The organism is Streptomyces polyasparticus, from assembly GCF_014493765.1.
In the GTDB taxonomy this organism is placed as follows: domain Bacteria; phylum Actinomycetota; class Actinomycetes; order Streptomycetales; family Streptomycetaceae; genus Streptomyces; species Streptomyces polyasparticus.
The window spans coordinates 110747-223336 of the sequence record NZ_JACTVJ010000004.1; the positions used below are offsets into that span (position 1 = coordinate 110747).

A 112590-nucleotide genomic window follows, 5' to 3' on the forward strand; every position below is an offset into this window, starting at 1 on the left:
CGTACGCGACCGCGCCGCCGACACCGCGGCCCTCGACGTGCTGCACGCCCTGTACCCCCTGGTCGCGGCCGCCGGCGCCCTGGTCATCGCCTTCCGGACGTTCCCCCGGCTGCCGGTCGCGGTGCCGCTGGCCGTCGCCTGGGTCGGCTCGGGTGCGACCGGCTGCTGGGGCGCCTGGCTCGCGGTCGCCTCGCTCACCGCGACGGAGATCGCGGAGCGGCCGACCGGCCTGGTGCTGCTGACCTACGCTGGGCAGATGATCGCCGGACTCCTTGTCCTGACCCTCACGGTGCGGTTCTTCCGCGCGCGCTCGGCCGCGACCGGCTCCACCTCCGTCCTCGTATGACGGTACGAGCCCTCACCGGGGCGCTGCTCGGCCGGACGGCCCGCCTGCGCTGGGTCCATCTGGTCCTGGGCGGCGCCCTGTTGATGCCGTTCTGGCTGGTGGCCGCTCTGGTGGCGCTGCCGCTCATGGGCGGGGGCCCCACTTTGTCCAGCAGTTCGGTGGCCGTCCAGTTCGGGGCGTACGCCCTCGCGCTGCCCCTGGCCGCCGTCGCGGGTCTGTTCCCGCTCATGCGGCCACTGTCCGTGGCGATGGCGCGGTCGCTGTGCGGGGTCGAGGGGGCTCAGTTCGCCGAAGGACCGGCCCGTGGCCCGGCGGCGCGGCGGCGGTCCGCGGCCTGGTTCACGCTGCATGTCGGGGTGGGCGGGATCCTGAGCGGGGCGATGCTGGCGCTGCCGCCGTTCGCGGTGGCCGTGATGCTGCTGCCGGTCGAGGGCGTACGGGAGTGGCTGCGGCTGCCCGCCTCGCTCCAGCGGACCTGGGTGTACGCGCTCGGCCCGCTCGCCGGCCTCGCGATGCTGCTCGCCCTCGCGGCCTGCGCCACGGCAGCGGGCGCGCTGCTCGCCCGCTGTGCGCCCGTACTGCTCGGGCCCACGCCCGCCGACCGCCTGGCCGCCGTCGAGGCGCGCGCCGCCGAACTCGCCGTACGCAACCGGCTCGCACGCGAGCTGCACGACTCGGTCGGCCATGCGCTGAGCGCCGTGACGCTGCAGGCGAGCGCCGCGCGCCGGCTGCTCGACCGCGACCCGGACTTCGTACGGGAAGCCCTGACCGCCATCGAGGACACCACGCGGCGCACGGTCGGTGAACTCGACGCCGTGCTCGGCCTGTTGCGCGAGGGCGACGAGTCCGCGAAGGCGCCGGCGCCCACGCTCGCCGACGACCTTCCCGGGCTCCTGGACCGCACCCGGGCCACGGGCACCCCCGTCACCGTGACGCTCGGCATCGAGGCGGCGGCGCTGCCCGGCCTGGTGTCGCGCGAGGCGTACCGGATCGTTCAGGAAGGCCTGGGCAACGCACTGCGGCACGCACCCGGAACACCGGTCGACCTGCGGATCACCCCGTACGGCGATGAGTTGGAGATCGTGATGGAGAATCCCCTGCCTTCGGACACCGGCTCCGGCCGCACCCGCCCCGGCGGCGGCCACGGTCTGCGGGGCATCGCGGACCGGGCCCGGCTGCTCGGCGGCAACGCGAGCGCCGGGCCCCGCAACGGCCCCGACGGCGACCGCTGGCGGCTCGCGGTCCGGCTGCCGCTCATGACGGACGGCGCCCGGTGAACGACTCCCCGCTGCGCGTCGTCATCGCCGACGACGAGCGCATGGTGCGCACCGCCCTGCGTGTGATCCTCGACGCCGAACCGGACATGACGGTGGTGGGCGAGGCGGCGACCGGAGCCGAGGCCGTGTCCGTCGCGCGCTCCCTGGCTCCCGATGTCGTGCTCATGGACGTACGGATGCCCGAGATCGACGGCATCCGCGCCACCGAGCAGATCCTCGGTTCGCTGCCGCGGCCGCCGCGGATCGTCGTCGTCACCACCTTCGAGAACGACTCGTACGTGTACGACGCCCTGCGCGCCGGAGCCTCGGGGTTCCTGCTCAAGCGCCTGGACGCCGACCAGCTGGTGCAGGCGGTGCGCACGGTGGCGGGCGGCGACTCGCTCCTGTTCCCCGCGGCCGTACGCACCCTCGCGGCCGCGCACGGCGACCGGGACCGGCCGCGGCCGGCGTGGGTGGCGCGGCTCACGGACCGCGAGGCCGAGGTGCTGCGCCGGATGGCGACCGGTCTGACGAACGCGGAGATCGCCGGGCAGCTGGGCGTCGGGCCCGCCACGGTCAAGAGCCACGTCGCGGCGGTCCTGGCGAAGACGGGCGCACGCGACCGGACACAGGCGGTGATCGCGGCGTACGAGGCGGGATTCGTCGGGAGCTAGGCCGCCGTCTCCCGGACACGCCCTCTCCCGCACATGAACACTTCGTGAGAAAGGCAACTACCAGGAACGATTCGCCCGCCCCCGCTCGTCTGTCCGGGTGCGATGAACAAGACGATCAGGCGTATCTCGGTCTTCACTCTGCTCCTCGTGCTCTCCCTGCTGGTCAGAGCCACGTGGGTGCAGTTCTACGACGGCCGTGCTCTCGCGGACAACAAGCACAACCGGCGCGGTGTCATCGACCAGTACGCGTATCCGCTCGGCGGCATCATCGTGGGCGGCGAGGACATCACCGGATCGACGCGGACGAAGGGCAGCGACCTCGCGTACAAGCGCACGTACAAGGACGGCCCGCTGTACGCGGCCGTGACCGGCTTCAGCTCGCAGGTGTACGGGGCGACCCAGCTCGAGGGCATCTACCAGGACATCCTCGACGGCACCGACACCCGTCTGAAGAACCCGCTCGACACCGTCACCAACAAGCGGGCCGACCCGGGCGACGTGGTCACCACGATCGACCCCGCGGTGCAGAAGGCCGCGTACGAGGCGCTCGGCGACAACAAGGGCGCCGCGGTCGCGATCGACCCGAAGACCGGCAAGATCCTCGGGATGGTCTCGACGCCTTCGTACGACCCGTCGAAGATCGCCGGGTCCACGGACGGCGACGCCTGGAAGAAGCTGACCGAGGACGAGGACAAGCCGCTGGTGAACCGGGCGATCCGGCAGCCGCTGCCGCCCGGCTCCACGTTCAAGCTGGTGGTCGCGGCGGCGGCCCTGGAGGACGGGCTCTACTCGTCGGTGGACGCGAAGACCGACAGCCCCAATCCGTACCGGCTGCCGGGCTCGACCAAGGACCTCGTCAACGAGAACGCGTCGGCGCCCTGCGAGAACGCGAGCATCCGCACCGCGCTGCAGTACTCGTGCAACAACGTCTTCGGCAAGCTGGCCGTGGACCTCGGCCAGGACAAGGTCAAGGCGATGGCCGAGAAGTTCGGGTTCAACGACGAGAAGCAGGACATGCCGGTCCGCGCGTCGGAGAGCCTGTACCCGTCCGACATGGACAAGGCGCAGACGGCCCTGTCCGGGATCGGGCAGTTCGACGTGACGGCCACCCCGCTGCAGATGGCGATGGTCTCGGCCGCGATCGCCAACGGCGGCAAGCTGGTGGATCCGCACATGGTGTCCCAGGTGACGGACTCGGACGGCTCGGTCCTGCAGAGCTTCGACGACGCGGGCAGCAAGCAGATCGTCAGCGCGTCGGTGGCCGAGCAGCTGCAGTCGGCGATGCAGACGGTCGTCGACGAGGGCACCGGCACCAACGCGCAGATCTCCGGCGCCACCGTGGGCGGCAAGACGGGTACGGCCCAGCACGGCGAGAACAACAAGAGCACGCCGTATGCCTGGTTCACCTCGTACGCCAAGGGCAGCGACGGCAAGGAGGTCGCGGTGGCGGTGCTCATCGAGGACTCCGGGGCCGCGCGCTCCGAGGTCGGCGGCAACAAGCTGGCGGCGCCGGTCGCGAAGGCGATGATGCAGGCGGCGCTCAAGGGGTGAACGCGGGCGGGGTGCAGGGAGCCTGCACCCCGCCACGGCCTACTTCGCGTCGAGCAGCTGCTCGATCGGATCGATGCCGAAGTAGATCAGGAACAGCGCGGCCGCTCCCCACAGCAGCCAGTGCACCTCGCGTGCCTTGCCGAGGACTGTCTTGATCACCACGTACGCGATGAAGCCGGCGCCGATGCCGTTGGTGATCGAGTAGGTGAACGGCATCACGACGATCGTCAGGAAGGCCGGTATCGCCAGGTCCCAGCGCTCCCAGTCGATGTGCCGCACCTGCGACATCAGCAGGAAGCCGACCGCGACCAGAGCGGGCGCCGCGGCCTGCGCGGGCACGATCAGGGCCAGCGGCGCGAAGAAGAGCGCGAGCGCGAACAGTCCGCCGGTGACGAGGTTCGCGAAACCGGTGCGCGCCCCTTCGCCGACACCGGCCGCCGATTCGATGTACGAGGTGTTGGAGGAGGCCGAGGCCGCACCGCCGGCCACCGCCGCAGCGCCGTCGATGAGCAGCACACGGCCGAGGTTGGGGACCTTGCCCTCCTCGTCGAGGAGTCCGGCCTCGCTGGAGATGCCGACGACCGTGCCCATGGTGTCGAAGAAGTCGCTCAGGATGAGCGTGAAGACCAGCAGGACCAGGGTGACCGCGCCGACCTCGGAGAAGGCACCGAACGGGCTGAACGCTCCGATCAGCCCGAAGTCCGGGGTGGCCACGAGCTCGTCCGGGACGCTCGGAGCGGTCAGACCCCAGGCGGTGGGCTCGAGATCGGCGATCTCGTTCACGACGACGGCGATCACCGTGGTCGCCACGATGCTGATCAGGATCGCTCCGCGCACCTTGCGCGCGAGCAGCGCCACGGTGAGCAGCACCCCGATGCAGAAGACGAGGATCGGCCAGCCCGCGAGCCGTCCGGCGGCGCCCAGCTGTACGGGCACGGAGCCGGTGTCGCCGGGGATACGGGTGGCGAAGCCGGCGTCGATGAAGCCGATGAACGCGATGAACAGGCCGATGCCCACGCTGATCGCGTACTTGAGCGCGGGCGGGATGGCGTGCATGACGGCCTCGCGCAGCCCGGTCACGACGAGGACGCAGATCAGGATGCCTTCGACGAACACCAGGCCCATGGCGTCCGGCCAGCTCATCTGGGGCGCGAGCTGGAAGGCGACGACGGCGTTGAGGCCGAGTCCGGCGGCGAGGGCGAGCGGCAGATTGCCGCCGACGCCCATGATGACCGTCATCACCGCGGCCACGAGGGCGGTGGCGGTGACGAGTTCGGGGCCGTCGAGGGTGTTGCCGTACTTGTCCTCGGTGGTGCCGAGGATGATCGGGTTGAGCACGAGGATGTAGGCCATCGTGAAGAACGTGGCGAAGCCGCCGCGTATCTCACGGCCGAAGCTCGAACCGCGGGCGGTGATACGGAAGAAGCGGTCGACCGGGTTGGCGGGCGGCGGTGGTGGTGCGCCGTCGGTCTTGTCGGCTGGTTCGGCTGGGTCGGCTGTCTGAACCACGGGGGTACTCCTGAGGGGTCCGGCTGCGGGTGTTGGCTGGATTGTTCCCCTGTGGCGGCCGGTTCAGGTTTTCACCGTGTTACGGATTGCTGATCAACTCGCGCCGTGCGCCCCGTTCTTGGTGATCTCGTACGTGACGCCCTCGCGGGCGCGGAGGGTGCGTCCGCCGAAGGCCGCGTGCGCCCGTGCGGTGGCCGCGTCGGGGGTGAGGGTGGGGCCGACATGGGTGACGAGCAGGGTGTGCGCCCCGGCTTCGCGCGCCAGGGCGGCCGCGTCCTCCGGGGTAAGGTGCACGGGCGGGCCCTCGTGCCGGTCGACGTACGCCTCGGCCAGCAGCACATCGGCGCCCCGGGCCAGCCGGCTCAGTTCCGCGCAGGGCCCGCTGTCTCCCGTATACGCGAGGACCGCGCCGTCGTATGCGATCCGCGCACCGTAGGCCTCGATGCCGCCGTGCTCGACGGCATACGAGGTGAACTCGGGCCCGCCGTGCTCGACGGCGCCCGAGGTGGGCGCGGGCCCGCCGAGGTCCACCGGACGCCCGTCCTCGATCGGGCGGAAGGCGAAGACCTCGGCGAGCGGGCCGGGATCCGGCCGCCCGTAGAAGCAGGCGAGGCGGCGGGGTGCGTCGGCGGGCGCGTACACGGGGATCGGCCGCTCGATCCCGAGACCGCCGTCCGAGATGCCCGCTTCGGCGGCGATCAGGTCGGTCCAGTGGTCGGAGTGCAGATGGCTGATCCAGATCGCCGTCAACTCACCTGGCCGCACGTGCCGTTGGAGCTCGGCGAACGTGCCGGGCCCGGCGTCCATCCACACCTTCGCGTCCCCGGCCTCGACGAGGTAGCCGGAACAGGGACGGCCGGGCTGCGGATGCGGGGCGGCGGTACCCAGGGGCGTGAGGGTGAACGTCATGCCGGGGAGGCTAGCCGGGCGGTCGGGGCTGCGCGGAGGCCGGCCGGGTTCGGAGCTGCGCGGAGCGCGGGCGCTCAGCGCCCGGGCGCCGCCCACCCCGGGTCGCGGCCGCTCAGGCCGATGACGCGGTCGAGCAGCGGGGCCGTGCCGGGGACGGGCACGGGCGGCCCGAACAGGCTCTCCGCCACCTCCGGTTCCTCCGTGGCGGAAGCGTCCTCGGACGGGGGCGACGGAGTGAGCAGAGCGCGTGACACCTCCAGGGAGGCCTCGTCCGGCGCGTACGCCTGGCCGGTGGCGCGGGCCAGGTCCCAGCCGTGGACGACCAGTTCGTTCATCGCCACCATGCCCGCGACCTCGGCCGGCAGGTCCACGCCGCCGGCCCGCGTGAAGCCCTCCCAGGCGTCCGGAGCCCGCCAGGCCCCCGCGAGACTCTCCAGGTTCTTGCTCAGCTCATCGCGCCAGCCGGGCCCGATGTCCGGCACCGTCGCCTCGGGCGAGGTGTCCGTCGTGGGCCCGAGGTCCTTGCGCGCCGCGTCGCGGAACGCTTCCGTCAGGCCGACGAGATGCCCGAGCAGATTCCGTACGGGAAGTTCCGGACAGGGCGTGGACAGGCCGAGCTGCTCGTCCGTGACCTGCTCGGCGATCCGGGCGACGAGGCGGGTCTGGGCGGTGAAGTCGATGTGCGGCATGAGGGCTCCTCTGTCCTGCCGGGGCGTGTTGTGGCGGTCCCGCTGCAGGGGTGACCGCGCCCGCGCCGGAAACTCATCGCCGACGCGCCTGAGGATCTCCGCAGCCCGCAAATACGGCATGATCCCGATGCCGGCCGGCAAGCCTTAGAGCGAGCCTGACGCGCATGGCATGGACGACTTGGCAGGTGGTGCGCGACCGCAACGCGGGGCTCTATCTGGGCGGCGTGGTGGTCTCCGGTTTCGGCACCTCCGCGATGTGGCTGGTTTCCGGTGTGTGGGTCAAGTCGCTCACCGGATCCAGCAGTCTGGCGGCGCTGGCGACCTTCGCGCTGTGGCTGCCGGTGCTCGCCGGTCCGCTGCTCGGCACCCTCGCCGACCGCACCCGGCGCAGACCGCTGCTGATCTGGACGAACCTGGGTCTCGCGGCCCTGCTGTGCACCCTGCTCGCGGTGGATGCGGCGGACCGGGTCTGGATTCTGTTCGCGGTGCTCTTCGTGTACGGCGCGGCCGGGGTCGTGCACGACGCGGCGGAGGCCGCACTGGTCGCGTCGGCCGTCGACAAGAAGCTGCTCGGGGATTTCAACGGGCTGCGGATGACCGCCAACGAGGGCATGAAGCTGGTCGCCCCGCTCGCGGGCGCCGGCCTGTTCGCCGCATACGGGGGCGCACGGGTCGCCCTCCTGGACGCCCTCACGTTTGTCGCGGCGGCCGGTCTCTACGCGCTGCTCCGCGTGAAGGAAGAGCCCAAGTCCACACGAGCGTCCGGCAGTTGGTGGACGCGGACGGTCGAGGGCGCGCGCTATCTGCGCCACCACCCCACCTTGCGCACGCTCGCCCTGGCCGGTGGCTTCACGATGTTCCTCGCGGGCATCAACGGAGCGCTGATCTTCGCCGTCGTCGACGAGGGCCTCGGCCGCTCCCCCGCCTTCGCCGGCGTGCTCTACGCGGTGCAGGGCGTGGGCTCGGTCGCGATCGGCCTGCTGTCCGGACCGCTCCTTCGGCGCTACGGGGAGCGGGTGTTCGCGGCCGCCGGACTCGGCCTGTTCGCGGGCTCGGTGGCGCTGCGCGCGCTCCCGTACGACGCGGTGGCCCTGGTGTGCAGCGCCGGCATCGGTGTCGGTCTGCCGTGCGTCCTGATCGCGGTGCTCACGGCGGTGCAGCGGGAGACCCCGGACGAGCTCGTCGGCCGGGTCGCGGCGACCGCCAACACCCTGGTGTTCGCCCCGAACGCGGTGGCGCTCGGGGCCGGCGCCGGCCTGGTCGCGCTGGCCGACCACCGCGTGCTGCTCGCGGCCCTGGGAGTGGCGGGCCTTGCGGCCGTACCCCGAGTCCTGTCGAGTACACGGCACCCCCACCGCGCTGGAACCTAGAATTCCCCGTACGGCGGGACGCGGGGCCGGCCGGTCGGGGGTGGGCGTGGAGTTCCAGGTGCTCGGGGATGTCGAGGCGCGGACGGGCGGCGGTGCGGTCGGGCTCGGGACGGCACGGCAGCGCCGGGTGCTCGCCGCGCTGCTCATGGACGTCGGACGGCCGGTGCCGGTCGAGCAGTTGGTGCACCGGGTGTGGGGCGAGAGCCCGCCGAGACGGGCCACGGACACCCTCTACACGTATGTGTCGCGGCTGCGCGGGCTGCTCCCCGGGACGATCGACCGCGGTCCGGGCGGCTATGTGCTCACCGCTGACCCGGCGACGGTGGACGTGCACCGCTTCCGTGAGCTCCTCGTACGGGCCCGGCGCAGCGAGGACGACGCGCGGGCGGTGGAGTTGTTCCGTCAGGCGCTCGGGCTGTGGCGTGGCGAGCCGTTCGCCGGTGCGGACACCCCGTGGTTCCACACGGCCCGCGAACTGCTCGGCAAGGAGCTGTGGGCCGCGCGCCTCGACTGCACCGATCTGCGCCTTCGCCTCGGTGAGCACACCGCGCTGACCGCCGAACTGGCCGACCACAGCACGGAGCATCCGCTCGACGAGCGGCTCGCCGCCCAGTACATGCTCGCCCTGCACCGCTGCGGCCGGCAGGCCGACGCACTCGCCCACTACCGTCGGGTGCGCGGCCTGCTCGCCGACGAGCTCGGCATCGATCCGGGCCCCGAACTCCGGCGGCTGCACCAGTCGCTCCTCAGCGGCGGCACCGAGCCGGGCCCGCCGGCCGCCGCACCCCCGCCGGACGGGGACTCCTGGCGGGTGCAGTGCCAACTCCCCCTGGACATCAAGGGATTCGCGGGCCGGGTGGACATGATCCGGTACCTCGAGAAGGATCTCACGGCACCCGGGGCCGCCCCGGTCGTCGTGTCGGGTTCGCCGGGCATCGGCAAGAGCGCCCTGGCCGCACACATGGGCCACCGACTGCGGGACGCCTTCCCCGACGGCCAGTGGTACGTGCATCTGTCCGGCAACGGCGGCCGGCCCCGGGATCCGGCCGAGGCGCTGACCGGGCTGCTGCTGGCCTCAGGGCAGGAGCCGAGCACCGTTCCCGAGGGGGTGGAGGGCCTCTCTGCGGCTCTCCGCAGCCGTCTCGCCGACCGCAGAGTGCTGCTCGTCCTGGACGACGCGGCGGACGCCGACCAGGTGCGGCCGCTGCTGCCCGGCACGTCCGGCGTCGCGGTGCTCGTCACCAGCCGGTCCGATCTGCGCGGCCTGTCGGTCAGCCATGCCGCCCGCCCCGTGCCGCTCGACGTCCTCACGCCCGGCGAGGCCCGCGATCTGCTCGCCAACTGCCTCGGTCCGCAGCGTGTGTCGGCCGAACCGGCGGCGGCCGGGCGCCTCGCCGAGCTGTGCGCCCATGTGCCGCTCGCCCTGCGGATCGTCGCCGCCAATCTCGCCGCGCGTCCGGGCCGGCCGCTGGCGGCGTACGCGGCGGAGCTGGCCGGCGGGGAGCGGCTCGCCAAGCTGGCCGTCACCGGGGACCGGCAGGCCGCGGTACGCCAGGCCTTCGACCACTCGTACGCGGGCCTGGATCCGGACGCGGCACGGCTGTTCGCCCTGCTCGGACTGCATCCCGGAGCGGACTTCACGACCGAGGCGGCAGCGGCCCTGCTCGGTTCGCCGGTCGCCGCGGCCGACGAGCTCCTCGACCGGCTCACCACGGCGGGCCTGCTCCAGCACACCGCCCTGGACCGGTTCCGCTTCCACGATCTGCTGCGCCTGTACGCGGCCGAGCGCGCGGCGGCCGACCCCGGGTGCGCGCAGGCCTGGCAGCGGCTCGGCGACTGGTATCTCGCCACCACGGACGCGGCCACCGCGTTCGACTACTCGGGCAGCGTCCAACTCCCGCGCCCGCGTGCGGCATCGGACCGATTCGACGACCGGCACCAGGCGCTCGCCTGGCTGGAGGCCGAGCGGAGCAACCTCACCGCCATGGTGCTGCGCGCCGCCGCGTCCGGTCCCCACGAACTCGCCTGGCAGCTCACCGACCAGCTGCGCCTGTACTTCTACGGCAGGCGGCACACGGCCGACTGGGAGGCCACGACGGCGGCGGCTCTGCACGCCGCCGAAGAGGACGGCGAGGTCCTCGCCCAGGCCCTGGTCTGGCACAGCGTCGGGGTGCTGCGCCAGCACACCGGCGACGCCGAGGGTGCCCGTACGGCCTTGGACAGAGCCCAGGAGGGCTACCGCGCCTCCGGGTTCACGCTGGGAGAAGTCTCCCTGCTCACCAGCCTGGCCATCCACCAAGCACTGCGCGGCGACCTGCGCCCGGCTCTGGAGTGCCAGCAGAAGGGGTACGAGCTGCTGCGCGCTCTCGGCCGTCCGGTACTGCTTGCCCGGGCGCTGAACACCATGGGGCTCATCCACGCGTATCTCGGTGAGTTCGAGCAGGCCGAGCGCTGCACGACGGAGGCGGTCGAGCTGCTGCGGGCGGTCAACCGGCCGACCGGCACGATGGGTCCGCTGATCAACCGGGCCGTCGCCCGGCACGGTCTCGGCCGGTACGCGGAGGCGCTGGCCGATGCCGAGGAAGCGCTGCGGCTGCACGCAAGCCACCCGCACGGCAGCAGTGGACCCGCCGCGAACGAGATCGCCGCGCGGATCCATCGCGACTCCGGCCGGCTCGCCGCGGCCCGCGCGAGCGCCGAGCTGTCCCTGAGGATGGCGATCGACCTGGGCGAGCCCTCGGTACAGGCCGACTCCCTGATGACCCTGGGCTCCATCCGTGCGCGGGACGGCGCCCCCGACGTCGGCCTCGCCTGCCTCCAGGAGGCCCTGGAGCTGACCCACCGTAGCGGGCTGCGCCACCAGGAGGCGGAAGCCCATGCCCAACTCGCCGCGGTGCAGCTGGCGTTGGGCGCCGCCTCCGAGGCGCGGCACCACGCCGAGCAGGCCAGGGACCTGGCCCGGGCCCGGGGGCTGCGCCCGGTGGAGCGGCATGCGCGGGGCACGCTCGCCCGGATCGCGGGCGGGGCCGGGTGACGGGAAGCGGGGAACGAGCGGCGGAACTCGTGTCCGGGTGACGGGCCGAGGAGAACGCCCCTCGGGGCCGTCGACAGGCCGAGGCAGACGACCGGCGGGGCCGGGCCTCCGACCAGGCCCGGCCCCGCGGCCCGTCAGCGCAGAGCCGCCCGCACCAGCTCCAGATCGGTGTCGGAGGCCAACCCCGCGTGGTACAGCCGCAGTTCGGTGGCCCCGAGCTCGGCGGCCCGCGCCGCGTCCGCGCGTAGTCGTGCCGGAGCGCCGCCCATGCCGCTCACCACGGTGAAGTTCGCAGCGAGCACCGCGGCCCCCGCACCCTCGGCCGCGAACGGCGCGATGAGGTCCGCACCGCCCGTGCACGGCACGACCACACCGTCCGCCACGCCCAGGATGTGCGCGGGGTCGACGCCCGCGTTGGCGCCGCAGTGATACGCCACGGGGTCGGCGTGCAGCAGCACTTGGAAGCCCGCGGGGGCCGCCGCGCGGACGGCCGCGACCGTCTCCTCCTGGAGCGCGCGGGACACCGATGACCTGAACTCCCGTGTCGCGGCGAGCAGTTCGGCGTCCAGGAGCTTGTCCAGGGGGACGTCGGGCGCCGTCTCGCCGCGCCATACGGGTTCGAGCGCCGCCCGGACCGAGGCCGCGAGAGCGTCGGGGCCGAGCCCCGCCCCCGTATAGCCCTCGCGGCAGGAGCCGCAGAAGCAGAGCGACATCAGGTACTGGGCGGCGTCGCCGAGCCCGACCCCGCCGGTCTTGTCGTGCGCGTGCAGATGCGCGAGGCCGTACCAGCCGCAGGATTCCAGCTCGGTGCCGCGCGCACCCGGCCGCACCGCCGCCTCGGCGGCCAGGTCGACGAGGTACGCGCGCGTGGCGGGCTGCGCGATGCACGGCGCCCAGGGGTAGCGGTCTCCGTAGGCGTTGACCACCGAAGTGTCCGGATGCTCCGCGCCCATACGGGAGTTGTGCGCGAGCACCACCCAGGTGTGCACCTCCAGACCGGCCTCCCCGAGCGCCGAGGCCGCGGCACCGAAGGCGTCCCCGGGCGCCCAGTCCCCGGCCTCGTACGGCCGCAGGGTCCGCCCCTGCCAGCGCTCCCCCGGCGGGTAGAGCACGGAGGCGTGCTCGGCCGTGACGATGCGGTGGGACGGGTGGCGCGGGGTGAGCGCGCGGGTGGAGTGGTACGCGGAGGCCAAGGTGACCTGCTGGACCCCGAGTTCGGCGATACGGCGGGCCGCTTCCGGGTCGCCGTTGACATCCCAGGGGTAGACGAAGGCGGAGGTCTTCACGCGCCGGCTCCTTCGGCTTCGGCGAGCAGCGCGCGGCCGCGCTCGATCAGGCCGGCCAGCTCCTTGACCTGTTCCTCGGTGGGTTCGTGCAGCGGGGTGCGCACCTCGCCGACCTCGATGCCGCCGAGGCGTACGCCCGCCTTCACCAGGGCGACCGCGAACCCGCGGCCCTGGTTGCGGAGTTCGACGAAGGGCCGGTAGAAGCCGTCGACGAGGCGGTTCGCGGTCGCGTCGTCACCGGAGTTGAGGGCGCGGTGGAAGGCCTGGGCGATGTCGGGCGCGAAGCAGAACACCGCGGAGGAGTACAGCGAGACGCCGATCCCGCGGTACGCGAGGCCGGTGAGCTCGGCGGTCGGCAGGCCGTTGAAGTAGAGGAAGTCCTCGGCGTCGGGGGTGCCCGAGGTGCGGACCGTGCTGACGATCCGCTGCATCAGATCCATGTCGCCGAGACCGTCCTTGAACCCGATGATCTTCGGGTGCGCGGCGAGCTCGACCACGGCCTCGGGCGTGAAGACCGCGTTGTCCCGCTGGTAGACGATCACGTCGAGCGAGGTGGCGTCCGCGAGCGCGCGATAGTGCGCGAGGAGCCCCTGCTGCTCGGCCTTGACGAGATACGGCGGCAGCGCGAGCAGCCCGTCCGCGCCGGCCTCCTCGGCGAGCTTCGCGTACGTGACCGCCAGCGCCGTGCCGTATCCCGCGCCCGCGATCACGGGCACGCGGCCCTCGGCCGCCTCGACCGCCGCGGCCACACACGCCTGGAACTCCTCGGGCGTCACCGCGTGGAACTCACCCGTGCCGCAGACGGCGAACACCGCCGCACCACCCGCCTCGACGCCCGCGCGCACATGCGCGCGGAAGGCATCGAGGTCGAGACCGCCGCCGGGACCGAACGCGGTCACGGGAAAGAACAACGGTCCACTGGGGATGCCGAGTCGAGCGGCGAGCGGGGCTGACGTCACGGGCTCTCTCCCTGGGCACGGCGGACTCCGGTGCACCGATACCGCTTCCCGTGCACGTTTCTGATCCGCGTCTACATTTCTGAACAGGCCCACGCTAAGGCGCCCCAATGGCGCGGGTCAAGCGCCCAGCTCAGCCTCATCATCTGCGAATTCGCCACCCACGGCAGCGCCTTGGCGCCCCTCGCACCCTCTTGACGCAGAGGCCGAGTGATCCTTAGCGTGTCCATGGATGTGAATGGCGTACAGGCATACGTCCATCGGGTACGTGCCGGTGCCTCCACGCCCCCCGCGCGTATACGTTCGTGTCCGACGCCGGCCCAGGCACCGGACCCGACCCAGGCACCCGAGGAGACCACCCATGCCCGCTCCCCGCACCGTTCTGCTCACCGGCGCCGCCGGCGGTCTCGGCACCCTGATGCGCGGACTGCTGCCCGCGTACGGCTATGAGCTCCGGCTGCTCGACATGGTCGCGATCGAGACCGCCGAGGGCGAGCCCGCCGCGATCAAGGCGGACCTCGGTGACAAGGAGGCGCTGCGCGAGGCGGTGCGCGGGGTGGACGCGATCATCCATCTCGCGGGCATCTCCCTGGAGTCGACCTTCGACAAGATCCTCGCGGCCAACTTCGAGGGCACGTACAACCTGTACGAGGCGGCGCGCGAGGAAGGCGTACGGCGGATCGTGTTCGCCTCCTCGAACCACGCCGTCGGCTTCACGCCCCGGCCGCGCGAGGGCGACCCGCTGATCCCGATCGACACCCCGCGCCGACCGGACACGCTCTACGGTCTGTCGAAGTCGTTCGGCGAGGATCTCGCCCAGTTCTACTGGGACAAGCACGGCATCGAGACCGTGTCCGTCCGGATCGGCTCCTGCTTCATGGAGCCCACGTCGGTGCGCATGCTCTCGGTCTGGATGTCGCCCGGCGACGGCGCGCGCCTCTTCGACGCGGCGCTCACGGCGCCCGAGGTCGGCCACACCGTGGTCTATGGCTCCTCCGCCAACACCCGGCTGTGGTGGGACCTTTCGAGCGCCCGGGCGCTCGGGTACAAGCCGCAGGACGACTCGGAGCAGTACGCCGAGAAGCTCATCGCCGAACAGGGCGAACTCTCCGACGACAACCCGGACCACGCGTACCTGGGCGGCCACTTCTGCACGAACCCGCCCATCTGGCCGTACTGACCCGGGGTACGGCCGCGCCTGCCGCCGGGCGTCGCCGCCCCGCCGAAATCCGGTGTACGCCGCCGTGGTGCGCGCTCTAGTCTCCGGGCATGCCGAAACCCCACGGATTCCGTTACGAGCAGCACGGCGACGCGACCGTCACGATCACCCACCGCGGCCGCGCCGCGGGGACGCTGCGCGGTGCGCGGGCGCAGAAGTTCCTGGCCGAAGTGACCTCGGGCGACGAGCAGTTGGTCATGGCCCGCTGGACGGGCGCGTACAAGTTCGGCAACGAACGCACCGCCCGCAACCACCCCCGCAACCGGGGCTGAGCCGCACGAGGGGACGGCTCAGCCCGGGGCGGGGACGTTGGTCTTGGTGATCTCGCCGACCTTGCAGGAGCCGGCCGACGGCGCCTTCTGGCCGGCACCGACGACATAGGAGCCCCTGGTCTCGCCGGGCCAGGTGGCACCGGGCGCGATCTGGGACTGGATCACCAGGCCCTCCGCGCGGAGGGTGCCGTCCGGGTCCACGGATGCCAGGGTGGCCCGGTAGTCGGCGGCCATGACCGTGTTCCGGTTGGTGACCTCGTACTTGAAGGTGATGGTTCCGCTGGAGGCGGTCGCCTTCTCCACCACGCAGCCGACGATCCTGACCTCGCCCTTGGCGGAGGTCACCTTCCCCTTGGGCTTCTTGGTGCTCGGGGCGTCGGGGGTGGGGGCCGCCGTGGTGACGGATTCGGTGGGCAGCGGCGGGATCGTCGTCTCGACCACGTCGACGCCGCCGGAGCCGCCGCTCGATCCCGAGCTGTCGTGATCGTCATCGCACCCGCCGTCACCACCGCGCCGCGCACCGGTCAACACCACGACGACCAGGGCGCACACGGCCACGGCCCGCACATGCCGCAACTTCACACTTCCCCCAAAGAGACATCCCCGCCCCCTCGGGCGCGTCAGGTGCGCGCCAGGGTAGCGGGTCCCGGCCGGTGCCGAACCGGAGCGCCCGGTGCCGGGCTCAAGTGCCCGATGCCCGGCCGGCCGAGCGAAGGAGCAAGTGATGCCCGCCCGCGTACGAGTTGCCGCGTATGTCACCCGGACCCGACCGGCCGGTCCCGAACTGCTGGTCTTCGACCACCGCGACCACCCCGGGGCCGGTACCCAGATCCCGGCGGGCGGGGTGTCTCCGGACGAACCGCTCACGCAGGCCGCCGGGCATCTTGCGGACGGGCAGGGCGAGTTCATTGCGCTGATGGACGCGGGCGAGCGTCCCGCGGCCGAAAGCGTTGGCCAGGGCGGCGGGACTCGGTCAGACTCGGGGGCATGATCTCCGTTGTGCAGAACGTGGCCATCGACTGTGCCGACGCCTACGCCCTGGCCCGGTTCTGGAGCGAGGTGACCGGGCAGCCGGTGGATGCGGAGGCCGCGCCCGGTGACCACGAGGTGCAGGTGACGCTGCCTCAGGGGCCGGCGCTGTACTTCAACCAGGTGCCGGAGCCGAAGACGGTCAAGAACCGCATCCACCTGTGCCTGCGCCCGAGTTCCTCGCGCGAGCCCGAGATCGACCGGCTTCTGCAGCTCGGCGCCACGTGGGTCGGCGACCACCGCGAGCCCGACGGCTCGGGCTGGGCGGTCCTCGCCGACCCCGAGGGCAACGAATTCTGCGTCCTGCGCAGCGAGTCCGACCGCGCCGCCATGTCCGACTGACCACCCGTACCCGGGAGCCTTGCATGCAGGTAGCCGTAGTCACCTTCGACGGGTTCAACGAGCTCGACAGCTTCATCGCGTCCGCGCTGATCAACCGCTGCCGCAAGGACGGTCTGGAGGCCTTCATCACGACGCCGGCACCGCAGGTGACGTCGATGAACGGGGTCGAGGTGACCGGGCAGCGCCCCCTGGAGTTCATGGCCGAGGCCGATGTCGTCCTGATCGGCAGCGGTATGAAGACCCGCGACGTGATCGCCGACGACCGGCTCGTGTCCCGCCTCGCGCTCGACCCCGGGCGCCAGTTGATCGGCTCCCAGTGCTCCGGCGCCCTGGTGCTCGCGCGCCTCGGACTCCTGGACACGATGCCGGCCTGCGCGGACCGGACCAGCCGCCCCTACGTCGAGTCGTACGGAGTCACCGTCCTGGACGCCCCGTTCCACGCCGAGGGCAACATCGCCACGGCCGGCGGCTGTCTGGCCTCGCAGTACCTCGCCACCTGGGTGATCACGCGCACGCTCGGCGAGGAGGCCGCACGGGCCGTCCTCGATTACGTGGCCCCGGTCGGCGAGAACGAGGAGACGGTCCGCCGCGCGCTGCGCACGGTCCGCACGGACACGGCGGCCCTGCGCTGACCTTCCGCGCGCATGCTCAGTGCCGCGTCACGCAGAACGGATGCCCCGCCGGATCGAGGAACACCCGTGCCCGGTCCTCGTCGTGGGGCTGGTACTCCGCCTTGGCCGCGCCGAGGCCGAGGAGCTGGGTCTCGACCTCGGTGAGGTCGTCCGTCACGTTGAAGCAGATGTGCAACTGCTGCGGCACGTCCGAGCCGGGCCAGGTCGGCCGGCGGTAGTCGTCGACCCGCTGGAATCCGACGAGCAGTCCGTCCTCGCGGTTCAGGCCGGCGAACTCCGCGTTCGACTTCGGATGGGGTTCGAGGCCGGTGACCTGCTCGTAGAACGCCGCCAGGGCCAGCGGGTCCGGGCAGTCGAGTGTGATGGCGCCCAGACGCATCCGCAGGGACATGCCCCTCCTCGTTCCGGTGAGTTGATCTCTCCGCCGCCCACCTTGGAGAGCACTGGCGCTCGCGCAGACACGCACCCCAGTGCCCAACCTACGTCGGCGTCGCCGAGCCGCCGGACCGCATCACGCAGGCGGCGTGGCCTCGCCCTGCCAGAAGCTCCACTGGTAGCCCCAGGGATCGGTGACCGTGAAGGTGCGCGGTCCGTAGGGCTGGTCCTTCACCGGGGTCACCTCGGTGTTGGTGGCCTTGCGGACATGCTCATAACAGGCGTCGACATCCTCGACGTGCACGATCAGGAGGGCGTTCATCCCGTCCTTGCTCGTGCCGCCGCCGCTGACCGAGATCGTCACCGGGCCGGCCTTGATGTCGGCCTCGGTCGTCCGCCCGGATTCGTCCCGCCAGCGGATCGTGCCGGTGAAGCCGAGTACGCGTTCCATCCAGTCGAGCGCCGAGTACGCGTTCCATCCAGTCGAGCGCCGCGTCCGCGTCGTCGTAACGGAGGTAAGGAGAGATGCCTTTGATCGCCATGCGACGGTCCTCCTCTTGAAGCCTCTTCTTGAGGCAGGACCTCAGTCTAGGAAACGACGGACGCCCGCCCGCCGGCTTCGGCAGGACGGGCGTCGCGGTGTCGGATTACAGCGCCTGGGCCGCCGGCTTGACCATCCCGCGTACCGTGCGGGACTTCACGAAGTCGCCCATGCCTGTCATCTCCCACTCGCCGGAGAACTGACGGATCAGCTTCGCCATCATCACGCCCGTCTGCGCCTCCGCGCCGGTCAGGTCGAAGCGGACCAGCTCCTCGTTCGTCGCCGCGTCCACCAGGCGGCAGTAGGCCTTGGCTACCTCCGTGAACTTCTGGCCCGAGAACGAGTTCACCGTGAAGACCAGGCCCGAGACCTCCTGCGGAAGACGGCCGAGGTCGACCACGATGACCTCGTCGTCGCCGCCGCCCTCACCGGTGAGGTTGTCGCCGGAGTGCTTGATCGCGCCATTGAGGATCGCGAGCTTGCCGAAGTAGCAGCTGTCGATGTGATTGCGGTTCGGCCCGTACGCGATGACCGAGGCGTCGAGGTCGATGTCCTTGCCGCGGAACGCGGGCTCCCAGCCGAGGCCCATCTTGACCTGGGACAGGAGCGGACGGCCGCCCTTGACCAGGGACACGGTCTGGTTCTTCTGGAGGCTGACGCGGCCCTTGTCCAGGTTGATCTTCCCGGTGCCCGGAGCCGCCGGAGCCGGAGCGGCCGGCGGCGCGGCGGGGGCCGCGGGCGCGGGCGTCTGGGCCCAGGCGCGCGGGTCCGGCGCCGCGGGGGCGGCGGGCGGTGCGGCCGGGGCGACCGGCGCGGGCGCGGCCGGAGCGGCGGCGGGCGCCGGCTGGTCGTCCACCGAGACACCGAAGTCCGTGGCGATGCCGGCCAGACCGTTCGCATACCCCTGGCCGACCGCGCGGGCCTTCCACGCCCCGTTGCGCAGGTAGATCTCGACGACCACGAGGGCCGTCTCCGAGCCGAGCTGCGGCGGCGTGAACGTGGCGATCACGCTGCCGTCGTCCGCATTGCGGATCGTCGCCGTGGGCTCGATGCCCTGGAAGGTCTGGCCCGCCGCGTCCGGGCTCGCGGTCACCACGATCTTCTCGATGCCCGGCGGGACCGCCGTGGTGTCCACCGTGACCTTGTCGGGCGCCGTGCCGCCGCCCGACTGGTAGGTGACACCGGGGCCCGAGGGCTGGTTGAAGAAGATGAAGTCGTCGTCGGAGCGCACCTTGCCGTCGGCGGTGAGCAGCAGGCCCGATACGTCCAGCCGCACGGGCGCGGCGACGTCCACCGACACGCGGGCGGTGGGCAGCGGGATGTTCGAGCCGGGGGTCATAGCTGTCATGCCTGGGGTAACGAGCGAGATCTCTTTGCCGTTCCCTTACCCGTGACGAGTTTTCCCTGTCTGCCGCCGGTTTCCGCCGTACGGCAGACAGGGAGCCCACCCGTGCCCGGAGGCCGGTCCTTACGCGACCGTCTCCCACGGCCAGACCGCGTCCCGACCCCGCTCCAGGAGGGGCACCATACGGAACGCCGCGTCCGACAGACCTCCGAACGTGTGGCGGTTGCGCGTACCCGACGGACCGTGGCCCGCCCGGTACCCGGCGAGGTTCCAGGTGTAGACCGGCACGTCGGCCGGCACCTGCGCGGTCGGGTCGCCGTGGGCGCTGTAGGTGTACTGCTCGTCGGTGACGATCAGGACCCGGTCGTGCCCGCGGTAGAACCGCCGTACCGCCTCGCTCGTGTTCGTGCCGCCCAGGTTCCCGAAGCGCCCGAGGACCTTGAGCACCGACTCGCCCCGGCGGAACTTCACCGCGGCGCTGGTCGAGCCGAACTCCACCAGATCGGCCTTGGCGACGCGCATCGCGACCGCCGCGCCGAACACGGCGGCGCCGTCGGCCCGGGTGAGCAGGGAACGGTCCGACATCTTGGAGAAGAACATCGAACCGGACCGGTCCACCAGGATCAGCGTGCGGCCGGGCAGCTCCGGCACGTTGGACAGCGAGTGCCCGAGCGCCTGCTCAAGGGGGTACGCCCAGCGCAGCGACGGGGCGTGCTGGTACGCGGCCAGGTACCGGAACGGGAACTGCCGCGAACGGCGCACCTGCTCCGGGTCCGCGATCTTGGCCGCGACCGCCGAGGCGACCTCGTCCGAGACCCCGGCCTCGTCGAAGTTCCGCAGATTCCGTACGAGCGCCATCGCGCCCATCGACGGGATCACGGCCTCCCACGCGGCCCGGTCCATCGGCCCCTGCAGCCAGCCGGCCAGGGCCTCCCAGGTCATGCCCGCCGCGGCGAGCCGCGCGGGACCGTCGGGCGCGGTGACCACGGCGCGCCGCTCGTCGACGGGCAGGCCCATCAGCTCACGGTGCGCGACGAGCACACCGCTGGACGCGGGCGGCTGCGCGGTCTCCGGGTTGTGCCGGCGGTCGAGCGCGTACTGGAAGAGGTCGCCCTGCCACGGCTTGTCCGGGTCCGGCGCGGCGTGCACGAGGTTGAGGATGTCGCCGAAGCGGTAGCCCTTGCCCGCCGTGTCGTACTTCAGGAGCGACTTGGCGCCGTACAGGCGGCGCACCGCGTCCGCGACGCCCCGCTTCACGGGCTTGGGCAGGGCGCGTCCGTACACCGAGGTCCAGTAGCCGAGCAGTTCGCCGGGCTCGTCGGGGCGCTGCAGCACGGAGGCGACGACCGAGCGGTTCGACGGTCCCTGCGTGGCGCCCGCGTCGAGCCGCGCCTTCACGTACTCGGCGGCGCCGACCAGCGAGGCGGTCCGCATGTTGCCCTCGCCGCGCAGCCAGCCGAGCAGGCCCGCGGTCCAGGCCGGGTCCTCGACGGCCAGCTTGCGCACGAGGTGCGCGAAGCGGTCGTCGCGGTCCGCGCCCTTCTCGTAGAAGGTCTGCTGCGAGACGAGATTCGCGACCGCGAGCAGAAAAAGCTCGGAGCGCTCCTCACGCTCGAAACCACGGCCGCCCTCGTACGTACGCAGGGTGCGACCGGTGGACGTGATCCGCGAAGTGCCGCCCGCCCGGGCGGACTTGGTGTTGAAACGCGCCATGAGAATTCCCCCGAATTCATGGATGTACGAAGCCGCGAAAGCTGTACGGAAAGTCCGGAGGCTTTTCGGCAAGGGGGCGCCCGAGGTCGGAAGTCGACGGCGGTGACAAGTCAGATGCTCTAACCGATTGAGCTACACCGGCCCGGAGCCGATGACGGGACTCGAACCCGCAACCCTCTGATCCAGAGAAGTAACCGCTGCCTGCGCACCGGGCACTCCCCTTGCTGAAAGGCCTCCCGAGATCAGGACGGCCGTGCGGCGTGATTTCTGCAGAAGAAGGAGCCGCGGGCCTTCGCACCGGGAGGTGCATCAAGTGAGTCCAGGCTAGGGAGAGAACCCGGCACGGCGCCAAGGGTTTTCACGGCGCCCAAGGTTTTGGCGGTACGCCCCGCGAGGCACCCGCGCCCCCTGGGTACCATCACCCCGAGCCGTACGGGGGAAGGTGGCGGGCAGGTCATGCAGGTGCTCAGGGAGCAGGATCCACGGCAGATCGGTCCTTACCGGCTGCTCGGCCGGCTCGGCAGCGGCGGCATGGGCGAGGTGTTCCTCGCCCGGTCCCCCGGCGGCCGCACCGTCGCGGTCAAGGTGGTGCGCGAGGAGCTCGCCGCCAAGGACTCCTTCCGGCAGCGCTTCCGGCGCGAGGTGGAGGCGGCCCGCAAGGTGGGCGGCGACTGGACGGCCCGTGTGCTCGACGCGGACACCGAGGCCGAATCGCCCTGGATCGCCACGGCGTTCGTGCCGGGGCCCGGTCTCGACGCCATCGTCGAGCAGGAGTACGGTCCGCTGCCCGAGCACACGGTCCTGGTGATGGCGGGGCGGCTCGCCCAGGCGCTCACCGCGATCCATGCGGCGGGGCTCGTGCACCGCGACCTCAAGCCGTCCAACGTCCTGCTCACCCTCGACGGCCCTCTGGTCATCGACTTCGGTATCGCCCGCCATCTCGCGCTCGACAACGAACTCACCCGTACCGGGTACGCGTTGGGCTCCCCCGGCTTCATGTCCCCCGAGCAGGTGCGGGGCGAGCCGGTGGGCGCGAAGAGCGATGTGTTCGGGCTCGGCGCGCTGCTCGCGTACGCGGCCACGGGCCGGCGTCCCTTCGGCAAGTCCGAGATCGGACCGCACGCGCAGATGTTCCGGATCGTGTCCGAGGAGCCGGATCTGGCGGGCGTCGAGGGCGAGTTGCTCGACCTGATCGGCGCGTGCCTGCGCAAGGAGCCGCAGGAGCGGCCCTCGCTGGCGTCGATCGTGCAGCGCACGGCGGCGGCCGCCGGGGCCGGGGGCGAGTGGCTGCCGGCGGAGCTCGTCGGTCATCTGGGGCGTGCGGCGGTACGGCTGCTCGATGCGGATGCGGACGCGCCGCAGGAGCCCGCCCGGGCGTCGGCGTCCGGGACGCGCCACACCCCCGTACGGGATGACTCGGACCTGCCGGGGAACGAGACCCCGGCCGGCCGGGGCGGCGTCGGTCCCCGGTCCGCGGCCGGAAGCCCGGCCGACCACGGCACGGTGGCGCTGCACCACGGGACGGCGACCCCGCGCCCCGAACCGGCCGCCGGCGCACTCGCGCCGGACCCCACGCCGCCCTCCACCGCGATCGCACCGAAACGCCGGCGCCGGCTCGCGCTTCCGCTGGTACTCGCGGGCGTCTTCGTGGCCGCGGGTGCCGGAGCGTACGTCCTGCTGCCGAACCTCCTGGACGGCAAGGGGGGCGAGGAGAGCTTCGACGACGGCCGCAGCAACTCGGCCGGCACCGACCCCGGCGGCCAGGGCGCGCAGGCGAAGGGGGGCGCTCCGTCCGCGTCGTCCTCGCCGTCGGCGAGCCCCTCCGGCAAGAAGACCGAAGAGAAGCCGAGCGACAAGGCCTCCCCCAAGCCCTCCGCCTCCGAAAACCAGGACCCCACCGGCGAACCGGACACGGGCGAGCCGGGCAACGGCTTCCCGGCGAGCTATCCGGGCGACTGGGAGAACCGCGAGGCGGGGAACGTGTGGACGTTCGCCATCCCCGATGACCCGGTCGGCAAACAGGTGACCTGGCGGATGGAGATCGGCGAGGACGGCACCTGGTGCGCCTGGACCGCACCGGTCGAACAGGCCACGCCCTACCGCCTGTTGCTGGGCAAGTCGCAGCTGACCGACAGCGGGATCAGCGAAACCGCCGGGCCGTGCACGGTCGGCGACCGGCCGTACTTCGACGTGGTCGACGTGGATCAGCTGACGTTCTACGGATCGGGCCTCAGGGACGGCATGTACGTCGAGCGGCCGGCCTAGCCCAGTGCCCTGAGGGTTTGCATCCGCGCGAGCATCGCGTCGAAGCAGGGCCGCACCCCGCGCCAGAGCTCGTCGCTCCACGTCTCTTCGGCGTACGTGCTGTTCAGGTACAGCTCCCGCGCGTGGGCCAGCGGGGGCCGCTGCTCGGCCGGAAGGCGTTCGAGTGCCCAGGCCGCCGCCTGGTCCTTCGGCAGGATCTCGCCCGTGGCGACGGTCACCCAGGTGCGTGCCATCGTCAGGAGCACATTGCGTTCGTCGTCGTCGAGGTCGGCCGCCAGCGCCTGGATGCCCGCCACGCTCGCCGCCACCACGTCTTCGTGCGGCACCGGGTCGATCACTGTGGCGAGGGGCGGCCCGATCAACGTGCGGTCCCCTGCGAGCGCCATCGTGAGGAGCAGCGCGAGATCCACCATCGGTGAGGGCTGCGGCATCTCGCCGCTCTCGTACGACCACGGCAGCCACTCCCCGTACAGGAAGTCGCAGACCGGCGGGTACCGCCACGGCCGCACCTCGGATTGGACGACCACGGCCAACTCGATGGGCCGCAACGGCGCGTCCAGGCCTGACAGCACGCGCAGCCCGTCAAGGAGTGCCCGGCGCCGAGCAGGATCCAACGAGCGCCGGGACACCACCAAGATGTCCACGTCACTCGCCGGCCTGAGCCCGCCGAGGACGGCGGAGCCGTGGAGGTAGCCGCCGATGAGCTCGGGTCCAAGGACGTCGGCGACCAGCTCCACGGCCGGTGTGAGGTGGTCCATGCCCCCAGACTACGGGCGCGAGTTGCGCTTCCAGGGACCGGTGATGGCCACGAGGATCCCCGGGTCCTGGATGTTGGCGTACAGCGTCCTGCCGTCGGGCGAGAAGACCACGCCGGCGAACTCGCTGAACTCGGGCTCTTCTTCGGTGCCGACGTTCAGGTCGTTGCGCGCGATCGGGTATGTACGGCCGCTGTCCGTGGCGCCGAACAGGTGCGAGACGCCCTCGCCGTCCTCGGCGAGGATCAGGCCGCCGTACGGGGAGACGGTGATGTTGTCGGGGCCGTCGAAGGCGCCGTCCACGGAGGGGTCGGGGTTGACGCCGAGCAGCACCTTCAGCGTCAGGGTGCGGCGGCGCGGGTGGTAGAACCAGACCTGGCCGTCGTGCGGCTGTCCGGGGCTCTCGGCGCGGGCGTACGAGGAGACGATGTACGCGCCGCCGTCGGCCCACCACATGCCTTCGAGCTTACGGGCGCGGGTGATCTCGCCGTCCTTGAACTGCTTGCGGATCGCGGTCTGCTGCGCGTCGCGCTCGGGCACGTCCACCCAGTCCACGCCGTACACCGTGCCGATCTTCGTGGCCCGCGAGAGGTCGTCGACGAACTTGCCGCCGGAGTCGAAGCACTTGGGCGCCTGCAGCGTGCCCGCGTCGTCGGCGAGCTTCCCGAACCGGCCGCGGCCGTGCTTGAACCCGTGCGGCGGCACCCAGCGGAAGAAGAGCCCGTTGGGCTTGCTGTCGTCCTCGGTGAGATAGGCGTACCCGGTCTTCGGGTCGACGACGACGGCCTCGTGGTCGAAGCGCCCGAAGAACTTCAGCGGCTTGGGGCCGCGGTTGGCCCTGCGGTCGTACGGGTCCACCTCGAAGACATAGCCGTGGTCCTTCGTCATGCCGTTCTCGCCGGCCTTGTCGGAGTTCTCCTCGCAGGTCAGCCAGGTCCCCCAACTGGTGCGTCCGCCGGCGCAGTTGGTGGAGGTGCCGGCGATGCCCACCCATTCGGCGACCTCACCGCCGCGGCGCACCTCGACGACGGTGCAGCCGCCTGCCGCGGCCGGGTCGTAGACGAGTCCTTCGGCGAGCGGCACGGGGTGGTCGTAGTCGGCGCGCGGGCCGTCCATCTCGTGGTTGTTCACGAGCAGCGTGGTGCCGCGCGGGCCCTCGAAGGTGGCGGTGCCGTCGTGGTTCGAGGGCGTGAACTCGCCGCTGTCCAGCTTCGTCTTCCCGCTGTACGTGATGATCTTGTACGTGAATCCGGCGGGCAGCGCGAGTATCCCCTCGGGATCGGGGACGAGCGGGCCGTAGCCGGGGCCGTCCGGGCGGCCGCCGTGACCGGCGCCGGTCACCTCCTGGGAGGCGAGCGCGCCGTCGGTGGTGGCGAGTACCCCTGCGGTACCGGCGAGCGCGACGCCCGCACCGGTGAGGGCGGAGCGGCGGGCGAAGTCTCTGCGCGTGAGCGGCATCGTCTCTCCTGAAGCGACGGTCCAGGGACCTGGATGGTGCGGGCCGGAACGTGAGGGGTGGTCCGGGGCCGAGAGTTCCGCCCGCGTATAAACGGGGGTTGAACACCGTCCGACTTCTGGAGTCCCGCTTCCGTGAATCCCTCCGCGTCTGTGACCCCCTCCGCACCCGCCGGCCGCCGCGTCCTCGTCTCCGGGGCCTCGCGCGGGCTCGGCCGCGCCGTCGCGCGTGCCTTCGCCGCGCAGGGCGACCGCGTGGCGGTGCACTTCCACTCGCGGCGCGAGGAGGCCGAGGAGACCCTCAAGGGCCTCGACGGCACGGGGCATGTCCTCGTCGGCGGCGACGTGTCGGATCCGGCGGGCGCGCAGGAGGTCGCGGAGGCGGCCTTCGCCGGTCTCGGCGGGATCGACGTGCTCGTCAACAATGCCGCCGTCAACCTCCGCCATCCGCTTCCGGAAACGCCGTACGAGGAATGGACCGCGCTGTGGCAGCGGCACCTCGCGGTCAATGTGCTCGCCACGGCGAATCTCAGCCATCTTGCCGCGCGCCGGATAATCGAGCAGGGCGGGGGCGGGCGGATCGTCAACATCGGTTCGCGGGGCGCCTTCCGCGGCGAGCCGGACCATCCCGCGTACGGCGCGACGAAGGCCGCGGTGCACGCGCTCGGGCAGTCCCTTGCCGTGTCGCTGGCCCCGTACGGGATCGGTGTCGCCTCCGTGGCCCCGGGATTCTTCGACACGGAGCGGGTGGCGCACCGGCTCGAAGGAGCGGAGGGCGCGGCGATCCGTGCGCAGAGCCCGTTCGGCCGGGTGGCCTCCGCGGACGAGATCGCCGAGGCCGTACGGTGGCTCGCCTCGCCCGCCGCGGAGTGGGCGTCGGGGACGGTGCTCGACCTCAACGGGGCTTCGCATCTGCGTACTTGAGACGGGAGCAAGGCCGTACAGGGAGGCGGTGCGTCCGTTTTGCGGGTGCGTTTGTGGGGTGCCGCAAGCGCTCCCAATCTTCGTAAACAAGGTCGGCAGGGACCTTTCGGAGCGAGTCCCAAGATTTCACGCGGTGGCCCTTGACCGCCGTATGCGGCGGCAATAGACAGACAGCTACCTGCAGGAGCGCTGTACGCGGAGAGGCGAGCCCGGTGGACGCACACGAGGCACGCAGGCTCCATGAGGGCCGGCTGATGCAGCTGGCCAATGTGACCGGGGTGGGGATCGGGCGGGATGAGCTCTCGGGCGAGGACGTGATCGTCGTCTTCGTGACCAGGGCGGTACCGCGTGAACTGCTCCCGGCCGACGACGTGGTTCCCGACGAGCTCGAAGGCGTGCCGGTACGCGTGCTCGCGATCGGCCCTGTCGACGCCCAGGACCAGGAGTCCTGAGCCGCCGGGAAACCCTTGCGCATCGCTAGGGGAAGTGGGTGGTCAGGCGTGACGAGCCGGCCAGAACTGATGCGAGGACCTACGGGTGGGCAGCTGAGCGACAGCTCCCGCCAGCAGGCGATGAGTGACTTCCTGCGGCGCGAGGCGCCGCTGGCCAATGTGGTCGGGTTCGGCCACGGGGTGAAATGGGCTGACGGTCGGCCCACCGGCGAGCAGGCCGTGCTCGTCTTCGTGACCCAGAAAGTGCCCGAGTCCATGCTGCCCGAGCGGGATGTCGTCCCGCGCCAGATGGACGACGGCACCCCGACCGACGTGATCGCGGTCGGTCATGTGGCGGCGCAGCGCACCACGGGACGTGGGCGGTCCGTACCGTCCGCGCGCGGTGACGAACAGCAGACTCCGGAAGCCGCGGGGCAGCTCGCGCAGCTCTCGCAGCCGCTGCTCGAAGAGCTCGGCGGGCTCGGCGCGTTCGAGCCGCAGCTGCTCAAGCGCCGTATGCGGCCCTGCCCTTCGGGTTTCTCGGTGGGCAACGTACGGGTGACCGCGGGCACGCTCGGCAGTGTGGTCTACGACTTCCTGCCCGGTGCGACGGTGGATCCGCCGGGTGCGGGACTCGGCGTGCCGTCGAAGTTCTACATCCTGTCCAACAACCATGTGCTCGCCGACTCCAACCGGGCGCAGCTGGGCTCCGCGATCCTGCAGCCCGGCACGTTCGACGGCGGGCAGGACCCGCAGGACCGCATAGCGACGCTGGAACGGTTCATCACGATCCAGTTCGCCCCGCAGATCCCGCTGGAGCGGCACAACAACGTCGTGGACGCCGCGCTGGCCGCGGTGGACTTCCAGGACGCCACCCGGGAGACGTACTTCAGCGGTGCGCCGCGCGCCTGGCGGCGCAAGGCCAACGTGGCGGTCGGCGACCTGGTCAAGAAGACCGGCCGGACGACCAACATCTCCTTCGGCCGGATCATCGCGGTCGACGCGACCATCGACGTCAACTACGGCACGGCGGGGACGGCCCGGTTCAAGGACCAGATCCTCACCACGAACATCTCCGCCGGCGGCGACTCGGGTTCGCTGGTCACCTCGCAGGACAACGTGGCGGTCGGGCTCCTCTTCGCCGGATCGTCCGTGGTCACCGTGTGCAACCACATCGAGAACGTCCGCGCGCTGCTGCGCGTCGAGATCGCCGAACAGCTGGCCTGAGGCCGGTCGTTGCCGGAAGGAGGCAGGACGATGACCACGCAGGCACGCAAGCAGAAGGGTTCGGGTTCGCAGCGGGCGGAGCACCGTTTCTTCAACCCGCAGGGCGCCGAGGTCAAGACGCGTGACGAGGCCTTTGCCTCACAGCAGCAGGACGTGGGCGCGGAAGCGGTCTCCACGGACTGCAAGCTCACCCTCCACAACGGGCAGATCACGTTCGCCCTGGAGGTCAAGTACAACCCCAACACGTACCCGCACGTGGTGACGGGCGGCCAGATCAAGTCCGGTATCTGCGGGGCGCCTTGGGACATCACCGGCGGCTTCGTCGGTGAGAATCTGCGCATCGACGCGAAGCGCTCGGGCCAGGGTTCGTGCGCGTCGACGATCACGATCGTCGGCGAGTACCAGAACCCGCCGGCGTTCCGCGGCACGTACGGCTTCGACGGCGCGACATCCTCGTTCAAGCACACGACGCGCTACGAGTGCTGAACCCTGCTCCCCGCGGGGTGGTGGGCGGTCCCGTGCCACGGGGCCGCCCACCGAACTCAGCCCGGACGCACCCGCACCCGGCGCCGAGACCGAAACCGGGCGAACTACACCCGCGACCGCGCCTTGAACGCGGCCTTGCGGGCCTCCTTCGCCACCTTCTTGTCGGGGTGCAGACGCCCCATCGCTTCCAGGACGTCCGCCGTGGCGGGGTGGTCCACCCGCCACGCCGTGTCGAAGAACCCGGCGTGCTGCGAGGCCAACCCCTCGACCAGACCCTGGAGTTCCTCCGAGTTGCCCTCCGCCGCCAGCTGCGCGGCCAGCGTGTCGATGGTCAGCCAGAAGATCATCGCCGGATCGGGCGCCGGCACATCGCCGAAGCCGTGCTCCGTGAGCCAGACCCGCGCGAGACCGCCCAGCTCCGCGTCGTCGAGCACCTCCCGCAGCGCCGGCTCCGCGGACGCCCCCGTCAGCGAGAGCGCCTGCTGGCAGCGCAGCCGCCGCAGCGGACCGTCCTCGTCCGCGCCTCGCGCCGCCGCCAGCAACTCCCGCGCCGCCACGACCGGTTCACGCCCGGCGAGCCACAGCTCCGTCTCGGCCTGGGCCGCGACCTGCGGGAAGTACGCCGTCTCGTCGAGCAGCACGTCCGCACCCTTGTCCGCCAGGTCGCCGACGGCCGGCGCGTCCACGCCCGCCTCCAGCATCCGGGCCCGGATGCCGTACAGACCGAGCGGCGTGAGGCGGACCATCCCGTACCGGCTGATGTCCTCCTCGTCGAGACCCTCGGGGGCGGCCGCGACCTCGTCACCGGCCTCGACCATCAACTCCTCGTCCACCGGCCGGAATTCGACCAGGCCGATGGGCTCCAGGAGCCGGAACTGGTCGTCGAGGCGCATCATCGCGTCCGAGACCTGCTCCAGGATGTCGTCGGTGGGCTCCCCCATGTCGTCCGGCACGATCATGGACGCGGCGAGCGCCGGCAGCGGCACGGGCTCGTCGCCGGGACCGTCCTCGCTGACCGTGAGCAGATACAGGTTGCCGAGCACCCCGTCGAGGAACTCCGCCTCGGCCTCGGGGTCGAAGCCAAGGGCGTCGAGGTCGATCTCGCCGCCCTCGCTGAGCGCGTCCACCAGGTCGTCCAGGTCCGGCACGCTCGCGTCCGCGAGCACTGTGTCCAGGGCGTTCTGCCAGATCCCGAGGATGTCGGCCGGCCCGCCCGAGGTGATCAGGCCGAGGTCCTCGCCGGCCTGCGCCGTGCCGTCGTGCTCCTCGTCGCCGTCCGTCACATCGACCAGACCGGTGTCGACCGCGACGCGCCAGGCCTCGCTGGCGTACGCGGGCCCGTCCTCGTCGTCGGCCGCGTACCCGAGCAGTTCGGCCGCCGCGGGCAGCTGCTCGTCGACCAGTTCGCCGCCCGCGCCGACCCGGGTCTCGGGCCCGGCCCAGCGGGCGAGCCGTACCGCGCGGGCGAGCAGCGGTGCGGCAAGGGCGGCCGCGGCGAGCTCCGCCTCGGGGGCGAGGCGCGCCGGCGGCAGGGAGGTGCGGTCGGGCGTCGGGCTCATGTGCTGGCTCTCCTCGTACGGGTCCCCGTGGGCAACGGCGGGCGGCCCCCAGAGTAGACGGATTTCACCCCAGACCGGCCGGTTCATGTACCCGTCAGAAGCCGTACACCCCTGGAGCCTTGACAACTCCCCTGCCCACCCAAGAGATTGACGCGCGTAGATCTCCGCAAGGCCGTAGACACCCGCAAGGTCTACGCGCATAGCGGATCGCGCACCACCTCCAGTCGTCCTATGCCCTCATCCGGAGTGATCTGATGCCTTCTCGCCCCGCCCGCCCGCACCCGCTGCCCAGAACCGCCACCGTCGTCGCCATCGCCCTGGCCGCCGGCCTGCTCACCACGGGCAGCGCGGAGGCCGCCCCGGTCCGTATCCACGACATCCAGGGCACGACCCGGCTGTCGCCGCTGGTGGGCCAGCAGGTCAGCGAGGTCGAGGGCATCGTCACCGGCGTGCGGACCTACGGCTCGCGCGGCTTCTGGATCCAGGACACCGCCCCGGACACCGACGCCGCGACCAGCGAGGGCATCTTCGTCTTCACCAGCTCGGTCCCCACGGTCCAGGCGGGCGACGCGGTACGGGTGTCCGGCACGGTCACCGAGTACGTCCCGGGCGGACTCAACTCCGGCAACCAGTCGCTCACCCAGATATCCAAGCCGACGATCACCGTGGTCTCCTCGGGCAACGCGCTGCCCGAGGCGCAGGTCATCAACGGCTGGCAGGTCCCGTCCCGCTACACCCCCGAGGGTGACCCGGCGGACGGCAACAGCATCAACAAGCTCCCGCTGCACCCGCGTTCGTACGCACTCGACTACTACGAATCCCTCGAGGGCATGAACGTCGCGATCGGCACTTCCCGTGTCGTCGGCGCCACGGACCCGTACAGCGAGCTGTGGGTCACGGTGAAGCCCTGGGAGAACCCGACGAACCGCGGCGGCGCCCGCTACGGCTCGTACACCTCGCAGAACACCGGCCGGATCCAGATCCAGCAGCTGGCCCCGATCTCGCAGAGCCCGTTCCCGAAGGCCGACGTGGGCGACCGCCTCACGGGCCGCACCGAAGGCCCGCTGGACTTCAACCAGTTCGGCGGCTACACGCTGACCGCCCGCACCCTGGGCACCGTCGAGGACCGGAACCTGGAGCGCGAGCGGACCCGCCGCCAGGACCGCGACGAGCTGGCCGTGGCCACGTACAACGTGGAGAACCTGGACCCGAAGGACCCGCAGGAGAAGTTCGACGCGCTCGCGCAGGCGGTCGTCGAGAACCTCGCGAGCCCCGACATCCTTGCCCTGGAGGAGATCCAGGACGACAACGGCGCGACCAACGACGGCACGGTGGCGGCCGGGCAGACCCTCGCCAAGTTCACCGAGGCGATCAAGGCCGCGGGCGGTCCCGCGTACGAGTGGCGCTCGATCGACCCGGAGAACAACAAGGACGGCGGCGAGCCGGGCGGCAACATCCGCCAGGTCTTCCTGTTCAACCCCGAGCGGGTGAGCTTCACGGACCGCGCGGGCGGCGACGCGACGACGGCCACTTCGGTCGTACGGGACAAGGGTCGCGCCGCCCTCACGCTGTCGCCGGGTCGGATCGACCCGGCGAACGCGGCCTGGGAGAACAGCCGCAAGCCGCTCGCGGGCGAGTTCAGCTTCCGCGGCCGGCCGGTCTTCGTGATCGCCAACCACTTCGGCTCCAAGGGCGGCGACGAGTCCCTGACCTCCCACCACCAGCCGCCGGCGCGCTCCTCCGAGGCCAAGCGCCTGGAGCAGGCGAAGTCGGTGAACGCGTTCGTCAAGGACATCCTCAAGGCCCAGCGCACTGCGGACGTCCTGGTCGTCGGCGACATCAACGACTTCGAGTTCTCGGCGACGACCCAGGCGCTCACGGCCGACGGCGCACTGGAGGCCTCGATCACCTCGCTGCCGCGCGCCGAGCGCTACTCGTACGTCTACCAGGGCAACTCGCAGGTCCTCGACCAGATCCTGACCAGCCCCTCCATCGACGACTACTCCTACGACAGCGTGCACATCAACGCCGAGTTCGCCGACCAGAACAGCGACCACGACCCGCAGGTGCTGCGCTTCGAGCCGTAGGTCCCGGACCGCCCTTGACCTCAACCGTGCTTCAACTTTCAGGATGGTGATCGCCGGAGAAACGGCGCTATCGACGGAGGATCGCCATGACCATGCGTATCGACACTGTTCCCGACCTGGACCGCCCGGGCATCGGGGCCGTGCTCGCCAGCACCTGGAACGTGGGCACACCCGAGCGGCAGGACGCGGCGGTCGAGGCGATCACCAGGACGTGGGAGAGCCGGCCCTGGCCCGTGGACGGGCCGGTCTCCTACAGCGTCCTCAAGGGCACGGACGGTTCGTCGCTGCTGCATCTGTCGCAGTGGCGCGAACTGTCCGACTACGACGCCTTCGTGGCCCGGCACCGCACGGAGCGCAACTCCGAGATCGACGACGCGGTGCCGGGCATCGAGCGGGTACGGCTCGACACGTACGAGCTGTACCAGGGTGCAGCGCGGGACCCCGGCCGGGTGCCGGGGGCGGTCGTCACCGTGGAGGTCGACTTCGACGGGCCCGACCCGGCACGGCAACGGGCCTGGATCGACACGGTCTTCGAAGCACTCGGCTCGGATCCCGCCCCGCACCCGGGCGGGCTCTCCGGCCACTTCCACACCAGCTTCGACGGGACGCGGGTCCTCAACTTCGCCCAGTGGGCGAGCGTTCAGGACCACATCGACGCCCTTGCGGCCCCCGGCGACGGGGTCGGCTCCCCCACGCCGGAGTGGGAGCGGGTGCGGAACTTTCCCGGGGTCGTCGGGGGCGAGGTGCGCCGCTGGCTGCCGGCGGTGAGCCTCAGCGCCGGGTGACCGCAGCGCGTGCATGGGCCTCAGCGCCGGGTGACCGCAGCGCGTGCATGGGCCTCAGTGCCGGCTGCCCCCAGCGCGGCGTGAGTCTCGGCGCAGGCCGAGGCTCACCGGCGGCGGCACGTCACAGAAAGCGCGAACCGGGCACGGGACCGGGCGAATCGACCCGGTCCCGGGTCCCGTTGCGCCAGGCGCCCGCGGTCGCCGCGACGAAGGACGTCAGCGCCTCCTCCGGGTCGGCCGGCGCCTCCCCGTCCCCCTCGTCCTCGTACGGGCCGGCGGCGAGGATCTCGGCCGCGAGCTCGTCCACCGGCCGTTCGTCGGCCGGCACCTGCTCCGTCTCGCCCTCCACCACGCGCAGGGTCCGCGCCCACGGCGCGATGTTGACCTGCGCGAGCAGAGTGCTCACATCGGCCGGTACGACGGGCGGGTCGGTCCAGCTCGTCGCGTGCTCGAACAGGATCTGCCCGGGCGTGCGCTCCCCGAGCGCGGACAGCTGCTCCTGATCGCCGTCGTTCAGGTCGTAGGCGACCACGAGCGTGTCCGTGCGCGCGGGGTCGAACTCGACGACGGGCAGCCCGAAGTGGCGCGCGGCCGCCGTGCCGAGAATCCGTGAGGAGCGGTCGGGCAGCAGCGACACGGAGGCCGGCGCGGCCCCTGCCGTCCCCAGCACCGCACCGAGCCGCCGCAGTCCGTGCAGGATCCGGTCGTACGAGTCCTGGGTGTAGGCCCAGCGGCCGGTCATCCCCGCCTCGTAACCCCACGGCGAGCGCGTCAGGAGATACCCGCCGTGCACGGCGAACTGCCAGCCGCGCAGATCCTTCAGGTCACGCGGCGCCGCGGCCGCGGCCCGCTCGGTCATCCGCCGCAGCCGGCCGAGCGGCCACAGCCAGTGCGGGTCCTGGGGCTCCGGCAGCCGGTCCAGCTGGGCGCGGGCCTGGGCGAGATCCCCGGCGAGCAGGGCGTTGTGGGCGAGGAGATAGCGCTGGGGCCAGGGCAGCAGGGTCGCGTCACGCTCGGCGAGCAGCCGGGCGGCCTCCGCGTGCCGGTACTCGTTCTCCAGCGCGGAGACCAGCACGTTGAGCACGATGGGGGTGTCGGGGTCCAGGCGCAGGGCCTCGCGCAGGGCGGGGACGGCGAGGAAGGAGATGCCTCGCTCGACACATCCGTAGCCGAAATCGAAGAGGGCCTGGGCCTGGCCGGGCCGCTCGGTGAGCTTCGTCGCGGCGGCGGCCAGGTCGTCGAAGCCGACCGCTTCGGACAGCTTCCGTACCACCCCGGCGATCTCTCGCAGCTCGGCCGTGTCCACGGCGGAGCGCAACTGCCGTACGGTTGCGGGGATATCACCTTCGTCCAGCAGCTTGCGTGCTTCGTGCAGTGCATCGGTCATGGGAGCCAGGGTCGCGGGGACCGCACGCGCCTCGCAAACGAATTCGAGCCCCGTGCGAGACTCACGCCATGCTCCTGCGCCCCGCCACCCGTGCCGATCTGCCCGCCGTCCTCGCGCTGCTCGCCGACGAGGACCACGTCGTGGATCCCGCCTCCGTCGCGGTCGGTGCGGCGCACGAGCGGGCGTTCGCGGCGATCGAGGAGGATCCGCGCAACGAGATGCTCGTGCTCGTCGACGACACCGGACTCGTCGTGGGCTGTGCGCAGCTCACGTACATCCCGGGACTCGGTCAGGGCGGCCGCGAGCGTGCGCTGGTCGAGGCGGTACGGGTGCGGGCCGACCGGCGGGGCGGCGGCCTCGGCGCGGTGCTGATGGAGCTCGCGGTCGAACGGGCTCGCGCGCGCGGCTGCGGGCTGATGCAGCTCACCAGCAACAGACGCCGGGGCGCCGCGCACCGCTTCTACGAGCGGCTCGGATTCGCCCGCAGCCACGAGGGCTTCAAGCTCGCCCTGTGACCACGGGCTCCCGTCTCACGCACGGCCTTCCGTCTCACGCACGGCCTCCCGTCGCCCTCAGAGCAGATGTCCTCCGCCGTCCACCAGGACCACCTCGCCCGTGATGTACGAGGCGTCGACGAGATCGGTGATCGTCTCGGCGATGTCCTCGGCGGTGCCGACCCGGCCCAGGGGCAGCCGCCCGGCGACCTGACGCATCGCCTCGTCGATGCCTTCCTGGCCCTCGTACCAGGGCGTGGCGATCATGCCGGGAGCGACCGCGTTGACCCGGATGTCCGGGCCGAGCTGCTTGGCGAGCAGCCGCGTCATGTGGTTGAGGGCCGCCTTGCTCACCGCGTACGGGATGGAGCTGCCGTTGGCGTACATCCCGGCCTGGGAGGAGACGTTGACGACGCTGCCGCGGCCGTGCGCACGCAGATGCGGGACCGCGGCCGTGATGGTGCGCCAGACGCCGATCACGTTGACCTCGTGGATCTCGCGCCACACCTCGGGGCTCGCGGCGGCGAAGTCGGCGTGGTCGATGAAGCGGGTCGTACCGGCGTTGTTGACGAGGATGTCCAGGCGTCCGTACGCCGCGACGGCGGCCTCGACCAGACCCTCGGGGTCCTTCGCCACATCCGCCTGGAGGTAGACCGCGTCCGGCAGTTCGGCCGCGAGCGCCTTGCCCGCGTCGACGGACCTGGCCGAGTTGACCACGACCCGGACACCCGCCGCGGCCAGCCGGCGCGCGGTCGCGGCGCCGATCCCCGATGACGAACCGGTGACGAGGGCCACCCTCTGTTCCTTGCTCATGTGCTGCAGTGCCTTCTCTGTTCGGCTCTGCCGCGCCCCGGCCGATCATGCCATCCGGCGGAACGGCCCCGGGCACCGGAGCCCGAAGGGTGAGACGCCCTGGTGCCAACTCGCCCCACTGTGCGCCACTATGACGAGGACTGTCATACGTGAGGGGGTCCGCCCCCGGTATGACCTCGGTAGGACAAGGACTGTCGTCCCTTCTTGGAGGCCGTCATGCTGCTGGGCAAAGCCATCTCCACCGGGTACGCCGAGGAAAAGCCGCTCGTGAACGCCGCGGCCGGCAGCGAGGAACCGGCCGAGGCCGGGTACCGCGCCGAAGAGGCGGCGGCCGAGGCCGACGCCCCGGTCGAGGTACCCGCCGGATGAGCCGGCGGCTCCCCGAGGAACGCCCGACGGAGCCGCCGACCGGTTACAAGATCGCCCACCCGGTGCTGTCCCAGGACGGCACCCGGGCGGGCTTCATCGGTGTCTCCCTCGGCGCCGCGCTCCCGTACGGCGTGCTCGACGAGGCCGCCTGCGTCTACGGGCGCCGCCATCGCGCACCGCACCGCCGCTGCGACTGCGGCTTCCACTGCGTACACGCACGCCAGGACGCCGAGGCCCTGCTCTGCACGGCGGAACACCGCAGGGCCGCGCTGCTCGAAGTGACGGTCCTGGGGGCGTACATCCGCTTCGAGCGCGGATTCCGCTATGCCAGGCAGCGGGTGCGCACGATGTTCTCGGGTCCGTGCGCGTGCGGCGCCCCGGGTGCGGTCCTCGCGGACGCGGGGTGGGGCAGGCCCGGCTGGTGCGCCCTGGAAAGCGTCTGCGCGCGCTGCGCGGGGGCACGCAGATCGCTCGCCCGGGCCACGTTCGCGCGCCTCGCGGGCGAGGGCCTGACGGTGCGGAGCGTGCCGGTCGCGATGGCGGCGGCGTACGACGTGCCCGAACTGGTCGCGGAGGCCGCGCTGTTGCAGGCACGCCTCGACTGGTTCCAGACGCAGCTGGCGCGAATACAGCGCAGGCCCCGGGGATAGAGCACACGCAAGCGGGTACCCGCCGCAGTCCCGACAGTTTGGGAGGCGGGATACGTGAGCGGGCCAGGCAAAGTGCGGCAGCCGGACACGAAAGCCGATGAGCACCCTTCGGTGGGCGAGCTCGTCAGCCGTGCCTCGGAACAGCTCTCCACCCTCGTACGACAGGAACTTCAGCTGGCCCGGACCGAGTTGGCCGAGAAGGGCAAGCAGGCGGGGCGCGGCGGCGGACTGCTCGGCGCGGCCGGCGCGGTCGCGTATGTCGCCTTCATGGTGCTCGCCGCCGCGGCGGTGGCCGCGCTCGCCCTCGAACTGCCCGTCTGGGCCAGTGCGTTGATCGTGAGCGGTGTGCTGTTCCTGACCGCGGGGGCCCTCGCGGCCGCGGGCCGCAAGCGGCTCGGCCGGGCGGCTCCCCCTGTGCCCGAGCAGGCACTCGACAGCGTCCGGGCCGATGTGGCGGAGATCAAGGAGAGGGCGGCGCGATGAGCGAGGAGACGCCCGCGCGGACGAAGGACAGCTCCGCGGGGGCGACGAGGACCGACGACACACAGGCGAGGACCGACGGCACGCAGACCGCACCCGGCGGCGCGCGGGCGACGACCGCCGGCACCCGGGCCGAGCCCGACGGCGCACCGGCGCAGACACCGGAGCAGCTGCGCGCGCAGATCGAGCAGACCCGCAATGAACTGGGCTCCACCGTCGAGGAGTTGGCCGCCAAGGCCGATGTGAAGGGCCGGGCGCAGGAGCGGCTGACCAGGGTACGGACGCGCGTGAAGGAAAGGACGGCACGGATGAAGGACAAGGCTCACGGACTGCAGGACAAGGCGGCCGGCGCGAAGGACAGCACCCGGACCCAGGCGAAGGGGGCGGCCGCCGGGGCAGCGGGCAAAGCGGCCGAGGCCAGGCAGCATGCCGGTGAGCTGAAGGACCAGGCCATGCACCAGGCGGTGGAGCTGAAGGACCAGGCGAAGGCCAGGGCGGCGCAGGCCGGTGAGCGCCTGAAGGGCGCCACGACGCAGGTCCAGGGCCGCGCTTCGCAGACCGCGCACCGCGTACAGGAGAGCACCCCGCAGCCGGTGCTCGACGTGGCCGCCACGGTGGCCAAGACCGGGCGGCGGCACCCGCGGCCGCTGCTCGCCGTCGGGGCAGGCGCCCTGGTGGCAGCCGGCGTGATGCGCCGGCGGCACAACGGCCGCACGAGGCACGGCCGTTGAGCCGAAGTGAGGGAAGGGGCGCGGCCCACCGCACGGGTCGCGCCCCGCACTTCTTAGCATTCCTACGCTCCACCCTGAAGTAGATTTAAGTGGAGCTTCACCGTGGGTGAGCCGACAATTCAGCCATGACGACCTCTGCGACGCCCGCCCCCTTCGGCCGCGCCCTCTGCGCCATGATCACGCCCTTCGACGCCTCCGGCGCCCTCGACCTCGACGGCGCCCGCAAGCTCGCCGCGCATCTCGTCGCCGAGGGCTGCGAAGGGCTCGTGCTCTCCGGCACGACCGGCGAGTCCCCCACCACGTCCGACGAGGAGAAGTCCGCCCTGATCCGGGCCGTGCGCGAGTCCGTCGGCGACCGCGCCACGATCGTCGCGGGCGTGGGCACCGCCGACACCCGGCACACGGTCCACCTGGCCCGCGAGGCCGAACAGGCCGGCGCGGACGGACTGTTGGTGGTCTCCCCGTACTACAGCCGCCCGCCGCAGGACGCGCTCGAAGCCCACTTCCGCGAGATCGCCGACGCCACGGCGCTGCCCGTGATGCTGTACGACATCCCCGGCCGCACCGGCACCAGAATCGAGCCGGAGACCATGATCCGGCTCGCCGGCCACGAGCGGATCGTCGCGGTCAAGGACTGCGCGTACGACGTGCTCGGCAGCTCGAAGGTGATCGCCGCGACCGGTCTTGCGTACTACGCGGGCTGCGAGGAGTGGATCCTGCCGCTGTACGCGGTGGGCGGCGCCGGATTCGTCTCGACGGTCGCCAACGTCGCGCCGGGTCTCCTGCGTTCGGTCGTCGACGCCTACGACGCGGGCGACACCGCACGCGCCACGGCCGCCCACCAGCGCGCGCTCCCCCTCGTCGAGCGCGTGATGGCGGACGGCCTGCCGGGCACGGTCACCGCGAAGGCCCTGCTCAACGAAGCGGGCCTGCCCGCGGGCCCGGTCCGCCCGCCGCTGCGGCCCGCGGACCGGGAGCGGGTCCGCGGGCTGCTGGCTGCGTATGCGGCGGCGGTCGAAGCACCGGTCGGCGGTTAGCGGGTGGCGAAGACGGGGGTCCAGCGGCCGGGGTCGTCCTCGTCGGGCTCCCGGAAGCCGCTCAGCGGCACGGTCCTGTCGCTGCGGACGTCCACGAGGACCAGCCGATTGCGGAACTCGTTCTTGCCCGAGCACTTCTGCGGAGCGCAACTCCAGGCGATGAGACGCTGGTTGTCGGCCCACGCGAGCAGCTGCTGGCCGGGCACCGTGCCGACTTTGCCGCCGGTGGCGGGATCGACGATCTGCGAGGCGATGCCGCCTCCCTCGCCGTCGAACTCGCCGGCCAGCAGCCTGCCGTCGGGAGACAGTCCGGCCTCGGTCCCGCTCGCGTACTTCTCCTTCGCGGGCGGCTCGGTCCTGTCCCCGCCGAGGGTGAACCAGGTACGGTTCTCCCCCGCACCGCCCATCACGAGGTCCACGTAGAGCAGCGTCCCGTCGTGGTTGAAGCGCAGATCCTCGCGCCGGTTGCCGAAGAGGAAGCCCATCTCGTCGCCGCCGGAAGAGTCCCCCCGGCCCTGCGGCAGTTCCCGCAACGGACCCACCGCACCGGACTGTCCGTCCACGAGGAAGAAGCCGATACGGCTGCCGTACCGCTCGGGGTCCTGCGGCTGGTCATCGCTCCGGTCCGGGTTCTTGCCGTACGCCGTCGCCACCAGCCTGCTGCCGTCCGGTGACCACTCGATCCCCGCGACGGGGTGCGCGACATCGATCCACCGCGTCACCTTGCCCGTGGCCAGGTCGAGCAGGCCGATCCGCCGTGCCGGCAGTTCACCTTCGAGCACGGCGGCCGTGCGCATACCCGGGGCGACGGCCACCCAGGCCCAGGGCGTCTTCTCGTAGCGCCCCGTGGTCGGGTTGTACAGATGCCATGTGCGCTGGTGGAGCACGCCCTTTCCGTCCTTGACGGTCTGCGCGGTGTACCAGGCCGCAACCGCCGTACGCCCGGCCGCGATCAGCTCGCGCGGCGGGGACTGGTCGGGGCGGGCGAGCACGTCCTGGGTACGGGTCACACCGGCCTGGCCCGTCGGTGAGCCGCCGAGCGTCAGAGCCGGCACGGTGATCGCCGCGGTGACCACCACGGTCGAGGCGAACGCCACCGCGCACACGGTCCGCTTCCTGCGCCGGGCCCGGGCCGCGACGACACGGCCCGTCAGATCACCGGACGGCGGACCGCTCTCCTGCGCCATGTCGTGGAGCGTCCGGCGCACCAGTTCGTCCAGCTTCACGGTCCTACCTCCACAGCCCTGGGGTGCACGGATTCCTCCACCGCGGGCCCGAGCGCGGCGAGTTCGGGGGCGAGGGTGCGCAGCCGGGCCAGCGACCGGTGCGTGGTCGAGCGCACCGTGCCGACCGAGCAGCCGAGGAGCGCGGCGACCTCGGCTTCCGGCAGATCCTCGAAGTAGCGCAGGACGAGGACGGTGCGCTGGCGTGTGGTCAGCCGGGCGAGCGCGGCGCGCAGCACCACGCGCAGTTCGGCGACGGCGAGCGAGTCCTCGGCCCGCCCGGCCTCCGGCGGTTCGGAGACGCTCACTTCGCGCCGGGGCCACTTGAGCCGCCAGCGCCCGATCTGCTGCCGGTACAGGACCTGCCGGACGTACGCCTCCGGGTCCTCGATCCGTTGCCACCGCCCGAGCGTCTTGATCAGCGCGTTCTGCAGCAGATCCTCGGCCGCGTGCCGGTCGCCGCCGCAGAGCAGCACAGCGGTGCGCAGCAGAGCGGCGGACCGCGTCTCGACGAACGTACGGAAACCGTCCTCGTATCCCTCGCCGCGACCGCTCATCGTCACCTTTTCTTCTGCCGGGCCCCCGGCCCTGACAGGCCCGCTGTCCTGGATGACGCCTGCGGACGCGGTCCGCTATGCCTGTACGGCGCGGGCTTCTTACGAACCCATGACGTGCGCGCTCCGACCGGCCGCGGCCGGCCGGCGTACCCCTATCGTCGGCGCCATGCGCGTACTCGTCACCGGCGGCGCCGGTTTCATCGGATCGCAGATCGTCTCCGCCGCGGCCCGCGCCGGCCACGAGCCCGTGGTCCTCGACGCCCTGCTCCCGACCGCCCATGCGGAGCCGCCCGCAGGACTCCCCGCTTCCTTCGTACGGGCGGACGTCCGCGATCCCGACGCGCTGGCCCATGCCCTGCGCGGTGTCGACGCGGTCTGCCACCAGGCCGCGATGGTCGGCCTCGGCAAGGACTTCGCCGACACTCCCGCGTATGTGTCCTGCAACGACCTGGGCACCGCCGTCCTGCTCTCCGCGATGGCCGCGGCGGGCGTACGGGATCTGGTGCTCGCGTCGTCGATGGTCGTGTACGGCGAGGGGCGCTACACCTGCCCGCGGCACGGGGCGGTCAGGCCCGGGCCGCGCGCCGTGTCCGATCTGGACGAGGGACGCTTCGAGCCGCTCTGCCCTTCCTGCGGGGCCGAGTTGGCGCCCGGCCTGGTCGGCGAGTACGCCCCGCTCGATCCGCGCAACGTGTACGCGGCGACCAAACTCCAGCAGGAGTTCCTCGCCTCGGCCTGGGCGCGCGCCACGGGCGGGCGGGTGATCGCGCTGCGCTACCACAACGTGTACGGGCCGGGGATGCCGCGCGACACCCCGTATGCCGGTGTCGCCTCGTTCTTCCGCTCGGCGCTCGCGGCGGGCCGCGCTCCTCAGGTCTTCGAGGACGGGCGTCAGCGGCGGGACTTCGTGCACGTACGGGACGTGGCCGGTGCGAACGCGGTGGCGCTCGCGGCCGTACGGGAACGGGGCGAGGGCTCCGTGGACGCGTACAACTGCGGCAGCGGCGAGCCGCACACCATCGGCGAGATGGCGGCGGCGCTGGCCGGTGCGCAGGGCGGACCCGAGCCGGTCGTCACGGGTGAGTACCGGCTCGGGGACGTACGGCATGTCACCGCCGACTCCTCGCGGCTGCGGGCCGAGCTCGGGTGGAAGCCGGAGGTCGGATTCGCCGCGGGAATGCGGGAGTTCGCCCGGGCGGGGCTGCGGGACGGCTGAACTGCCCCTGACCCGCAGGGAGCTTCACGAGGCCTGCGCCACCGGAAGCCGCACCTTGAAGCAGCAGCCGCCCGACACGTTGTGCACCTCGGCGCTGCCCCGGTGGGCCTCCACGATGCCCCGCACGATGGCGAGCCCGAGGCCCGCGCCCGCGGGCGGCGTACGGGCGGCGGTACCGCGCCAGCCGGTGTCGAAGACGCGCGGCAGGTCCTCCTCGGGGATGCCGCCGCAGCCGTCGGTGACCGAGAGCACCACCGCACCGTCCTCGGCGCGCTCGGCGGCGACCGCGACCGTGCCGTCCGCGGGGGTCCTGCGGATGGCGTTGACCAGGAGGTTGGCGAGAACCCGGGTCATCTCCTTGCCGTCCACCTCGACCGGCACCTCGTCGACCCGCTCGCCGACCAGCCGTACCCCGTGCTCGCGGGCCAGTGGGTCGGCTCCGGCCAGGGCGTCGCCCACCAGGTCGTAGACCGACATCCGCGTGACCGTCAGCTGGAGCGCCCCCGCGTGGATACGGGAGAGCTCGAAGAGATCGCCGACCATGCCGTTGAGCCGCTCGACCTCGGTGCGGATCTGCTTGAAGTAGCGCTCGGGCTCGGCGGCCATGCCGTCCTCGAGTGCCTCGGCCATCGCCCGCAGTCCGGCCAGCGGGGTGCGCAGATCGTGAGAGATCCAGGCGACGAGTTCACGGCGTGAGGACTCAAGGGCGCGCTCGCGCTCGCGCGAGGCGGCGAGCTTGGCGCTGGTGGCGGCCAATTCGCGGCTCAGGGCGTCCAGTTCGGCGGTGGCCGACGCGCCCGGCGCCGCGAAGCTGCCGCCCTCGCCGAACGAGCGGGCGGCCTGGGCGAGTTCACGGGAGCGGGCCACCACCCAGCGGCCGAGCAGCAGCGCGGTGGCGAACGAGACCACGGCGGCCATCACGATCACCGTCGTGACCACCGACAGGTCGTGCGGCGACAGGAACATCGCCCAGGCCACCGCCAGGGTCCCGGCCAGCATCGCGGTCACGGCCGTGGCGGCGACCACCGTCAGGGAGACGGCGACGGAGCGGTGCCGCAGAAGCCGCAGCGCCGTCGCGCCGAGCACCCCCGCGGCCGCGGCTCCGCAGGCCGCGTACAGGGCGATGAGCAGTGCCTCATGCATCGGGCACCGCCTTCTCGGGGTCATGCTCCTGACCGCCGGGCTCGGGGCGGCCGGTTCCGGTCTCCTCGCGAGCGGCTGCGGACCCCTCGCGGACCTCTTCGAACCGGTAGCCGACGCCCCAGACCGTCTGGATGAGGCGGGGCCGCGCCGGATCGTCCTCGATCTTGCCGCGCAGCCGGCGCACATGGACCGTCACGGTGGACAGATCGCCGAACTCCCAGCCCCACACCTCGTGCATCAGGCGCTCCCGGCTGCAGGCCTCGCCGGGATGCCGCAGGAGGTAGGCGAGGAGGTCGAACTCGCGCAGGGTGAGGGTGAGTTCGCGGCCGTCCTTCGTGGCGCGGCGGCCCGACGGATCGAGCACGATCCCCGCGTACGAGAGCGAGGCGGACTCACCGCGCCGGGGCAGCCGCGCGCGGCGCAGCACGGAGTCGACGCGCAGGACCAGCTCACGGGGGCTGAAGGGTTTGGTGACATAGTCGTCGGCGCCTATCTCCAGGCCCAGGATGCGGTCGTCCTCGTCGCCGCGCGCGGTGAGCATGACGACCGGCACGGGGGCGCGTTCACGCAGTCTGCGGCAGACCTCGAGGCCGTCCATGCCGGGCAGCATCAGATCGAGGACGACCAGGTCGGGCAGCCGCTCGTCCGCGGCGCGCAGCGCCGAGGGCCCGTCGGCGGCACGGTCGACGAGATAGCCTGCGCGGTCGAGATATCCGGCGACTACCTCGGCCACGGTCGGATCGTCGTCCACGACGAGGACCCGGGCCGGCGGTGCGCTCTCGGGCTGTGCGCCCTCACCTTCGCGTTGCATGCCGCAAGCTTCGCACCGGGGCGCCCGCGGTGCGCGGGCCGGGCGCGGGACGGGCCTCGACGTCCGCGTTTCGTAAGATCCCAGGATCCCATTTGCCCCTTTCCGATTCGTACGGTGAGGGGCGTGACGCAATCGACGACGCAATCCCCCGAGGACGCCGAGGGCCCTGAGGGTGTGGACGGCCCCGGCACCGCAGAGGACGCCGAGGGCCCTGAGAGCGTGCACGGCCCCGGCACCGCGGAGGGCGCCGCCGGTACGGACGACGACGCGGCCGCTCCCGCGCCCCTCGCCCTCCGTGCCGACGTGGTCCTTCCCTGTCTCGACGAGGCCGAGGCGCTGCCCTGGGTGCTCGCGCGGATCCCGGCCGGCTGGCGGGCGATCGTGGTGGACAACGGGTCGACGGACGGTTCGGCGGAGCTGGCCCGCTCGCTGGGCGCCCGCGTCGTGCGGGAGCCGCAGCGCGGTTTCGGCGCGGCCTGTCATACCGGACTGCTCGCGGCCGAGGCGGAGTTCGTCTGCTTCTGCGACTGCGACGCCTCACTGGATCCGGGCCTGCTGGTCTCGTTCGTACGCCAAGTCGCCGACGGATCGGCCGACTTGGTGCTCGGCCGCCGCCGTCCGGTCGCACGGGGCGCCTGGCCGGCCCACGCACGCGCGGGCAACCTCGCGCTCTCCCGGATGCTGCGCCGCCGCACCGGTCTGCGCCTGCACGATCTGGGCCCGCTGCGCGCGGCCCGCCGCGCGGACCTGCTCGCCCTCGGTCTCACGGACCGCCGCAGCGGCTATCCGCTGCAGATGGTGGTCCGCGCCTCGGACGCGGGTCTGCGCGTGACGGAACGCGAGGTCCCGTATCTGCCGCGCTCGGGGAAGTCGAAGGTGACGGGCACATGGCGGGGCACCTTTCAGGCGGTGCGGGACATGCGCCGGGTGCTCGCGGAACCCTCACGGGCCGCAGGCGCCGGGCACCCGGGCGGTGAGGCCCGGGCCTCCGACTTCGGCCTCCCCGCGGTCTCGACAGCGCCGAGCGGCTCCGACTCCGGCCTCCCCGCGGTCTCGACAGCGCCGAGCGGCTCCGACTCCGGCCTCCCCGCGGTCTCGACAGCGTCGAGCGGCTCCGATTCCGGCCTCCCCGCGGCCCCCAGCGCGCCGAGCGGCCCGGCGGCCGCCTCCCCGCGGGCGGGTGAGCGGGCGTGACCACACTGCTCGTGATCGCCAAGTCCCCCATCCCCGGCCGCGTCAAGACCCGCCTCATCCCACCGTGCACACCCACTGAGGCCGCCGCGCTCGCACGGGCGGCGCTCAGGGACACGCTGCACACCGCGCTCGCCACCCCGGCTTCGCGCCGGGTCCTGGTGCTCGACGGGGCGCCAGGTCCCTGGCTGCCTGACGGCTTCGAGGTGGTGCCGCAGTGCGCGGGCGGCCTGGACGAGCGGCTGGCCACGGCGTTCGCCTCCTGCTCGGGCCCCACCCTCCTCATCGGCATGGACACCCCGCAGGTGACGCCCGAACTGCTCGCCTGCGTCCGGGACTTGGGGCCGGACGACGCGGCCTTCGGACCGGCCTCGGACGGCGGTTTCTGGGCCCTCGGCCTCGGCCGCCCGGACGGTGCACTGATCCGCGGCGTCCCGATGTCGACAGCGACCACCGGCTCCGTACAGCTGGAGCGGCTGCACACGGCGGGCCTGCGCGTCCGCCTGCTGCCGACGCTGCGGGACGTGGACACGGCGGCGGACGCGGAGGCGGTGGCCTCGGAGGTTCCGGACAGCCGTTTCGCGGCTCAGTGGCGGGTGGTGCGGGCGACGGCGGCCGCACGGGGCGAGGCGACTCCCGCTGTACGTGGCGTCGCGGCCGATCCCGTACGAGGCGACGTAACTCCCGCCGTACAAGGCGACGCAACTCCCGCCGTGCAGGGCGACGCGGCCCATCCCGCACGGGCCGACGCGAGCCATCCCGCTCATGGCGCGACACCCACGGCGATCCCCCGATGAGCGCTCCCGCACAGGCCCCCGACCTCGGCCGGCCCGATGCCGCCTGGCACGACGGCCCGTACGCCGCCGCCCTGCGCACCGGACACGGCCCGCTCTTCCTGCGGCGGGCGGACGGCTGGCTGCTCCCCCTCGACGTGGAGCGCTGGTGCGCCCGCCCCGACCCGGCCGACCACACGGTCCTCGCCCGCTGCGACCGCGGCCCGGTCCTGGACATCGGCTGCGGCCCCGGCCGCCTGGTCGCCGAACTCGCCGCGCTCGGGCGCCCCGCCCTGGGCATCGACGTCAGCCCGGCCGCCGTCTCCCGTACGGTCCTCTCCGGGGGCAGCGCCCTGTGCCGCTCGGTCTTCGATCCCCTTCCGCGCGAAGGGAGTTGGGGTACCGCCCTGCTCATGGACGGCAACATCGGCATCGGCGGCGACCCGGAGACCCTCCTCGGCCGCACGGCCGCCCTGCTCGCCCCCAACGGCACGGTCATCGCCGAAACGGCGCCGGTGGACATCGACGAACGCGTCCAGGTCCACATGACCGACAGCTCGGCCCACGCGACAGGACCGCTGTTCCCCTGGGCACGGGTGGGCCCCCGGGCACTCCGCGGCTACGCCCGGCGCTGCGGCCTCAGCACGACGGCGACCTGGACCTCCCAGGGCCGTACGTTCACCGAACTCACCCGCGGGCGCTGACCGGCGGAGCCCGCACGGCGCTGACCGGCGGAGGCTGCACGGAGCCGACCAGCAGAGCCCGCACGGCGCGCCACGGCCGCACCTCCACGGCGCACCGCAGCCTGGGCCCGCCGCCGCACACCGCACCCGGCCCTCCGCGGCTCAGCGCCGCCGCCTCCCCCACGCACAATCCGGCTCAGCGCCGCCCCCTCCCCCACGCACAATCCGGCTCAGCGCCGCCCCCTCCCCCACGCACAATCCGGCTCAGCGCCGCCCCCTCCCCCGAGCCCACCCGAGCACCCCCGCCCCCACCGCGACCGCACCCAGTGCCGCCATCGCCCACAGCCAGTTGCGCAGATAATCCAGCGGCAGCACCGAGGAGTTGGCGGGCGCGCCCGGGCGCAGCAGCGGCGGCAGGGCGATCATCGTGAGCGCACCCGCGACGATCAGCACGGCGCGTACCACGCCCCGCGCCCGCAGGCCGCCGACGAAGAGGCCGGCCGCAAGGACGAGGGGAGCGATGAGGCCGTCGTGCAGGACAATGGCGCCGGCCAGCCAGACCGCCACGTCCACGGGATCCCGTACACCGAGCAGCAGCCAGACACCGAGCCCCATGCCCGCGACTCCCAGCGCTCCCAGTACCGTTCGCATCACAGCGCCTCCACCTTCGCGACCCACTTGGTCTGCCATACGCCAGGACGGTTCGGCGCGATGACGCGCGCCGGAAAGCCGTGGTCGGGGGAGAGCGGCTCCCCGTTGAGTTCGAGGGCGAGCAGCGTCAGCGGATCCTCGGTGTAACGACGGCCCATCTCCATCACGCGGTAGGCGCCGCCCTCCTGCAAGGACGTCACCCGCACCCGCGAGGAGGCCGGCGCACCCGCCCGCTCGACGAGGTCGCGGACGCGGACGCCTCGCCATCGCGCCGACTTGCTCCAGCCCTCCACACACGCGATGGGCAGCTCGGCCTCGTACTGCGGCAGGGCGCGCAGCTCGGCGAGCGAGAGCCGGTACGGACGCGGGCCGAGCACCTCCAACCGCCAGTCGTCGACGTCCACTTGAGAGGTGCCCGCCGCGGCCGCCGTCCTGTTGACCGGCAGCCCTTGGGGCCCGTGATCGGGATGGCGCGGCGCGAAGAGGTCGAACTTCCGCAGCGGTGTGAACGACTGCCCCACCGTCGTCAGGGTCACCGCGCCGACCGCCGCCGCGACGGCGAGGACGAACGACCGCCGGTCGGCCGCGTCCCCGGTCTCCAGCGTGGCGGGCGCCCGGCGCCGCCAATGCGCCCTGATCTCGGGAAGTTTGACGGCGAGGTGCACGAGCAGCGCCCCCACGAAGAGCCAGGCCACAGCGAAGTGCACCGGCACGAAGGAGAACGGCCACGGGTACCACTGCACCGTGTTGAGCAGCCCGGTGAACAGCTGGAAGACGCCCGCGGCCACAAGCACCGCCACCGACAGCCGCTCCAGCGCGTGCCGCACGCTCCGCAGCGCCGGCCATACGAAAAGGCGCGGGTACACCGTCCACAACTTGGCGAGCAGCAGCGGAATCGCCGCGATCCCGGCGGCGATGTGCAGCCCCTGCGTGAGCCGGTACCCCCAGGAGGGCCGGCTGGGGAGCACATCGACGAGCCGGCCGCCCGGGGTCTGCACGTAATGGCTGATCACCCCGGTCACGAAGCAGACCAGAACGGCGATCCCCAGCCACCGGCCGATCACGGTCGCCGTGCGCTTGTCGTGCAGCCGGCCGCGGAACACGGGCAGCTTGTCGCCGAGCGCGGGCAGCTTGCCCCTGAGCGCGGCCGCCTTCTCCTTGAGCGTGGCCGCCTTCTCCTTGAGCGCGGTCGCCTTGCCCTTGTCCGCGAGGAACCTGCCCTTGAGCCCGGGCGCCTCGCCCTTGCCCTTGCCTGCTGGCACCTTGCTGTGCGAGTCCATGCCGCCATGACACCGCTGCCCGGCCCCCGATGGGGCGCTCAACACCTTACGGTTCCCGGACGCCTGCCCTGCCGCACTCCCCTTCGGACCCCCGCCCTGCGACGGTCGACACGTGATCACCCGCGCTCTGCTTCCGCACGCCCTGCTCGCCGCTCTCGTCACGGTCCTCGCCGCGACGCTCGGCCAGGACACCTACTTCACCTCCCCGGGCACCCTCTCCCTCTGGTACGCGGCGTGCTGGCTGCTCTTCGCCGCCGCGGTGTGGTCCCTGCGCAGGACGCCGGTACGGCAGGCCGCCGGCCTGGTGCTCGCGGGTTCGATCGCCGTCGCGGCCACGGGACTTGTGGGCCCGCCGCGCACCAGCACCGACTCCTACCGGTACGCCTGGGACGGCCGCGTCCAGTCGGCGGGCCTCTCCCCCTACGACCATCCGCCGGCCGCCCCGGCCCTCGGTGCGCTCCGCGACGACTGGCTGTTCGCGAGCGGCCCCGTCTGCGAGCAGAAGGACCGCTCGCGGATCGACCCGGGCACCTGCACCCGTATCAACAGGCCCTGGGTGCACACCATTTACCCGCCGGTCGGCGAGGCCTATTTCCTCGCGGTCGACACCCTCTCCCCCGCCGGCGCCCGCCACAAGCCGCTCCAGATCGGCGGCGCCGCACTCTCCGTCGGCGTGACCGGCCTGCTCCTGGTGACCCTGCGCCGCCGCCCCTGGCAGGCCGCCCTGTGGGCGTGGTGCCCCGCGGTCCCGATCGAGGCGGTGAACAACGCCCATGCGGACGTCCTCGGCGTCCTGCTCACGGTCGCGGGCCTGACCCTGCTCGCACGCAGCCGCACTTCGGGCAGCCACCCACCCGGTAGCCGCGCCCCGGACAGTCATCCACCCGATAGCCGCGCCCCGGACGGCCACCCGGCCCGCAGCCGGCTCACCGGCAGCGCCCTGCTCGGCGCGGCCACGGCGGCGAAGCTCCTTCCGGCGCTCGCGGTGGCCGGAGCGCTGGGCGGAGTCCGCAGAGCGGGCGACGCGCTACGGCTCATCGCGCCCGCCCTGGCCGTCCTCGCCTTGGCGTACCTCCCGTACATCCTGCTCTCGGACCAGTCGGTCCTGGGCTATCTCGGCGGCTACATGAAGGAGGAGGGCTACGACGACACCTCGGCCACCGACCGGTTCGCGCTCCTGAACCTGATCCTCCCGGAGCCCTGGCTGCTGCCGGCCGCCCTCCTCGGCATGCTCCTCGCCTTCGGATACGTCATCGCCCGGGGCGCACCCGAACGCCCATGGCACGGCGCCCTGTTGCTCACCGGCACGGCCTTCCTGCTCCTGACCCCCGGCTACTCCTGGTACGCGCTCCTCCTGATCGCCCTCGCCGCGTTCGAGGGCCGCTGGGAGTGGCTCCTGGTCGCGGTCGCCGGCGCGGCCGACTACGTGACGGACCGCGCGGTACTCGACCACACCCTGTCCGTGAGCACCCTGGCGTACGGCATCGCGGCAGCGGCCGTGACCGGCATCAGCGCGCACCGGGCGCGGCGGCCTCGAGGGTCCGCAGTCCGAGCCCGGTCGGCAAGACGACGGCCCCGCGACCGTCCGTCGCGACGCCCTCCGGTACGACCGGACCGCGCCGCTGCATCGGCGCCAGACGGTGAGAGAGCCGGCTGCGGGACCAGAGCATCCGGTCGGCGAGCTCACTGATCCGGGGAGTGGCCCTGCCCTTCTCCGACGAGCCGGGTCTCCCGGCCGACGGCGTCCACCTCCACCAGCACACCAAGGACGGGAGCGCGACGGCCTCCGCGGCCGACTGCTTCCACTCCGTCCTGCCGAGGCACTGCCCCCACCCGCGGCACCGAGTTGAGGAGTTGTGCACCGGATACGGGAACGGCCCCCGACCGTGTCACCCGGTCAGAGGCCGTTTCACCACTCCTGTACGTCACACCCCGCCAGCAGTCGATCCCATGGCGCCGACGACCATGAGCAACAGGAACAGGGCGTAGCCGGCGCAGCCGAGAATGCCGGTGACCAGACCGGCGGTGGCGAGCCCGTTGCCGCCTTCGCCGTTGAAGCGCATTTCCTTCTTGGCCTTCGTCGAGAAGATGATCGCGAGCGGACCCGTGACGATCCCGACGAACGGAATGACGAGCGCGACGATCCCGAGGACCATCGAGGTGGTCGCGAAGCTGTTCGTCTTCGGCTTGACCGGCGCGTAATAGTGGGGCGCGTACGCGGGCGCGGACTGCGGGGGCAGGTGAGGGGCCGCCTGCACGGTCTCGTGCGGGGCCGCGTGGGGGGCGGAGTTCTCCATGCTTTCGACTTTACGCATTCCCTACCTGCGGACAGGGCGGGCGAAAGTCCCGAATGAACCTGCCCAAAGTCCCTTCCTCCCCGTAGCGCTACGGGGAGGAAGGCAGGAGAAACGCCGAAGCGCCCTCCCGGACCGGAACCAGGTCCAAAAGGGCGCTCGGCGAATGCGCTGTGATCAGTTGTTGCTGTGCAGCACGTCGTTCAGACCGCCCCAGACCGCGTTGTTCGGGCGGGCCTCGACCGCACCCGTGACCGAGTTGCGGCGGAAGAGGATGTTGGACGCGCCCGACAGCTCGCGGGCCTTGACGATCTGGCCGTCGGGCATCGTCACACGCGTGCCGGCCGTGACGTAGAGGCCGGCCTCGACCACGCACTCGTCGCCGAGCGCGATGCCCACGCCCGCCTCGGCGCCGACCAGCGAGCGCCGGCCGATGGCCACGCGCTGCGTGCCGCCGCCCGACAGCGTGCCCATCGTCGACGCACCGCCGCCGATGTCCGAGCCGTCGCCGACGACGACGCCCTGGGAGATACGGCCCTCGACCATCGACGTGCCGAGCGTGCCGGCGTTGAAGTTGACGAAGCCCTCGTGCATCACGGTGGTGCCCGCGGCGAGGTGCGCACCGAGGCGGACCCGGCCGGCGTCGGCGATACGGACGCCCTTCGGGGCCACGTAATCCGTCATGCGCGGGAACTTGTCGACGCCGTGCACGACGAGGTGCAGGCCCTCGGCGCGCGCGTTGAGTCGGACCGTCTCGAGCGCGTCGACGGGGACCGGGCCGAGCGAGGTCCAGGCCACGTTGGCGAGGAGGCCGAAGAGGCCGTCGAGGTTCTGCTCGTTCGGCTTGACCAGCGTGTGGCTGAGCAGGTGGAGGCGGAGGTACGCGTCGTGGGCGTCGAGCGGCTTGTCGTCCAGGGACGCGATGACCGTACGGACGGCGACGATCTCCACGCCCCGGCGGTCGTCCTTGCGGATGGCCTTGGCGGCACCCTCACCGAGCAGCTCGACGGCACGCTCGGCACTCAGCCGCTCCGTACCGGCGGGGCCGGGGGCGTCGCTGAGCTCGGGGGCGGGGAACCAGGTGTCGAGAACGGTGCCGTCGGCGGCCAGCGTGGCCAGGCCTGCGGCTACGGCACCGGTGGTACGGGGAGCAGTGGTGTCGGTCATGCGCAAAACTTAACGGTCCCGCGCACACGGAAGCGAACCGGTCTCAGGGTGCGGGCCACCGCGCCGCAGCGTGCCGTACGCCCGCGTCCCCCCGGGCGCGGGCGTACGGCACGGGCCGGGCGGCCAGGGGGGTTCGAGGACACCCCCTGGGCCCGGCCCGGCGTGTCAGGGCCGTTCGTTCTTGTCGTCGACGAACGTCCTGACCAGGCTGGCTCCGGTGTTCATCACGTCTCCTGCCTTCCACGTGCCCGGGAAGAAGGCGGTCTCCTCGTTGGTGTCCGTGAAGTCATGCGCCACCACCATCCGGCTCCCCACCACCTGATACGTGTCGGGCTGCAGCAGGATCTCGTACCGGTAGCGGTCCTTCGGCTCCGGCTTCACGGTGATCGCGACGACCTCGCGGCCGGCCGCGTCCGTCACCCGGTGCCCGACGAGCTCGATCCCCTCCAGCGAGGCCAGCGCCCGGTACAGCTTGGCCTGCCCCTTGCCTTCGAGGGAGGTGAGCGGCGTACGCGTCACCGACTGGATCGCGGAGAAGACATGCGTGGGCTTCTTGGAATCGAGCGCGTAGGCGTCCGGCGGCGGATAGGCCTCCTGGATGGCCCTCACGATCCCCTGGGGATCGTCCGGCAGATGCGTGACGAGCCGGTAATAGGTGCGCCAGTCCCCCTCTTCCCCCTTGCGCGGCCCGACCGTGAACCAGTCCTCATCCGTCGTCGGCTTCCCCAGCTCACCCGTGTCGGGCTCGACGGAGGCTCCGATGCTCTTGGTGTAGTACCACTGGTCGTCCTGCGGTTCCGCGCCACGGACCGACTCGGCGGCCCGGGCCGCCGCCTCGAGGAACTCCTGCGCCGTCCCCGGCTTCACCGACTGGCTCGCCGCCGGCTTCGGTGACACATCGGACCCGCCGTGGTCCGCGAGGTTGACGGCCAGCACCGCCGAAGCCGTCACCGCGAGCACCGCGCCGACCGCCGCGAACCGCCAGTCGCGCCCGATCCGTACCGTCCGCCGCAGCGCACGGCCGTTCTCCGCCGCGTCGAGCAGCCGCATCCGTCCCGGCGCGAGCCGCGCCCGGTCCGGTGCGGGCGCTTCGGCCCGCAGTTCACGCACCTTCGTGAGATCGTCCATCACTGCGCCACCTCCGAGGCGTTCACGACGAAAGCCGGATCCGCACCGAGCGCGCTGCGCACCTTGCGCCGCGCCCTGTTGAGCCGCGAGCGCACCGTGCCGAGCGGAATGCCCAGGGCTTCGGCCACCTCCGGATAGCTGAGGTCCGCCCACGCCACGAGCAGCAGTACGTGCCGGTCGCCGGCGGACAGTCCGGCCAGCGCCCCCGCCAGCGGAGCATGGGCGCTCTGCGCGTCGACCCGGCTGTCGGCCCGGTCCACCCAGGACTCGGCCAGCGGATCCGTGCCCGTACGGGCGAGGGCGCGCAACGCCCGTATCTCCGTGCGCCGTTGCTTGCCGATCAGATTCGCCGCGATGCCGTACAGCCAGGGCCGCGCGTTCCCGCGGGACAGGTCGTAGCGGGAGCGGGTGCGGAACGCGGCGAGGAACGTGTCCGCCGTCAGATCGTCCGCCGCACCGTCGCCGAGGCGACGGGCCGCATAGCGATGGATATCGGGCGCGTACCGGTCATAGAGCTGCGCGAACAGCTCCGGCTGCGCCAGCGAGCGGCGGATCACCTCCGCATCGCCCTCGACTGCCGTCGTTCTGTTCACACGACCTCCCCCTGCCGGACCGATCCGGTGTGCTCACCCCCTGTTACCCGTACGGCGGCAAAGGGTTCACGGACACGGCCCGCCCACAGCACAGCGCATCCCGCCCCCGCCGCGAGCACGGCGCACAGCGGCCACAGCAGTCCGGGTGCGGCGCCGAGCACCGCACCGCCGAGGGGCGCGGCAAGGACGGTACCGCTGATGGAGACCCCTGCGTACAGACTCTGGAAGCGTCCCTGCGCGTGCTCGGGCGAGTGGTCGGCCACGCACGCGGTGGCGGTGGTCTTGTAGAGGATCTCGCCCAGGGTGAGCAGGCTCATCATCACGATCGCCGAGGCGAGCACGGTCCCGGGGATCAGCGCCGCGTACCCCGCGCCGACGAGCACCAGACCGCAGCCGACGATCCGCAGCGGCGGACGGGACTTGAGCGCCAGCGCCGCGGGGAGTTCGAGCAGCAGGATCAGCCCGCCGTTGATGGCGATCATCCAGCCGTACACCCGGGCGTCCATGCCGTGCTCGGCGAGGTGGACGGGGAAGGTCGTGTACTGCTGGCGGTAGACGAGGTCGACGACCAGGATCGCGCCGAGCAGCACCAACACCCCGGGCCTGGCGCGCAGTTCGGGCCACAGCTTCCCGCCCGCCGCCGCCTTCTCGGCGCGCTTCGAGGCCGCCACCCGCACACCTGCCGGCACCATCCGCGCGGTCCAGCAGGCGAAGAACAGGGTGCCGACTCCGTCCGCGACGAACAGCCAGTCGTACGAGAGCGAGGTGGCGACCAGCGCGCCGAGCGGCGGCCCGACGGTGAACCCGCCGTTGGACGCGGCCCTGATCACGGCGAACGCCTGGCGCCGGGAGCCCTCGGGGACGAGGACCGCGACCAGCGCGGAGTTGGCGGCACGGACCACGCCCGAGCCGTACTGGGCGAGCGGCAGCGCGAGATACAGCCCGGCGACCGGGAGCAGCGGGAGAGCCGCGAGGACGAGACCGGTGGACACGGCCGCGACAAGCAGGACGCGCCGGTGCCCGAAGTGGTCCCCGTACCAGCCGCCGGTGAAGTTGCCCGCGAGGAGACCGACGCCGCCGAGGCCGCTGATCAGCCCGGCCTCGGCGGCGGAGAGGCCGCGGGGCCCGGTCAGATAGAGGAAGACATAGACGAACGTGAAGCTGACCAGGGCGTTGAAGAACACCCCCGCCGCCAGCAGCCATACGGACCGCGGCACCACCGCGCCGACTTTGCCGATACCCACCGCGTCCACCCCTCGAAGCAGTCAGTTCCTTTTGGGAACTGACTATGGCAGCATACGGAGCGGCAGGTCAACGGGGGCCGATAATGAGCGGCAGGCCTCACTCCGGACAAAAGCCGGGAGGAGCACCGCGAAAGGAAGGCCATGGCACGCAGGACGAGCCTCGGCGATGCCGACTGCGCCATCGCCCAGGCGCTGGACGTGGTCGGCGACTGGTGGACACTCCTGATCGTCCGGGACTCCGCCCGCGGCGCCCACCGTTTCGAGGAGCTCCAGCGCGAGCTCGGCATGTCCCGCAAGGTGCTCGCCGAACGCCTGAAACTCCTGGTCGAGGCGGGCGTCCTGGACAAGGTCCCGTACCAGGACCGGCCGCCGCGCCATGAGTACCGCCTCACGCCCCGCGGCCGCGCCCTGCTGCCGGTACTGATCGCACTCCAGGACTGGGGAGACACCTGGGTGCTCGGAGAAGGGGAACTGATGGCCACGGCCACCGACACATCACGCGAAGCCGCCCGCATCCACGCACTGCGCGGCACCCGCCTGCCGGACGACGTACAACTCGTCGGCGGAGACGGCGAGTTGCACGACCCGGTGTCCGCGCGGACCCCGTTCACGGTCCTGTACTGCTTCCCCGGCGCGTACGCGCGCAGCGAGTCCTATCCGCCGGGCTGGGCGGGCATTCCGGGCGCCCCGGGCTGCACCCTCGAATCGTGCACGTACCGCGACCGGCTCGCCGAATTCGCCGCGGCCGGCGCCTCGGTGCACGGCGTCTCGACCCAACGCCCGGACGAACAGCGCGCGTTCGCCGAGAAGGAGCGACTGCGCTTCCCACTCCTCTCGGACGCCGATCTGACCCTCGCGGCAGCTTTGCGGCTGCCGACGTTCCGCGCGGCAGGGGTGAGCCGCCTCAAGCGGCTGACCCTGGTGGTCGACCAGGAGCGGGTCGTCCGCGAGGTGTTCTACCCGGTCACGGATATCGCGGCGAGCGTGGACGCGGCCCTGGAGGCGGTGCGGGAACGGCAGGCGGGCCAGCTGCCCGTGCGGCTCGACGACTGACGGCCGTTCCGGCTGACGGATGTTGCGACTGGCGGCCGTTCCGACTGACGGCCGTTTCCCTACAGCCAGCCGTTTCCCCACAGCCTGCCGTTTCCCTACAGCCGGCCGCCGCGTACCACCCGGCCGAGCATCTCCCTCGTATACGCCTCGTCGAACTCCGCGCCCGTCAGGAGCACGTGGAGACAGACCCCGTCGAGCAGCGCGACGACCGCACGCGCCGTGACCCGGTCCACCCGCCGCACCAGGATCTCCTCGACCGAGGCACACCACTCGGCGGCCACCGGCCGCAGCGCGGGGCGGCGCAGCGCGGCGAGATAGAGCTCGTACTCGAGCTCGACCCCGGTGCGGTCGCCGCCGAGCCATTCACCCGTCAACTGCGCCAGTTCCGCGGCGAGATCGGCCTCGGGCGCGAGCAGCGACTCCCGCTCGCGCACGGCCTTGCCGAAGCCCTCGTTGGCCTGACGCAAGGCCGCGACCAGCAAATCGTCGAGGGTCTTGAAGTGGTACGTGGTGGAGCCGAGCGGCACATCGGCCTCGGCCGCGACCGAGCGATGGCTGAGCCCCGCGATGCCCTTGTGGCCCACGACGCGGATCGCGGCGTCGATGATCCGCTGCCGCCGCTCCGGGTCGTAGCGGCGCCCCATCAGTGCACCCCACCGAGGTCGCAGCGCCCCATCAGTGCGCCCCGCCGAGATTGAGCAGCACGACTCCGCCGATGACAAGGACGATGCCGGCGAGCTTGGCCAGGCTGGTGGACTCCCCCAGGAAGAGCATGCCGATCACGGCGACCGCCGCGGTGCCCACGCCCGCCCAGATCGCATAGGCCGTACCGACCTGCATCGTCTTCAGCGTCTGCGCGAGCAGCGAGAAGGCGAGCAGATAGCCGGCGACCGTGGCCAGCGAGGGCCACAGCTTGGTGAAGCCCTCGCTGTACTTCATGGCCGTGGTGCCGGCCACCTCCGCCGCGATGGCCGCGGCCAGCAGTCCGTATCCCATGTGTACGAGTGTACGCATCGTTGCGTACGGGTGTACACATCGCGGCGGCCGGGACCTTGGGCGGGCCGTTGGTCCCTGTTCGGGGCAGGGACGCAGCCGCGAGCATGGGCAGGTTGACCTGCCGAGCCCTGGAGAAGAACACGTGCCGCACCCCGGCTGGGCCCCCTTGGCCCCGGACACCCCCGCACCGCCGAAGCCGGGCGTGATCCCTCTGGCGCCCCTGTCGCTCGGCGACTGCTTCGGTGCGCTGGCCGGTCTCGTACGGGGATACTGGCGCCCCTTGCTCGTCCTCGGGGCCACGATCTACGGAATCGCGTACACGCTCACGTACACGGCCTCGACCGCGGCCGTCCTCAGCCTCGGCTCGGACGACCCGTTCATCGACCTCGATCAGGGCCTGAGCGGCGCCCTGATCGTGTCCGTCACCCTCTTGCTGCTCCTCGCCATGGCGCTCCACTTCACCGCCGACGCCATGGCCGGCGCCCTGGCCCCTGCGGTCCTGCGGGAAGCCGTGCTCGGCCGCCCGGCACCCACCGCGGACATACGGCGCCAAGCGGTGCGCCGCACCCCTGCGCTCCTCGGCGCCACCGCGCTGACGACGCTCGCCTGCGCGGCACCCGTCGTGGCCGTCCTCTGGCTGACGCTCATGTCCGGCCCGATGACCCTGCTGCTGCTTCTGCTCGTGCTGCCGTTCCTCGTCTGGTTCTGGACCCGCTGCAGCCTGGCGCCCGCGGTCGTGGTCCTCGAGGGCGCGGGCCCGATGACCGCGCTGCGCCGCAGCTTCCGGCTCGTACGGGGCAGTTGGTGGCGGGTGTTCGGCATCCAGCTCCTGATGGGCGCGATCGGCCTGGCGACCGCGACGGTCCTGGTGATGCCGTTCGAGCTGCTCGGCTCGGCGGCCCCGTCGGCCGCGGGCGACGGAGTCGAGTTCACGCTCGGCCTGCTGCTCCTGCTGCCGACGATCGCGGGGGCCCTGGTGACCACCCTGCTCTCCCGGCTGACCGTCGCCCTGCTCTACACGGACCAGCGCATCCGCCGCGAAGGCCTCGCTCCCGCCCTCGCCGAAGCCGCGTACTCCCCCCGCTGAACCCGGCCCGAGCTGGGCTAACGTATGCCGTCCGCAACGAGGAAACGGAAGGCAGCATGGCGCACCAGGGGTGGGGACCACAGGGGCCGAACGGCCCGCAAGGACCGAACGGGCCCAACGGACCGCAAGGACCGTACGGACCGCAGGACTGGGGCGGCGGCCCGGGCTGGGGCGGCCCACCCGGCTGGGGCGGCTGGCAGCCGCCCCCGCCGAAGCCGGGAGTGATCCCCCTGGCCCCGCTCGGGCTCGGCGACATCTACAACGGTGCGTTCTCGACGATGGGCCGGTACGCGAAGCAGCTGTTCGGCGTGATGGGCGCGGGCCTCGCCCTGCTCCTGGTCACGATCGGCGGCGCGTTCGCGGTGGTCTGGGTCGTCGTCGAGGACAACTGGCAGGCGCTGATGGACGCCGACCGGCCGACCTGGCCCCTGTTCAGCCCCATCGTGACCGCCATCGTCGTGGCGTACGCGGTGGTGATGGTCCTCACCCTGGTGGTGAACTCCTTCGTCACCGCCGTCAGCCCGGTCGTCCTGGAACACGCCGCGCTCGGCCGGCGCACCACCTTCGGCGCCGTCTGGCGTCGCGCCTGGGCCCGCACGCCTTCGGTGCTCGGCGTCAGCCTGCTCACGTATCTGCTGATCGCGATCCCGATCGTGCTGTTCTTCCTGTTCTGGATCAGCATGATGATCGCGATCGTGGCGACCGACAATGTCGGCTTCCTCTCGATCGGCGGGGTCTTCCTGCTCGGCCTGCTGCTCATGCCGCTGGTGACCTGGCTGCTCGTGTCGTTCTCGTTGGCTCCCGCCGCCGCCGTCCTCGAGTCGGCCGGCCCGATCACCGCCCTGAAGCGCTCGTTCCGGCTGGTCCGCGGCGCGTGGTGGCGCACGTTCGGCATCCTGCTGCTCACCTGGATGATGGTGATGTTCGCCGGATGGGTCGTGCAGATCCCGCTGATGTTCGCGGGCCCGCAGCCCTCGTACGACGTCTACGGCACCTACGACCAACCGCCCGGGGACCTCGGCGAGTTCTTCACGAAGGTCTACGGCGACTCGCTGGGCGGCCTGTGGACCTACCTGATCCTCACCTCCGTCGTCAGCGTGGTGATCCAGCTGCTCGCCACGGCCTTCACGCAGCTGGTCGGCAACCTCCTCTACATCGACCAGCGCATCCGCCGCGAGGGCCTCGCGGACAGCCTGGCCCGGGCGGCGGGCCGCTGACCGCAGGCATACGACCGGCGACTGACCGCACGCATACGAAAGGGGGCCCGCACCGAAACGGTGCGGGCCCCCTTCCTCGTACGAAGAGAACTCAGACGTTGAACCCGAGCGCCCGAAGCTGCTCGCGGCCCTCGTCCGTGATCTTGTCCGGACCCCACGGCGGCATCCAGACCCAGTTGATCCGGAGCTCGTTGACGATGCCGTCGGTGGCCGACTTGGCCTGGTCCTCGATGACGTCGGTCAGCGGGCAGGCCGCGGACGTGAGCGTCATGTCGAGGGTCGCGATGTTGGCGTCGTCGATGTGGATGCCGTAGATGAGGCCGAGGTTGACGACGTCGATGCCCAGCTCGGGGTCGACGACGTCGTACAGCGCCTCGCGCACCTCTTCTTCGGAGGCGGGCTTCAGGGTTGCGCCCTCTGCAGATGTCACAGCGTCGCTCATGCGGACTTCCTCTCGGCGGGCTCGGACTCCCCCAGAGCCTGGGCGGTCGCGTCCTTCCACGCCATCCAGCTCAGGAGCGCGCACTTCACGCGCGCCGGGTACTTGGAGACACCGGCGAACGCGACCGCGTCCTCCAGGATCTCCTCCATCGCGTCATCGGGCTCGATCCGGCCCTTGGACTGCATCAGCTCCAGGAAGGTGCCCTGGATCCGCTGCGCCTCGGTGACGTCCTTGCCGACCAGGAGGTCGTTGAGGACGGAGGCGGAGGCCTGGCTGATGGAGCAGCCCTGGCCCTCGTACGAGACGTCCTCGATGCGCGTGCCGTCGTACTTCACACGCAGCGTGATCTCGTCACCGCAGGTCGGGTTGACGTGGTGCACCTCGGCGTCGCCATCCCGGAGACCGCGCCCGTGCGGGTGCTTGTAGTGGTCCAGGATGACTTCCTGGTACATCGAATCCAGCTTCACGTCTCGCAGCTCCTCAGCCGAAGAAGTTCCGTACGTGCTCCAGGCCCTCGACCAAGGCGTCGACCTCGGCCGGCGTGGAGTACAGATAGAACGACGCTCGCGTGGTCGCAGGAATTCCGTACCGCAGGCAGACCGGCCGCGCACAGTGGTGGCCGACCCGGACCGCGATGCCCTGCTCGTCGAGGACCTGGCCCACGTCGTGCGGGTGGATGTCGCCGAGCGTGAAGGAGATCGCGGCGCCGCGGTCCTCCGCCGTGACCGGACCGATGATCTTGAGGTCCGGCACTTCGAGGAGCCGCTTGACCGCGTACTCGGTGATCGCCTGCTCGTGGCGGGCGATGTTCTCCATGCCGATCGAGTTCAGGTAGTCCACGGCCGCGCCGAGGCCGACGGCCTGGGCAATCGGGGGCGTACCGGCCTCGAACTTGTGCGGCGCGGGAGCGTACGTCGAGGAGCTCATGGAGACGGTCTCGATCATCTCGCCGCCACCGAGGAACGGCGGCAGGTCCTCGAGAAGCTCCTGCCGTCCCCACAGCACACCGATGCCCGTCGGACCGCACATCTTGTGGCCGGTGAAGGCCACGAAGTCGGCCTGCAGCGCCTGCACGTCGAGCGGCATGTGCGGAGCGGCCTGCGAGGCGTCGATGAGGACGAGCGCGCCGACCTCCTGGGCGCGGCGCACGATGGCCTCGACCGGGTTGTGCGTGCCCAGGATGTTGGAGACGAGCACGAAGGAGACGATCTTCGTCTTCTCCGTGATGACCTCTTCGATGTTGGACAGGTCGAGACGGCCGTCGTCCGTGAGACCGAACCACTTCAGCTTCGCGCCCGTGCGCTGCGAGAGCAGCTGCCACGGAACGATGTTGGAGTGGTGCTCCATCTCCGTGATGACGATCTCGGTGTGCTCGTCGACCTTGTACGGGTCGTCGGCCCAGCCGAGCATGTTCGCCACGAGGTTGAGGGACTCCGAGGCGTTCTTGGTGAAGATCACCTCGTCGCGGGAGGGCGCGTTGATGAACTCCGCGACCTTGTCCCGCGCACCCTCGTACAGCGCCGTGGCCTCCTCGGCGAGGACGTGCACGCCGCGATGGACATTGGCGTTGTGCCGCTCGTAGTACTCGGTGAGCGCGTCGAGCACCTGGCGCGGCTTCTGCGAGGTCGCCGCGTTGTCCAGGTACACAAGCTTCTTGCCGTCGTGGATCACACGGTCCAGGGCGGGGAAGTCCTTGCGGATCGCCTCGGTGTCGAGGAGGCCCGGCAGCTGTGTCATACGGCGGCGCCGCCCTTCACGTACTTGTCGTAACCCTCGGCCTCGAGCTGGTCGGCGAGCTCGGCGCCACCGGACTCGGCGATCCGGCCGTTCGCGAACACGTGCACGAAGTCGGGCTTGATGTAGCGCAGGATGCGCGTGTAGTGCGTGATCAGGAGGGTGCCGACCTCGCCCGACTCGCGGACGCGGTTGACGCCCTCGGAGACGACGCGCAGGGCGTCGACGTCCAGACCGGAGTCGGTCTCGTCGAGGATCGCGATCTTCGGCTTGAGCAGCTCGAGCTGGAGGATCTCGTGGCGCTTCTTCTCACCGCCGGAGAAGCCCTCGTTGACGTTGCGCTCGGCGAAGGCCGGGTCCATCTGGAGACGCTCCATGGCCTCCTTGACCTCCTTCACCCAGGTGCGCAGCTTGGGGGCCTCGCCGCGGATCGCCGTGGCGGACGTACGAAGGAAGTTGGAGACCGAGACACCCGGGACCTCGACGGGGTACTGCATGGCGAGGAAGACGCCGGCGCGGGCGCGCTCGTCGACCTCCATCTCCAGGACGTCCTCGCCGTCGAGGGTGACGGTGCCGCCGGTGATCGTGTACTTCGGGTGACCCGCGAGGGAGTACGCGAGGGTCGACTTGCCGGAGCCGTTCGGGCCCATGACGGCGTGCGTCTCGCCCTGCTTGATGGTCAGGTCGACGCCCTTGAGGATCTCGCGGGGACCGTTCTCGGCCTCGACGGTGACGTGCAGGTCGTTGATTTCAAGCGTTGCCATGGTGCCTCAGGACTCCTGGGTGACGGAGACGAGCACATCGTCCCCTTCGATCTTTACGGGGTATACGGGGACGGGGCGCGTCGCGGGAAGACCGGACGGCTTGCCGGTCCGCAGGTCGAACGCCGAGCCGTGCAGCCAGCACTCGATCTGGCAGTCCTCCACCTCGCCCTCGGACAGCGAGACGTTCGCGTGCGAGCAGATGTCGTGGATCGCGAACACCTCGCCCTCTGTCTTGACGAGCGAGACCGGCGTGCCGTCGAGTTCCACCCGCTTCGGGGTGTCCTCCTCCAGCTCGCTCAGCGCGCAGGCTTTGACGAAGGCGGACATCAGACGGACGCCTCGAGCTCTTCCTCGATCTTGACGAGGAGGCGCTCCTCGATGTCGGCGACACCGATCTGCTGGACCAGCTCGGCGAAGAAGCCGCGCACGACGAGGCGGCGGGCCTCGATCTGCGGGATGCCGCGGGCCATCAGGTAGAAGAGCTGCTCGTCGTCGAAGCGGCCGGTCGCGCTCGCGTGGCCGGCGCCGACGATCTCGCCGGTCTCGATCTCGAGGTTCGGCACCGAGTCGACGCGGGCGCCGTCGGTCAGAACCAGGTTGCGGTTCATCTCGTACGTCTCCGTGCCCTCGGCCGCGGCCTCGATGAGGACGTCGCCGATCCACACGGCGTGCGCCTGCTCGCCCTGCAGCGCGCCCTTGTAGACGACGTTGGACTTGCAGTTCGGCACATTGTGGTCGACCAGGAGGCGGTGCTCCTGGTGCTGGCCCGCGTCCGTGAAGTACAGACCGAGCAGCTCGGCGTCGCCGCCGGGGCCGGTGTACTCGACACGCGGGTGCAGGCGGACCAGGTCGCCGCCGAAGGTCACGACGACCGACTTGAAGGTGGCGTCGCGGCCGAGCTTCGCGTTGTGCTGCGAGCAGTGCACCGCGGTGTCGTCCCAGTCCTGGACGGACACGAAGGTGACCTTCGCGCCGTCGCCGATCAAGAAGTCCACGTTGGCGGCGCGCACACCGTCACCGGTGTGGTCGACCACGATGACAGCCTCGGCGAAGGCACCGATGTCGAACACCGTGTGCCCGAAGGTGGTGCCGCCCTCGCCGTGCAGGAGGACGCGCACCGGCTCGGTGAGCACGCTCTCCTTGGGCACCGTGATGACGGTGGCCTTCTCGAACGAGGAGTACGCCTGCGCGGCGATCCGGTCGACCGGCGTGCCGGCCTTGCCGACGCGCTCGTCGTCACGGGTCACCGACTCGACGGTGACGCCCTCGGGCGCGTCGACCTGCGCCTTGATGGCGCCGTCGGCCTTGGCGGTGCCGTCGTGCAGACCCTTGAGGCGCTCGAGCGGCGTGAACCGCCACTCCTCCTCACGGCCGTGCGGGACCGGGAAGTCCGCGACGTCGAAGGACGGGGGCGCGCTCATGCGGGTGGCGACGGTGGACTCCGCCGCCACCGCTACAGCGCCGCCGGCGGTGGCACCGGCCGGGATGTTCTGAGCCTCAGCCATGGCTGTTCTCGTGCTCGCTTTCTTAACTAAGTGGCTTGACGGACAGTGCAGTTGGCCTTAGCCGACCGCACCCTCCATCTGCAGCTCGATCAGCCGGTTGAGCTCCAGGGCGTACTCCATCGGGAGCTCCTTGGCGATCGGCTCGACGAAGCCGCGCACGATCATGGCCATGGCCTCGAACTCGGTCATGCCGCGGCTCATCAGGTAGAAGAGCTGGTCATCGGAGACCTTGGAGACGGTCGCCTCGTGCCCCATGGACACGTCGTCCTCACGCACGTCCACGTAGGGGTACGTGTCCGAGCGGGAGATCTGGTCGACGAGCAGCGCGTCGCAGAGCACGTTGGACTTGGAGCCGTGCGCGCCCTCGCCGATCTCGACCAGACCGCGGTACGAGGTGCGGCCGCCGCCACGGGCCACCGACTTCGACACGATGTTGGACGAGGTGTTCGGCGCCATGTGGACCATCTTGGAACCGGCGTCCTGGTGCTGGCCCTCGCCCGCGAAGGCGATGGACAGCGTCTCGCCCTTGGCGTGCTCGCCCATCAGGTAGACGGCCGGGTACTTCATGGTGACCTTGGAACCGATGTTGCCGTCGATCCACTCCATGGTCGCGCCCTCGTACGCCACGGCGCGCTTGGTGACCAGGTTGTAGACGTTGTTCGACCAGTTCTGGATCGTCGTGTAGCGGCAGCGGCCGCCCTTCTTGACGATGATCTCGACGACCGCGGAGTGCAGCGAGTCCGAGGAGTAGATCGGCGCGGTGCAGCCCTCGACGTAGTGGACGTAGGCGTCCTCGTCGACGATGATCAGCGTCCGCTCGAACTGGCCCATGTTCTCCGTGTTGATACGGAAGTAGGCCTGCAGCGGGATCTCGACGTGCACACCCTTCGGCACGTAGATGAACGATCCGCCGGACCACACGGCCGTGTTCAGCGAGGCGAACTTGTTGTCGCCGACCGGGATGACGGTGCCGAAGTACTCCTTGAAGAGCTCTTCGTGCTCCTTCAGCGCGGTGTCGGTGTCGACGAAGATGACGCCCTGCTCCTCCAGGTCCTCACGGATCTGGTGGTAGACGACCTCGGACTCGTACTGGGCCGCGACACCGGCGACGAGGCGCTGCTTCTCCGCCTCCGGGATGCCGAGCTTGTCGTACGTGTTCTTGATGTCCTCGGGCAGCTCTTCCCAGGAAGCGGCCTGCTTCTCGGTGGAGCGCACGAAGTACTTGATGTTGTCGAAGTCGATGCCGGAGAGGTCGGAGCCCCAGGTCGGCATGGGCTTCTTGTCGAACAGGCGAAGACCCTTGAGACGGAGCTTGGTCATCCACTCCGGCTCGTTCTTCTTGGACGAGATGTCGCGGACGACGTCCTCGTTGAGACCGCGCTTGGCAGCCTGGCCGGCCGCGTCGGAGTCGGCCCAGCCGTACTCGTACTTACCCAGACCCTCGAGTTCGGGGTGGGCAGTCTCCTCGATGGGGAGAGTCATGCGGGGTTCCTCCCGGCCGTGCTTGCTGTGGTGGTCTTGTCTTGCGTGGTGTCTTCGGTGTCTTTACGAGGGATGAACGTCGTGCAGACGCCGTCCCCGTGGGCGATCGTGGCCAGTCGCTGCACATGCGTACCGAGCAGGCGGCTGAAGAATTCCGTCTCCGCCTCACATAGCTGTGGGAACTGCTCGGCGACATGAGCGACCGGGCAGTGGTGCTGACACAGCTGCTCGCCGACCGGTGCGCTACGCGCAGTGGCAGCGTACCCGTCCGCGCTCAGGGCCTTGGCCAGGGCCTCTGTCCTGGCTTGCGGCGGTACGTTCTCCAGGGCCTCGCGGTACCCCTCAGCCTGGGCGGCAAGCCTGGCCCGGGCGAAGGCGGCGACGGCCGCCTCCCCGAGCTCCCCGCCGCCGGCGGACTGCGAGATCCAGCGCAGGGCCTCGGCGGCGAGCTTGTCGTAGGACTGGTCGAAGGCGTCCCGGCCGCAGTCCGTCAGGGCGAACACCTTGGCGGGTCTGCCGCGCGTACGAGCGCCGTAGACCCGCTTCTCGCGGGGCTCCACGACATCGTCGGCGACCAGCGCGTCGAGGTGACGGCGGACGGCGGCCTGGGTGAGACCGAGGCGCCCGGCGAGGTCGGCCACGGTGGACGGGCCGTGGTCCAGGATGGAGCGCGCGACGCGGTTGCGCGTGCTGCGCTCACCGGTCCCGAGCTCCTCCTGCGGGGCCCCCGCAGGAGCCTCCGAAGCCTCGCCGACGTTTTTCACAACGCCATTGTTGCGTAATTCCTCTGGCCCCGACAACCGGCCTGGTCGCAGGGCCGGGGTGCGGTGCATCACTTAGGCAGACCTAACCAGATACACAGCGTGACGAGCGCTGAACCGCGAGGTCAACGACCTCGTCGTATCCGCTCAGAGGTCCTCTTCGCGTTCGGGCCTTCCCATGAACCAGTACGAGCCGGCCACGAGAAGTCCGCCGCCCACGATATTGCCGGGGACGGTGAAGACGAGATTGCGCAGGAGGTCACCGAAGCCGGCGCCGCCGTCGAGGATCGACAGGGAGAAGAGCGCCATGTTGGCCACGCAGTGCTCGAAGCCCACGGCGACGAACACCAGGACGGGGATCCAGAGCACGAAGATCTTCGCGCCGTCGCCCTTGGCCCGGTAGAACATCCAGATCGCGAGGCAGACGAGGAAGTTGCAGAGCACGGCCCGCCAGAACAGCTGGCCCCCGTCGAGCGCCTCCTTGCCGTGGATCATCTCGGCGAGCATCGCGCGGGCGGGCGCGGTGGACGTCACGCCCGAGGCGTGCACCATGGCGCCGAAGAGGAAGGCACCGACAAAGTTGCCGAACAGCGACAGGCACCAGCTGCCCACCAGGTCCTTGGCGCCGGTGCGTCCGGTGAGCGCGCCGATCAGCATCACCATGACGTTGGACGTGAACAGCTGGGCGCCGGCGAACATCACGATGGTCAGCGCGATCGGGAAGACCAGGCCCTCGAGCAGCTTCGTCGCCGAGGAACCGGCCGAGACGAAGGGCGAGATGGCGACGAGGAGCAGTACCTCGCCTATGCCGATGTACGCACCGGCGAGCACCGCCGAGACGAAGTAGCGAGGAGGTGTCCGCCGCAGGTCGTGGGCCTTGTGGGCGGCCTGCTCGGACGTCTCTTCCACGTACTTCGCAATGGTGGTCACATATCGACGCTAGATCCGGTACGGGCCCGCTTCGGACAGAAAAGGTCACCAATGAGCGGACCTGCGGACCCGGGGGCCAGGGACCTGCGACCCGTCCCTAGACTCTGTCCTCATGCGAAGCGAGCCCGTCGCCCACCCGTCGCCCGACCACCACCCCTCATCGGGACGCTTCGCGTCACCCCCTTTGATCCAGATCACCGGCCTGGTGAAGCGGTACGGCAGCAAGACCGCCGTGGACGGCCTGGACCTGAAGGCCTCGGCGGGCATCACCGCCGTCCTCGGTCCCAACGGCGCCGGCAAGACCACCACGATCGAGACCTGCGAGGGCTACCGGAAGCCGGACGCCGGCACGGTCCGCGTCCTCGGCCTGGACCCCGTACGGGAAGCGGCCGCCCTGCGGCCCCGTATCGGCGTGATGCTCCAGTCCGGCGGCGTCTATTCCGGCGCCCGCGCCGACGAGATGCTCCGCCACATCGCGAAGCTGCACGCCCACCCGCTCGACGTGGACGCCCTGATCGAGCGTCTGGGCCTGGGCAGTTGCGGCCGTACGACCTATCGCCGGCTCTCCGGCGGCCAGCAGCAGCGCCTCGCGCTCGCGCTCGCCGTGGTGGGCCGCCCCGAACTGGTCTTCCTCGACGAGCCGACCGCGGGCCTCGACCCGCAGGCGCGCCGGGCGACCTGGGATCTCGTACGGGAGCTGCGCGCCGACGGCGTCAGCGTCATCCTGACCACGCACCACATGGACGAGGCCGAGCAGCTCGCGGACGATGTCGCGATCATCGACGCGGGCAAGGTCATCGCCCAGGGCAGCCCGGAGCAGCTCTGCAAGGGCGGCGCCGAGAACACGCTGCGGTTCTCCGGCCGCCCGGGGCTCGACATCGCCTCGCTCCTGAAGGCCCTGCCGATGGACACCCTCGCCGCCGAGCTCACGCCCGGCTCGTACCGCGTGACCGGCACCGTCGACCCGCAGCTGCTCGCGACCGTGACGTCCTGGTGCGCCCAGCACGGGGTGATGCCGGACCGGATCTCGGTCGAGCGGCACACCCTCGAGGACGTCTTCCTGGAGCTGACCGGCAAGGAGCTGCGCGGATGAGCGCCGAGACACCCACCGCCGGCACGTACGCGCCGAAGCCGGGCGCGGCCCCCATGGGCCGGATGATCACGGCGCAGGCGGTCTTCGAGACGAAGATGCTGCTTCGCAACGGCGAGCAGCTGCTCCTGACGGTCGTCATTCCGTCGCTGCTGCTCGTCCTCTTCTCGACGGTCGACATCATCGACACCGGCTCGGGCGACGCGGTCGACTTCCTCGCACCCGGCATCCTCGCCCTGGCCGTGATGTCCACGGCGTTCACCGGGCAGGCCATCTCGACCGGTTTCGAGCGGCGGTACGGAGTCCTCAAGCGGCTCGGCACCTCACCGCTCCCCCGCTGGGCCCTGATGACGGCCAAGACCCTCTCCGTCCTGGCGATCGAGGTCCTGCAGATCGCCCTGCTCACCGCCATCGCCTTCGGCCTCGGCTGGTCCCCGCACGGCAACCCGCTCTCCGTCGTCCTCCTCCTGATCCTCGGCACCGCGGCCTTCTCCGGCCTCGGCCTCCTGATGGCCGGGACGCTGAAGGCCGAGGCGACGCTGGCCGCCGCCAACCTGGTCTTCCTGCTCCTGCTCGTCGGCGGCGGCGTGATCGTCCCCCTGGACAAGTTCCCGGACGCGGCCCAGTCGGTGCTCGGCCTGCTGCCCATCTCGGCACTCTCGGACGGGCTGCGCGATGTGCTGCAGCACGGCGCGGGCATGCCGTGGGGAAACCTCGGCATCCTCACGGTGTGGTCGGTGCTCGGCCTCGGGGTGGCGGCGCGGTTCTTCCGCTGGGAGTGACGCGTCCGCTCTGCACGGCCCATAGCCAGGACCTGCATCACTCCTCTCCGTAGACAAAACGGACTCAACTGACACCAACCGGGCGCCAGATGGTGACCCTCGTGAAAACTTGCACAAGCCACCCCCCTACGATGTCCCCGTGCCAAACGTGACCCGAGCCGATGTCGCTCAAGCCGTGCGCAACCCGCTCGCCTACATCGCCGAGCGCTGGACTCCCTCACAGCGGATCCTCCAGCGCGCGATCCTCGCGTCGCTCGTCATGAACGTCATGATCGTGGTGACCGGCGGCGCCGTCCGTCTGACCGGCTCGGGCCTCGGCTGCCCGACCTGGCCCAAGTGCACGGACGACTCGCTGACCGCGACGAGCGAGATGGGCTTCCACGGCGCCATCGAGTTCGGCAACCGGATGCTCACGTATGTGCTGTGCGCGGCCGTCGGCTGGGCGATCATCGCGGCCCGCTCGACGAAGCCCCACCGCCGGGACCTGACCAAGCTGGGCTGGCTGCAGTTCTGGCTGGTCATGGGCAATGCGGTGCTCGGCGGCATCGTGGTGCTCGTCGGCCTCAACCCGTACACCGTGGCCGCCCACTTCCTGCTCTCCACCACGCTGATCACGGTCGCGACGGTGATGTGGCAGCGCGCCCGCGAGGGCGATGCGGCGCCGCGGCCGCTGGTCGGCAAGGCGATCCAGCAGCTGGTGTGGTTCCTGACGGTCGCGGCCGGACTGCTCATCGCCGTCGGCACGGTGGTCACGGGCGCGGGCCCGCACGCGGGCGACTCCAGCGAGGTACACCGCATCCCGCTGAACTGGGAGGACGTCAGCAAGCTGCACGCGGTCCTGGCCTGGATCGTGGTCTCGCTGACCTTCGCCCTCTGGTTCGTCCTCAAGGCGGTCGACGCCCCGCCCGGCCCGCTGCGCCGCACCCGCGACCTCTTCCTGATCCTCCTGGCCCAGGGCGGCATCGGCTACGTCCAGTACTTCACGGACCTCCCCGAGGTCCTGGTCGGCGCGCACATGCTCGGCTCGTGCCTGGTCTGGATCGCGATCGTCCGCGTGGTGCTCTCGCTGCGCGAGCGCCCCGAACTCGAACTCTCGCTGCCGGCCCAGGGCGAGGCCCACCTCACCACCGCACGCTGAGCCGCCCGTTGTCAGTGCCCCCTCCTAAGGTGAACCCGATCTTTCGGAGCACAGAGAGGGTGGGGGCCGTGGGTGCCAGCGGTTGGGAGTACGTCACTCCGTACGAAGGGTCCGTCGAGGCATCGCTCGCGGCCCTGCACGCCCGGGTCTTCGCCGAGGACTACGGCGCGGACGACACGTACGAGACGCTCGACGACCTGTGGGACGACGAGGAGTTCATGGGCGAGGAGGGGACGCATTCCATCCTCGACATCCAGCGGGTGGTGTACACCAGCGCCCCTCCGGAAAGCAGCAACTTCGTCGACTACGGGACGCTGCGGCCCATCAAACCCGACCGTGTGAGGCATCACTTCGGGACCGAGCGGCCGACTCCCGCCCAGTTCGAGAGCCTGCTCGCCGAGGCCCGAGCCTCATCACGCCAACCCCGCAGCGGGGACAGCCTCCTCGCCGAACCGCACATGCGCTGGACCGGCCTCTACGTGCTCCTGTACGAAGCGGACGGCGCCCCCGAGCCGAGCCACGTAGGCATCTTCGGCTACTCCGGCGACTGACACCGGAGCCCGGTCAGGACGCGGCCAGCCCGTACACGCGCCGCGCGTTCCCCGCCGCGATCATGGCCGCCACGCGGTCCGCGTCCGACCGGGACCACGCGCCCTCCGCGACCCAGCCGCCGAGCACCCGCCCCAGCGCCTCCTGGAACAACCGGGCCGCCACCACGTGCAGTTCGGGCAGGCCCCGGGCTCCGCTGGAGAAGAGCAGCTTGCCGAAGGGGACGAGTTCGAGGATCTCGGCGAGCAGGGCGGTCGCGCGGGCGCCCGTACGGACGAGCGCGGGGCCCACATCCGCATAGACATGCGGGAAGACGCCGGCCAGATGGGCGGCGTGGCGGTGGTACGGATAGCCGTGCATCAGGACCAGGTCCGTGCCGAGCCCGGCCGTGGCCCGCGCGAACCGCGTGAGGTAGTCCTGCGGATTGCTCGCCCCCGAGTGCAGCTGCAGCGGCAGCCCGCTGGCCACCGCGATCCACAGCAGATGCCGCAGGAGTACGGGATCGGTCAGCTCACCGCCCACTTGGCGGGCCGCGAGCCAGCGTCCGGCCGCACCGCGCACCTCCCCCGCGTCCGGGGGTTCCGGCGCGAGCGCCAGCCCGTGCCGCTCGCCCGCGACCGACGTGAACGCCACCGCGGTGGACGCGGCGCCGTGCACCGACTCCGCGAGGTTGCCGAGAAAGGACTCCACCGTCCCCGACGTGTCCGCCACCTGCTCGGCGAGCAGCTCGAGGCGGACGATCTCATGCGCCGACGCCCCGCCCGCGGCGCCCAGTTCGGCCGGTCCGGTCAGATCGTCGGGCAGTCCCGTGTCGACGAGATACGCGGTGATCCCGCTGCCGCGCAGGAGCCGCCGGCCCGCCTCCACCACCCCCAGCTCACGGCGCCGCGCGAGATAGTGCGGCGCCGGACAGTGCGGTTCCAGGTCGAGCAGCGGCGGGCACCAACGGCGCACGGCGAAGCCCGTCTGCGTATCGAAGAAGGTCGTTCCCGGTGCGGGCGGGCCTTCACCGCGCCCGAGATGGGCCTCGAACGTGCCGAGCCCCAGCTCGGTGCGCAGCACGCCGTGGCAGTACTGGTCCACCAGGGACGGGGTGTCGATCATCCGGGGCTCCCTGTGCTGGACCGCTGTTTCCCTACGGTCCTAACGCCCCAGCACGCGCCAGGTGTTGCTCCCGCCGCTTCCGGCAGGTCAGACGCCGGTGTGCCGCCGGGACCGGGTCCCGGCGGCACACCGTGCACGTACTCGCGTATCGCTCAGAGCCGGGGCCCCACCGCGACCTCCTCACGGCGCGGCTCGGGCACCGCCGCCTCGTCGTGGGTCAGGTCCGGCATCCGGTCGAGCCACTTCGGCAGGTACCAGTTGCGCTCGCCGAGCAGGGCCATCGTCGCGGGGAGCAGCACTCCGCGGATGATGGTCGCGTCGATCAGGACCGCGGCCGCGAGGCCCACGCCCATCTGCTTCATCGACTGCATCGACAGCGTTCCGAAGATCGCGAACACGGCGACCATGATGACGGCGGCGCTGGTGACCACACCCGCCGTGGTGACGACGCCGTGCTCGATCGCGTCCTTGGTCGTCCGCCCCTTGAGGCGTGCCTCGCGGATCCGCGAGACCACGAACACGTGGTAGTCCATCGAGAGCCCGAAGAGGATCACGAAGAGGAACAGCGGCAGCCAGGTGATGATCGCGCCGACCCCTTCCGCTCCCACCAGGGACGCGCCCCAGCCGTGCTGGAAGACGGCCACGAGAATCCCGTACGCCGCCGCCACCGAGAGCAGGTTGAGCACGATCGAGGTGATCGCGACCGTCAGCGAACGGAAGGAGAGCAGCATCAGAAGGAAGGCGAAGACCACCACGAAGGCGAACACCGGGGTCACCGCGCCGACCAGCTGGTCGTTGAAGTCCTTCGAGCCCGCGACCTGACCGGTGACCGGGGCTTCGAGGCCCTCGACCTCGCCGAGGGTGGCGGGCCGCACCTCGTCGCGGATGAGCGACAGGCTCTTCTCCGCCGCGTCCTGGTCGGAGCCGCCGACCAGCGGTACGGAGATCAGGGCGATGTTCTGCTGCTCGCGCAGCTTGATCTCCACCGGACCGCGCGAGGCACCCGAGCTCACCGCCTGCTCACGGAAGTCGGCGAGCGCCGCCTTCACCTCGGGCGCGTTGATGTCCCGTGCCTTCACGACCACCTCGGCCGGCTCGGAGCCGCCGGGGAAGGCCTCGTTGAGACGGTTGTACGTGGCCACGATGGGCAGCGAGTCGCCGAACTCCTGGTCCAGGGTGAGGTTCTGGGTCTTCATGCCGAGTGCCGGCGCCGCCACCGCGAGCAGTGCACCCGCCGCGATCACCACGGAGAGGGCGGGCCTGGCGAGCACGGTCCGCAGGACCCGCTTCCAGAACCGGCTCTCGCCGTTCGCCGAACCGTTCGCGGAGCCCCCGTTCGCAGCCGCGGCCTTCTTGGCACCCCGCCGCTTCTCCGGGTGCAGGAACGGGATCCGGCCCTTCTCCACCCGGTGGCCGAGCAGCGAGAGCAGCGCGGGAAGGACCGTCACGGACCCCACCATCGCGACCGCGACCACCATCAGGGACGCAAGGCCCATGGCCTCGAACTCGGCGAGCCCGGTGAACAGCATGCCCGCCATCGCCACGCACACCGTGACACCGGAGACGATGATCGCCCGGCCGCTGGTGGCCGCCGCGATCTCCAGGGCAGTGCGGGCGTCGCGCCCGGCGGCCCGCTCCTCGCGCTCGCGGCGCAGATAGAACAGGCAGTAGTCGACCCCGACGGCCAGACCCACGAGCAGCATCACGGAGTTGGCGGTCTCGCTCATCGGCTGCAGATGGCTGACGATCGCCATCAGCCCCATGGTGGCGACGATCGCCGTCACCGCGAGAGCGACCGGGACCAGGGCCGCGACCACCGCGCCGAACGCCACCAGGAGGATGCCGATCGCGACCGGCACCGCGGAGTACTCGGCCCGCTGGAAGTCGCTGCCGAAGGCGTCGTCGAACTCCTTCTGCATGCTCGCGCCGCCGATCTCCTCGATCCACAGCCCGTCGTGCTTGTCCTGCACCCCGGCCACCGCGTCGAGCACCGGCTCGACCTCGCCCGCCGCGTCCTCGGCCTTGCCGCGCATGTCGAACTGGACCAGGGCGGTGCGCCCGTCCTTCGACACACTGTCGCTCTCGTACGGAGAGGTGATCCGCGTGGCCTTGCCGGTGGACTCGACCGCGGCCATCACCTCGTCCACGACCGCGCGGAACTCGGCGTCCGTCGCCTTGACCCCCCGGTCCTTGGCCTGGATCAGGACGCTTTCGCCGGCCGGTTCCTCCAGGCCCGATTCGTCCATGATCTGGGACGCCCGACGGGTCTCGCCCGGCAGGCTGTCGCTCTGGTCCACGTCCGCGCGGCCGACCGCACCGCCGATCCCCATGGCAAGCACCACGAAGAGCAGCCAGATGCCGACGGCCGCCCATCGGTGCCGTGCACTCCATCCGCCGGCCCTGGCCGCCAACCCGCGTACCGGCCTCGTCCGATTCCCCATGACGGGCTGTCCCCCTCGAAGTCGCTGCGTCCTGCTCGACTTCTCGAAGGTATGGGCCGGATAAACGCCGCACGTCCTGCCGTTTGACGAAGTACCCGCGCCCCGACTCATCCGTCCGGGGCCGCGCGTCTAGGCCTCAGGGAGGATGAACGCCCCTTACACGTAAGAGGCGTTCGTCAGGGGCACGGACCGCCCGCCGTCAGGACGGCGGGCCGCCCGCCTACTTGTTCCGGGGGCCGCCGACCTGCATGCCGGCCATCCGCGTCCACTCGTAGCGGCCGGTCTTCACACGCGCCGCGAACTCGCCGTCGAAGTCCTCGTGCACGGTGACCCCGGACTTGGCCACCGCGGCCACGGCCACGGCGTTGTCGGTCGCGAACAGATCGCCCCAGGCGCCGTCCTGGCCCACGAGCACGATCCGTGTGCCGCGCTCTCCGACGTAGGCGAGCTGCGCCTCGGCGCCGCCGTGCTCCTTGGCGAACGCGCCGATCCGCTTGGCCAGCTTGGCCGCGGTGCGCTCGTCCTTGGTGCCCTTGCCGTCCCGGGCCGCCGTCTCAGTCTCGGTCTCTGCCATGACCAGGATGCTACCGACGAGTAGCGCACCACGCGACGCCTGCCGCAAGTGGCCTGGGCCACTAACCAGCCCCTGCGGCGCTTGAGCAGATCCGAACGAAGTTCGGATGAGGGGGTCCGGGGCGCAGCCCCGGTTTCGGGAAGGGGCGGGGCGGGGAGAAAAGCCCGCCGCAGGCGCCCCGGACATCAGCCCAGCAGCACCCGCGGCCAAAACGCACCTCAGCGCAGGAACGGATCCACCGCGACCGCCACGAACAGCAGCGACACATAGGTGATGGACCAGTGGAACAGGCGCATCTCCTTGAGCTTCGCGCCCGAGACCTCCGCCTTCGCCCGGTTCTGCAGCGCGTGCGCCTCCCACAGCCAGAACCCGCCCGCGAGCAGGGCGACCACGGTGTAGAACCAGCCGGTGTAGCCGAGCGGGGTGAGCAGCAGCGAGGCGCCGACCATCACCCAGCTGTAGAGGACGATCTGCCGGGCGACCACCTTGTTGGAGGCGAGCACCGGGAGCATCGGCACACCCGCGCGGGCGTAGTCGTCCTTGACCTTCATCGACAGCGGCCAGTAGTGCGGCGGCGTCCAGAAGAACATCACGAGGAAGAGGATGACCGGCGCGTACGACAGCGAGTTGGTGACCGAGGACCAACCGATCAGGACCGGCATACAGCCCGCGATACCGCCCCACACGATGTTCTGCGAGGTCCGCCGCTTCAGGATCATCGTGTAGACGATCGAGTAGAAGAGCAGCGCTCCGAGCGCGAGCCAGGCCGACAGCCAGTTGACCGCGAAGCCGAAGAGCAGCGTGGAGCCGATCGCCAGGGCGATGCCGAAGGCGAGGCATTCGTTCGGGCTCACCATGCCGGTGACCAGCGGACGCTGCGACGTGCGCTCCATGAGCGCGTCGATGTCGCGGTCGTACCACATGTTCAGGGCGTTGGCCCCGCCCGCCGACAGATAGCCGCCGAGGCAGGTCACGAGGACCAGCCACAGGTCCGGCACACCCTGTTCGGCGAGGAACATCACCGGCACGGTCGTAATGAGCAGAAGCTCGATGATCCGCGGCTTGGTCAGCGCAATGAACGCCATGACACGGGCCTTGAACGGCCGGCGACTCGTGCTCGTAGTGTCAAGCACTCCCGCAGGACGGGACTCAACGGCCGTCACGCACACCCCTGACAGAGACTCCCAGCGAGCACCACGGAATGTCCGTTTCGATGTGAACACCCGGTAAAGGCTCGCGCGTACCAGGCCACTGTAGAGGTTGGCCATACCTCGCCCGTCGCGGGGGTGGGTCGTGTTGCCGCAGGCAGGCCGCGGCCTGCTTCGGGAGGCGGAACCACCCGTGGCCGGGCAGTCTGGAGGAGGATCCCGGCCACGTGCCGGGGTGCTCAATTGACGGGCGCTCCGCACCCATGTTTCACCGGTTGGATTGGCGGGTTGGGCGCGGAAAACAGCCGGTAGGCTCGACGAACATCCGGTCGGCGCACGCCGCCGGGTTTCGACATGTGGAGCATGTGGAGAGGAGCCCTGACCCAGGGTGAGCACCAAGCCGACCACCACAGACCTCGAGTGGACCGACCTCGACCAGCGCGCCGTAGATACGGGACGCATCCTGGCCGCGGATGCCGTACAGAAGGTCGGCAACGGCCATCCCGGTACGGCCATGAGCCTGTCCCCTGCCGCGTACACCCTCTTCCAGAAGGTGATGCGGCACGACCCGGCCGACCCGGAGTGGGTGGGGCGCGACCGTTTCGTGCTCTCCGCCGGTCACTCGTCCCTGACCCTGTACATCCAGCTCTACCTGGCCGGCTTCGGCCTGGAGCTCGATGACCTGAAGGCCTTCCGCACCTGGGGCTCGAAGACCCCGGGCCACCCGGAGTACGGCCACACCGCCGGCGTCGAGACCACCACGGGCCCGCTCGGCCAGGGTGTGGCCAACGCCGTGGGCATGGCGATGGCCGCCCGCTACGAGCGCGGCCTGTTCGACCCGGAGGCCGCCCCGGGCGAGTCCCCGTTCGACCACTTCGTGTACGCGATCGCCGGTGACGGCTGCCTGCAGGAGGGCATCTCCGCCGAGGCCTCCTCGCTCGCGGGCCACCAGAAGCTCGGCAACCTGGTCCTGCTGTGGGACGACAACCACATCTCGATCGAGGGCGACACGGAGACCGCGATCTCCGAGGACACCCTCAAGCGCTACGAGGCGTACGGCTGGCACGTCCAGCGCGTGGACCCGAAGCCGGACGGCGACCTGGACCCCGAGGCGCTCTACAACGCGATCGAGGCCGCGAAGGCCGTGACGGACAAGCCGTCCTTCATCGCGATGCGCTCGATCATCGCCTGGCCCGCCCCGAACGCGCAGAACACCGAGGCCGCCCACGGCTCGGCGCTCGGCGACGACGAGGTGGCGGCCACCAAGCGCGTGCTCGGCTTCGACCCGGAGCAGAGCTTCGAGGTCGCCGACGAGGTCATCGCCCACACCCGCGGCGCTCTGGCGCGCGGCGCCGAGGCCCGCAGCGAGTGGGAGAAGTCCCTCGCTGCCTGGCGCACCGCCAACCCGGAGCGCGCCGCCGAGTTCGACCGCATCAACGCGGGCGAGCTGCCAGCCGGCTGGGAGGAGAAGCTCCCGGAGTTCGAGACCGGCAAGGGTGTCGCCACCCGTGCCGCCTCCGGCAAGATCCTGCAGTCACTCGGCGCGGTGATCCCGGAGCTGTGGGGCGGTTCGGCCGACCTCGCGGGCTCCAACAACACCACGATCGACAAGACGAGTTCCTTCCTCCCCGAGGGCAACCCGCTGCCGGAGGCCGACCCGTACGGCCGCACGATCCACTTCGGCATCCGCGAGCACGCCATGGCCGCGGCCATGAACGGCATCGCGCTGCACGGCCACACCCGGATCTACGGCGGCACCTTCCTGGTGTTCTCGGACTACATGCGCAACGCCGTGCGCCTGTCGGCCCTCATGCACCTGCCCGTCACGTACGTGTGGACGCATGACTCCATCGGTCTCGGCGAGGACGGCCCGACGCACCAGCCGGTCGAGCACCTGGCCGCGCTGCGCGCGATCCCGGGTCTCAACCTGGTCCGCCCGGCCGACGCCAACGAGACCGCGATCGCCTGGCGCGAGATCCTGCGCCGCGGCAAGAAGGACTACGGCAAGTCCGCGCCGCACGGCCTCGCGCTGACGCGTCAGGGTGTGCCGACGTACGAGCGCAACGAGGATGCCGCCAAGGGTGGCTACGTGCTGTTCGAGGCCTCCAAGGAGACCCCGGACCTGATCCTCATCGCCACCGGTTCCGAGGTGCAGCTCGCCGTCGCCGCGCGCGAGGCGCTCGAGGCCGAGGGTGTCGCCACCCGCGTCGTCTCGATGCCGTGTGTCGAGTGGTTCGAGGCCCAGGACCAGGGGTACCGGGACAGCGTCCTGCCGCCGTCCGTCAAGGCGCGGGTTGCCGTCGAGGCCGGTATCGGTCTGACCTGGCACCGCTTCGTCGGGGACGCCGGACGCATCGTCTCGCTCGAGCACTTCGGTGCCTCGGCCGACGGCAAGGTGCTCTTCCAGGAGTTCGGCCTGACCGCCGACGCGGTGACCGCGGCCGCCAAGGAATCTCTCGCCGCCGTTCAGCGCTGACGCCCATAGACGCTTCATACGACACGTAGGAGATGCAATTTCCATGACAGACGCACTCAAGCGCCTCTCTGAAGAAGGCGTCGCGATCTGGCTGGACGACCTGTCGCGCAAGCGCATCACGTCCGGCAACCTGGCCGAGCTCATCGACCAGAGCCATGTCGTGGGCGTCACGACCAACCCGTCGATCTTCCAGAAGGCGATCTCTTCGGGCGACGGTTACGAGCAGCAGCTCAGCGACCTCGCCGCCCGCAAGGTGACCGTCGAGGAAGCCATCCGCATGATCACCACCGCGGATGTACGGGACGCCGCCGACATCCTGCGCCCGGTCTTCGACGCGACCGAGGGCCAGGACGGCCGGGTGTCCATCGAGGTCGACCCGCGCCTGGCGCACAACACCAAGGCCACGGTCGCCGAGGCCAAGCAGCTGGCATGGCTGGTCGACCGGCCGAACACGCTCATCAAGATCCCGGCCACCAAGGCGGGTCTGCCGGCGATCACCGAGACGATCGGCCGGGGCATCAGCGTCAACGTCACGCTGATCTTCTCGCTCGAGCGCTACCGCGAGGTCATGGACGCCTACCTCGCGGGCCTGGAGCAGGCGAAGGCCAAGGGCCTGGACCTGTCCAAGATCCACTCAGTGGCCTCGTTCTTCGTGTCCCGCGTGGACACCGAGATCGACAAGCGCCTGGACGCGATCGGCACCGACGAGGCCAAGTCCCTCAAGGGCAAGGCCGCGCTCGCCAACGCGCGTCTGGCGTACCAGGCGTACGAAGAGGTCTTCGGCTCCGACCGCTGGGGCGCCCTCGACAAGGCCGGCGCCAACAAGCAGCGTCCGCTGTGGGCCTCGACCGGCGTCAAGGACCCCGCGTACAAGGACACCCTGTACGTGGACGACCTGGTCGCGCCCGGCACGGTGAACACCATGCCGGAGGCCACCCTGGAGGCGACCGCCGACCACGGCGAGATCGTCGGCAACACCATCGCCGGCACCTACGAGCAGGCCCGCGCCGAGCTCGACGCCGTCGAGAAGCTCGGGATCTCGTACGACGACGTCGTACAGCTCCTCGAGGACGAGGGCGTCGAGAAGTTCGAGGCGTCCTGGAACGACCTGCTCAAGTCGACCGAGGCAGAGCTCAAGAAGCTCGCCCCTTCGGAGGGCTGACACCTTGACCGCACTCGGAGCCAATCCGCTCCGTGACGCAGCTGACCGACGGCTCCCGCGTATCGCGGGGCCGTCGGGCCTGGTGATCTTCGGCGTCACGGGCGATTTGTCGCGCAAAAAGCTGATGCCTGCCGTCTACGACCTGGCCAACCGCGGCCTGCTGCCGCCGGGCTTCTCGCTCGTCGGCTTCGCCCGCCGCGAATGGCAGGACGAGGACTTCGCGCAGGAGGTGCACGACGCGGTCAAGGAGCACGCGCGTACGCCCTTCCGCGAGGAGGTCTGGCAGCAGCTGATCCAGGGCATGCGTTTCGTCCAGGGCGACTTCGACGACGACAACGCCTTCGAAACGCTCAAGGCCACCATCGAGGACCTGGACAAGAAGCAGGGCACGGGCGGCAACTTCGCCTTCTACCTGTCCGTACCGCCCAAGTTCTTCCCGAAGGTCGTCCAGCAGCTCAAGAAGCACGGGCTCGCCGACCAGTCGGGCGACTCCTGGCGCCGCGCGGTGATCGAGAAGCCCTTCGGGCACGATCTCGCCTCCGCCAAGGAGCTCAACTCGATCGTGCACGAGGTGTTCGCGCCGGACCAGGTGTTCCGGATCGACCACTACCTCGGCAAGGAGACCGTCCAGAACATCCTGGCGCTCCGCTTCGCCAACACGCTCTTCGAGCCGCTCTGGAACCGGTCGTATGTCGACCATGTCCAGATCACAATGGCCGAGGACATCGGCATCGGCGGCCGCGCCGGCTACTACGACGGCATCGGCGCCGCGCGTGACGTGATCCAGAACCACCTGCTCCAGCTGCTCGCGCTGACCGCGATGGAGGAGCCCGCCTCCTTCGACGCGGATGCGCTCGCGGCCGAGAAGACCAAGGTGCTCGGCGCGGTCAAGCTGCCCGATGACCTGTCCACCGGCACCGTGCGCGGTCAGTACACGGCCGGCTGGCAGGGCGGCGAGAAGGTCATCGGCTATCTCCAGGAGGACGGCATCAACGCGTCCTCGAAGACCGACACCTACGCCGCGGTGAAGCTGCAGATCGACAACCGCCGCTGGGCGGGTGTGCCGTTCTATCTCCGTACGGGCAAGCGCCTCGGCCGCCGCGTCACCGAGATCGCGGTGGTCTTCCAGCGCGCGCCGCACTCCCCCTTCGACCACACCGCGACCGAGGAGCTGGGCCGCAACGCCCTGGTCATCCGGGTCCAGCCGGACGAGGGCGTCACCGTGCGCTTCGGCTCCAAGGTGCCGGGCACGTCGATGGAGGTCCGGGACGTGTCCATGGACTTCGCGTACGGCGAGTCCTTCACCGAGTCGAGCCCCGAGGCGTACGAGCGCCTCATCCTCGATGTCCTGCTCGGCGACTCCAACCTCTTCCCGCGTACGGAGGAGGTCGAGCTGTCCTGGAAGATCCTCGACCCGATCGAGCAGTACTGGGACAGCAACGGCAAGGCCGCCGAGTACCAGGCGGGCACCTGGGGTCCCGCCGAGGCGGACGAAATGCTCGAACGAGACGGACGGAGCTGGCGTCGGCCATGAAGATCGACCTCACGGACACCACCTCCAGCAAGATCAACAAGGCGCTCGTCAAGGGGCGCCGGGCCATCGGCACGCCCGCAGTCGGCATGGTGCTCACCCTCGTCATCGTCACCGACGAGGAGAACGCCTACGACGCGCTCAAGGCCGCCAGCGACGCCTCGCGCGAGCACCCCTCGCGCACGCTCGTGGTCATCAAGCGCGCCTCGCGCTCGCCCCGTGACCGCACCCAGTCCCGGCTCGACGCCGAGGTCAGGGTCGGCGCGGACGCGGGCACGGGCGAGACGGTGGTGCTCCGCCTGCACGGCGAGATCATCAACCACGCCCAGTCCGTGGTCCTTCCGCTGCTGCTTCCCGACGCCCCCGTGGTCGTCTGGTGGCCGGTGAACGCCCCGGTGTCGCCCGCCACCGACCCGCTCGGTGCGCTGGCCCAGCGTCGCGTCACCGACACGTACGCGGCCGAGCAGCCGATCCACGAACTGGCCGCGCGCGCCGATGCGTACACCCCCGGCGACACGGATCTGTCCTGGACCCGCATCACGCCGTGGCGTTCGATGCTGGCCGCGGCGCTCGACCAGGTGACCTGCAAGGTGACCGAAGTCGAGGTGGAGGGCGAGGAGTACAACCCCAGCTGCGAGCTGCTCGCGATGTGGCTGGCCGACCGGCTCGGCGTCACCGTGCGCCGCACCCTGTCGGCCGGGCCCGGTCTCACCGCGGTCCGGATGAGCACCGACTGCGGCCCGATCGTCCTCGACCGCGCCGACGGCTCCCTCGCCACGCTCTCCATGCAGGGACAGCCCGACCGTGCCGTGGCGCTCAAGCGCCGCGAGACGGCCGAGCTGATCGCCGAGGAGCTGCGGCGGCTCGACCCTGACGACACGTATGCGTCCGCGCTGAAGTTCGGCGTGGACCGGCTCGGCGAGCCGGTCTCGATGCAGACGGTGCCGCCCCTGGATGAGCCCGCTGCTGCCGAGGCCGCTCCCGCTGCGGAGAAGCCCGCGAAGAAGGCAGCGAGCGGCAGCGGTCGTACGGCGAAGAAGGCAGCGAGCAAGTGACCGGATCACCTCAGCTGGTCGTCCACCGCGACAAGGAACTGATGGCGCAGGCCGCCGCGGCCCGGTTGCTCACGAAGATCGTGGACGCCCAGGCCGCGCGCGGCTCGGCGTCGGTGGTCCTGACGGGCGGCCGCAACGGCAACGGGCTGCTCGCCGCGCTCGCCGCCTCCCCCGCCCGTGACGCGATCGACTGGTCGCGGCTCGATCTGTGGTGGGGCGATGAAAGGTTCCTGCCGGAGGGCGACCCGGACCGCAATGTCACGCAGGCCCGCGAGGCCCTGCTCGACGCGGTGCCGCTCGACCCGGCGCGGGTGCATGCGATGCCGGCCTCGGACGGGGCGTACGGGAACGACGCGGACGCGGCGGCGGAGGCCTACGCGGCCGAGCTCGCCGCGGCCGCCCGGCCCGAGAACCACGCCCAAGTCCCGTCGTTCGACGTGCTGTTGCTCGGCGTCGGGCCCGACACCCACGTGGCCTCGCTGTTCCCGGAGCACCCGGGCGTCCGCGAGACCGAACGCATGGTCATCGGCGTGCACGGCGCACCCAAGCCCCCGCCCACCCGCATCTCGCTGACGCTCCCCGCGATCCGCGCGGCGCGTGAGGTGTGGCTGCTCGCGGCGGGCGAGGACAAGGCGAAGGCCGCGGCCATCGCGCTGTCCGGCACGGGCGAACTCCAGGCCCCGGCCGCGGGTGCGTACGGCCGCAGCCGCACGCTGTGGCTCCTGGACTCGGCAGCGGCTTCGCAGCTGCCGCGAGCGCTGTACCCGCCGTCGCTCGCGTGATCTCGGTATGAATCCCGATGTCCAGGCCCTGCTCGCCCGCCAGTCCCCCGCAGTAGCGGAAACGGCCTGGCGGGCGGTCGGTCTGATCCTGGACCTCTACCCCGACGCGGTGGTCACCGTGGACGGCGGCGACATCGGATTCGGCTCGTCCACCGGCTACAAGGGCCTGGTCTTCGTCCTCTCCCCGCACACGTCCTGGGTCACCCTGGGCGTGGCCCGCGGCGCGACCCTGCCGGACCCGGAAGGCCTCCTCCAGGGCAAGGGCAAGGTCCACCGCCATGTGAAGCTCCACTCGGCGGCGGACATCGACCGGCCGGCTCTGCGCGCGGTGATGAACGAGGCGGTCGAGCGGCGGCAGTAGGCCCGGCCGAGGGCTACGTCTTGCTCAGGCTGTACAGGTCCCAGCTGTCGGGGTCGCCGATGTACTGATAGAGGGTGGTCCGCTCCTGCGTGCCGCCCACGTTCCAGGGCGACCACTGGCATGCGGGAAGGTCCACGCTGACCTCCTGCAACCAGGCATCATCCCCGGGCTCGTACGTCCAAGTGCCCTCGCCTGTGCACGCTTTCGCCACGGTGTCGAAGTTCTCGTCAAGCTCGTGATCCTTCACACCGGACGCGATGACGCTGCCGTCCGCGGTGAAGGTCAGCGTCGCGCCGTCTCCGTCGGACCAGGTGCCGACCAGTGCCGCCGGGGACATCAGCGGCGGACGGTACGCCTCGATGATGTTCGTCTGGAGGGCCACTGCCCCCAGAACGCCGACGCCGATGACGGCGGTCATCCCCCACCCCACCACCGGGCCGACCAACCTCCGCCGCCGCAACCGGCCGAGCAGGGCCGGAACGCTGAGCCCGACGGTGGCCGCAGACCACAAGCCGACGGCCGCGACCCAGTCCACCGCGCCGGCCCCGGCAGCCGCTGCCGACAGGGTCGCGAGGACAGTCGCCACGACGACCGGCACCCACCACGCCTCGTGCCTGCCGAACTTCCGGGCCAGCACACTGCTCAGCCGGACCACGGGAAGCACGAAGGCCGCCGAGACCGCGACCGCCAGGCAGGCGCCGCCCGCGGCCAGGACCGGCAGAGCCAGCACCCCCAAGGCGTAGTTGCCGCCCGCGTTGGGCGACTCCTGCGTCTGCCCGTACACCACACTCCCCACCAGAGCGAGTGCCGCCTCCAGGCACAGCACCACCGTCGACACCCAGATGATCCGGCCGGAAGCGCGCTCGTCCCCCATGGCAAACCCCCTTGTGACACGCCGCATCGACCGCGGCTCACACATCGGCCGACCGCCGCATCCGCCATACTGCCAGAGGTTTTGAACGCGTTCAAACACGGGTCGCCTCGGGTTCGACGAGGGCCTTGATTGCCGTACGGAGTGCCCTGCGGCGGCCCGGCGGTACGGTGCACGCATGAGCGCACGGGAACGGACGTACCGGTACGTGGGGCCTGCGGACCTGCTCGCTCTCGTGCGCCCCGAGCGCATGGGCGCCGCGATGCGCTCATCGGCCGAACTGACGGCCTGGGTCGAGGACTTGCCGCCCACCGAGCTGACGGAGCCGTTCACCTTCGTCGTCACCACCGACGGGCTGCTCCGCCTGGCCGCACGCCGTAGCGAGCATGTGGTGTGCGCCGGCGGCCAGCTCGTGCTCGCGGCAGGCGAGATGACCTTCGTTGCCGAACCGTCGAGCGGCCGCTGGTCGGTTGTCGAGGTGACCAACCAGTCCACCGGATACTGTCCGGACCCCGCTTCCTGGACCGCCGTGGCCGCCGCCTTGGACCGCGCCGGTATCGAGCACCCTGGCGGCTGGACCCATGAGGTGGCTTTCCGGCGCTGCGAGGCCTGCCAGGAGCGCTCCATCGTGCGCGAGGACGACTACGTCTGCGTGTTCTGCGGCGCGCAGCTCCCGCGGCGGTGGAATGTGGATCCGGACGCCGCGGGTCAACTGCCGTAGGAATTACGGAGGTTCCGGTAGCCGCACGGTCCTCGACCTCTCGACCTCAGGCCGCCTGATAACTCGCGCCGTCCTTCGTGCGGCGCAGCAGACCGCCCTCCACGCAATAGCGGCGCAGCATCGCACTGTCGTCGTGCACCGTCGTGAAGCGCTGGTTCACCTCGGGCTCGGTGTACGGGTGGTTCTCCTCGAAGAGCGTGCGGACGAGGTACGCGAGGAGCTCATGGCGTACGGCGGGACGCATCGGCATCGAACGCAGCCGCCCCTCCGCGAAGAACGGGCGCAACTCCTTGGGGACGCCCTGCTCCTCACCTTGCGTCTCGGCCGCGAGCGCCTCCTGGAAGACGGCCGCGTCCGCCTTGAAGGACCCGTCGGGCAGCGGCTCCACCAGGCCGGCCTTGATGAGGCGCGCCAGATGCTTCTGCCCCGCCTTGCCGGCGGACGCCTCGGCGGCGTCACCGAAGCGGACGATGCTCGCGTACAGCTTCAGGCGTTCGGGATCGGCGAGGGCGGCGAGCAGATGCCGGCTCATGAGGGGACCTTCCTGGGGGCGAGGGACGCCACGGACTGGGCCGCAGCAGTGTCACCCCCAGGACGGTCACCGCGCATCCGATTAACGGGCCGCGCGGTCAGCGCCTCACGGCGTGATCACGGCCACGTACGCGTCCGTGTTGCCGAACTGCGCGGGGCAGTCAAGCGGCGGAGCGGGCTTGCTCAACGGATCGGCCGCGTACGGGTCCTTGCCGAGCCTGGTGGCGATCCGGTCCCGCATGTCACCGCGCACCACACTCGTGCCTTCGACCTCGTGCTGATACGCGTCCACGGCCGGGCAGCCCGCGCCGCGCCGCGCGTCCGTGGTGATGAACCAGGCCTTCTTCGCCGTGGACGCCATGGTGTTGTAGTCGCCCATGAACTGCCGCGCCAGGTTGTTCTGCGCACTGACCGCCGGATCGCTGGACGCGCCGGAGACCTTGACCGGACTGCTCCAGCCGCCGCCGTCCGGCCGGGCCACGTACCAGGCGTCGATGGCCGCGTTGCCGGTCCCGTACGTCGTCGGGTCCTTGGCCTTCTGGGCCTGATAGCCCACGTCCACACGGCCGTTGGGCGCGACGGCGAGCCCTTGGTAGAAGGCATAGCCCTCGGCGCCGCCGGACACCGTCTCGGGGGCGGACCAGGTGGCGCCGCGGTCCGTGGAGCGCACGACCACCACCCGGCCGCCGTCCGGGGTCCTGTTCACCCAGGCCGCCCATACGGAGGTCGACCCGGGACGCGGGTCGGCGGCGATCGAAAGGAAGCTGTTCGTACGGAAGTTGGAGCCCGGGATCGGGTCGTGGATATCGACCACGGAGCCGGCGGAGACCGGTCGGGCCCAGCGCGAGCCGCCGTCCCGCGACACGGACACCAGCTGCTGGGAGCCCTCCTCCCAGCCGACGTACACCGTGCCGTCGGGCCCGACGGTCGGCATGGAGCCCTGACGGCCGTTGCCCGTGCCGTTGTTGCCGGCCGGGGAGAGCTGCTTGGGAAGGGAGTAGCTCCTGCCGCCGTTGCGCGACACGGACACCATGACGGGCTCGGACTGTCCTGCGGCGCGGAACTCGGTCCAGGTCAGATAGACCTGCCCGAAGTACGGGCTCGTAGGCGAGGCGTCGACCGTCACCCATTCCTTGTCGTTGAAGTCGTTCGGATTCTCCTTGACGGTCGCGATGACCGGAGCGCTCCAGGTCAGACCGTTGTCGTCGGAGTAGGCCACGGCGAGCAGCTCGGGCGCCTTGTTCGGCGGATAGGGGCTGCGGCCCGGCTTGTACGAGGCGAGGCTGGAGTAGTACGCGCGGGCGCCCTTGGCGTAGCTGAACGAGCCGTCCGCCTGCGGCTTCGGACCGTACGAGATCACCGGGTCGCCGTCGGAGACGAAGTCCGAGGCCTTCCAGGACGGCTGGTCGTCGAGCAGACCGCGGTTGGTCCAGCTCTTGCCGCCGTCGCTGGAGGTGTAGACACCGGAGGTACCCACTCCGGGGAAGAACGAACAGTCGCTGGGGTCGACGCCGGGTCCGCGGACCGGACCCGGCCCGCAAGCGGGCTGGCGCTGCTCGTCGTTGGCGCCGCTGATCAGGAGCCTGTCGTCGAGCGGATTCACCGCGACGGAGGTCTCGTTCTGCTTGTTGGTGGGGAAGACCGCGGTGGTGTCACTCGCCGGATCCCCCGCCACCTGGGGGCTGTTGGCCTGTACGTCGATGGCGGACGCGGCCGCCGCCGGAGTGGCCAGCGGTATGACCAGGAGCCCTGCGGCCGCGGAAAGCACTAACCGGCTTGCCCATCTTCGTGACATGGCTCTCCTCATGGGATGAGACACCGGCGTGGTGGCCGGTGCCTGTCACGTGGGGGGTGCGGGCCGACGTTAGTGAGGCGAAGGGGGTTCGTCCATAGGGCGTTCGGGCCCCTCAGGGCCGGGCCGTCATGACGCGCCGCAGTCACGCAGCCACGCACGTCAGGGCCGGGCCGTCATGACGCGCCGCAGTCACGCAGCCACGCACGTCAGGGCCGGACAGACGTGCGCGCCCGGTGACCACCGGGCGCGCACACCGAAGGGATCAACGTCCGCGCAGCTCACGGTACTTGGCGACCAGGGCCTTGGACGAGGCGTCGAGGCCGGACACGTCCGCGCCCTCGGTCAGAGCGGGCTCGACCCGCTTGGCGAGCACCTTGCCGAGCTCGACGCCCCACTGGTCGAAGGAGTCGATGTTCCAGATCGCGCCCTGCACGAACACCTTGTGCTCGTAGAGCGCGATCAGCTGGCCGAGCACGGACGGCGTGAGCTCCGACGCGAGGATCGTCGTCGTGGGGTGGTTGCCCTTGAAGGTCTTGTGCGTGACCAGCTCCTCGGGCACACCCTCGCCGCGCACCTCGTCGGGCGTCTTGCCGAAGGCGAGCGCCTGGGTCTGGGCGAAGAAGTTGGCCATCAGGAGGTCGTGCTGGGCGACCAGGCCCGGCAGCAGATCGTCCACCGGCTTGGCGAAGCCGATGAAGTCGGCCGGGATGACCTTCGTACCCTGGTGGATCAGCTGGTAGTACGCATGCTGCCCGTTGGTGCCGGGCGTGCCCCAGACCACCGGTCCCGTCTGCCAGTCGACGGGGTTGCCGTCGCGGTCCACGGACTTGCCGTTGGACTCCATGTCCAGCTGCTGCAGGTACGCGGTGAACTTGGAGAGGTAGTGCGAGTACGGCAGCACGGCGTGCGACTGCGCGTCGAAGAACGCCCCGTACCAGACGCCCAGCAGGCCGAGCAGGAGCGGCGCGTTGGCCTCGGCGGGCGCGGTGCGGAAGTGCTCGTCGACGAGGCGGAAGCCTTCGAGCATCTCGCGGAAGTTGTCCGGGCCGATGGCGATCATCAGCGAGAGGCCGATGGCCGAGTCGTACGAGTAGCGGCCGCCGACCCAGTCCCAGAACTCGAACATGTTGGCCGTGTCGATCCCGAACTCGGAGACCTTCTCGGCGTTCGTCGACAGGGCCACGAAGTGCTTGGCCACGGCTTCCTGGCCGGCCTGCAGTTCGGTGAGCAGCCAGTTGCGCGCCGAGGTGGCGTTGGTGATCGTCTCGATGGTGGTGAAGGTCTTCGAGGCGATGATGAACAGCGTCTCGGCCGGGTCCAAGTCCCGTACGGCCTCGTGCAGATCGGCCCCGTCCACGTTGGACACGAAGCGGACGGTGAGGTCGCGCTGGGTGAAGGAGCGCAGCACCTCGTACGCCATCGCGGGGCCGAGGTCCGAGCCGCCGATGCCGATGTTGACGATGTTCTTGATGGGCTTGCCGGTGTGGCCGGTCCACTCGCCGGAACGGACCTTCTCGGAGAACGCGCTCATCTTGTCGAGCACCGCGTGCACCTCGGGCACGACGTTCTGCCCGTCGACCTCGATCACGGCCTCGCGCGGGGCGCGCAGCGCCGTGTGCAGGACGGCACGGTCCTCGGTCGTGTTGATCTTGTCGCCGCGGAACATGGCGTCGCGCAGCCCGAACACGTCGGTGGCGGCGGCCAGCTCGCGCAGCAGCCCCAGCGTCTCGTCGCTGACGAGGTGCTTGGAGTAGTCCAGGTGCAGATCGCCGACCTGCAGGGTGTAGCCCGTGCCGCGCCCGGGGTCGTTCGCGAAGAGATCGCGCAGATGCGTCTCGCCCAGCTGCTCCCGGTGCTTGGCCAGCGCGGCCCACTCGGGCATCTGGTTCAGCCGCGTACGGTCACTTGCGTTCATCTCGGACTTCCAGCCTTCTTGTCGTCCTGAGCACTCGGCTTGAGTGCTGCGCCCCTGCCCCACCAACCTAATTGATCAGATGTCGCCCCGAGGCCCGTCGACCCGGCGCACCGGCACCAGTACCGCCACCGCCGCGACGAAGACCCCGGCCGCGAGGAGCACCGGAGCGTTGAGCCCCCAGGCCGTGGCCACCGCACCGCCGAGCAGGGCGCCCAGCGGAGCTCCGGCCACCGCGAGGGTGCGGTAGGCGGCACTGATCCTGCCCAGCATCTCTCGCGGGCTGCGCTCCTGCATCAGGGTGCGCTGGCTGACGTTCCACACGATGCTCATCACGCCGAACAGCGCCAGGCTCACCAGCGCCGCCCACAGGGCTTTGACCAGGCCCATCGCGAGCAGACAGAGCAGCTGGACGACCCCGGCGACGAACACGCTCCGTAGCCGCCCGAGCTTTCCCGCGAGCCGCCCCGCCACGAAGCCACCGGCCACGCTGCCCGCCGAGAAGGCGGTCAGCGCCGCGGCATAACCGACGTCGCCCGCGTCCAGCCACCACTTCACGTGCAGGACGAGCGTGGCGATCAGGGCGCCCATGCCGATGTTGCTGAGCGTGGTCGCCCAGCAGAGCGCCCGCAGCGGCCGGTCCCGCCACAGCACCCGCACACCCTCGGCGATGTCCCCGCGCAAGGTCGCGCCCGGCGGCCGGGGCGCCCGCTCGGGAGCCGGTATCCGCAGCGAGGCGATCAGGCAGGCGCCGACGACATAGGTGGCCGCGTCCACCCCGTACGGCAGCGCGATCCCGCCCGCGAGCAGCACCGGGACCAGCGGGGCGGCCACGAAGCCGCCGGCGATCTGCTGTCCGGTCATCAGCCGCGCATTGGCGCTGCCCAGGGCGCTCTCGGGCACGAGGGACGGCAGCAGAGCCGTGGCGGCGTTGTCGAAGAGCGTCTGGAGGGTGGTGAGCAGGAAGGCGAGGGCTATGAGCAGCGCGATCGAGGCATGCCCGAGGGCCACGGCCAGCGCGAAGGCGGCCATGAGGACCCCTCGTACGACATCGACGGCCCACATCGCGCGCCGCTGGTCCACGCGGTCCGCCACGGCGCCGCCGAGCAGGCCGAAGAGCAGCCACGGCAGATAGCCGCACGCGCTCACCAGGGTGATGAGCAGCGGATCGTCGGTGAGCGAGGCGGCGAGCAGCGGCAGCGCGGCCGTGCGCAGCGAGTCGCCGAACTTGGACAGGACCGCGGCCGCCCACAGCCGTCCGAACCCGCCACGCCACGTGGGCACTTGCACGCCCACGGCCTCGACTGCAGTCACAACTCCCCCTCCGGTTCCCGTGATCGAAACCGTAAAGGGTGCCACTGACAATCGGCCGGGCGACGAACACGACAGGGGCCGCCGGAGGCCGCCAAAAGCGTCCGAGAGGTACGAAACAGGTCCGACCGGACACCCCGAATGGGTTCCGATCGGACCTCAAGTACTAAATCTCGCCCCGCAGTTTCGCGAGCGCCTCGGCGAGGATCGCCTCGCCGTCGGCATCGCTGCGCCGCTCACGCACATACGCGAGGTGTGTCTTGTACGGCTCGGTGCGCGGCGGGTCCGGCGGATTGTCCCGGTCCTGACCTGCCGGGAATCCGCAGCGCGGGCAGTCCCAGGTATCGGGGACCTGCGCGTCGCTGGCGAAACTGGGCTTCGTCTCATGCCCGTTGGAGCACCAGAAGGAGATGCGCAGGCGCGGCGCTGACTCGCCTCGCTCGGCCTCGCCCATCGGCCCCGCCCCGACCCGACTTCCACGGATCGCGTTGCCACTTGCCACGGTCGTAACTCCCTGCGTAACGGTGCTGCACAGCGTTGCCCACCGGCGGCTGCGCCGCGGGTGCCCCAGTCTACGTAAGGCCCAACGCGCGTCCAGTGATTGGAGTTACACCCCCACCCCGAGACGTACGCCCCATATTAAGCACAGCGTAAGTGCCCGCGTGGACAGGGGAACGAAGTCCGTTCGCAACAAAGCGGGCAGCAAAACGGGCAGCCGCCCCGAAAACGAGGCGGCTGCCCGGAAAGCACTGGTGCGCTCAAGCGGCACTCGGGCCGCATGCAGGCGCGGGAAGGCTCAGCTGTCCAGCTTCATCAGCAGGCCGAGCACCACAATGCAGGCGAACCACAGCAGACCGACCACGATGGTGATCCGGTCGAGGTTGCGCTCTGCGACGGAGGAGCCGCCGACGGAGGACTGCATACCGCCACCGAACATGTCGGAGAGGCCGCCGCCCTTCCCCTTGTGCATCAGGACAAGGAGCATCAGCAGCAGGCTGAAGACGATCAGGGCGATCGAGAAGCCCATAACCACGGCTGGACCAACTTCCTCGGAATCGGACAACGTGTGCGTCGCAAGATACGCGACGACGGGGGCCGGCCCTCCAAAGAGGGAGCCGACCCCCGTCAGGGTACCGGACCCTACTGGTCGCGGAACCGGACGAACCTCACTGGTCCCGGAATCGAACGATCTTGACGAACTCGTCGGCGTCCAGAGCCGCACCGCCCACCAGGGCGCCGTCCACGTCGGGCTGCGCCATGATCGCGGCGACGTTGCCGGACTTCACGGAGCCGCCGTACTGGATGCGGACCTTGTCGGCCAGCTCCTGCGAGTACAGCTCGGCCAGGCGCCCGCGGATCGCACCGCAGACCTCCTGGGCGTCCTCGGGGGTGGCGACCTCGCCGGTGCCGATGGCCCAGACCGGCTCGTACGCGATGACGATGGACTCGGCCTGCTCGGCCGGGATGTCCTTGAGCGCGCCGTCGACCTGGTTCAGCGTGTACGGGACCTGCTGGCCGGCCTTGCGGATGTCCAGGCCCTCACCGACGCACAGGATCGGCGTGATGCCGTGCTTGTAGGCGGCCTTGACCTTGGCGTTGCAGATCTCGTCGGTCTCGTTGTGGTACTGGCGGCGCTCCGAGTGGCCGATGGCCACGTAGGTGCACTTCAGCTTCGAGAGCATCGGGCCCGAGATCTCACCGGTGTACGCGCCGGAGTCGTGCGCCGAGATGTCCTGGGCGCCGTACTTGATCTTGAGCTTGTCGCCGTCGACCAGCGTCTGCACACCACGGAGGTCCGTGAAGGGCGGCAGGACGGCGACCTCGACGGCCTCGTAGTCCTTGTCGGCCAGCGCGAAGGCGAGCTTCTGGGTGTGGGCGATGGCCTCGAGGTGGTTGAGGTTCATCTTCCAGTTGCCTGCCATCAGGGGCATGCGCGTCATGATCTTCACTTCTCCAGTGCTACGAGGCCGGGGAGGGACTTGCCCTCGAGGTACTCAAGCGAGGCGCCGCCGCCGGTCGAGATGTGACCGACCTTGTCCTCGCTGAAGCCGAGGATGCGGAACGCGGCGGCCGAGTCTCCGCCGCCGACCACGGAGAACGCGGCGGAGTCCACGAGGCCCTTGGCGACGGCACGGGTGCCGTTCGCGAAGTCCTTGTGCTCGAAGACGCCCATCGGGCCGTTCCAGAACACGGTGGCGGCGTCCTGCAGCTTGGCAGCGTACAGTTCCTCGGTCTTCGGGCCGATGTCCAGGCCCTCCTTGTCCGCCGGGATGGCGGTGGCGGCCACGGTGTCGGGGTGCACGTCGACCTGGTTCTTCAGGTCGGGGAAGTCCGCGGAGACCCGTACGTCGACGGGGAGCACGAACTCGACGCCCTTGGCCTCGGCCCGCTTCAGGTACTCCTGGACGGCCGGGATCTGGTCTTCCTGAAGGATCGACTTGCCGACCTCGTTGCCCTGGGCCGCGAGGAAGGTGTACGCCATACCGCCGCCGATGAGGATCCGGTCGGCCTTCTCGATGAGGTTGTCGATGACGGCCAGCTTGTCGGAGACCTTGGCGCCGCCGAGCACCACCACGTAGGGGCGCTTGACGTCGTCGGTGAGCTTCTTGAGTACGCCGACCTCGGTGGCGATCAGGTAGCCGGCGGCGTGCGGAAGGCGGGCCGGCAGGTCGAACACGGAGGCGTGCTTGCGGTGCACGGCGCCGAAGCCGTCGCCGACGTACACGTCCGCGAGGGCCGCGAGCTGGTCCGCGAAGGCGCCGCGCTCGGCGTCGTCCTTGGAGGTCTCACCGGCATTGAAGCGCAGGTTCTCGATGACGGCGACCTGGCCGTCGGCGAGGCCGGCGACGGTCGACGACGCGGACTCGCCGACCGTGTCGGTCGCGAACGCCACGTCGGCGCCGAGGATTTCACCCAGGCGCGCGGCGGCGGGCGCGAGCGAGAAGGCCGGGTCCGGGGCGCCCTTGGGGCGGCCCAGATGCGAGGCGACGACCACGCGGGCACCGGCGCCGGCGAGCGCCTTGACGGTGGGCGCGACGGCACGGATACGGCCGTCGTCGGTGATGGTGGTGCCGTCCAGCGGCACGTTGAGGTCGGCGCGGACGAAGACCCGCTTGCCGGTGACCCCTTCGGCGAGAAGCTCGTCGATCGTCTTCATGACTCAAGGACTCCTAGGAAGAAACAACGAGGAAAAGCTACAAGCGAACGGGGCCCGGACGACGCCTCAACTGCGCGCCGTCCGAGCCCCATTGCTCACATCGAGATGCCTGACCTAAGCGTCAGCTCAGAGCTGGCCGCCGACGAACTCCGTCAGGTCGACGAGGCGGTTGGAGTAGCCCCACTCGTTGTCGTACCAGCCGAGGATCTTCACCGTCTTGCCGTCCTGGACCATGGTCATCTGCGAGTCGAAGGTGCAGGAGGCCGGGTCGCTGACGATGTCCGAGGACACGATCGGGTCCTCGGTGTAGTACAGACGGCCCTTGAGCGGACCGTCCTCGGAGGCCTTCTTGAACGCGGAGTTGACCTCGTCCTTGGTGACCTCGCGCTGCAGCTCGACGACCAGGTCCGTGGCGGAACCGGTCGGGACCGGCACGCGCATGGCGATGCCGTCGAGCTTGCCCTTGAGCTGCGGAAGGACCAGGGCGGTGGCCTTGGCGGCACCCGTCGTGGTCGGGATGATGTTCTCCGCGGCGGCACGGGCGCGGCGCAGGTCCTTGTGCGGGAAGTCGAGGATGCGCTGGTCGTTGGTGTACGCGTGGACCGTCGTCATCAGGCCCTTGACGATGCCGAAGTTCTCGTCGAGAACCTTGGCCATCGGCGCCACACAGTTGGTGGTGCAGGACGCGTTGGAGATGACGTGGTGGTTGGCCGCGTCGTACTGGTCCTGGTTGACGCCCATCACGATGGTGATGTCCTCGTCCGAGGCCGGAGCCGAGATCAGGACCTTCTTGGCGCCGCCGGCGATGTGCTTCTCGGCGTCGGCCTTCTTGGTGAAGATGCCGGTCGACTCGATGACGATGTCGACACCGAGCTCACCCCACGGGATGTCGGCCGGGTTGCGCTCGGACAGCACCTTGATGGTGTGACCGTCGACGGTGATGGTGTCCGCGGTGTGCGACACCTCGCCCTGGAAGCGGCCGAGGATGGTGTCGTACTTGAGCAGGTGTGCAGTGGTGGCGGTGTCACCCAGGTCGTTGACGGCAACGACCTCGATGTCAGCACCCTGGGCCTTCAGAGCCCGGAAGTAGTTGCGGCCGATACGACCAAAGCCATTGATGCCTACGCGGATCGTCACGAACCGATCTCCTCGTTGGTACGCCGGACTGTCCGCCGGCGAGCTGTATGGGATGTCCCCGACCGCCTTCGACCCTACCTCTCCGGAGCCCTTCGGGTGACATCGAGCAGGTCCGTACGAGTACGGACGGCCCGCACCGGTTCGCCGGATACGGGCCATGGGGACCTTGGTCCCGGCTACGGTGCGTAGCCGGGACCAAGGCCCGAAGGCGGGTTTCAACAAACTGTCAACGCCGCAGTGCGGCAAGGGCCTTGCCCAGGAGCTGACTGCGTGTCGCCTGACCTGGGACGTGTTCCAGGCCGAAGCCCATGAGCACGCTGTCACCTGTGGTGACCGCCGCATAGGGCTTGTACAGCTCGCCGGTCCTGGACCAATCGCCGGTGATGTTGGGACTTCCGGCCGGTGCCGCTGACACGGCCCATACACCGAGCGAGGACTCGAAGCCCTCAGTCTCCGTGACGGTGCCGCCGACGGCCACCTGGGCGTTGTCGACGAAGACGCCGCGCAGCCCGAAGGACGGGTCGGTGACGTTGCTGACCGAGACCTCGACCTTCTTGCCCGCGTACGCGCTGAGGTCGAACGCCACCGGCTTCCAGCCGTCCGAGGCGCCGGTGAAGCTGTTCCACGCGCCGCTCGTGCCGCCGGCCGTGCAGGTGGTGCCGCTGCGGGTCAGATAGCGCGCCAGGAACGGGTGCCCGCGCAGGAAGAATCCGGCCCCGCACTCCTCGGGCACGGTCTGCGAGGTGTTCCCGTTCTTGTCGGGCAGCGTGGTCCAGTCGTCGCCGCCCGCGGTACGGGCTTCGAGCAGGGCGTGGTCGTAACCCGGCTCCACGTTCCAGTTCATGACGAGGCGCAGCTCGGGCGCCTGCGCCGCGGTGACCCCGGTCAGATCGATGGTCCGGGTGAGCCGCTGCCAGTCGTTGTCCGCGTGCGTCGAGGAGGCCATGCCGGTTCCCTCGTACGGCGCGTACGGGTTGGCGACTCCGGGATACGCGCCGGCTTGCGCGCTCCGGAACAGCGGGAACCGGTCCGCGGGCAGGGTGTCCGAGGTGACCGTGTACCGGCCCGCGCTGTCGAGCGGGTTGCCCTCGGCTCCCGCGAGCGGGGTGTCGACGCCTTCCAGGGCGCCGGCGCCGTCGAAGGTGGTGACTGCGGGCGTCGAGAGGCGCTCGTACGCCCCGAGGTAGTACTGCCCGAAGTCGTTGGAGTTCGCCCGCCCGATGCGTACGTTCCCGCCCGCGCGTTCACCGGCGACGATCACCTTGCCGCCCTCGTTGAGGTACGCGCGGAGTGCGAGCGTGGTGGGTCCGCCCGGCGCGGGGTCGCCGGTGTAGTGCACGACCGTGCCGAAGTGCGCGAGGACGGCCAGCGGGTGCGGGGCGCCCTGCGTGGCCACGTCCCAGACCACCGCGCTGCGGCCGTTGGCCTTGAGCGCGTCCACGTACTTCTGCGCGTGCTTCTGCGCGGCGCCCTCCTCGGCCACGACGAGGGTGGAGGCACGAGGTCGTTCGGCGACGGTGTACGTGAAGTGCTCGCTGGAAACGCGGTCGCCCCTGGCGGTGCGGCCGGTGTACCAGACCTCGACGGTGTCGCCCGGCCCCGCGTCCTCGATCTCTGCGCGGTACGCGTCGAAGTGGAGGTTGTCGTCCCCGCCGAAGCGCTCGCCGCCGCGCCACGCCTCGAGGTCCTCGTCGTGCGTACGGCCGCCGTTGATGCGGTAGTTGAGCTCCTTGTCGCGCACGGACTTGCGGGCGGTCACGGTGACTTCCTGGTCCGCTCCCCGCGCGTACGAGGTGGTGAACTTGTCGACCGTGAAGTCGGGGGCCTCGATGCCGACCGGCGAGGACGGCTGGTCGGGGTGGATCGCGCTCTCGGCGACGGCGAGCGCGAACGGGATGTTCTTGGCGAACTCGTCCTGGATCAGCTTTTCGTCGTCCGGGAAGGTGAAGACGGACGCGCAGTCCTCGGCGTTCCAGGGGTCGTCCGGGGACAGGTTGGAGATGGTCTGGCAGGTGGACATCTCCGGCGTGAACATTGCGATGCCGTTGACGTTGCCCGCGTGACCGTCGGCCTCGCCGTTGGTGGTGTAGAGCTCGGAGGAGAGCTGCGGGCGGTAGCCGGGCACCGCGGAGTTCTCCGGCGTACCGGCAAGTGCCTTGTAGAGCACGTCGTCCGGGGTCGGCGTGGCGACCTGCCAGCCGACGCCGTACAGGATCAGCTCGGCGGCGGAGTGGTAGTTGATGCCGTACTCGAAGCCGATCCGCTTCTGGAAGCGGTCGAGCGCCACCGTCTCGGGCTCGGAGTTCGGACCGCTGCCCCGGTAGGTCTCGCTGGACAGGTCGGGCGACGAACCCTCGTTGTCGTAGCCCCACTTGTAGGCGAAGTTGCGGTTGAGGTCAACGCCGTCGGCCGCGGTGTGCGTGCCGTCCTTGTCGTTGTCCCGCATGTTCTTGCGCCACTGGCGGTCGCCGTCGGCGGCGTGCGTGTAGTCGTAGCCGTCCGGGTTCGCGGAGAGGACGAACCACAGCTCGGTACTGTCGACGATCTTGGTGATCCTCGGGTCCTTGCCGTAGTTGTCCAGGTAGTGGTGCATCAGGCGGCGGGTCATCTCGGGGGTGATCCACTCGCGCGCGTGCTGGTTGGACAGGTAGAGCGTGGAGGGCTTGGCGCCGTCGCGGTACTTGTCGGCCCCCTTGCTGACCTTGATCGCGAGGATGTCCTGGCCCTTGACGGTCTTTCCGATCGAGACGACCTTCGTCAGGCTGTCGTACGCCTGGCCGGTCTTGACGATCTCCTCCTTGAGCCCACCCGCACCGCCGTACGGACGGAAGACGCCGTCTCCGGCGGCGGCGAGCTTCTTCAGGGCCTGCGCGGAGACCTTGTGCTCCGTCATCTCGATGCCCTGCTCGCGCAGTTGACCGGCCTGCTGGTCGGTCAGATACAACTCGACGCTCGCGGTGCCCTTCTGCGGTGCCTGCTCGGCCAGTTCATGTCCGTCCTGGCCGGCCTGGAGGAGCAACGGCACCTGCTCCTTGGTGACTTCGGCGCGGAACACCTTGACGGCGTCCGCCGCGGCGGGGTCGTCGGTGGCCGGCCCCTTCGCCTGGGCAAGTGGTGCGGCGAGCAATCCGCCCGTCAGGAGTGCGGCAGCGGCGAGCACCGCGCTTGCTCTTCGTCTCATGAGCCCCCCTTGCAGTTGTCCGGCACATTCGTGCACAGACCGCCAGGCTCATGACACACCATGATCATGTCAATATGGCGTCACAAAAGGGGTGCGGGGGCCGAAGCCCTCGCACCCCTGAAGTCCGTGCGGCGTCAGCCCACCATGTTGTCCGCCATCTCCTCGGTCAGGTTGGACTCCGTACCCGGGATGCCCAGGTCCGAGGCCCGCTTGTCCGCCATCGCCAGGAGGCGGCGGATGCGGCCCGCGACCGCGTCCTTGGTCAGCGGCGGGTCGGCGAGCGCGCCCAGCTCCTCGAGCGAGGCCTGCTTGTGCTCCATGCGCAGCCGTCCCGCGGCCGCGAGGTGCTCGGGGACCTCGTCCTGGAGGATCTCCAGGGCCCGCTGCACCCGCGCGCCCGCCGCCACCGCGGCACGGGCCGAGCGGCGCAGGTTGGCGTCGTCGAAGTTGGCCAGGCGGTTGGCCGTGGCGCGGACCTCGCGGCGCATCCGCCGCTCCTCCCACGCGAGCACCGACTCGTGTGCGCCGAGGCGGGTGAGCAGCGCGCCGATCGCGTCGCCGTCACGGACGACGACACGGTCCACGCCGCGCACCTCGCGCGCCTTCGCGGCGATCGACAGCCGGCGGGCGGCGCCCACCAGCGCGAGGGCCGCCTCCGGTCCGGGGCAGGTCACTTCGAGGGAGGAGGAACGGCCCGGCTCGGTGAGCGAGCCGTGGGCAAGGAACGCGCCCCGCCAGGCGGCTTCGGCGTCACAGGTCGCACCGGAGACGACCTGCGGCGGCAGGCCGCGGATCGGCCGGCCGCGGCCATCGACCAGACCGGTCTGGCGCGCCAGCTGGTCGCCGCCGGCGACGACGCGTACGACATAACGCGAACCGCGGCGCAGTCCGCCCGCGGCCATCACCATCAGCTCCGAGCTGTGCCCGAAGATCTCCAGGATGTCCTTCTTGAGCCGGCGCGCGGCCATCGCCGTGTCCAGCTCCGCCTCGATCACAATGCGGCCGCTGACCAGGTGCAGCCCGCCCGCGAACCGAAGAATCGCCGAGACCTCTGCCTTCCTGCAGCAGGTCCGGGTGACGGGAAGCCGGGAAATCTCATCCTTCACCGCTGCCGTCATCGCCATGGGCCGATCCTTCCATGCATCCGAAAAATACGGTCGTACGCGGCGGCCAACAGCACCGGATCGTGCTTGGCGGAGCTGTCGGGCGACGCGACCGGCGCCAGCTCGACCTCGGCCCCGAGACGCTTGGCAGCGTCGGTCAGGGACTCCGGGTCGGGCACGGCGGCCAGATCGGCCAGCACCACGTCCAGGGCGAGTTTAGGGGCGTGTCGGGCCAAAACCTCCAAATGACGCTGCGGTGAGAAGCCATCGGTTTCGCCGGGTTGCGGCGCGAGGTTGAGCGAGAGGACCCTGCGGGCCTTCGTCTCGACGAGTGCGTCGAGCAGTTCCGGCACCAGAAGATGCGGGATCACCGAGGAGAACCAGGAGCCCGGACCGAGCACCACCCAGTCCGCGTCGAGCACCGCGGCCACGGCTTCGGGCACGGCCGGCGGGTCGTGCGGGACCAGGTGCACGGACTGCACCTCACCCGGCGTGAGCGCCACGGTCGCCTGGCCGCGGACGAGGTCCACATCGGCGGGGCGCTCGGGGTCGTGCCCCTTGACGAGGGCCTGCAGCTCCAGCGGTACGGCGGACATCGGCAGCACCCGGCCGTGCGCGCCGAGCAGCTTGCCGACCAGGTCGAGGGCCTTGACGTGGTCGCCGAGCTGTTCCCACAGGGCGACGATCAGAAGATTGCCCACGGCGTGGTCGTGCAGCTCGCCCTGCGACTCGAAGCGGTGCTGGATGACCCGGGACCAGGTCTGGCCCCAGTCGTCGTCCCCGCACAGCGCCGCGAGGGCCTTGCGCAGATCGCCGGGCGGCAGCACACCGAGCTCGTCGCGGAGCCGGCCGCTGGAGCCGCCGTCGTCGGCGACGGTGACCACGGCGGTGAGGTCACCGGTGATCCGGCGCAGGGCGGCGAGCGAGGCGGACAGGCCCATGCCGCCGCCGAGCGCGACGACCTTGGGCTGTGTGCCCCGCTTGCGGCCCAGGCGGTTCAGACGCCCCAGCCGGGGAGTCGGCTTCACTCGCGCCCCATGTCCCGGTGGACGACCACCGTCTCCACGCCTTCAGCGGCCAGGCGCGCGGCCAGCTTCTCGGACATCGCGACCGAGCGGTGCTTGCCGCCGGTGCAGCCGACCGCGATGGTCACATAGCGTTTGCCCTCGCGGCGGTAGCCGGTGGCGATCAGCTGGAGCAGCTCGGCGTACCGGTCGAGAAACTCCTTGGCGCCGGGCTGGTTGAAGACATAGCCGGACACCTCCTCATTGAGCCCGGTGAACGGGCGCAGCTCGGGCACCCAGTGCGGATTGGGCAGGAAGCGGCAGTCCACGACGAGGTCGGCGTCGACGGGCAGGCCGTACTTGTAGCCGAACGACATGACCGTGGCGCGCAGCTCCGGCTCGTCGTCGCCCGCGAACTGGGCGTCCATCTTGGCGCGCAGCTCGTGCACATTGAGGCTGGAGGTGTCGATCACCAGGTCGGCGTCACCGCGCAGTTCGCGAAGCAGCTCGCGCTCGGCGGCGATGCCGTCGACGATCCGGCCGTCGCCCTGCAGCGGGTGCGGGCGCCGTACGGACTCGAAGCGGCGCACCAGGGCCTCGTCGGAGGACTCGAGGAAGACGATGCGGCGCGTGACGCTCTTGGCCTCCAGGTCCGCGAGGGACTGGCGGAGGTTGTCGAAGAAGCGGCGGCCGCGCACGTCGACGACGACCGCGATCCGCGCCACATTGCCCTGCGAGCGGGCGCCCAGCTCCACCATGGTGGGGATCAGGGCGGGCGGCAGATTGTCGACCACGAACCAGCCGAGGTCCTCCAGACACTTGGCCGCGGTCGAGCGGCCCGCGCCCGACATGCCGGAGATGATCACCAGCTCGGGGATGGCCGCTTCCGCTGCCTCTCCGGGCTCGATCGTGGTGCCCGTGTTGCCCGTACTCACCTGTGCTCCATCGTCGTGCTCGGTCATCTGTCCTGCCCCCGTCGGTCGTGTGCTGCTCTGTGGTCCGGCTATTCCATGATCTCTCCGGTGGCGGTGTTCACCGCGGGCGCGGCGGGTTCCGCCGTGGCGAAGGCCGCGAGAATGGTCTCGGCCGTCTTGCGCCCTATGCCGGGGACCTCACAGATCTGGTCAATTGTGGCGGATCTGAGCTTCTTCACCGAACCGAAGTGTTTGATGAGCGCCTGCTTGCGTGCCTCGCCCAGGCCGGGCACGGCATCGAGCGGGCTCGAACGGATCCGTTTGTTGCGCTTGCTGCGCTGGTACTGGATCGCGAAGCGGTGTGCCTCGTCGCGCACCCGCTGCAGAAGATAGAGCCCTTCGCTGGAACGCGGGAGCACCACCGGATCGTCGTCGTCGGGCAGCCACACCTCTTCCAGGCGCTTGGCCAGGCCGCAGACGGCGACATCGTCGATGCCGAGCTCGTCCATGGCCTTCTTTGCGGCCGCGACCTGCGGCTGACCGCCGTCGACCACGACGAGCTGCGGCGGATACGCGAACTTCTTCGGCCGGCCGTCGTCCTCGGCCGGGACCTCCCCGTCCTCGGCCCACTCCCCCGTCTTCTCCTTCTCGGAGAGATAGCGCCGGAAGCGGCGGGTGATCACCTCGTGCATGGAGCGGACGTCGTCCTGCCCCTCGAAGCCCTTGATCTGGAAGCGCCGGTACTCGCTCTTGCGGGCGAGCCCGTCCTCGAAGACCACCATCGAGGCGACCACGTCATCGCCCTGCAGATGGGAGATGTCGAAGCACTCGATCCGCAGCGGAGCACTGTCGAGGTCGAGCGCGGCGGCGATCTCCTCCAGGGCCCGCGAGCGGGTGGTCAGGTCGGAGGCGCGCTTGGTCTTGTGCAGGACGAGGGACTGCTGCGCATTGCGCTGCACGGTCTCCATGAGGGCCCGCTTGTCCCCGCGCTGCGGGATGCGCAGGCTCACGTGGGCCCCGCGCTTGGCGGTCAGCCAGGCCGTGACGGCCGCCTCGTCCTCGGGCAGCGCCGGCACGAGGACCTCCTTGGGAACGGCGTCGCCGCTCTCCTCCCCGTACAGCTGCTGCAACGCGTGTTCCACGAGGCCGGCGCTGGTGACGGCCTCGACCTTGTCGGTGACCCAGCCGCGCTGGCCGCGGACGCGTCCGCCGCGTACGTGGAAGATCTGCACCGCCGCTTCGAGCTCGTCCTCGGCGAGCGCGATCAGGTCGGCGTCGGTGGCGTCGGCGAGGACGACCGCGCTCTTCTCCATGGCGCGCTTGAGCGCCTCGATGTCGTCGCGCAGGCGCGCGGCCCGCTCGTACTCCATCTCCTCGGCCGCGTCCTGCATGTCCTTCTCGAGCCTGCGAATGTACGCGCCCGTACGTCCGGCCATGAAGTCGCAGAAGTCCTCGGCCAGTTCGCGGTGGTCCTCGGCGTCGACGCGGCCGACGCAGGGGGCCGAGCACTTGCCGATGTAGCCGAGGAGGCAGGGGCGGCCGGTGCGTGCGGCGTTCTTGAAGACGCCGGCCGAGCAGGTGCGCACCGGGAAGACCCGCAGCATCAGGTCGACCGTCTCGCGGATCGCCCAGGCATGTCCGTACGGACCGAAGTAGCGCACGCCCTTCTTCTTGGCGCCGCGCATCACCTGGACGCGCGGGAACTCCTCATTGAGCGTGACCGCGAGATAGGGATAGCTCTTGTCGTCGCGGTACTTGACGTTGAACCGGGGGTCGAACTCCTTGATCCAGCTGTACTCCAGCTGGAGCGCCTCGACCTCGGTGGCGACGACGGTCCACTCGACGGACGCGGCGGTGGTGACCATCGAGCGGGTGCGCGGGTGCAGGCTCGCGAGGTCCTGGAAGTAGTTCGCGAGCCGCTGTCGCAGGGATTTCGCCTTGCCGACGTAGATCACCCGGCCGTGCTCGTCACGGAACTTGTAGACCCCCGGCGAGTCGGGGATCTGTCCCGGCTTGGGGCGGTAGCTGGAGGGGTCGGCCATGGCATCCACCCTACTGGCGGCCACCGACAGCCAGGGCCCCAGGCGGGAGTCCCGAAGCGGGCGCTAGCGGGACTCCAGGAAGGTGAGGACGGCCAGGACACGGCGGTGGTCGTCGGTGTCCTCGGGGAGGCGGAGCTTGCTCATGATGGAGCGCACATGCTTCTCGACCGTGCCCTCGGTGACCCAAAGACGCCGTCCGATACCGGCGTTGGACCGGCCCTCGGCCATCAGCTCCAGAACCTCGCGCTCGCGGGCGCTCAGGAGGGACAGGGGATCGTCGCGGCGCTGGGCGGCGACCAGCTCCTGCACCAGGGAGGGGTCGACGACCGAGCCGCCCTTGGAGATCCGGTCGAGGGTCTCCAGGAACTCCTCCACATCCGTGATCCGGCTCTTCAGGAGGTAGCCGATGCGGTGGCCGCCGGCGAGCAGTGCGAGGGCGTCCTCCACCTCCACGTACGCGGAGAGCACGAGGATGCCGGTCGCCGGGAACCTCTCGCGGATGGTCGCGGCCGCCTTGAGACCTTCCGTGGAGTGCTCCGGCGGCATCCGGATGTCGACCACGGCGAGCTCGGGCCGGTGCTCGGCGACCAGCGCGAGCAGGGTCTCGGCCTCCCCGGCCTGGCCGACCACGGCGTACCCGACGCGTTCGCACAGGCTCGCGAGCCCTTCGCGGAGCAGGACGTCGTCGTCGGCGAGCACGACCCGCCCCTTCGGCGTGCGCTGTGACATCTGCTGCTGCATCCTCTGTGACATCCCCATGGCCAGTCCCCTGGGTCGGTGGCGTACGGACCGTGCCTGGCCGTTGCTGCACAGCCTGCCGGACCAGGGCTCTTCCTGCTAGCGGGAAGAACCGGGAGGTGCTGGCGGTAACGGGTCCATGGGGGTCTTCCCGAAAGGGAGTTGGGGGCTGGCCAGGACGACAGCGCGGCACGCAGGGACGATGCTGAAGGCCTCGGGAGAAACCCGGTACGTACGGGTCGAGAGGGCGGAAGCCATGTGGCAGTCACGGATCGAGCGCAGTCGGCGGTGGTCGACCCGTGACTGCCGCACCGATGTGACGACCGCCTGCGGCTCCGACTCGGCGTACGGGATCCCCGGCATGATCCGCGCCCCGCGGATCCAGCGCGCTGCGGCGCGCCCCCTGACCGGGCGGAACCCCCGTCCGCCCGGCTGACCGTCCACGGCGAACGCATTTTCCAAGTCCAAGGCCCCCCACTTGGCCCCCTTCGCGTTCGCCGGGGCGGTCGCCCCTCTTTTTCCCGTCTCGGACCCTGGCACGCTCCGGCTCCCCCGCCTCAAGCGCGCTCCTCTTCCTGCGCCCTGGGTGCGGGCAGCCGTACGAGCAGGGAAGTCCCGTTCCCGAGGCGGCTGTTGACGTGCAGCGTGCCGCCGATCGCCTCGACACGGTCCGCGAGGCCTATGAGTCCGGAGCCCCGGGCGGGTTCGGCGCCGCCCACTCCGTCGTCGGCGATGACCAGTTCCACGGCCTCGTCCTCGCACGTCACCTGGACGTTCACGACGTTGGCCCGGGCGTGCTTGGCGGTGTTGGCGAGCGCCTCGGAGACCACGTAGTACGCGGCGACCTCGACCGGTTCGGACAGCCGGGCGCGCGGGATCCGCAGATCGAGTTCGACGGGTACGGGCGAACGGCGGGCCAGCGCCCGCAGGGCCGGGCCGAGGCCGCCCTTCGACAGGATCGCCGGGTGGATGCCGCGCGAGAGCCGCTGCAGTTCGTCGAAGGCGTCCTGCAGCCCGCGGCCCATGTGGGCAAGACGGTCGAGGAGTTCGTCGCAGCCGTCGGGCGCGAGGGCCTCCGCGGTGCGCAGTTCCAGCTGGAGCGAGACGAGGCGCTGCTGTACGCCGTCGTGCAGATCCCGTTCGATACGGCGCCGTGAGGCGTCCGACGCGGCGACCACGCGCGCACGCGACGCGGCCAGCTGGGCACGGCTGTCGGCGTTGGCGATGGCGCTGACGATCAGTTCGGTGAACGCGGCGAGGCGTTTCTCGGTGCCCGGCGGCAGCTCCTGTCCGCCCGGGGCGGCCGCGATGACGGCGCCCCAGAGCCGGCCGTCCACCACGATCGGCACTCCGGTCGCGCCGCCCGTGTGCACGGGTCTGCCCGTCTGCGCCACCTCGGTCACGGCGGGCTGCTCATGCGGGGCGCGGGGTGCGGCGCCCGCGTCGCCGACCGTGCTGACCCGGCCGTCGGCCCCGTACTGCACGACCGCCGCGGACGGCGTCTCCAGGAGCCGGCCGACCTCCCGCGCGACCTCCCCGAACAGCCGCTCCGGCGGCACCCCTTGGGCAACCAGGGTGGCGACCCGGCGCAGCGCGTTCTGCTCGCTCTGCACCCTGCGCCGCTCGGTGACATCGCGGGCCGCGGCGTGGATCAGGCCCTTCTCGGGTATCGGCCGTGCGTTCCACTGCAGCCAGCAGTACGTGCCGTCGGCGCGCAGGTAGCGGTTCTCGAACCGGAAGACCTCCTGGCCGTCGCCGAGCTGGGACAGTGCCGCGCGGGTGCGTTCGCGGTCCTCCTCGTGCACGAGGTCCATGAACGGCCGCCCCAGCAGGACCTCGGGCGAATGGCCGAGCACCTCCTCGAAGGCGGGGTTGACCCGGCGGAACCAGCCCTCCAGATCGGCGATGCACAACAGGTCGGCGGAGAGCGTGAACAGGTTCTCCACCTCGCGCTCGGCCTCCTTGTGCCGGCCCCGCAGATTGGCGAAGGAGATCATCGTGCCGTTGAGGCCGTCGAGCAGCTGCGCCCAGATCCCCTCGAACTCCCCCGACTCCGCGCGGTGGTCGAGCCGGTCCGCGTCGACGGCGTCGGTCATGGTCCGCACCTCGGCGGTGAGCCGCTCCACGGTGGCGCGCAGCTCGCGGAAGCTCTCCGCCACCGTGCCGATCTCGTCGCGGCCGCGGTGCCGGATGTCGTACGCGAGGTCGCCCGCCGCCAACGCCTCGGCGCCCTTGGCCACTTCGGCGAGCGGACGGCCGATCGAGCGGCGCAGTGCGAGCGCGACGCCCGTGACCACGGCGAGCAGGATCAGGAAGAGGACGAGGTCGCGCCAGGCTCTGGTCTCGGCGGCCCGCACTCCCTCGGCGGCGGAGGCCCGCAGCTCGCCCTCCGCGGCGCGGGTGACCGAGCGCAGGGCGTCCATCCGGGTCGAGGAGGCCTCGGCCCAGCGCTCGACGGTGGGGTACCGCCAGGAGTCGCCCGCGGCGAGCTGGTCGCGCACCTGCCGCACGAAGACCGACTCGGGGCGCGCAAGGACCTCTTCCAGACGGGACTTGAGAGGCCCGGACGCCACCCGCCGGAACGTGTCGAGGCGGGCGCCCTCCAGAGCAGGCCAGCGCGCCGCGGTGGGGGAAGGGGTGTTCTTCGGCCTGGCGAACAGGATGACCAGCTCGGAGCGTTCGGCACCGGCGGCCTCGGTGGCCTGGATCATCGACAGATGCGCATCGGCCACGCTGCGCGAGAACGCGCTCGGCTCACGGGCCTCGACGGCCACCACCAGCTCCACCACGTCGAGGACGACGGCTCCGAAGCGCGCGGCCACATGCTCGACGGTGACGGACTCGTTGTCGTGGCCGCGGCGCAGCTCGGCGAGATCGCGCCCGATCTCGTCCATACGGTCCCCGAAGCGGCCTTCCTCGTCCGCCCGTCGTCCGGCCTCCTTGAGCGCGGCCGTGGTGGCACGGCGGGCGTCGGCGAGATTCTGCTCGGCATCGGGGCCCGGGCGGAGCTCGTCGAGCATGCTGGCCAGGCGCTCCTGGGCGATGGCGTCGGCGAGCGCCCCCGCGGCGAACGACACCTGGGCCGACCGGTCGAACGCCCGCAGGCGCGCGGCCTCACGCCACTGGCCCGCGGCGGAGACGATGGTGAGGGTGAGCAGGACGCCGACGGGCAGGAGGGCCAGGAGCAGGAGTTTGGTGCCCACCCGGAGGCGGTCGAAGAGCGGGGTGAGTGGTGCGGGTGGAGTCAATGGTGTGGGTGGCGTGAGTCGTGTGGGTGGTGTGGCTGTCTTGCCGCCGGACGACGTCGTTCTCCTGGTCCTCCGGTCTGCTGCCGTACGCGCCCACCGCTTGCGCACTCCCATGGCGCACCCCCGGCCCTTTTGGCCTTCCGCGCACCGCTTCACCTGATGGCATGGCGCTTTCGGCAGATCTCATGCTAGCGCCGGTCAGGGCGTCGTCCCGTGGCAACTCCGAGCACGATCAAGGTAGTCGGTACCACCGAGAGAAGGTTTCCGGCTAGCAGGAAAGCGGACGGGCCGCGTCGTTGGCAGGCTGGGCCCATGGCGATGCGCTGTCTCCTCGTGGACGACAACGCCCGCTTCCTCGAAGCCGCCAAGGCGACCCTCGAGCGGGGCGGTGCGAGCGTGGTCGCACTCGCGGGATCGAGCACGGATGCGCTCGTATTTGCCAGGGAGCTGCGGCCCGACGTCGCGCTGCTCGATATCGATCTCGACGGCGAGAACGGGTTCGAGGTGGCCGAACGGCTGCACGGAATCGTGCCTCATCTGATCATGATCTCCACCCATGACCCGGAGGACTTCGAGGAGCTCATCTCCGAGAGTCCCGTGCGCGGGTTCCTGCCGAAGTCACGGCTCTCGGCCGAGGCGGTGGGGGCGCTGGTGGGAGCGGACGGCTGAGGAAGAGTCCCGGCTTTCGGATCCCCGGACCGCCGGGCGTACGGGCTCTCGGGCGTACGGGCTCTCGGGCGTCCGGGCTCTCGGGCGTCCGGGGGTGGGCGGCGCGGGGCCTGGTGATCTGTGCCGGTATCGTCGACCAGGTCAGCCGTACCCCCTGAGCTGTGGAGACTCCATGCCCGGCAAGGCCACCGCCCGTCGTACCGTCCTCAAGGGCGCCGCCCTCGCAGGAACGGCCGGGCTCGGCGCCGCGGCCTGCTCCACGGAGTCCGACCTCGGGCACGCCGAGAACCCCACACCGACCGCGCCGGTCGATCTGGGCGCGGCCTCCGCCGTGCCCGCGGGCAGCGCCAAGCTCTTCCGTGAGCAGCGGCTGCTCGTGGCCTGCTCGCAGGACGGCACGTACTCCGCGCTGAGCGCACAGTGCACCCACGCCGGCTGCGTCCTCGACAAGATCGAGGGCGACGAGGCCAACTGCCCCTGCCACGGCAGCCGCTTCAGCATCACCTCGGGCGCCGCGATCAAGGGCCCGGCCTCCGTGCCGCTGCCCAAGGTCCCGGTCCGGGTGGAGAACGGCAAGCTGATCGCGGGACCGAAGGCGTAACTTCCCGTACGTCTTGTCGGGCGGCGGGCGTCGCGCCTTCGCTCAGTACGGCGAGGGGCGGGCGTCGAGGTGGGCGCGCAGCCGGTCGGTGTCCTTCGTGGTCCAGCCCTCGGGCGGCAGTACGGCGGCCCAGCCGTCGACCGACCCGGTGCCGTAGCGGTGACCGTGCGGCGCCTGGACCCCGTACGACACGGCCATGTCGACCGTGGTCTGCCAGAAGGTCACGAACGGGAACCAGTTGATCTCCGGCGTGATGTCCGGACCCAGCGGCCTGTCCAGCCACTGCGGACGTTCGAGCAGCAGATCCGGTGACCACCAGACGATCGCGTCCGAGGCGTTCTGCAGCACGACGGCGCGCGGGTGGCCCCACGGCGACTGCGGCCGCCGCAGGTCCTCGGCCGGGAACTGCGCGAAGCGCACATTGCTCCCGCCCTCGAATTCCGGACGCCATACGGGACTGCCCTCGTCCCTGCGTTCACGCAGCTCACCGGCGATCGGCGAGAAGTTGGGCACCCCGAGCAGCAGGGCGCCGTCGGTCCCGCCGAGGAGCGCGTCGACCGTCCCGTACGAGTCCTCGACGGCGTAGGCGCCAAGACTCTCGCCCGTGACCGCGAGCTTGGGCCGGCTTGCGGCGGGCAGCTTGTCGAGCTCGGCGCGGACCGCGTCGACCAGGGCACGGGTGGCCTTGCCCGCCTTCTCCTTGTCGACGAGGAACGACACCCAGCTCGGCAGATACGAGTACTGAACGGCGACCGTCGCGGTGTTCCCGCCGTACATGTACTCCAGGCTCTCGACGACCGTGGCGTCGATCCAGCCGGAGCCGGTGGTGCCGGCGATCGTGAGGACCTCGCGCTCGAATCCGCCGGTGCGCTTGAGCTCGCGGACCGCAAGTCCGGCCTGCGCCTTGAAGGGTTCGTCGTCGGTGAAGGCCTCGGGAGCCGAAGAACTGATGTAGACGCGTACGGGCTCCTCGGCGGGCGCCTTGGTGAACTCGGTGATCTGCCGGCCGCTGAGCACCGAGCCCGTGAAGTTCCGTCCCTGGAAGCCGAGGTCGTCCCACGCCATCTCGGAGCCGGGCCCGCCGGAGACATACCGCGAGGTGGGCCGGTGGATGCCATCCTTGGTCCCGTTGTTGGTGGCCTTGGCGATACGGTCGGCGATGTCGATGACGCCGCGTTCGAAGACGACGTCCTGCAGGGCCGTGGACACCACGACACCGCTCACGAGCAGGCCGATACCGATGGCGACGGGCCGGGGCAGCGCACGGCCGAGCCAGTGGATGAACTTGCTGGAGCCGAGCCGCACGGTGCGCGCGAGCATCAGGATGAGCAGCCAGAGGGCGACCGCGATCAGGCCGATCATCGGGGTGTGCCAGGTGAGCGACGGCGGCAGACCCTGAAGCTGCCTCAACTGCCGCTGCATATCGGCGCTTTCGGAGATCAGCCAGCCGGCGAGCACCGGGCTGAGAATCCAGTACGCGAGCCAGCAGCGTGCCCGTGTCTGCGCGCTGGGCCGCCACGCGACGATCCAGCGGAACAGGGAGCTGAGCACGCTCCCCACCGCGTAGCCGATCGCTGCGGTGATGCCGCCGATCACGCCTTGCAGCAGCCAGGGGCGGGGCACGAGTGACGGGGTGAGGGAGAGCCAGAAGAAGACCGTGGCCACACAGGTGGCGAAGAGGTCGGGCCAGCGGCGCACCAGATATGTCTCGGCGGGCCGCTCCCACAAGGGCTGCTCGACCAACCGTTTGCCCAGGTTTACTACCTTTTGCCCGAAATCCCGCATGGGGCAACTGTAGGTGGTGGGGCGGGAAGTCCCCGCCCCACCACCCGGTGCGCGCCCGACTCGGGCTCAGCCCTTGCGGGCCCGCGTCGTCTTCTTGGCGGGCGTCGCCTTCTTGGCGGGCGCGGCCTTCTCTGCGGTGGCCTTCTTGACAGCGGTCTTCTTGGCAGCGGTCTTGTTCGCAGCGGTCTTGTTGGCGGTCCCCGTCTTCGCGGTGGCCGTCACCGCCTTCTTCGCCGGAGCCTTGGCCGCGGCCACTGTCCTCTTCGCGGCAGCCTTGCGCGCCGGCTTGCGTGCCGCGGGCACTCCGCCGTCGCTGATCCGGTCCGCCTCGAGGATGTCCCGCAGGAACTTGCCCGTGTGGCTCGCCGCCACCCCGGCCACCTGCTCGGGCGTGCCCTCGGCGATGACGAGACCGCCTCCGGAACCACCCTCGGGACCCATGTCGACCAGCCAGTCCGCGGTCTTGATGACATCGAGGTTGTGCTCGATGACGATGACCGTGTTGCCCTTGTCGACCAGGCCCGAGAGCACCGTGATCAGCTTGCTGATGTCCTCGAAGTGCAGACCGGTGGTCGGCTCGTCGAGCACGTACACCGTGCGGCCCGTGGACCGCTTCTGCAGCTCGGAGGCGAGCTTGACGCGCTGCGCCTCACCGCCGGAGAGCGTCGGCGCGGACTGTCCCAACCGGACGTATCCCAGGCCGACTTCGTTGAGCGTCTTGAGGTGGCGCGCGATCGTCGGCACGGCCTCGAAGAAGTCGAGCGCCTCCTCGATCGGCATGTCGAGGACCTCGGCGATGGACTTGCCCTTGTAGTGCACCTCGAGGGTCTCGCGGTTGTAGCGCGCACCGTGGCAGACCTCGCACGGGACGTACACGTCCGGCAGGAAGTTCATCTCGATCTTGATGGTGCCGTCGCCCGAGCAGTTCTCGCAGCGGCCGCCCTTGACGTTGAACGAGAAGCGCCCGGGCAGATAGCCGCGCACCTTCGCCTCGGTGGTCTCCGCGAACAGCTTGCGGATGTTGTCGAAGACTCCGGTGTACGTGGCCGGGTTGGACCGCGGGGTCCGCCCGATGGGCGACTGGTCGACGTGCACGACCTTGTCGACGAGATCGTCGCCCTCGACGCGGGTGTGGCGTCCCGGCACGGAACGCGCGCCGTTCAGCTCGCGCGCCAGGTGCGTGTACAGGATGTCGTTGACCAGCGTGGACTTGCCGGAGCCCGAGACGCCGGTGACCGCGGTGAGCACACCGAGCGGGAATGCGACGTCGATGTCCTGCAGATTGTTCTCGCGGGCGCCGTGCACGACCAGCTGCCGCCCCGGGTCCACGGGCCGGCGGATGTCCGGCACGGGGATGGACTTCTTGCCCGAGAGGTACTGGCCGGTCATCGACTCGGCGGTGGTGAGCAGTTCGGCGAGCGGTCCGCTATGCACGACCTTGCCGCCGTGCTCACCGGCGCCGGGGCCGATGTCGACCACCCAGTCGGCCACCTTGATGGTGTCCTCGTCGTGCTCGACGACGATCAGGGTGTTGCCCATGTCGCGCAGGCGGACGAGGGTCTCGATCAGACGGTGGTTGTCGCGCTGGTGCAGACCGATGGACGGCTCGTCCAGGACGTAGAGCACACCGACCAGACCCGAACCGATCTGCGTGGCCAGGCGGATGCGCTGGGCCTCGCCGCCGGACAGGGTGCCGGCGGCACGGTTGAGCGAGAGATAGTCGAGGCCGACGTCGACGAGGAAGCGCAGCCGCTCGTTGACCTCCTTGAGGACCCGCTCGGCGATCTTCTTGTCGCGCGCATTGAGCCTCAACTTGCCCAGGAACTCGGCACAGTCGGAGATCGACATCGCGGAGACCTCGGCGATGGACTTCTCCATCACGGTGACCGCGAGCACGATCGGCTTGAGGCGGGTGCCCTCACAGGTGGGGCAGGGCACCTCGCGCATATAGCCCTCGAAGCGCTCGCGGCTCGCGTCGCTCTCGGCCTCGGAGTGCCGGCGCTTCACGAAGGGCACGGCGCCTTCGAAGGGGGTCGTGTAGACCCGCTCGCGACCGTAGCGGTTGCGGTAGCGCACCTCGATCTGCGTCTTGTGCCCGTAGAGCAGCGCCTTCCTGGCCCGCTGCGGCAGCGCGGCGAAGGGCATGTCCGTGCTGAAGCTGAGCGCGTCCGCGAGCGCGCCGGTGAGACGGCCGAAGTACTCCTTGGTGTGGCCGTGCGACCACGGGTGGATGGCGCCCTCGTCGAGCGACTTGTCCTCGTCGGGCACGATCAGCTCGGGGTCCACCTCCATCCGCGTACCGATGCCGGAGCAGTCGGGGCAGGCGCCGAACGGCGAGTTGAACGAGAAGGAGCGCGGCTCCAGCTCCTCGAACGACAGGTCGTCGTACGGGCAGTAGAGGTGCTCCGAGTACATCCGCTCGCGCTCGGGGTCGTCCTCGGGCAGGTCGACGAAGTCGAGGACGACCATGCCGCCGGACAGACCGAGCGCCGTCTCGACGGAGTCGGTGAGGCGGCGCTTGGCGGAGTCCTTGACCGTGAGGCGGTCGACGACCACCTCGATGGTGTGCTTCTCCTGCTTCTTGAGCGTCGGCGGCTCGGAGAGCTGGATGGTGGCGCCGTCCACGCGCGCCCTGCTGTACCCCTTGGTCTGCAGGTCGGCGAAGAGGTCCACGAACTCGCCCTTGCGCTCGCGCACCAGCGGCGACAGGACCTGGAAGCGGCTGCCCTCGGGCAGCTCGAGCACCCGGTCCACGATGGCCTGCGGCGA

The 112590-nt window shown here is 70.8% G+C and carries 103 protein-coding genes and 3 pseudogenes (2 of these 106 only partly in view); 46 read left to right on the forward strand and 60 right to left on the reverse strand.

The features are described from left to right. The 4 genes from H9Y04_RS04815 to H9Y04_RS04830 form a co-directional block, all read left to right on the forward strand. Window positions 1–346: the final stretch of a hypothetical protein gene (locus H9Y04_RS04815; protein ID WP_187812401.1), read on the forward strand. The gene continues 650 nt to the left of window position 1, outside the view; 346 of the gene's 996 nt are visible here — the last part of the coding sequence; its start codon lies beyond the left edge, outside the window; it ends in the stop codon at window positions 344–346. Continuing rightward, on the forward strand, window positions 343–1623 hold the full coding sequence (locus tag H9Y04_RS04820) for a sensor histidine kinase (RefSeq protein WP_187812402.1): 1281 nt from the start codon (window positions 343–345) through the stop codon (window positions 1621–1623). The genes H9Y04_RS04815 and H9Y04_RS04820 overlap by 4 nt, the downstream gene beginning before the upstream one ends. After that, a complete protein-coding gene (locus H9Y04_RS04825) occupies window positions 1620–2276 on the forward strand; it encodes a response regulator transcription factor (RefSeq protein WP_187812403.1) in 657 nt (218 codons plus the stop codon). Before H9Y04_RS04820 ends, H9Y04_RS04825 begins: the two co-directional genes overlap by 4 nt. 102 nt (window positions 2277–2378) lie before the next feature. Continuing rightward, window positions 2379–3827: a peptidoglycan D,D-transpeptidase FtsI family protein gene (locus H9Y04_RS04830; protein WP_187812404.1), complete on the forward strand. Its 1449-nt coding sequence runs from the start codon at window positions 2379–2381 to the stop codon at window positions 3825–3827. Between the two features lie 39 nt (window positions 3828–3866). Here the strand turns inward: H9Y04_RS04830 and H9Y04_RS04835 are convergent, their stop codons facing one another. The 3 genes from H9Y04_RS04835 to H9Y04_RS04845 form a co-directional block, all read right to left on the reverse strand. Continuing rightward, the gene (locus H9Y04_RS04835) at window positions 3867–5336 is read right to left on the reverse strand and encodes an NCS2 family permease (RefSeq protein ID WP_187812405.1); all 1470 of its coding nucleotides are present in this window, start codon (window positions 5334–5336) and stop codon (window positions 3867–3869) included. A 93-nt stretch (window positions 5337–5429) separates the two neighbouring features. After that, window positions 5430–6245: an MBL fold metallo-hydrolase gene (locus H9Y04_RS04840; protein WP_187812406.1), complete on the reverse strand. Its 816-nt coding sequence runs from the start codon at window positions 6243–6245 to the stop codon at window positions 5430–5432. Between the two features lie 74 nt (window positions 6246–6319). Continuing rightward, window positions 6320–6934: a TIGR03086 family metal-binding protein gene (locus H9Y04_RS04845; protein WP_236070595.1), complete on the reverse strand. Its 615-nt coding sequence runs from the start codon at window positions 6932–6934 to the stop codon at window positions 6320–6322. Window positions 6935–7098: 164 nt separating this feature from the next. On the opposite strand from H9Y04_RS04845, the gene H9Y04_RS04850 reads away from it, so the two are divergent. Together H9Y04_RS04850 and H9Y04_RS04855 are read left to right on the forward strand one after the other, a co-directional pair. Beyond that, on the forward strand, window positions 7099–8304 hold the full coding sequence (locus H9Y04_RS04850; protein WP_187812408.1) for an MFS transporter: 1206 nt from the start codon (window positions 7099–7101) through the stop codon (window positions 8302–8304). A gap of 46 nt (window positions 8305–8350) precedes the next feature. Beyond that, entirely contained in the window at window positions 8351–11338 is a 2988-nt protein-coding gene (locus H9Y04_RS04855; protein WP_187812409.1) for an AfsR/SARP family transcriptional regulator, read from the forward strand. A 134-nt stretch (window positions 11339–11472) separates the two neighbouring features. On the opposite strand, the gene H9Y04_RS04860 is transcribed toward H9Y04_RS04855, so the two are convergent. Beyond that, window positions 11473–12624, reverse strand: a complete 1152-nt coding sequence (locus H9Y04_RS04860) for a hypothetical protein (protein ID WP_187812410.1) — start codon at window positions 12622–12624, stop codon at window positions 11473–11475. Further along, window positions 12621–13583, reverse strand: a complete 963-nt coding sequence (locus tag H9Y04_RS04865) for a 5-dehydro-4-deoxyglucarate dehydratase (protein ID WP_187812411.1) — start codon at window positions 13581–13583, stop codon at window positions 12621–12623. The genes H9Y04_RS04860 and H9Y04_RS04865 overlap by 4 nt, the downstream gene beginning before the upstream one ends. Window positions 13584–13941: 358 nt before the next feature. On the opposite strand from H9Y04_RS04865, the gene H9Y04_RS04870 reads away from it, so the two are divergent. Both H9Y04_RS04870 and H9Y04_RS04875 read left to right on the forward strand, forming a co-directional pair. Continuing rightward, window positions 13942–14760, forward strand: coding sequence for an NAD-dependent epimerase/dehydratase family protein (locus tag H9Y04_RS04870; protein WP_187812412.1), 819 nt, complete (start codon window positions 13942–13944; stop codon window positions 14758–14760). 89 nt (window positions 14761–14849) lie between these two features. Further along, window positions 14850–15071, forward strand: a complete 222-nt coding sequence (locus H9Y04_RS04875; protein ID WP_187812413.1) for a hypothetical protein — start codon at window positions 14850–14852, stop codon at window positions 15069–15071. Between the two features lie 18 nt (window positions 15072–15089). On the opposite strand, the gene H9Y04_RS04880 is transcribed toward H9Y04_RS04875, so the two are convergent. After that, window positions 15090–15653, reverse strand: coding sequence for a hypothetical protein (locus H9Y04_RS04880; protein WP_187812414.1), 564 nt, complete (start codon window positions 15651–15653; stop codon window positions 15090–15092). Window positions 15654–15795: 142 nt separating this feature from the next. Here H9Y04_RS04880 and H9Y04_RS48640 point away from each other — a divergent pair. The 3 genes and pseudogenes from H9Y04_RS48640 to H9Y04_RS04895 form a co-directional block, all read left to right on the forward strand. Beyond that, window positions 15796–15945, forward strand: a pseudogene (locus H9Y04_RS48640) (NUDIX domain-containing protein); the annotation flags it as partial. A gap of 113 nt (window positions 15946–16058) precedes the next feature. Continuing rightward, window positions 16059–16442, forward strand: coding sequence for a VOC family protein (locus H9Y04_RS04890; RefSeq protein WP_187812415.1), 384 nt, complete (start codon window positions 16059–16061; stop codon window positions 16440–16442). 23 nt (window positions 16443–16465) lie between these two features. Then, complete coding sequence (locus H9Y04_RS04895) at window positions 16466–17074, forward strand: DJ-1/PfpI family protein (RefSeq protein WP_187812416.1); 609 nt, start codon at window positions 16466–16468, stop codon at window positions 17072–17074. A gap of 16 nt (window positions 17075–17090) precedes the next feature. Here the strand turns inward: H9Y04_RS04895 and H9Y04_RS04900 are convergent, their stop codons facing one another. From H9Y04_RS04900 to H9Y04_RS04915, 4 genes are all read right to left on the reverse strand, one after another. Further along, window positions 17091–17465: a VOC family protein gene (locus tag H9Y04_RS04900; RefSeq protein WP_187812417.1), complete on the reverse strand. Its 375-nt coding sequence runs from the start codon at window positions 17463–17465 to the stop codon at window positions 17091–17093. Window positions 17466–17585: 120 nt separating this feature from the next. Next, a complete protein-coding gene (locus H9Y04_RS04905; protein WP_187812418.1) occupies window positions 17586–17900 on the reverse strand; it encodes a VOC family protein in 315 nt (104 codons plus the stop codon). A gap of 196 nt (window positions 17901–18096) precedes the next feature. Continuing rightward, entirely contained in the window at window positions 18097–19329 is a 1233-nt protein-coding gene (locus H9Y04_RS04910) for a TerD family protein (RefSeq protein WP_187813037.1), read from the reverse strand. 129 nt (window positions 19330–19458) lie between these two features. Then, window positions 19459–21048 (reverse strand): TROVE domain-containing protein, encoded by a 1590-nt coding sequence (locus tag H9Y04_RS04915; protein WP_187812419.1) that lies wholly within the window; start codon window positions 21046–21048, stop codon window positions 19459–19461. Window positions 21049–21504: 456 nt separating this feature from the next. Between H9Y04_RS04915 and H9Y04_RS46535 the strand changes: the two genes are divergently transcribed. Then, window positions 21505–23313: a serine/threonine-protein kinase gene (locus H9Y04_RS46535; protein ID WP_187812420.1), complete on the forward strand. Its 1809-nt coding sequence runs from the start codon at window positions 21505–21507 to the stop codon at window positions 23311–23313. Here H9Y04_RS46535 and H9Y04_RS04925 read toward each other — a convergent pair. Together H9Y04_RS04925 and H9Y04_RS04930 are read right to left on the reverse strand one after the other, a co-directional pair. After that, a complete protein-coding gene (locus H9Y04_RS04925; RefSeq protein WP_187812421.1) occupies window positions 23310–24071 on the reverse strand; it encodes an aminoglycoside adenylyltransferase domain-containing protein in 762 nt (253 codons plus the stop codon). The genes H9Y04_RS46535 and H9Y04_RS04925 overlap by 4 nt on opposite strands. A 9-nt stretch (window positions 24072–24080) precedes the next feature. Continuing rightward, the gene (locus H9Y04_RS04930) at window positions 24081–25526 is read right to left on the reverse strand and encodes an alkaline phosphatase PhoX (protein WP_187812422.1); all 1446 of its coding nucleotides are present in this window, start codon (window positions 25524–25526) and stop codon (window positions 24081–24083) included. Between the two features lie 132 nt (window positions 25527–25658). On the opposite strand from H9Y04_RS04930, the gene H9Y04_RS04935 reads away from it, so the two are divergent. The 4 genes from H9Y04_RS04935 (at window position 25659) to H9Y04_RS04950 (ending at window position 28591) form a co-directional block, all read left to right on the forward strand. Next, window positions 25659–26447 carry an SDR family NAD(P)-dependent oxidoreductase gene (locus H9Y04_RS04935; RefSeq protein ID WP_187812423.1) on the forward strand — a complete coding sequence of 263 codons (789 nt, stop codon included), beginning with the start codon at window positions 25659–25661 and terminating at the stop codon, window positions 26445–26447. A 212-nt stretch (window positions 26448–26659) separates the two neighbouring features. After that, the gene (locus H9Y04_RS04940) at window positions 26660–26899 is read left to right on the forward strand and encodes a hypothetical protein (RefSeq protein ID WP_308800862.1); all 240 of its coding nucleotides are present in this window, start codon (window positions 26660–26662) and stop codon (window positions 26897–26899) included. A gap of 48 nt (window positions 26900–26947) precedes the next feature. Beyond that, window positions 26948–28105, forward strand: a complete 1158-nt coding sequence (locus H9Y04_RS04945; protein WP_308800863.1) for a chymotrypsin family serine protease — start codon at window positions 26948–26950, stop codon at window positions 28103–28105. Between the two features lie 30 nt (window positions 28106–28135). After that, complete coding sequence (locus H9Y04_RS04950; RefSeq protein WP_187812424.1) at window positions 28136–28591, forward strand: hypothetical protein; 456 nt, start codon at window positions 28136–28138, stop codon at window positions 28589–28591. Between the two features lie 104 nt (window positions 28592–28695). Here the strand turns inward: H9Y04_RS04950 and H9Y04_RS04955 are convergent, their stop codons facing one another. After that, a complete protein-coding gene (locus H9Y04_RS04955; RefSeq protein ID WP_187812425.1) occupies window positions 28696–30150 on the reverse strand; it encodes a hypothetical protein in 1455 nt (484 codons plus the stop codon). A 254-nt stretch (window positions 30151–30404) separates the two neighbouring features. Between H9Y04_RS04955 and H9Y04_RS04960 the strand changes: the two genes are divergently transcribed. Both H9Y04_RS04960 and H9Y04_RS04965 read left to right on the forward strand, forming a co-directional pair. After that, on the forward strand, window positions 30405–32237 hold the full coding sequence (locus H9Y04_RS04960) for a DUF8508 domain-containing protein (RefSeq protein ID WP_187812426.1): 1833 nt from the start codon (window positions 30405–30407) through the stop codon (window positions 32235–32237). Between the two features lie 86 nt (window positions 32238–32323). Continuing rightward, window positions 32324–33022: an antibiotic biosynthesis monooxygenase gene (locus H9Y04_RS04965; protein ID WP_187812427.1), complete on the forward strand. Its 699-nt coding sequence runs from the start codon at window positions 32324–32326 to the stop codon at window positions 33020–33022. A 121-nt stretch (window positions 33023–33143) separates the two neighbouring features. On the opposite strand, the gene H9Y04_RS04970 is transcribed toward H9Y04_RS04965, so the two are convergent. After that, window positions 33144–34409 (reverse strand): tetratricopeptide repeat protein, encoded by a 1266-nt coding sequence (locus H9Y04_RS04970; protein WP_187812428.1) that lies wholly within the window; start codon window positions 34407–34409, stop codon window positions 33144–33146. A gap of 68 nt (window positions 34410–34477) precedes the next feature. Here H9Y04_RS04970 and H9Y04_RS04975 point away from each other — a divergent pair, with 68 nt between their 5' ends. Continuing rightward, on the forward strand, window positions 34478–34924 hold the full coding sequence (locus tag H9Y04_RS04975; protein ID WP_187812429.1) for a GNAT family N-acetyltransferase: 447 nt from the start codon (window positions 34478–34480) through the stop codon (window positions 34922–34924). Window positions 34925–34981: 57 nt separating this feature from the next. On the opposite strand, the gene H9Y04_RS04980 is transcribed toward H9Y04_RS04975, so the two are convergent. After that, window positions 34982–35716 carry an SDR family NAD(P)-dependent oxidoreductase gene (locus tag H9Y04_RS04980; RefSeq protein WP_187812430.1) on the reverse strand — a complete coding sequence of 245 codons (735 nt, stop codon included), beginning with the start codon at window positions 35714–35716 and terminating at the stop codon, window positions 34982–34984. A gap of 216 nt (window positions 35717–35932) precedes the next feature. Between H9Y04_RS04980 and H9Y04_RS04985 the strand changes: the two genes are divergently transcribed. The 5 genes from H9Y04_RS04985 to dapA all read left to right on the forward strand — a co-directional run bounded on the left by H9Y04_RS04985 (window position 35933) and on the right by dapA (window position 38983). Beyond that, the gene (locus H9Y04_RS04985; protein WP_187812431.1) at window positions 35933–36085 is read left to right on the forward strand and encodes a hypothetical protein; all 153 of its coding nucleotides are present in this window, start codon (window positions 35933–35935) and stop codon (window positions 36083–36085) included. Then, window positions 36082–36735, forward strand: coding sequence for a hypothetical protein (locus H9Y04_RS04990; RefSeq protein ID WP_187812432.1), 654 nt, complete (start codon window positions 36082–36084; stop codon window positions 36733–36735). Before H9Y04_RS04985 ends, H9Y04_RS04990 begins: the two co-directional genes overlap by 4 nt. A gap of 72 nt (window positions 36736–36807) precedes the next feature. Then, on the forward strand, window positions 36808–37218 hold the full coding sequence (locus tag H9Y04_RS04995) for a phage holin family protein (RefSeq protein ID WP_187813040.1): 411 nt from the start codon (window positions 36808–36810) through the stop codon (window positions 37216–37218). Then, window positions 37215–37946, forward strand: a complete 732-nt coding sequence (locus H9Y04_RS46540; RefSeq protein WP_236070596.1) for a DUF3618 domain-containing protein — start codon at window positions 37215–37217, stop codon at window positions 37944–37946. Before H9Y04_RS04995 ends, H9Y04_RS46540 begins: the two co-directional genes overlap by 4 nt. A 125-nt stretch (window positions 37947–38071) precedes the next feature. Beyond that, window positions 38072–38983 carry a 4-hydroxy-tetrahydrodipicolinate synthase gene (dapA, locus tag H9Y04_RS05005; protein ID WP_187812433.1) on the forward strand — a complete coding sequence of 304 codons (912 nt, stop codon included), beginning with the start codon at window positions 38072–38074 and terminating at the stop codon, window positions 38981–38983. On the opposite strand, the gene H9Y04_RS05010 is transcribed toward dapA, so the two are convergent. Then, a complete protein-coding gene (locus H9Y04_RS05010) occupies window positions 38980–40209 on the reverse strand; it encodes a WD40 repeat domain-containing protein (protein WP_187812434.1) in 1230 nt (409 codons plus the stop codon). The two genes, dapA and H9Y04_RS05010, sit on opposite strands and share 4 nt — an antisense overlap. Next, on the reverse strand, window positions 40206–40763 hold the full coding sequence (locus H9Y04_RS05015; protein WP_187812435.1) for a SigE family RNA polymerase sigma factor: 558 nt from the start codon (window positions 40761–40763) through the stop codon (window positions 40206–40208). Before H9Y04_RS05015 ends, H9Y04_RS05010 begins: the two co-directional genes overlap by 4 nt. Window positions 40764–40929: 166 nt before the next feature. Between H9Y04_RS05015 and H9Y04_RS05020 the strand changes: the two genes are divergently transcribed. After that, window positions 40930–41979 (forward strand): NAD-dependent epimerase/dehydratase family protein, encoded by a 1050-nt coding sequence (locus H9Y04_RS05020; protein ID WP_187812436.1) that lies wholly within the window; start codon window positions 40930–40932, stop codon window positions 41977–41979. Window positions 41980–42003: 24 nt separating this feature from the next. Here the strand turns inward: H9Y04_RS05020 and H9Y04_RS05025 are convergent, their stop codons facing one another. Next, window positions 42004–43122: a sensor histidine kinase gene (locus tag H9Y04_RS05025; RefSeq protein ID WP_187812437.1), complete on the reverse strand. Its 1119-nt coding sequence runs from the start codon at window positions 43120–43122 to the stop codon at window positions 42004–42006. Further along, on the reverse strand, window positions 43115–43933 hold the full coding sequence (locus H9Y04_RS05030) for a response regulator transcription factor (RefSeq protein ID WP_187812438.1): 819 nt from the start codon (window positions 43931–43933) through the stop codon (window positions 43115–43117). The genes H9Y04_RS05025 and H9Y04_RS05030 overlap by 8 nt, the downstream gene beginning before the upstream one ends. 303 nt (window positions 43934–44236) lie before the next feature. Between H9Y04_RS05030 and H9Y04_RS05035 the strand changes: the two are divergent. From H9Y04_RS05035 to H9Y04_RS05045, 3 genes and pseudogenes are all read left to right on the forward strand, one after another. Beyond that, window positions 44237–44908, forward strand: a pseudogene (locus H9Y04_RS05035) (glycosyltransferase family 2 protein); the annotation flags it as partial. 215 nt (window positions 44909–45123) lie between these two features. Then, window positions 45124–45732 (forward strand): annotated as a pseudogene (locus H9Y04_RS05040) (TIGR04282 family arsenosugar biosynthesis glycosyltransferase); the annotation flags it as partial. Between the two features lie 185 nt (window positions 45733–45917). Then, entirely contained in the window at window positions 45918–46601 is a 684-nt protein-coding gene (locus H9Y04_RS05045) for a class I SAM-dependent methyltransferase (protein ID WP_187812439.1), read from the forward strand. 243 nt (window positions 46602–46844) lie between these two features. Here H9Y04_RS05045 and H9Y04_RS05050 read toward each other — a convergent pair whose 3' ends face one another. Together H9Y04_RS05050 and H9Y04_RS05055 are read right to left on the reverse strand one after the other, a co-directional pair. After that, a complete protein-coding gene (locus H9Y04_RS05050; RefSeq protein ID WP_236070597.1) occupies window positions 46845–47231 on the reverse strand; it encodes a hypothetical protein in 387 nt (128 codons plus the stop codon). Continuing rightward, entirely contained in the window at window positions 47231–48334 is a 1104-nt protein-coding gene (locus H9Y04_RS05055; RefSeq protein WP_308800903.1) for a molybdopterin-dependent oxidoreductase, read from the reverse strand. Before H9Y04_RS05055 ends, H9Y04_RS05050 begins: the two co-directional genes overlap by 1 nt. 289 nt (window positions 48335–48623) lie before the next feature. Here H9Y04_RS05055 and H9Y04_RS05060 point away from each other — a divergent pair, with 289 nt between their 5' ends. Next, complete coding sequence (locus H9Y04_RS05060; RefSeq protein ID WP_187812442.1) at window positions 48624–50201, forward strand: hypothetical protein; 1578 nt, start codon at window positions 48624–48626, stop codon at window positions 50199–50201. A 235-nt stretch (window positions 50202–50436) separates the two neighbouring features. On the opposite strand, the gene H9Y04_RS46085 is transcribed toward H9Y04_RS05060, so the two are convergent. The 5 genes from H9Y04_RS46085 to H9Y04_RS05085 all read right to left on the reverse strand — a co-directional run bounded on the left by H9Y04_RS46085 (window position 50437) and on the right by H9Y04_RS05085 (window position 54937). Then, window positions 50437–50808, reverse strand: coding sequence for a DUF4190 domain-containing protein (locus H9Y04_RS46085; RefSeq protein ID WP_214660865.1), 372 nt, complete (start codon window positions 50806–50808; stop codon window positions 50437–50439). A gap of 174 nt (window positions 50809–50982) precedes the next feature. Continuing rightward, window positions 50983–51972, reverse strand: a complete 990-nt coding sequence (dapD, locus tag H9Y04_RS05070; RefSeq protein WP_187812443.1) for a 2,3,4,5-tetrahydropyridine-2,6-dicarboxylate N-succinyltransferase — start codon at window positions 51970–51972, stop codon at window positions 50983–50985. Between the two features lie 165 nt (window positions 51973–52137). Beyond that, window positions 52138–53100 carry a CU044_5270 family protein gene (locus H9Y04_RS05075; protein ID WP_187812444.1) on the reverse strand — a complete coding sequence of 321 codons (963 nt, stop codon included), beginning with the start codon at window positions 53098–53100 and terminating at the stop codon, window positions 52138–52140. Next, window positions 53100–53693, reverse strand: a complete 594-nt coding sequence (locus H9Y04_RS05080; protein WP_187812445.1) for an RNA polymerase sigma factor — start codon at window positions 53691–53693, stop codon at window positions 53100–53102. The genes H9Y04_RS05075 and H9Y04_RS05080 overlap by 1 nt, the downstream gene beginning before the upstream one ends. Next, on the reverse strand, window positions 53690–54937 hold the full coding sequence (locus tag H9Y04_RS05085) for an MFS transporter (RefSeq protein WP_187812446.1): 1248 nt from the start codon (window positions 54935–54937) through the stop codon (window positions 53690–53692). Before H9Y04_RS05085 ends, H9Y04_RS05080 begins: the two co-directional genes overlap by 4 nt. Before the next feature lie 141 nt (window positions 54938–55078). Between H9Y04_RS05085 and H9Y04_RS05090 the strand changes: the two genes are divergently transcribed. Continuing rightward, complete coding sequence (locus H9Y04_RS05090) at window positions 55079–55990, forward strand: winged helix-turn-helix transcriptional regulator (protein WP_187812447.1); 912 nt, start codon at window positions 55079–55081, stop codon at window positions 55988–55990. Between the two features lie 95 nt (window positions 55991–56085). Here the strand turns inward: H9Y04_RS05090 and H9Y04_RS05095 are convergent, their stop codons facing one another. Together H9Y04_RS05095 and H9Y04_RS05100 are read right to left on the reverse strand one after the other, a co-directional pair. After that, window positions 56086–56634: a TetR/AcrR family transcriptional regulator gene (locus H9Y04_RS05095; protein WP_187812448.1), complete on the reverse strand. Its 549-nt coding sequence runs from the start codon at window positions 56632–56634 to the stop codon at window positions 56086–56088. A gap of 31 nt (window positions 56635–56665) precedes the next feature. Continuing rightward, window positions 56666–56986 (reverse strand): DMT family transporter, encoded by a 321-nt coding sequence (locus H9Y04_RS05100; protein WP_187812449.1) that lies wholly within the window; start codon window positions 56984–56986, stop codon window positions 56666–56668. Window positions 56987–57128: 142 nt separating this feature from the next. Here H9Y04_RS05100 and H9Y04_RS05105 point away from each other — a divergent pair, with 142 nt between their 5' ends. Then, window positions 57129–58073, forward strand: a complete 945-nt coding sequence (locus H9Y04_RS05105; protein WP_187812450.1) for a DUF7847 domain-containing protein — start codon at window positions 57129–57131, stop codon at window positions 58071–58073. 56 nt (window positions 58074–58129) lie between these two features. Further along, a complete protein-coding gene (locus H9Y04_RS05110) occupies window positions 58130–59290 on the forward strand; it encodes a collagen-like triple helix repeat-containing protein (protein WP_187812451.1) in 1161 nt (386 codons plus the stop codon). A gap of 91 nt (window positions 59291–59381) precedes the next feature. Here the strand turns inward: H9Y04_RS05110 and H9Y04_RS05115 are convergent, their stop codons facing one another. From H9Y04_RS05115 to H9Y04_RS05155, 9 genes are all read right to left on the reverse strand, one after another. Then, window positions 59382–59732 (reverse strand): metal-sulfur cluster assembly factor, encoded by a 351-nt coding sequence (locus tag H9Y04_RS05115; protein WP_187812452.1) that lies wholly within the window; start codon window positions 59730–59732, stop codon window positions 59382–59384. After that, window positions 59729–60199 (reverse strand): Fe-S cluster assembly sulfur transfer protein SufU, encoded by a 471-nt coding sequence (sufU, locus tag H9Y04_RS05120; protein WP_187812453.1) that lies wholly within the window; start codon window positions 60197–60199, stop codon window positions 59729–59731. Before sufU ends, H9Y04_RS05115 begins: the two co-directional genes overlap by 4 nt. Window positions 60200–60212: 13 nt before the next feature. Then, a complete protein-coding gene (locus tag H9Y04_RS05125) occupies window positions 60213–61469 on the reverse strand; it encodes a cysteine desulfurase (RefSeq protein WP_187812454.1) in 1257 nt (418 codons plus the stop codon). Then, window positions 61466–62230, reverse strand: coding sequence for a Fe-S cluster assembly ATPase SufC (sufC, locus tag H9Y04_RS05130; RefSeq protein ID WP_187812455.1), 765 nt, complete (start codon window positions 62228–62230; stop codon window positions 61466–61468). The genes H9Y04_RS05125 and sufC overlap by 4 nt, the downstream gene beginning before the upstream one ends. A gap of 6 nt (window positions 62231–62236) precedes the next feature. Then, entirely contained in the window at window positions 62237–62557 is a 321-nt protein-coding gene (locus H9Y04_RS05135) for a non-heme iron oxygenase ferredoxin subunit (RefSeq protein WP_187812456.1), read from the reverse strand. Continuing rightward, the gene (gene sufD, locus H9Y04_RS05140; RefSeq protein ID WP_187812457.1) at window positions 62557–63735 is read right to left on the reverse strand and encodes a Fe-S cluster assembly protein SufD; all 1179 of its coding nucleotides are present in this window, start codon (window positions 63733–63735) and stop codon (window positions 62557–62559) included. The genes H9Y04_RS05135 and sufD overlap by 1 nt, the downstream gene beginning before the upstream one ends. Before the next feature lie 57 nt (window positions 63736–63792). Beyond that, window positions 63793–65217, reverse strand: coding sequence for a Fe-S cluster assembly protein SufB (gene sufB / locus H9Y04_RS05145; RefSeq protein ID WP_187812458.1), 1425 nt, complete (start codon window positions 65215–65217; stop codon window positions 63793–63795). After that, window positions 65214–65981, reverse strand: a complete 768-nt coding sequence (locus H9Y04_RS05150) for a helix-turn-helix transcriptional regulator (protein ID WP_187812459.1) — start codon at window positions 65979–65981, stop codon at window positions 65214–65216. Before H9Y04_RS05150 ends, sufB begins: the two co-directional genes overlap by 4 nt. 144 nt (window positions 65982–66125) lie before the next feature. After that, the gene (locus tag H9Y04_RS05155) at window positions 66126–66908 is read right to left on the reverse strand and encodes a formate/nitrite transporter family protein (RefSeq protein ID WP_187812460.1); all 783 of its coding nucleotides are present in this window, start codon (window positions 66906–66908) and stop codon (window positions 66126–66128) included. Between the two features lie 112 nt (window positions 66909–67020). Here H9Y04_RS05155 and H9Y04_RS05160 point away from each other — a divergent pair, with 112 nt between their 5' ends. The 4 genes from H9Y04_RS05160 to H9Y04_RS05175 all read left to right on the forward strand — a co-directional run bounded on the left by H9Y04_RS05160 (window position 67021) and on the right by H9Y04_RS05175 (window position 70469). After that, window positions 67021–68001, forward strand: a complete 981-nt coding sequence (locus tag H9Y04_RS05160) for an ABC transporter ATP-binding protein (protein WP_438818074.1) — start codon at window positions 67021–67023, stop codon at window positions 67999–68001. Continuing rightward, a complete protein-coding gene (locus H9Y04_RS05165) occupies window positions 67998–68780 on the forward strand; it encodes an ABC transporter permease (RefSeq protein WP_187812461.1) in 783 nt (260 codons plus the stop codon). The genes H9Y04_RS05160 and H9Y04_RS05165 overlap by 4 nt, the downstream gene beginning before the upstream one ends. Before the next feature lie 139 nt (window positions 68781–68919). Then, entirely contained in the window at window positions 68920–69918 is a 999-nt protein-coding gene (locus H9Y04_RS05170) for a COX15/CtaA family protein (RefSeq protein ID WP_308800864.1), read from the forward strand. A 68-nt stretch (window positions 69919–69986) separates the two neighbouring features. Further along, complete coding sequence (locus H9Y04_RS05175) at window positions 69987–70469, forward strand: hypothetical protein (RefSeq protein WP_187812462.1); 483 nt, start codon at window positions 69987–69989, stop codon at window positions 70467–70469. 13 nt (window positions 70470–70482) lie between these two features. Here the strand turns inward: H9Y04_RS05175 and H9Y04_RS05180 are convergent, their stop codons facing one another. From H9Y04_RS05180 to H9Y04_RS05195, 4 genes are all read right to left on the reverse strand, one after another. Next, window positions 70483–71571, reverse strand: a complete 1089-nt coding sequence (locus H9Y04_RS05180) for an amidohydrolase family protein (protein ID WP_187812463.1) — start codon at window positions 71569–71571, stop codon at window positions 70483–70485. A gap of 152 nt (window positions 71572–71723) precedes the next feature. Beyond that, on the reverse strand, window positions 71724–74012 hold the full coding sequence (locus tag H9Y04_RS05185) for an MMPL family transporter (protein WP_187812464.1): 2289 nt from the start codon (window positions 74010–74012) through the stop codon (window positions 71724–71726). A 220-nt stretch (window positions 74013–74232) separates the two neighbouring features. Beyond that, complete coding sequence (locus H9Y04_RS05190; protein WP_187812465.1) at window positions 74233–74586, reverse strand: hypothetical protein; 354 nt, start codon at window positions 74584–74586, stop codon at window positions 74233–74235. Between the two features lie 218 nt (window positions 74587–74804). Further along, window positions 74805–75662 (reverse strand): heme o synthase, encoded by an 858-nt coding sequence (locus tag H9Y04_RS05195; protein ID WP_308800904.1) that lies wholly within the window; start codon window positions 75660–75662, stop codon window positions 74805–74807. 460 nt (window positions 75663–76122) lie between these two features. On the opposite strand from H9Y04_RS05195, the gene tkt reads away from it, so the two are divergent. Genes tkt through H9Y04_RS05225 form a run of 6 tightly spaced genes read left to right on the forward strand, consistent with a single transcriptional unit; the run spans window position 76123 to window position 83101 of the window. Further along, entirely contained in the window at window positions 76123–78210 is a 2088-nt protein-coding gene (gene tkt, locus H9Y04_RS05200; RefSeq protein WP_187812467.1) for a transketolase, read from the forward strand. A gap of 43 nt (window positions 78211–78253) precedes the next feature. Further along, window positions 78254–79372, forward strand: a complete 1119-nt coding sequence (gene tal, locus H9Y04_RS05205) for a transaldolase (protein WP_187812468.1) — start codon at window positions 78254–78256, stop codon at window positions 79370–79372. 4 nt (window positions 79373–79376) lie between these two features. Next, a complete protein-coding gene (gene zwf, locus H9Y04_RS05210) occupies window positions 79377–80906 on the forward strand; it encodes a glucose-6-phosphate dehydrogenase (protein WP_187812469.1) in 1530 nt (509 codons plus the stop codon). Next, window positions 80903–81958, forward strand: a complete 1056-nt coding sequence (gene opcA / locus H9Y04_RS05215; protein WP_187812470.1) for a glucose-6-phosphate dehydrogenase assembly protein OpcA — start codon at window positions 80903–80905, stop codon at window positions 81956–81958. Before zwf ends, opcA begins: the two co-directional genes overlap by 4 nt. Next, window positions 81955–82740: a 6-phosphogluconolactonase gene (pgl, locus tag H9Y04_RS05220; RefSeq protein ID WP_187812471.1), complete on the forward strand. Its 786-nt coding sequence runs from the start codon at window positions 81955–81957 to the stop codon at window positions 82738–82740. The genes opcA and pgl overlap by 4 nt, the downstream gene beginning before the upstream one ends. Window positions 82741–82747: 7 nt before the next feature. Beyond that, the gene (locus tag H9Y04_RS05225; RefSeq protein WP_187812472.1) at window positions 82748–83101 is read left to right on the forward strand and encodes a DUF1801 domain-containing protein; all 354 of its coding nucleotides are present in this window, start codon (window positions 82748–82750) and stop codon (window positions 83099–83101) included. Between the two features lie 13 nt (window positions 83102–83114). On the opposite strand, the gene H9Y04_RS05230 is transcribed toward H9Y04_RS05225, so the two are convergent. Beyond that, window positions 83115–83975 (reverse strand): hypothetical protein, encoded by an 861-nt coding sequence (locus H9Y04_RS05230; RefSeq protein ID WP_187812473.1) that lies wholly within the window; start codon window positions 83973–83975, stop codon window positions 83115–83117. A gap of 175 nt (window positions 83976–84150) precedes the next feature. On the opposite strand from H9Y04_RS05230, the gene H9Y04_RS05235 reads away from it, so the two are divergent. Then, window positions 84151–84693, forward strand: a complete 543-nt coding sequence (locus tag H9Y04_RS05235; RefSeq protein WP_187812474.1) for a hypothetical protein — start codon at window positions 84151–84153, stop codon at window positions 84691–84693. Between the two features lie 46 nt (window positions 84694–84739). On the opposite strand, the gene H9Y04_RS46545 is transcribed toward H9Y04_RS05235, so the two are convergent. The 15 genes from H9Y04_RS46545 to H9Y04_RS05310 form a co-directional block, all read right to left on the reverse strand. Further along, window positions 84740–85225: a DUF2087 domain-containing protein gene (locus H9Y04_RS46545; RefSeq protein ID WP_236070599.1), complete on the reverse strand. Its 486-nt coding sequence runs from the start codon at window positions 85223–85225 to the stop codon at window positions 84740–84742. A gap of 105 nt (window positions 85226–85330) precedes the next feature. Continuing rightward, window positions 85331–87019: a sialidase family protein gene (locus tag H9Y04_RS05245; protein ID WP_187812475.1), complete on the reverse strand. Its 1689-nt coding sequence runs from the start codon at window positions 87017–87019 to the stop codon at window positions 85331–85333. 262 nt (window positions 87020–87281) lie between these two features. Beyond that, complete coding sequence (gene pgi / locus H9Y04_RS05250) at window positions 87282–88934, reverse strand: glucose-6-phosphate isomerase (protein WP_187812476.1); 1653 nt, start codon at window positions 88932–88934, stop codon at window positions 87282–87284. Window positions 88935–89009: 75 nt separating this feature from the next. Further along, window positions 89010–90245 carry an MFS transporter gene (locus H9Y04_RS05255; RefSeq protein ID WP_187812477.1) on the reverse strand — a complete coding sequence of 412 codons (1236 nt, stop codon included), beginning with the start codon at window positions 90243–90245 and terminating at the stop codon, window positions 89010–89012. Between the two features lie 163 nt (window positions 90246–90408). Further along, a complete protein-coding gene (locus tag H9Y04_RS05260; protein ID WP_187812478.1) occupies window positions 90409–90744 on the reverse strand; it encodes an RNA polymerase-binding protein RbpA in 336 nt (111 codons plus the stop codon). A gap of 294 nt (window positions 90745–91038) precedes the next feature. Continuing rightward, a complete protein-coding gene (gene secG / locus H9Y04_RS05265; protein ID WP_147990402.1) occupies window positions 91039–91269 on the reverse strand; it encodes a preprotein translocase subunit SecG in 231 nt (76 codons plus the stop codon). A 139-nt stretch (window positions 91270–91408) separates the two neighbouring features. Then, a complete protein-coding gene (gene tpiA, locus H9Y04_RS05270; RefSeq protein WP_187813044.1) occupies window positions 91409–92185 on the reverse strand; it encodes a triose-phosphate isomerase in 777 nt (258 codons plus the stop codon). A 2-nt stretch (window positions 92186–92187) separates the two neighbouring features. Then, on the reverse strand, window positions 92188–93399 hold the full coding sequence (locus H9Y04_RS05275) for a phosphoglycerate kinase (RefSeq protein ID WP_187812479.1): 1212 nt from the start codon (window positions 93397–93399) through the stop codon (window positions 92188–92190). A 126-nt stretch (window positions 93400–93525) separates the two neighbouring features. Continuing rightward, window positions 93526–94536, reverse strand: coding sequence for a type I glyceraldehyde-3-phosphate dehydrogenase (gap, locus tag H9Y04_RS05280; protein WP_187812480.1), 1011 nt, complete (start codon window positions 94534–94536; stop codon window positions 93526–93528). 226 nt (window positions 94537–94762) lie between these two features. Then, window positions 94763–97717 carry a M14 family metallopeptidase gene (locus H9Y04_RS05285; protein WP_187812481.1) on the reverse strand — a complete coding sequence of 985 codons (2955 nt, stop codon included), beginning with the start codon at window positions 97715–97717 and terminating at the stop codon, window positions 94763–94765. A 134-nt stretch (window positions 97718–97851) separates the two neighbouring features. Then, window positions 97852–98841 (reverse strand): DNA-binding protein WhiA, encoded by a 990-nt coding sequence (whiA, locus tag H9Y04_RS05290; RefSeq protein ID WP_187812482.1) that lies wholly within the window; start codon window positions 98839–98841, stop codon window positions 97852–97854. Next, entirely contained in the window at window positions 98832–99848 is a 1017-nt protein-coding gene (locus H9Y04_RS05295) for a gluconeogenesis factor YvcK family protein (protein WP_187812483.1), read from the reverse strand. The genes whiA and H9Y04_RS05295 overlap by 10 nt, the downstream gene beginning before the upstream one ends. Beyond that, entirely contained in the window at window positions 99845–100786 is a 942-nt protein-coding gene (gene rapZ, locus H9Y04_RS05300) for an RNase adapter RapZ (protein ID WP_187812484.1), read from the reverse strand. Before rapZ ends, H9Y04_RS05295 begins: the two co-directional genes overlap by 4 nt. Window positions 100787–100827: 41 nt before the next feature. After that, entirely contained in the window at window positions 100828–102780 is a 1953-nt protein-coding gene (gene uvrC, locus H9Y04_RS05305) for an excinuclease ABC subunit UvrC (protein ID WP_187812485.1), read from the reverse strand. A 63-nt stretch (window positions 102781–102843) separates the two neighbouring features. Beyond that, window positions 102844–103509 (reverse strand): response regulator, encoded by a 666-nt coding sequence (locus H9Y04_RS05310; protein ID WP_187812486.1) that lies wholly within the window; start codon window positions 103507–103509, stop codon window positions 102844–102846. Window positions 103510–103720: 211 nt separating this feature from the next. Here H9Y04_RS05310 and H9Y04_RS05315 point away from each other — a divergent pair, with 211 nt between their 5' ends. Beyond that, window positions 103721–103954 (forward strand): hypothetical protein, encoded by a 234-nt coding sequence (locus tag H9Y04_RS05315; protein ID WP_187812487.1) that lies wholly within the window; start codon window positions 103721–103723, stop codon window positions 103952–103954. A gap of 121 nt (window positions 103955–104075) precedes the next feature. Here the strand turns inward: H9Y04_RS05315 and H9Y04_RS05320 are convergent, their stop codons facing one another. After that, the gene (locus H9Y04_RS05320; RefSeq protein WP_308800865.1) at window positions 104076–106721 is read right to left on the reverse strand and encodes a PAS domain S-box protein; all 2646 of its coding nucleotides are present in this window, start codon (window positions 106719–106721) and stop codon (window positions 104076–104078) included. Between the two features lie 357 nt (window positions 106722–107078). Between H9Y04_RS05320 and H9Y04_RS05325 the strand changes: the two genes are divergently transcribed. Together H9Y04_RS05325 and H9Y04_RS05330 are read left to right on the forward strand one after the other, a co-directional pair. Next, window positions 107079–107435: a response regulator gene (locus H9Y04_RS05325; RefSeq protein WP_187812489.1), complete on the forward strand. Its 357-nt coding sequence runs from the start codon at window positions 107079–107081 to the stop codon at window positions 107433–107435. Window positions 107436–107607: 172 nt separating this feature from the next. Next, window positions 107608–108036 carry a Rieske (2Fe-2S) protein gene (locus H9Y04_RS05330; RefSeq protein WP_187812490.1) on the forward strand — a complete coding sequence of 143 codons (429 nt, stop codon included), beginning with the start codon at window positions 107608–107610 and terminating at the stop codon, window positions 108034–108036. A 42-nt stretch (window positions 108037–108078) separates the two neighbouring features. Here the strand turns inward: H9Y04_RS05330 and H9Y04_RS05335 are convergent, their stop codons facing one another. Then, a complete protein-coding gene (locus tag H9Y04_RS05335; RefSeq protein WP_187812491.1) occupies window positions 108079–109821 on the reverse strand; it encodes an alpha/beta hydrolase in 1743 nt (580 codons plus the stop codon). 66 nt (window positions 109822–109887) lie between these two features. Next, window positions 109888–112590 carry the 3' portion of an excinuclease ABC subunit UvrA gene (gene uvrA / locus H9Y04_RS05340; protein WP_187812492.1) on the reverse strand. 393 nt of this gene lie beyond the right edge of the window, so 2703 of the gene's 3096 nt are visible here — the last part of the coding sequence; the start codon falls outside the window, past its right edge; the stop codon is at window positions 109888–109890.

Excerpts from the sequence above, each read along its gene's own strand:
- H9Y04_RS04820 (WP_187812402.1), top strand. The coding sequence starts at position 343 with ATGACGGTACGAGCCCTCACCGGGGCGCTGCTCGGCCGGACGGCCCGC.
- sufC (WP_187812455.1), bottom strand. The coding sequence starts at position 62,230 with ATGGCAACGCTTGAAATCAACGACCTGCACGTCACCGTCGAGGCCGAG.
- H9Y04_RS46085 (WP_214660865.1), bottom strand. The coding sequence starts at position 50,808 with ATGGAGAACTCCGCCCCCCACGCGGCCCCGCACGAGACCGTGCAGGCG.
- H9Y04_RS05045 (WP_187812439.1), top strand. The coding sequence starts at position 45,918 with ATGAGCGCTCCCGCACAGGCCCCCGACCTCGGCCGGCCCGATGCCGCC.
- H9Y04_RS05225 (WP_187812472.1), top strand. The coding sequence starts at position 82,748 with ATGAATCCCGATGTCCAGGCCCTGCTCGCCCGCCAGTCCCCCGCAGTA.
- H9Y04_RS05015 (WP_187812435.1), bottom strand. The coding sequence starts at position 40,763 with ATGAGCGGTCGCGGCGAGGGATACGAGGACGGTTTCCGTACGTTCGTC.
- H9Y04_RS05115 (WP_187812452.1), bottom strand. The coding sequence starts at position 59,732 with ATGAGCGACGCTGTGACATCTGCAGAGGGCGCAACCCTGAAGCCCGCC.
- H9Y04_RS05190 (WP_187812465.1), bottom strand. The coding sequence starts at position 74,586 with ATGGCAGAGACCGAGACTGAGACGGCGGCCCGGGACGGCAAGGGCACC.
- H9Y04_RS05315 (WP_187812487.1), top strand. The coding sequence starts at position 103,721 with ATGCTGAAGGCCTCGGGAGAAACCCGGTACGTACGGGTCGAGAGGGCG.
- H9Y04_RS05330 (WP_187812490.1), top strand. The coding sequence starts at position 107,608 with ATGCCCGGCAAGGCCACCGCCCGTCGTACCGTCCTCAAGGGCGCCGCC.
- whiA (WP_187812482.1), bottom strand. The coding sequence starts at position 98,841 with ATGGCGATGACGGCAGCGGTGAAGGATGAGATTTCCCGGCTTCCCGTC.
- H9Y04_RS04990 (WP_187812432.1), top strand. The coding sequence starts at position 36,082 with ATGAGCCGGCGGCTCCCCGAGGAACGCCCGACGGAGCCGCCGACCGGT.
- H9Y04_RS05335 (WP_187812491.1), bottom strand. The coding sequence starts at position 109,821 with ATGCGGGATTTCGGGCAAAAGGTAGTAAACCTGGGCAAACGGTTGGTC.
- H9Y04_RS04980 (WP_187812430.1), bottom strand. The coding sequence starts at position 35,716 with ATGAGCAAGGAACAGAGGGTGGCCCTCGTCACCGGTTCGTCATCGGGG.
- H9Y04_RS04890 (WP_187812415.1), top strand. The coding sequence starts at position 16,059 with ATGATCTCCGTTGTGCAGAACGTGGCCATCGACTGTGCCGACGCCTAC.
- H9Y04_RS04900 (WP_187812417.1), bottom strand. The coding sequence starts at position 17,465 with ATGTCCCTGCGGATGCGTCTGGGCGCCATCACACTCGACTGCCCGGAC.
- H9Y04_RS05025 (WP_187812437.1), bottom strand. The coding sequence starts at position 43,122 with ATGCATGAGGCACTGCTCATCGCCCTGTACGCGGCCTGCGGAGCCGCG.
- H9Y04_RS05165 (WP_187812461.1), top strand. The coding sequence starts at position 67,998 with ATGAGCGCCGAGACACCCACCGCCGGCACGTACGCGCCGAAGCCGGGC.
- dapD (WP_187812443.1), bottom strand. The coding sequence starts at position 51,972 with ATGACCGACACCACTGCTCCCCGTACCACCGGTGCCGTAGCCGCAGGC.
- H9Y04_RS05235 (WP_187812474.1), top strand. The coding sequence starts at position 84,151 with ATGAGCGCACGGGAACGGACGTACCGGTACGTGGGGCCTGCGGACCTG.
- H9Y04_RS05100 (WP_187812449.1), bottom strand. The coding sequence starts at position 56,986 with ATGGGATACGGACTGCTGGCCGCGGCCATCGCGGCGGAGGTGGCCGGC.
- H9Y04_RS05135 (WP_187812456.1), bottom strand. The coding sequence starts at position 62,557 with ATGTCCGCCTTCGTCAAAGCCTGCGCGCTGAGCGAGCTGGAGGAGGAC.
- H9Y04_RS05030 (WP_187812438.1), bottom strand. The coding sequence starts at position 43,933 with ATGCAACGCGAAGGTGAGGGCGCACAGCCCGAGAGCGCACCGCCGGCC.
- H9Y04_RS05020 (WP_187812436.1), top strand. The coding sequence starts at position 40,930 with ATGCGCGTACTCGTCACCGGCGGCGCCGGTTTCATCGGATCGCAGATC.
- sufD (WP_187812457.1), bottom strand. The coding sequence starts at position 63,735 with ATGGCTGAGGCTCAGAACATCCCGGCCGGTGCCACCGCCGGCGGCGCT.
- sufB (WP_187812458.1), bottom strand. The coding sequence starts at position 65,217 with ATGACTCTCCCCATCGAGGAGACTGCCCACCCCGAACTCGAGGGTCTG.
- H9Y04_RS05125 (WP_187812454.1), bottom strand. The coding sequence starts at position 61,469 with ATGACACAGCTGCCGGGCCTCCTCGACACCGAGGCGATCCGCAAGGAC.
- uvrC (WP_187812485.1), bottom strand. The coding sequence starts at position 102,780 with ATGGCCGACCCCTCCAGCTACCGCCCCAAGCCGGGACAGATCCCCGAC.
- H9Y04_RS05245 (WP_187812475.1), bottom strand. The coding sequence starts at position 87,019 with ATGTCACGAAGATGGGCAAGCCGGTTAGTGCTTTCCGCGGCCGCAGGG.
- pgi (WP_187812476.1), bottom strand. The coding sequence starts at position 88,934 with ATGAACGCAAGTGACCGTACGCGGCTGAACCAGATGCCCGAGTGGGCC.
- H9Y04_RS05075 (WP_187812444.1), bottom strand. The coding sequence starts at position 53,100 with ATGGACGATCTCACGAAGGTGCGTGAACTGCGGGCCGAAGCGCCCGCA.
- H9Y04_RS04930 (WP_187812422.1), bottom strand. The coding sequence starts at position 25,526 with ATGCCGCTCACGCGCAGAGACTTCGCCCGCCGCTCCGCCCTCACCGGT.
- rapZ (WP_187812484.1), bottom strand. The coding sequence starts at position 100,786 with ATGACCGAGCACGACGATGGAGCACAGGTGAGTACGGGCAACACGGGC.
- dapA (WP_187812433.1), top strand. The coding sequence starts at position 38,072 with ATGACGACCTCTGCGACGCCCGCCCCCTTCGGCCGCGCCCTCTGCGCC.
- tal (WP_187812468.1), top strand. The coding sequence starts at position 78,254 with ATGACAGACGCACTCAAGCGCCTCTCTGAAGAAGGCGTCGCGATCTGG.
- H9Y04_RS05180 (WP_187812463.1), bottom strand. The coding sequence starts at position 71,571 with ATGATCGACACCCCGTCCCTGGTGGACCAGTACTGCCACGGCGTGCTG.
- H9Y04_RS05275 (WP_187812479.1), bottom strand. The coding sequence starts at position 93,399 with ATGAAGACGATCGACGAGCTTCTCGCCGAAGGGGTCACCGGCAAGCGG.
- H9Y04_RS05185 (WP_187812464.1), bottom strand. The coding sequence starts at position 74,012 with ATGGGGAATCGGACGAGGCCGGTACGCGGGTTGGCGGCCAGGGCCGGC.
- H9Y04_RS04910 (WP_187813037.1), bottom strand. The coding sequence starts at position 19,329 with ATGACCCCCGGCTCGAACATCCCGCTGCCCACCGCCCGCGTGTCGGTG.
- H9Y04_RS04850 (WP_187812408.1), top strand. The coding sequence starts at position 7,099 with ATGGCATGGACGACTTGGCAGGTGGTGCGCGACCGCAACGCGGGGCTC.
- H9Y04_RS05095 (WP_187812448.1), bottom strand. The coding sequence starts at position 56,634 with ATGGGGCGCCGCTACGACCCGGAGCGGCGGCAGCGGATCATCGACGCC.
- H9Y04_RS04950 (WP_187812424.1), top strand. The coding sequence starts at position 28,136 with ATGACCACGCAGGCACGCAAGCAGAAGGGTTCGGGTTCGCAGCGGGCG.
- opcA (WP_187812470.1), top strand. The coding sequence starts at position 80,903 with ATGAAGATCGACCTCACGGACACCACCTCCAGCAAGATCAACAAGGCG.
- H9Y04_RS46545 (WP_236070599.1), bottom strand. The coding sequence starts at position 85,225 with ATGAGCCGGCATCTGCTCGCCGCCCTCGCCGATCCCGAACGCCTGAAG.
- H9Y04_RS04915 (WP_187812419.1), bottom strand. The coding sequence starts at position 21,048 with ATGGCGCGTTTCAACACCAAGTCCGCCCGGGCGGGCGGCACTTCGCGG.
- H9Y04_RS04925 (WP_187812421.1), bottom strand. The coding sequence starts at position 24,071 with ATGGACCACCTCACACCGGCCGTGGAGCTGGTCGCCGACGTCCTTGGA.
- H9Y04_RS04955 (WP_187812425.1), bottom strand. The coding sequence starts at position 30,150 with ATGAGCCCGACGCCCGACCGCACCTCCCTGCCGCCGGCGCGCCTCGCC.
- H9Y04_RS46540 (WP_236070596.1), top strand. The coding sequence starts at position 37,215 with ATGAGCGAGGAGACGCCCGCGCGGACGAAGGACAGCTCCGCGGGGGCG.
- H9Y04_RS04970 (WP_187812428.1), bottom strand. The coding sequence starts at position 34,409 with ATGACCGATGCACTGCACGAAGCACGCAAGCTGCTGGACGAAGGTGAT.
- H9Y04_RS04870 (WP_187812412.1), top strand. The coding sequence starts at position 13,942 with ATGCCCGCTCCCCGCACCGTTCTGCTCACCGGCGCCGCCGGCGGTCTC.
- H9Y04_RS46535 (WP_187812420.1), top strand. The coding sequence starts at position 21,505 with ATGCAGGTGCTCAGGGAGCAGGATCCACGGCAGATCGGTCCTTACCGG.
- H9Y04_RS04905 (WP_187812418.1), bottom strand. The coding sequence starts at position 17,900 with ATGGAACGCGTACTCGGCTTCACCGGCACGATCCGCTGGCGGGACGAA.
- H9Y04_RS04965 (WP_187812427.1), top strand. The coding sequence starts at position 32,324 with ATGACCATGCGTATCGACACTGTTCCCGACCTGGACCGCCCGGGCATC.
- H9Y04_RS05230 (WP_187812473.1), bottom strand. The coding sequence starts at position 83,975 with ATGGGGGACGAGCGCGCTTCCGGCCGGATCATCTGGGTGTCGACGGTG.
- H9Y04_RS05285 (WP_187812481.1), bottom strand. The coding sequence starts at position 97,717 with ATGAGACGAAGAGCAAGCGCGGTGCTCGCCGCTGCCGCACTCCTGACG.
- H9Y04_RS04960 (WP_187812426.1), top strand. The coding sequence starts at position 30,405 with ATGCCTTCTCGCCCCGCCCGCCCGCACCCGCTGCCCAGAACCGCCACC.
- H9Y04_RS04845 (WP_236070595.1), bottom strand. The coding sequence starts at position 6,934 with ATGCCGCACATCGACTTCACCGCCCAGACCCGCCTCGTCGCCCGGATC.
- H9Y04_RS05310 (WP_187812486.1), bottom strand. The coding sequence starts at position 103,509 with ATGTCACAGCGCACGCCGAAGGGGCGGGTCGTGCTCGCCGACGACGAC.
- H9Y04_RS04840 (WP_187812406.1), bottom strand. The coding sequence starts at position 6,245 with ATGACGTTCACCCTCACGCCCCTGGGTACCGCCGCCCCGCATCCGCAG.
- secG (WP_147990402.1), bottom strand. The coding sequence starts at position 91,269 with ATGGGCTTCTCGATCGCCCTGATCGTCTTCAGCCTGCTGCTGATGCTC.
- H9Y04_RS04975 (WP_187812429.1), top strand. The coding sequence starts at position 34,478 with ATGCTCCTGCGCCCCGCCACCCGTGCCGATCTGCCCGCCGTCCTCGCG.
- H9Y04_RS05090 (WP_187812447.1), top strand. The coding sequence starts at position 55,079 with ATGGCACGCAGGACGAGCCTCGGCGATGCCGACTGCGCCATCGCCCAG.
- H9Y04_RS05160 (WP_438818074.1), top strand. The coding sequence starts at position 67,021 with ATGCGAAGCGAGCCCGTCGCCCACCCGTCGCCCGACCACCACCCCTCA.
- H9Y04_RS05325 (WP_187812489.1), top strand. The coding sequence starts at position 107,079 with ATGGCGATGCGCTGTCTCCTCGTGGACGACAACGCCCGCTTCCTCGAA.
- H9Y04_RS04875 (WP_187812413.1), top strand. The coding sequence starts at position 14,850 with ATGCCGAAACCCCACGGATTCCGTTACGAGCAGCACGGCGACGCGACC.
- H9Y04_RS05110 (WP_187812451.1), top strand. The coding sequence starts at position 58,130 with ATGGCGCACCAGGGGTGGGGACCACAGGGGCCGAACGGCCCGCAAGGA.
- H9Y04_RS04985 (WP_187812431.1), top strand. The coding sequence starts at position 35,933 with ATGCTGCTGGGCAAAGCCATCTCCACCGGGTACGCCGAGGAAAAGCCG.
- H9Y04_RS04830 (WP_187812404.1), top strand. The coding sequence starts at position 2,379 with ATGAACAAGACGATCAGGCGTATCTCGGTCTTCACTCTGCTCCTCGTG.
- H9Y04_RS05050 (WP_236070597.1), bottom strand. The coding sequence starts at position 47,231 with ATGCGAACGGTACTGGGAGCGCTGGGAGTCGCGGGCATGGGGCTCGGT.
- H9Y04_RS04895 (WP_187812416.1), top strand. The coding sequence starts at position 16,466 with ATGCAGGTAGCCGTAGTCACCTTCGACGGGTTCAACGAGCTCGACAGC.